This window comes from Nocardiopsis coralliicola (assembly GCF_054779695.1).
Genome location: NZ_BAAGXT010000001.1, coordinates 57672 through 173014, shown reverse-complemented (window position 1 = coordinate 173014; position 115343 = coordinate 57672). Strand labels below are relative to the sequence as shown.

85 protein-coding genes (1 of these 85 only partly in view) are annotated in these 115343 nt (G+C 75.0%); 37 read left to right on the top strand and 48 right to left on the bottom strand.

Annotated elements, in window-relative coordinates; all coding sequences use genetic code 11:
• The first annotated feature begins 351 nt into the window (after nt 1–351).
• Complete coding sequence (locus ACYVGT_RS00645; protein ID WP_460854338.1) at nt 352–846, top strand: hypothetical protein; 495 nt, start codon at nt 352–354, stop codon at nt 844–846.
• A 398-nt stretch (nt 847–1244) separates the two neighbouring features.
• Here ACYVGT_RS00645 and ACYVGT_RS00640 read toward each other — a convergent pair whose 3' ends face one another.
• The 10 genes from ACYVGT_RS00640 to ACYVGT_RS00595 form a co-directional block, all read right to left on the bottom strand.
• Entirely contained in the window at nt 1245–3176 is a 1932-nt protein-coding gene (locus tag ACYVGT_RS00640; protein WP_460854337.1) for a hypothetical protein, read from the bottom strand.
• Nucleotides 3177–3210: 34 nt separating this feature from the next.
• Nucleotides 3211–4410: a site-specific integrase gene (locus tag ACYVGT_RS00635; RefSeq protein WP_460854618.1), complete on the bottom strand. Its 1200-nt coding sequence runs from the start codon at nt 4408–4410 to the stop codon at nt 3211–3213.
• Between the two features lie 156 nt (nt 4411–4566).
• The gene (locus tag ACYVGT_RS00630) at nt 4567–5016 is read right to left on the bottom strand and encodes a hypothetical protein (RefSeq protein ID WP_460854336.1); all 450 of its coding nucleotides are present in this window, start codon (nt 5014–5016) and stop codon (nt 4567–4569) included.
• Nucleotides 5017–5061: 45 nt separating this feature from the next.
• Nucleotides 5062–5382: a hypothetical protein gene (locus ACYVGT_RS00625; RefSeq protein WP_460854335.1), complete on the bottom strand. Its 321-nt coding sequence runs from the start codon at nt 5380–5382 to the stop codon at nt 5062–5064.
• Between the two features lie 464 nt (nt 5383–5846).
• Complete coding sequence (locus ACYVGT_RS00620) at nt 5847–6347, bottom strand: cysteine hydrolase family protein (RefSeq protein ID WP_460854334.1); 501 nt, start codon at nt 6345–6347, stop codon at nt 5847–5849.
• Nucleotides 6348–6435: 88 nt separating this feature from the next.
• Nucleotides 6436–10029: a TM0106 family RecB-like putative nuclease gene (locus ACYVGT_RS00615; protein WP_460854333.1), complete on the bottom strand. Its 3594-nt coding sequence runs from the start codon at nt 10027–10029 to the stop codon at nt 6436–6438.
• A gap of 294 nt (nt 10030–10323) precedes the next feature.
• The gene (locus ACYVGT_RS00610) at nt 10324–11019 is read right to left on the bottom strand and encodes a septal ring lytic transglycosylase RlpA family protein (RefSeq protein WP_460854332.1); all 696 of its coding nucleotides are present in this window, start codon (nt 11017–11019) and stop codon (nt 10324–10326) included.
• Nucleotides 11020–11878: 859 nt separating this feature from the next.
• On the bottom strand, nt 11879–13084 hold the full coding sequence (locus ACYVGT_RS00605) for a hypothetical protein (RefSeq protein ID WP_460854331.1): 1206 nt from the start codon (nt 13082–13084) through the stop codon (nt 11879–11881).
• Between the two features lie 87 nt (nt 13085–13171).
• A complete protein-coding gene (locus ACYVGT_RS00600) occupies nt 13172–13696 on the bottom strand; it encodes a GNAT family N-acetyltransferase (protein ID WP_460854330.1) in 525 nt (174 codons plus the stop codon).
• 78 nt (nt 13697–13774) lie between these two features.
• Nucleotides 13775–14533, bottom strand: coding sequence for a hypothetical protein (locus ACYVGT_RS00595; RefSeq protein WP_460854329.1), 759 nt, complete (start codon nt 14531–14533; stop codon nt 13775–13777).
• Between the two features lie 178 nt (nt 14534–14711).
• On the opposite strand from ACYVGT_RS00595, the gene ACYVGT_RS00590 reads away from it, so the two are divergent.
• From ACYVGT_RS00590 to ACYVGT_RS00570, 5 genes are all read left to right on the top strand, one after another.
• The gene (locus ACYVGT_RS00590; protein ID WP_460854328.1) at nt 14712–15788 is read left to right on the top strand and encodes an AAA family ATPase; all 1077 of its coding nucleotides are present in this window, start codon (nt 14712–14714) and stop codon (nt 15786–15788) included.
• A gap of 3 nt (nt 15789–15791) precedes the next feature.
• Entirely contained in the window at nt 15792–16805 is a 1014-nt protein-coding gene (locus tag ACYVGT_RS00585; RefSeq protein ID WP_460854327.1) for a DUF58 domain-containing protein, read from the top strand.
• A 123-nt stretch (nt 16806–16928) separates the two neighbouring features.
• On the top strand, nt 16929–17879 hold the full coding sequence (locus ACYVGT_RS00580; RefSeq protein ID WP_460854326.1) for a VWA domain-containing protein: 951 nt from the start codon (nt 16929–16931) through the stop codon (nt 17877–17879).
• Between the two features lie 174 nt (nt 17880–18053).
• Entirely contained in the window at nt 18054–18842 is a 789-nt protein-coding gene (locus ACYVGT_RS00575) for an HAD family hydrolase (protein ID WP_460854325.1), read from the top strand.
• Complete coding sequence (locus ACYVGT_RS00570) at nt 18839–19654, top strand: NUDIX hydrolase (protein WP_460854324.1); 816 nt, start codon at nt 18839–18841, stop codon at nt 19652–19654. Before ACYVGT_RS00575 ends, ACYVGT_RS00570 begins: the two co-directional genes overlap by 4 nt.
• Nucleotides 19655–19926: 272 nt before the next feature.
• Here ACYVGT_RS00570 and ACYVGT_RS00565 read toward each other — a convergent pair whose 3' ends face one another.
• The 3 genes from ACYVGT_RS00565 to ACYVGT_RS00555 all read right to left on the bottom strand — a co-directional run bounded on the left by ACYVGT_RS00565 (nt 19927) and on the right by ACYVGT_RS00555 (nt 23156).
• Entirely contained in the window at nt 19927–21201 is a 1275-nt protein-coding gene (locus ACYVGT_RS00565; RefSeq protein WP_460854323.1) for an APC family permease, read from the bottom strand.
• A gap of 283 nt (nt 21202–21484) precedes the next feature.
• The gene (locus tag ACYVGT_RS00560; protein WP_460854322.1) at nt 21485–21757 is read right to left on the bottom strand and encodes a DUF1876 domain-containing protein; all 273 of its coding nucleotides are present in this window, start codon (nt 21755–21757) and stop codon (nt 21485–21487) included.
• Between the two features lie 643 nt (nt 21758–22400).
• Nucleotides 22401–23156, bottom strand: a complete 756-nt coding sequence (locus ACYVGT_RS00555) for an SDR family oxidoreductase (RefSeq protein WP_460854321.1) — start codon at nt 23154–23156, stop codon at nt 22401–22403.
• 292 nt (nt 23157–23448) lie between these two features.
• On the opposite strand from ACYVGT_RS00555, the gene ACYVGT_RS00550 reads away from it, so the two are divergent.
• The 5 genes from ACYVGT_RS00550 (at nt 23449) to ACYVGT_RS00530 (ending at nt 28689) form a co-directional block, all read left to right on the top strand.
• On the top strand, nt 23449–24075 hold the full coding sequence (locus ACYVGT_RS00550) for a class I SAM-dependent methyltransferase (protein WP_460854320.1): 627 nt from the start codon (nt 23449–23451) through the stop codon (nt 24073–24075).
• A 200-nt stretch (nt 24076–24275) separates the two neighbouring features.
• Nucleotides 24276–24845, top strand: a complete 570-nt coding sequence (locus ACYVGT_RS00545; RefSeq protein ID WP_460854319.1) for a TrmH family RNA methyltransferase — start codon at nt 24276–24278, stop codon at nt 24843–24845.
• A 352-nt stretch (nt 24846–25197) separates the two neighbouring features.
• Nucleotides 25198–26601, top strand: a complete 1404-nt coding sequence (locus ACYVGT_RS00540; protein WP_460854318.1) for a hemolysin family protein — start codon at nt 25198–25200, stop codon at nt 26599–26601.
• A complete protein-coding gene (locus ACYVGT_RS00535) occupies nt 26598–27626 on the top strand; it encodes a hemolysin family protein (RefSeq protein ID WP_460854317.1) in 1029 nt (342 codons plus the stop codon). Before ACYVGT_RS00540 ends, ACYVGT_RS00535 begins: the two co-directional genes overlap by 4 nt.
• Before the next feature lie 121 nt (nt 27627–27747).
• Entirely contained in the window at nt 27748–28689 is a 942-nt protein-coding gene (locus ACYVGT_RS00530) for a DMT family transporter (protein WP_460854316.1), read from the top strand.
• Between the two features lie 48 nt (nt 28690–28737).
• Here ACYVGT_RS00530 and ACYVGT_RS00525 read toward each other — a convergent pair whose 3' ends face one another.
• Complete coding sequence (locus ACYVGT_RS00525; RefSeq protein ID WP_460854315.1) at nt 28738–31125, bottom strand: lysylphosphatidylglycerol synthase domain-containing protein; 2388 nt, start codon at nt 31123–31125, stop codon at nt 28738–28740.
• A gap of 1046 nt (nt 31126–32171) precedes the next feature.
• On the opposite strand from ACYVGT_RS00525, the gene ACYVGT_RS00520 reads away from it, so the two are divergent.
• The 5 genes from ACYVGT_RS00520 (at nt 32172) to ACYVGT_RS00500 (ending at nt 36836) form a co-directional block, all read left to right on the top strand.
• The gene (locus ACYVGT_RS00520) at nt 32172–33215 is read left to right on the top strand and encodes an EAL domain-containing protein (protein ID WP_460854314.1); all 1044 of its coding nucleotides are present in this window, start codon (nt 32172–32174) and stop codon (nt 33213–33215) included.
• Nucleotides 33216–33352: 137 nt separating this feature from the next.
• Nucleotides 33353–33841: a glutathione peroxidase gene (locus ACYVGT_RS00515; RefSeq protein ID WP_460854313.1), complete on the top strand. Its 489-nt coding sequence runs from the start codon at nt 33353–33355 to the stop codon at nt 33839–33841.
• A 327-nt stretch (nt 33842–34168) separates the two neighbouring features.
• Complete coding sequence (locus ACYVGT_RS00510) at nt 34169–34744, top strand: GNAT family N-acetyltransferase (protein ID WP_460854312.1); 576 nt, start codon at nt 34169–34171, stop codon at nt 34742–34744.
• Between the two features lie 99 nt (nt 34745–34843).
• Nucleotides 34844–35860 carry a helix-turn-helix transcriptional regulator gene (locus tag ACYVGT_RS00505; protein ID WP_460854311.1) on the top strand — a complete coding sequence of 339 codons (1017 nt, stop codon included), beginning with the start codon at nt 34844–34846 and terminating at the stop codon, nt 35858–35860.
• Nucleotides 35861–35894: 34 nt separating this feature from the next.
• Nucleotides 35895–36836 (top strand): MerR family transcriptional regulator, encoded by a 942-nt coding sequence (locus ACYVGT_RS00500; protein WP_460854310.1) that lies wholly within the window; start codon nt 35895–35897, stop codon nt 36834–36836.
• Between the two features lie 23 nt (nt 36837–36859).
• Here ACYVGT_RS00500 and ACYVGT_RS00495 read toward each other — a convergent pair whose 3' ends face one another.
• The 5 genes from ACYVGT_RS00495 to ACYVGT_RS00475 all read right to left on the bottom strand — a co-directional run bounded on the left by ACYVGT_RS00495 (nt 36860) and on the right by ACYVGT_RS00475 (nt 44475).
• Entirely contained in the window at nt 36860–37642 is a 783-nt protein-coding gene (locus tag ACYVGT_RS00495) for a DUF2306 domain-containing protein (RefSeq protein ID WP_460854309.1), read from the bottom strand.
• Nucleotides 37643–37872: 230 nt separating this feature from the next.
• Nucleotides 37873–39570 carry a serine/threonine protein kinase gene (locus tag ACYVGT_RS00490; RefSeq protein WP_460854308.1) on the bottom strand — a complete coding sequence of 566 codons (1698 nt, stop codon included), beginning with the start codon at nt 39568–39570 and terminating at the stop codon, nt 37873–37875.
• Nucleotides 39571–40307: 737 nt separating this feature from the next.
• Nucleotides 40308–41048 carry a pentapeptide repeat-containing protein gene (locus ACYVGT_RS00485; protein WP_460854307.1) on the bottom strand — a complete coding sequence of 247 codons (741 nt, stop codon included), beginning with the start codon at nt 41046–41048 and terminating at the stop codon, nt 40308–40310.
• Nucleotides 41049–41318: 270 nt separating this feature from the next.
• Nucleotides 41319–42362, bottom strand: coding sequence for an iron-siderophore ABC transporter substrate-binding protein (locus ACYVGT_RS00480; protein ID WP_460854306.1), 1044 nt, complete (start codon nt 42360–42362; stop codon nt 41319–41321).
• A 559-nt stretch (nt 42363–42921) separates the two neighbouring features.
• On the bottom strand, nt 42922–44475 hold the full coding sequence (locus tag ACYVGT_RS00475) for a PucR family transcriptional regulator (RefSeq protein ID WP_460854305.1): 1554 nt from the start codon (nt 44473–44475) through the stop codon (nt 42922–42924).
• Nucleotides 44476–44797: 322 nt separating this feature from the next.
• On the opposite strand from ACYVGT_RS00475, the gene ACYVGT_RS00470 reads away from it, so the two are divergent.
• The 5 genes from ACYVGT_RS00470 to ACYVGT_RS00450 all read left to right on the top strand — a co-directional run bounded on the left by ACYVGT_RS00470 (nt 44798) and on the right by ACYVGT_RS00450 (nt 51767).
• Nucleotides 44798–45697, top strand: a complete 900-nt coding sequence (locus tag ACYVGT_RS00470; protein WP_460854304.1) for an FAD binding domain-containing protein — start codon at nt 44798–44800, stop codon at nt 45695–45697.
• A complete protein-coding gene (locus tag ACYVGT_RS00465; protein WP_460854303.1) occupies nt 45697–46218 on the top strand; it encodes a (2Fe-2S)-binding protein in 522 nt (173 codons plus the stop codon). The genes ACYVGT_RS00470 and ACYVGT_RS00465 overlap by 1 nt, the downstream gene beginning before the upstream one ends.
• Entirely contained in the window at nt 46215–47579 is a 1365-nt protein-coding gene (locus ACYVGT_RS00460) for an 8-oxoguanine deaminase (protein WP_460854302.1), read from the top strand. Before ACYVGT_RS00465 ends, ACYVGT_RS00460 begins: the two co-directional genes overlap by 4 nt.
• Nucleotides 47576–49972 (top strand): xanthine dehydrogenase subunit D, encoded by a 2397-nt coding sequence (gene pucD, locus ACYVGT_RS00455; RefSeq protein WP_460854301.1) that lies wholly within the window; start codon nt 47576–47578, stop codon nt 49970–49972. The genes ACYVGT_RS00460 and pucD overlap by 4 nt, the downstream gene beginning before the upstream one ends.
• A gap of 322 nt (nt 49973–50294) precedes the next feature.
• Entirely contained in the window at nt 50295–51767 is a 1473-nt protein-coding gene (locus tag ACYVGT_RS00450) for an NCS2 family permease (protein WP_460854300.1), read from the top strand.
• Between the two features lie 98 nt (nt 51768–51865).
• Here ACYVGT_RS00450 and ACYVGT_RS00445 read toward each other — a convergent pair whose 3' ends face one another.
• Both ACYVGT_RS00445 and ACYVGT_RS00440 read right to left on the bottom strand, forming a co-directional pair.
• Nucleotides 51866–52216, bottom strand: a complete 351-nt coding sequence (locus ACYVGT_RS00445) for a hypothetical protein (protein WP_460854299.1) — start codon at nt 52214–52216, stop codon at nt 51866–51868.
• Nucleotides 52217–52733: 517 nt separating this feature from the next.
• Nucleotides 52734–53309: a phosphohydrolase gene (locus ACYVGT_RS00440; protein ID WP_460854298.1), complete on the bottom strand. Its 576-nt coding sequence runs from the start codon at nt 53307–53309 to the stop codon at nt 52734–52736.
• Between the two features lie 622 nt (nt 53310–53931).
• Here ACYVGT_RS00440 and ACYVGT_RS00435 point away from each other — a divergent pair.
• The 4 genes from ACYVGT_RS00435 to ACYVGT_RS00420 all read left to right on the top strand — a co-directional run bounded on the left by ACYVGT_RS00435 (nt 53932) and on the right by ACYVGT_RS00420 (nt 61242).
• Nucleotides 53932–55161: a GAF domain-containing protein gene (locus ACYVGT_RS00435; RefSeq protein WP_460854297.1), complete on the top strand. Its 1230-nt coding sequence runs from the start codon at nt 53932–53934 to the stop codon at nt 55159–55161.
• Between the two features lie 521 nt (nt 55162–55682).
• Entirely contained in the window at nt 55683–57206 is a 1524-nt protein-coding gene (exaC, locus tag ACYVGT_RS00430) for an acetaldehyde dehydrogenase ExaC (protein ID WP_460854296.1), read from the top strand.
• On the top strand, nt 57206–57607 hold the full coding sequence (locus tag ACYVGT_RS00425; RefSeq protein WP_460854295.1) for a DUF779 domain-containing protein: 402 nt from the start codon (nt 57206–57208) through the stop codon (nt 57605–57607). Before exaC ends, ACYVGT_RS00425 begins: the two co-directional genes overlap by 1 nt.
• A 512-nt stretch (nt 57608–58119) precedes the next feature.
• Nucleotides 58120–61242, top strand: a complete 3123-nt coding sequence (locus ACYVGT_RS00420; RefSeq protein WP_460854294.1) for an AfsR/SARP family transcriptional regulator — start codon at nt 58120–58122, stop codon at nt 61240–61242.
• Between the two features lie 554 nt (nt 61243–61796).
• Here ACYVGT_RS00420 and ACYVGT_RS00415 read toward each other — a convergent pair.
• Nucleotides 61797–62522 (bottom strand): VOC family protein, encoded by a 726-nt coding sequence (locus ACYVGT_RS00415; protein WP_460854293.1) that lies wholly within the window; start codon nt 62520–62522, stop codon nt 61797–61799.
• A gap of 47 nt (nt 62523–62569) precedes the next feature.
• A complete protein-coding gene (locus tag ACYVGT_RS00410) occupies nt 62570–62869 on the bottom strand; it encodes a hypothetical protein (protein ID WP_460854292.1) in 300 nt (99 codons plus the stop codon).
• Nucleotides 62870–63041: 172 nt separating this feature from the next.
• On the opposite strand from ACYVGT_RS00410, the gene ACYVGT_RS00405 reads away from it, so the two are divergent.
• Nucleotides 63042–65246: a tetratricopeptide repeat protein gene (locus ACYVGT_RS00405; RefSeq protein ID WP_460854291.1), complete on the top strand. Its 2205-nt coding sequence runs from the start codon at nt 63042–63044 to the stop codon at nt 65244–65246.
• On the opposite strand, the gene ACYVGT_RS00400 is transcribed toward ACYVGT_RS00405, so the two are convergent.
• The 5 genes from ACYVGT_RS00400 to ACYVGT_RS00380 all read right to left on the bottom strand — a co-directional run bounded on the left by ACYVGT_RS00400 (nt 65155) and on the right by ACYVGT_RS00380 (nt 71144).
• On the bottom strand, nt 65155–66105 hold the full coding sequence (locus ACYVGT_RS00400) for a carbohydrate kinase family protein (protein ID WP_460854290.1): 951 nt from the start codon (nt 66103–66105) through the stop codon (nt 65155–65157). The two genes, ACYVGT_RS00405 and ACYVGT_RS00400, sit on opposite strands and share 92 nt — an antisense overlap.
• Nucleotides 66102–67328, bottom strand: a complete 1227-nt coding sequence (locus ACYVGT_RS00395) for a hypothetical protein (RefSeq protein ID WP_460854289.1) — start codon at nt 67326–67328, stop codon at nt 66102–66104. Before ACYVGT_RS00395 ends, ACYVGT_RS00400 begins: the two co-directional genes overlap by 4 nt.
• A gap of 348 nt (nt 67329–67676) precedes the next feature.
• The gene (locus ACYVGT_RS00390) at nt 67677–68828 is read right to left on the bottom strand and encodes an ADP-ribosylglycohydrolase family protein (RefSeq protein ID WP_460854288.1); all 1152 of its coding nucleotides are present in this window, start codon (nt 68826–68828) and stop codon (nt 67677–67679) included.
• Nucleotides 68829–69045: 217 nt separating this feature from the next.
• Nucleotides 69046–69789: an SDR family NAD(P)-dependent oxidoreductase gene (locus ACYVGT_RS00385; protein WP_460854287.1), complete on the bottom strand. Its 744-nt coding sequence runs from the start codon at nt 69787–69789 to the stop codon at nt 69046–69048.
• Nucleotides 69790–69941: 152 nt separating this feature from the next.
• Entirely contained in the window at nt 69942–71144 is a 1203-nt protein-coding gene (locus tag ACYVGT_RS00380) for a phosphotransferase family protein (protein WP_460854286.1), read from the bottom strand.
• Between the two features lie 158 nt (nt 71145–71302).
• Between ACYVGT_RS00380 and ACYVGT_RS00375 the strand changes: the two genes are divergently transcribed.
• Nucleotides 71303–72013: a dienelactone hydrolase family protein gene (locus ACYVGT_RS00375; RefSeq protein ID WP_460854285.1), complete on the top strand. Its 711-nt coding sequence runs from the start codon at nt 71303–71305 to the stop codon at nt 72011–72013.
• An 86-nt stretch (nt 72014–72099) separates the two neighbouring features.
• On the opposite strand, the gene ACYVGT_RS00370 is transcribed toward ACYVGT_RS00375, so the two are convergent.
• Both ACYVGT_RS00370 and aztA read right to left on the bottom strand, forming a co-directional pair.
• The gene (locus tag ACYVGT_RS00370; RefSeq protein ID WP_460854284.1) at nt 72100–73125 is read right to left on the bottom strand and encodes a hypothetical protein; all 1026 of its coding nucleotides are present in this window, start codon (nt 73123–73125) and stop codon (nt 72100–72102) included.
• 84 nt (nt 73126–73209) lie between these two features.
• Complete coding sequence (aztA, locus tag ACYVGT_RS00365) at nt 73210–73872, bottom strand: zinc ABC transporter ATP-binding protein AztA (RefSeq protein WP_460854283.1); 663 nt, start codon at nt 73870–73872, stop codon at nt 73210–73212.
• A 49-nt stretch (nt 73873–73921) separates the two neighbouring features.
• Here aztA and aztB point away from each other — a divergent pair, with 49 nt between their 5' ends.
• The 4 genes from aztB to aztD all read left to right on the top strand — a co-directional run bounded on the left by aztB (nt 73922) and on the right by aztD (nt 78347).
• A complete protein-coding gene (aztB, locus tag ACYVGT_RS00360; RefSeq protein WP_460854282.1) occupies nt 73922–74830 on the top strand; it encodes a zinc ABC transporter permease AztB in 909 nt (302 codons plus the stop codon).
• A complete protein-coding gene (locus tag ACYVGT_RS00355) occupies nt 74827–76068 on the top strand; it encodes a hypothetical protein (RefSeq protein ID WP_460854281.1) in 1242 nt (413 codons plus the stop codon). Before aztB ends, ACYVGT_RS00355 begins: the two co-directional genes overlap by 4 nt.
• Nucleotides 76062–77063, top strand: a complete 1002-nt coding sequence (gene aztC, locus ACYVGT_RS00350; protein ID WP_460854280.1) for a zinc ABC transporter substrate-binding protein AztC — start codon at nt 76062–76064, stop codon at nt 77061–77063. Before ACYVGT_RS00355 ends, aztC begins: the two co-directional genes overlap by 7 nt.
• A gap of 96 nt (nt 77064–77159) precedes the next feature.
• Nucleotides 77160–78347, top strand: coding sequence for a zinc metallochaperone AztD (gene aztD, locus ACYVGT_RS00345; RefSeq protein ID WP_460854279.1), 1188 nt, complete (start codon nt 77160–77162; stop codon nt 78345–78347).
• Between the two features lie 154 nt (nt 78348–78501).
• On the opposite strand, the gene ACYVGT_RS00340 is transcribed toward aztD, so the two are convergent.
• Nucleotides 78502–79140 carry a CatB-related O-acetyltransferase gene (locus ACYVGT_RS00340; RefSeq protein ID WP_460854278.1) on the bottom strand — a complete coding sequence of 213 codons (639 nt, stop codon included), beginning with the start codon at nt 79138–79140 and terminating at the stop codon, nt 78502–78504.
• A gap of 93 nt (nt 79141–79233) precedes the next feature.
• Nucleotides 79234–80028, bottom strand: coding sequence for a MerR family transcriptional regulator (locus ACYVGT_RS00335; protein WP_460854277.1), 795 nt, complete (start codon nt 80026–80028; stop codon nt 79234–79236).
• A 76-nt stretch (nt 80029–80104) separates the two neighbouring features.
• Here ACYVGT_RS00335 and ACYVGT_RS00330 point away from each other — a divergent pair, with 76 nt between their 5' ends.
• Nucleotides 80105–80572: a DUF6194 family protein gene (locus ACYVGT_RS00330; protein WP_460854276.1), complete on the top strand. Its 468-nt coding sequence runs from the start codon at nt 80105–80107 to the stop codon at nt 80570–80572.
• Between the two features lie 122 nt (nt 80573–80694).
• Here the strand turns inward: ACYVGT_RS00330 and ACYVGT_RS00325 are convergent, their stop codons facing one another.
• A complete protein-coding gene (locus ACYVGT_RS00325; RefSeq protein WP_460854275.1) occupies nt 80695–81156 on the bottom strand; it encodes a PPOX class F420-dependent oxidoreductase in 462 nt (153 codons plus the stop codon).
• Between the two features lie 366 nt (nt 81157–81522).
• On the opposite strand from ACYVGT_RS00325, the gene ACYVGT_RS00320 reads away from it, so the two are divergent.
• Nucleotides 81523–81651: a hypothetical protein gene (locus ACYVGT_RS00320; protein ID WP_460854274.1), complete on the top strand. Its 129-nt coding sequence runs from the start codon at nt 81523–81525 to the stop codon at nt 81649–81651.
• Nucleotides 81648–82850: a YeiH family protein gene (locus ACYVGT_RS00315; protein WP_460854273.1), complete on the top strand. Its 1203-nt coding sequence runs from the start codon at nt 81648–81650 to the stop codon at nt 82848–82850. Before ACYVGT_RS00320 ends, ACYVGT_RS00315 begins: the two co-directional genes overlap by 4 nt.
• 128 nt (nt 82851–82978) lie before the next feature.
• Here ACYVGT_RS00315 and ACYVGT_RS00310 read toward each other — a convergent pair whose 3' ends face one another.
• Nucleotides 82979–85504: an MMPL family transporter gene (locus ACYVGT_RS00310; RefSeq protein WP_460854272.1), complete on the bottom strand. Its 2526-nt coding sequence runs from the start codon at nt 85502–85504 to the stop codon at nt 82979–82981.
• Between the two features lie 47 nt (nt 85505–85551).
• A complete protein-coding gene (locus ACYVGT_RS00305; protein ID WP_460854271.1) occupies nt 85552–86223 on the bottom strand; it encodes a TetR/AcrR family transcriptional regulator in 672 nt (223 codons plus the stop codon).
• A 327-nt stretch (nt 86224–86550) separates the two neighbouring features.
• Here ACYVGT_RS00305 and ACYVGT_RS00300 point away from each other — a divergent pair, with 327 nt between their 5' ends.
• On the top strand, nt 86551–87453 hold the full coding sequence (locus tag ACYVGT_RS00300) for a LysR family transcriptional regulator (protein ID WP_460854270.1): 903 nt from the start codon (nt 86551–86553) through the stop codon (nt 87451–87453).
• A 366-nt stretch (nt 87454–87819) separates the two neighbouring features.
• Here the strand turns inward: ACYVGT_RS00300 and ACYVGT_RS00295 are convergent, their stop codons facing one another.
• The 6 genes from ACYVGT_RS00295 to ACYVGT_RS00270 form a co-directional block, all read right to left on the bottom strand.
• Nucleotides 87820–88911 carry a C45 family autoproteolytic acyltransferase/hydolase gene (locus ACYVGT_RS00295; RefSeq protein WP_460854269.1) on the bottom strand — a complete coding sequence of 364 codons (1092 nt, stop codon included), beginning with the start codon at nt 88909–88911 and terminating at the stop codon, nt 87820–87822.
• A 167-nt stretch (nt 88912–89078) separates the two neighbouring features.
• Nucleotides 89079–89975: an ABC transporter permease gene (locus tag ACYVGT_RS00290; RefSeq protein ID WP_460854268.1), complete on the bottom strand. Its 897-nt coding sequence runs from the start codon at nt 89973–89975 to the stop codon at nt 89079–89081.
• Nucleotides 89972–90967 carry an ATP-binding cassette domain-containing protein gene (locus tag ACYVGT_RS00285; RefSeq protein ID WP_460854267.1) on the bottom strand — a complete coding sequence of 332 codons (996 nt, stop codon included), beginning with the start codon at nt 90965–90967 and terminating at the stop codon, nt 89972–89974. Before ACYVGT_RS00285 ends, ACYVGT_RS00290 begins: the two co-directional genes overlap by 4 nt.
• A 46-nt stretch (nt 90968–91013) precedes the next feature.
• Nucleotides 91014–91223, bottom strand: coding sequence for an MbtH family protein (locus ACYVGT_RS00280; RefSeq protein WP_460854266.1), 210 nt, complete (start codon nt 91221–91223; stop codon nt 91014–91016).
• 49 nt (nt 91224–91272) lie between these two features.
• Nucleotides 91273–101697, bottom strand: a complete 10425-nt coding sequence (locus tag ACYVGT_RS00275; RefSeq protein ID WP_460854265.1) for an amino acid adenylation domain-containing protein — start codon at nt 101695–101697, stop codon at nt 91273–91275.
• Between the two features lie 195 nt (nt 101698–101892).
• Nucleotides 101893–102123 carry a hypothetical protein gene (locus tag ACYVGT_RS00270; RefSeq protein WP_460854264.1) on the bottom strand — a complete coding sequence of 77 codons (231 nt, stop codon included), beginning with the start codon at nt 102121–102123 and terminating at the stop codon, nt 101893–101895.
• Between the two features lie 444 nt (nt 102124–102567).
• Between ACYVGT_RS00270 and ACYVGT_RS00265 the strand changes: the two genes are divergently transcribed.
• The gene (locus ACYVGT_RS00265; protein WP_460854263.1) at nt 102568–103491 is read left to right on the top strand and encodes an alpha/beta hydrolase; all 924 of its coding nucleotides are present in this window, start codon (nt 102568–102570) and stop codon (nt 103489–103491) included.
• 119 nt (nt 103492–103610) lie between these two features.
• On the opposite strand, the gene ACYVGT_RS00260 is transcribed toward ACYVGT_RS00265, so the two are convergent.
• The gene (locus ACYVGT_RS00260; protein ID WP_460854262.1) at nt 103611–106001 is read right to left on the bottom strand and encodes an acetyl-CoA acetyltransferase; all 2391 of its coding nucleotides are present in this window, start codon (nt 105999–106001) and stop codon (nt 103611–103613) included.
• A 320-nt stretch (nt 106002–106321) separates the two neighbouring features.
• Nucleotides 106322–108523: an acyl-CoA dehydrogenase family protein gene (locus tag ACYVGT_RS00255; RefSeq protein ID WP_460854261.1), complete on the bottom strand. Its 2202-nt coding sequence runs from the start codon at nt 108521–108523 to the stop codon at nt 106322–106324.
• Nucleotides 108524–108745: 222 nt separating this feature from the next.
• Between ACYVGT_RS00255 and ACYVGT_RS00250 the strand changes: the two genes are divergently transcribed.
• The gene (locus tag ACYVGT_RS00250) at nt 108746–109351 is read left to right on the top strand and encodes a TetR/AcrR family transcriptional regulator (RefSeq protein WP_460854260.1); all 606 of its coding nucleotides are present in this window, start codon (nt 108746–108748) and stop codon (nt 109349–109351) included.
• 94 nt (nt 109352–109445) lie between these two features.
• Here the strand turns inward: ACYVGT_RS00250 and ACYVGT_RS00245 are convergent, their stop codons facing one another.
• The 5 genes from ACYVGT_RS00245 to ACYVGT_RS00225 all read right to left on the bottom strand — a co-directional run.
• A complete protein-coding gene (locus ACYVGT_RS00245) occupies nt 109446–110567 on the bottom strand; it encodes an NAD(P)H-dependent flavin oxidoreductase (RefSeq protein WP_460854259.1) in 1122 nt (373 codons plus the stop codon).
• Nucleotides 110568–110757: 190 nt separating this feature from the next.
• On the bottom strand, nt 110758–111651 hold the full coding sequence (locus tag ACYVGT_RS00240; protein ID WP_460854258.1) for an amidohydrolase family protein: 894 nt from the start codon (nt 111649–111651) through the stop codon (nt 110758–110760).
• 151 nt (nt 111652–111802) lie between these two features.
• Nucleotides 111803–112849: an ABC transporter permease gene (locus ACYVGT_RS00235; protein ID WP_460854257.1), complete on the bottom strand. Its 1047-nt coding sequence runs from the start codon at nt 112847–112849 to the stop codon at nt 111803–111805.
• A complete protein-coding gene (locus tag ACYVGT_RS00230) occupies nt 112846–114357 on the bottom strand; it encodes a sugar ABC transporter ATP-binding protein (RefSeq protein ID WP_460854256.1) in 1512 nt (503 codons plus the stop codon). Before ACYVGT_RS00230 ends, ACYVGT_RS00235 begins: the two co-directional genes overlap by 4 nt.
• Before the next feature lie 151 nt (nt 114358–114508).
• A protein-coding gene (locus tag ACYVGT_RS00225; RefSeq protein ID WP_460854255.1) for a sugar ABC transporter substrate-binding protein crosses the window boundary here: on the bottom strand, nt 114509–115343 show its 3' portion. 227 nt of this gene lie beyond the right edge of the window; the window shows 835 of its 1062 coding nt (coding positions 228–1062); its start codon lies off the right edge, out of view — the gene reads right to left on this strand; it ends in the stop codon at nt 114509–114511.

Sequence of the window (115343 nt, the reverse complement as noted above, 5' to 3'; positions counted from 1 at the left end):
CGCCCCAGTTCAGCGCCGCCGCGAGGGTTCGCGCGGGGGTGCAGCAGCAGCCCCGCATCCGCCGCCGGCCCGCCTCGGTGTGACGGTGATCTCGGCAGCCGGCGCCCTTCGCCCGGCCGGTACGGCCGCCGCACTCGGAAGAAGCGGCACGGAACCGGATTGCGGGCCGCCGCGCAGCGCACGGCCGCTGCGCGGCCGCACCCGCCCCCGCAGCGGCGAAGGCGGCGGCGAACCGCGGCAGCACCGCCGAACGGGGCCGGAACCGCCCGCAACCTCGACCGATGTGACCGAGATGCCCATAATCGCGCAAATGTCGCTATGGTGCACTCTCACGTTCGAGAGGAGAAACCCGTGCGACACTTCGTCGGTTTCATCGTCGGTCTCCTCCTCGCCCCGGTGATCCTGGTCGGACTCGGTTGGGCCCAGCCCCGCCTGGCCGGACTCGCGGAGGGCGGGGGGACGTTCACCGGCGCCGGCGGTCTCGTGACCGTTGCGGGCCTGTCGGCCATCGCACTGGTAGTGGCAGTCGCGGTGGCCGCGCCGCGCCTCACCCCGCTGCTGCCCGGCATCGCCGGACTCACCCTTTTCGCGGCCACCGCCGTCATGGTCCTGCGGCCGGGGGTGTTCGACCGGGTGCCCGCCGCGGTGCCCGGCATCGACGGCGCCGAGCTGCTGCTGCGGCTGGGCGCGGTACTTCCGGTGGCCCTGCTGCTGGCGGTCCCGCTGCTGATCCCGGGCCGCTGGGTGCCGGACGACCCGGGCGGCGTGAGCGAGGACGAGTATTTCGACGGCCTGTACGACGAGGACTACGAGGAGGACCGGAGCCCGCGCCGCCGCGTCGCCTGACCCGGCGCCGGCGGGGCCCGCACGTTCCCCGAGAACCCCGCCGCCTGCCGCGGCCGGCCCCGTGCAGCGGGGTCGGCCGCGGCGCAGGTGTCCCCGCAGTCCGGTCCCGGCGCCCATCGGAGGCCGGGACGTGTCCGGCAGCGCACCGGCGCTGCGGCGCGGACACTCCCGGCCGCTCAGCAAACGGTGGAAGGCACCGGCCCGGTCCGGGCGGTCGCGAACGGCCTGCCCGGAACCCGGCAGCGCTGCCGCAGCCGGCACCGGCGGCTCTCCCGCGCCCCGGTTCCGCATGCCCGGGCGCCGCACGCCGACCGGCCGCCCCCGCCGTGCACCCCGGCGCCGGCGCTCCGCCGGAGGCGGACTCCCGTCCCCGGTGGAGCGCCGGGCCGAAGGGTGCGCTAGCGCCAGCCCGGAGCCCAGGCGGAGCTGTCGGAGACTCCCGGCGGAAGCCGGGGGCGGTGCGGTCGGGTCTCGTTCTCGCGGTCGTAGGCGGCGAGCATCTCCGCCGTCAGGACGGGGATCTGCTCAGTGGCGGCCACATCCTGGGCGCCAGCGCCGTCCCCCTCTCCTCCGGTGCCGTCGCCGTCACCGGCCGGCTCGTCCTCCGCGGACGGCGATCCCGCAGCGCGGATCCCGCCGAAGGGGCGGGCGGGGTCGGAGCGGAGGCCGTCCTGGCCCGGGGAAGGGGCGCTGCCGGTGCCGCCGTCCGCATCGGCGGTGCCGTCCTCCTCCTCTCCGCCGCGCCCGTACTGCGCCGCACCGGGAGCCGCGGCGAACGGGTCGCCCGGCAGCTCCGGTCCGGACGCGGACGCGCCGGCGGGTGCCGCGAAGGGGTCCGGCGGCGCCTCGGACGGCGCGTCGCCGAACGGCACACCGCCGCCCGGGCGGGGAGGGGAGTCCGCACCATCGGAACCGGTTCCGCCGGTGCCGGACCGGCCGCTGGCGGCTCCGGCCTGGCCGGAGCCGCCAGAGCCGTCGTCCGGGGCGGTGCCGGCATCCGCGGAGACATAGGGCCGGGCGGCGGGGGCGGGGGCCGGGCTGGACTCAGTGCCGCCGGAGAGGGCCGAGGGCCACGGCGCCTCGGATTCTCCGTATGCGGAGAGCGCTCCGCCCAGGCCGAACGAGGGCTCGGCGTCGGCGCGCAGCGCGCCGAAGGCGTTGAAGGATCCGGTAGCCGACGCGGTGTCCGTGCTGTCGGACCGGGCCCCGCCGAACGCGTCGAAGGAGCCGGTGCCGGACTCGGCCGGCAGCTCCGGCAGCTCAGGGAACCCGGGCGCGTCGGGTTCGGGGGCCAGCGCCGCACGCCCCCACCACCGGTCGAGCTCCTCGCCGAAGAGCTCGCGGTCCACGTCGAGCCAGCCGCGCACGTGCGGGTGGCGGCGGCCGGCGTTCCACACCCGGGGGTAGGGCTGGCGGCCCAGCACCAGGACGTGCTCGCCCTCGTAGGTGGGGATGTCGCCGGGCACGCCCTCGTTCCACACCCACGAGCCGTCCAGCGCGAGGAGGTTCCACCAGCCGCGCACCGGGCCGGCCTCCGGGTCGGGGTCCGCAGAGGTGAAGGCCGCGGTCCACCGCGGGTCGGGCCGGGGACCGGACAGACCCTGGCCCTCCTCGCCGACCAGCGCGTCAGCGAGCAGCGTGTGCAGCTGGAAGTTGTCGCCGATGCCCTCGAAGAACACCTGGAAGCCGCGGCCGGATTCGGCGTCCAGCACCAGGGCGGCGGTGGCGCCGGTCATCCGCAGCAGCGCGCGCAGCTCCTCGAACTCCGGCAGGGCCGGAGAGAGCTGGTTGGCGACGGCGATGAGCTCTGCGCTCAGCGCGGCGTCGCCGCGCACCGCGGCGCGCACCCGGTGGTCGCCGAGCATGGTGGCGGCGGCCAGGGCGTGCCGGCGGATCGTCCACCAGCAGATCGTCGCGGTGCCGGCCGCGTCGCCGAGGCGGCCGGACACGCGCTGCTCAGCGTCCGCGGTGACCTCGTCGGGGTCGGGCGGCGGGTCGGCGCTGGCGCCGTACCAGGCGTGCAGGAACGCCGCGGCGCCCTGGCCCATGGTGCGCAGCAGCCGCACCACCGTGGTGCCGGCGTCGCCGGGCACGGTGCCGGCCTCCACCAGCGCACCGGCGACAACGCACAGGTCCGCGGTGATCCCCGGGCCGGTGTGGCCGCCGTCCAGCACGGTACCCAGCGCTTCCAGCGCCAGCTCACGCTCTTCAGTGGGGATCTGGTCGGCACCGTGGTAGACGCGGTGGACCGCGTCAGGGAAGCGGCGGGTATCCGAAGCGACCGAAGTGTCGATCAGCTCCTGGAACGCCGCGCGGAACTCGTCGATCACCTCTGCATCGTTCCATAGCGCAGACACGGGTTGGTCACAGGCCCAATCGGGTCACCGCGTTGTCCTCCAGCGGATTCGCGGTGCGCACGTAGGCGTGGACGGTGCGCGGATTCGACCAGCGGCCCTGGCGCATGATCTCGCGGTCCCCGGCCCCCGACAGCGCGGCCTGCGTGGCGAATCCCGCACGCAGCGAGTGTCCGCTGAACGCATCGGCGTCCATCCCCGCCCGGGCCGCATACCTCTTCACCAGTTCGGCGACGGCCCGCCCGGACACCGCGCGGGTGCCCAGCCGGCCGTGCCGGTCGACCGGGACGAAGAGCGGCTGCCCCGTCCCGTCGTCGAGCCCGTATCCGCCGAAGGTGTGGCAGCGGTGCGGTGCGCGCGGCCCCTCCGGCTGCTCCGCCAGTTCTTCCAGCGCGCGGCGCAGGCCGGCCGCGCCGCCGTCCCTGCGGGCGGCGCGCACCTGGGACCAGTCGGCGAAGGCGCACACCGCGCAGGTGGTCCGGCGGCTGCCGCGCGGCAGCGCCACCTGCTGGCCGGACCGGCCGTCGGGGTCGGTCTTGGTGGCACCGAGCCGGAGCACCAGCATGGGATCGCCGGTGCCGGGATCGGTGTGGATACCGGCGTCGTCGAAGGTCAGGGCGGCGGCCTCGCTGCGGCGCAGTGCGCCGGCGAACCCGCACAGCAGCAGCAGCGTGTCGCGGGCACGGGCGGCGCCGGCGGGGTGCCCGGCCGCGGGCCGCTGCTCCAGGAGCGCACCGAGCGTGTCGAGCAGAACCGGCCGCTTGCGGCGCGGCGTGCTGCCCCGCCGGCGCCGGATACCGCGCAGGGTCATCCGGACGACGTCGGAGCGGGTGGGCGACGGCAGCCCGTGGGCGGCGTGCACCGCCGCGACTGCAGCGGCCTTGCGCTCCAGCGTGGAGGGGGCGAGCGCCCAGCGGCGGTCGTCGTCGGTGTGCGGGGTGTCGGCGGCGGCCGCGAGGTAGACGGCAAGGTCGACGGGGTCGGCAGGCAGCGCGGTGCGCTCTTCGGCGGCGCACCAGGCCGAGAAGGCGATCCAGTCGGAGCGGTAGGCGCGCAGCGTGTTCGGCGACTGCGCGGAGGAGAGATAGCGGGCCAGTGCGCCGGCCTGGACGGCGTCGAAGCGCTCGCGGACCGACTCCAGCGCAGCGGAGTCGACCAGCACGCTGTGGGTGACGCCGGCCAGCCGCCGCTCGACGGCGGCCGGGACCATGGGGCCGCCCGGGCCGCCGTCCGCCGGCGTCCGCCCGGTACCGCCCTCCTGCGCCGGATCCACGGTGCCGCCCTTCCGCTCTGCATCGCCTATTGCGCCCACGGTGGTCCATGATGGCGCAGTCCGGCCGCGGCGGGGCTCAAGCGCGGGGGCGGGTCAGCCAAGGCCGCCGAAAAGGGCGCGCGCGTAGTCGGCCGGAGAGGCGACCGCGACGGCCACGCCGATCGAGGCGATGCAGGCCACCGTGAATCCGATGGCGGCGATGCGGCGGCGCAGCACCGCGGCGGTGATGGCGCCGCCCAGGGGCACGGCGATGCCGCAGAAGAGCAGCAGCGCCAGGTAGGCGCCCATGTTGCGGAGCGCCGCGGGGTCGGGCTCCTCGGACTGGAACAGGAAGAGCGCCTCGGCAAGGACCAAGGCGAGGAAGATCGCGGAGCCGCCCAGCCACACTGCGGTGAGCGAGCACCACAGCAGCACCGGCCAGCGCTTCCGGGGCGGGTCGAGGACGACGGGCGTGCGGCGCCGGGACGTCTCAGCCGGCGCCGGGACCTCCGCCTCCTCTGGCGGCGTGTCCCGCCGCCCGTTCCGTTTGCTCGTGCGCCCCATCCGGGCCGACCCCCCTCTGCGTCGTCGTGCACCGCACCCGGCCGGTCAGAGCACCAGGTGGATCCCTGCGATGTAGATCGGCGGCCATGCCAGCAGCGCGAGGCACCACAGCGCAGCGCGCCGGTCGCCGGCGACCGTGGTCACGGCCGCGGCCAGCAGCGGAAGCCCGATGGAGACGGCGAATCCGAGGGTGAGCCATTCGCCCGTGGTGGTGTCGGCGGCCGAGAGCGCCTGAAGGTAGCCGACGGGGCCGAGGACGAGGGCCGCGGCGCCCAGCACCCCGGCGACGACGCGGATTCCGGCGGGATGGCGCGTGTTGGGACCTCCGGCGCGGCGGCGGTGCTCGGCGGGGTCGTCCGGACGCACGCTGTCAGCCCTTTCCGACGGTGATGGCGGTGATGGCGGTGCCGACGGGACCGGCGCGGCGGGAGCGCCGCGCTGCCCCGCGGTCGGCGGTGCATGGCATGCTACCCCGCCGCGGATCAGCTCGGCGCTTCCGCCGCCCGCCGCCGGGTGTGGCACCCCGCACCGCCGGGGCGGGAACCGCCGCGGCAGCCGCTCCGGATCAGGCTGCACAGGGCCGTTCGCCGGTGCACCCCGCCGCAGGGCCGCCGCTGGCGCCGGGAGGCCCGCCGCACTGCCGCGCCCCGGCTGAGCTGGGCGGAGCGCCGCGGGTTCGGCCCCCATGCGCCAGGCGCACGCCGGAAGCGGCATCCCGAAGCGGGAGGCCGCCGCCGGCAGCCGGCGCAGGACGCGGCATTGGAGGCGGCCCCCGGCGACCGCACCCAGTGCGGCAGCGGACCGCTCCGCGGCCAGCGGGGCGCCGGCGGTCAGGCGAAGCGGACCTCGGCCGCGGGAACGACGCGGACCCCCTCGGCGGAGAGGACGCGCTCGGCTTCGGGGGCAGCGCCGGCGGAGAGGCCTGCGTGGGCGCCGGCGGCGAGGGTCACGCTGCGCCCGGTGCGCAGCGCGGCCCGCGCCGTGGCGGTGATGCAGAGATCGCTCGCCATCCCGGCGATGACGAGCGTGTCGGCCCCGGCCTCGGCGAGGAGCTTCTCCAGACCGGTGCCGGCGAAGGCGTCCGGCTGGTCTTTGGGCACCACCGGCTCGCCCTCGGCCGGCGAGTGGACCAGTTGCCAACCGGGGGTGTGCGGGCAGTCGGGGTCGCTCCCGGTGCCGTCGTTGCGCACATGCACCACTGCCGCGCCCGCGGCGCGGGCCCGTTCGAGCAGCTCCGCCAGGCACGCCCCCACATCGGGGGCTCCGGCCACGGCCCACTCCCCCGCCAGCTGGTTCTGCTGCACATCCACGAAAATCAGCGCTGTCGCCATCGGGCAATGGTGCCACCCCACCGCTCCCGCCGCACGAGGCCGGCGGGCGCCGGACGCGGCGGCGTCCCGAGCCTCCCGGGCGGCGCCGCTACGTCCAGGGGCGCGCACGGGAGCACAGGCCGGCGAAACCGGAGAGGGAGGCCAGCTCGCCGATCGAGCGCGGCGCGGCCTCCAGTAGACCGGGCGAGTAGACGAGGACCGCGGCCACCTGGGCGCGGGACAGGGCGACGTTGAGCCGGTTGCGGGAGAGCACGAACTCCAGGCCGCGCGGCAGGTCAGCGGCGGAGGAGGCGGTCATCGCGCAGATCACCGCGGGCGCCTCCTGCCCCTGGAAGCGGTCGACGGTGCCCACCCGCACCTCGCCGAGGCCGGCCTCGGACAGGCCGCGGCGGAGCGCCCGCACCTGGAGGTTGTAGGGCGCGACCACGACGACGTCGTCCGGCGCCAGCTCGCGCGGTACCGACGCGCCGGGCTCGGTCAGCTTGCGGCCGACCAGCGCGGCGGCCGCGGCCACGACGGCATCCACCTCTTCGGGGCTGTGCGTGGAGCGGCCGCTGTGCCGCACCCGGTAGCCGTACAGGCCCGGCTCCACTCCCTCCAGGACGCGCTCGGCGGTGGAGGCGTGCGCGCGCAGCCGCCCGCCGTAGGCCAGGTCGGACACTGGCGCGCACAGCTCGGGGTGCATCCGCCGGGTGACGTCGAGGAAGTAGCCGAGGCGGCCGTCGATGACGTCGGCCCCTCCGGCCAGGTGCTCCAGCGCCGAGGAGTCCGCCCCTTCCCCGTGGGTGCCCTGCACGACCTGCGGCAGCTGCTGCGGGTCGCCGAGCAGCACGAGGTTGCGGGCGGCACCGGACACCGCGAGGGTGTCGGCCAGCGCGAACTGGCCGGCCTCGTCGATAACGAGCACGTCGACCGGGTCGCCCGCCATCAGCGGGTTGGCGAACGTCCACGCGGTGCCGCCGACGAGGTGGCCGCCGGGGGTGCGGCTGCGCCAGGATGCCAGAGCACTGTTGGAGGCGGGCTGCTCCCACTCGGCGTCAGGGTCGCGGGCGCCGGCCGGGCGCTTGGCGCAGGGCACCTCGACGCCCTGCCGGCGCCCGGCGGACAGCGCCGCGCGGAGCACGTTCTCCACCGCCTTGTGGCTGGTGGAGCAGACGCCGACGGTGCGCCCCTGGCCGACCAGGCGCACGATGGTCTGCGCGGCCAGGTAGGTCTTGCCGGCGCCGGGCGGGCCCTGCACGGCAAGGTAGGAGTGGTCCAGGCGCTCGACTGCGGCGGCCGCCGCGGCGACGGTGTCGGGCCCGTCCGGGCCGGGGAAGCCGGCCGGGTCGGGCAGCGCCCCTCCGCCGGCTAGCCGCGGCGGCCGGCGGGCGAGCAGGTCGACGGCGGCGTCGGCGGGCAGTTCGGGCAGCGCTGCGGCGACCCGCTCCGCCAGGTTCCACAGCGCCTCGTCCTTGGGCGAGGAGCGCACCGGAGGGCCGGGCAGCACGGCCGCGGGGACCCGCGACCAGGTGTCCTGGGGATCCCCGGTCTCCACCAGGCGCAGGCCGCGCTGGTCGGCGTGGTCGACGGTGGCGTCGACCGCGTCGGAGGCGCCCCCGAAAGGCCCGCCGGGGTAGAGCAGCCGCACCCGGTCGCCGGTGGCGAAGGGGTGCGGGCGGCGCGGGTCGGCGATCGCTTCGAGGGTGCGGCGCGCCTTGCGGCGCCGCCCGGACGGCTCCTCCCACTCCTCGGCGCGGATGCGCACCGGGACCAGGCACTCGGAGTCGGCCTCGACCTCTTCCATCGGTGCCGACAGGCGGCGGAAGAAGTCCCACCAGGAGGGGTTCTCCTCGCGGCGGTAGTAGCCGGCCAGTGCCGCCAGCAGCGCCCGGGCGGCCTCGTCGGCGTCGCGCGCGGCGGGGTCGGCGCCGACGCCGTCCAGCAGCGGGCCGGTCATGGCGGCCAGCCGCTCCTCGATCTCGGCGCGGCGGGCGGCACGCTCGGCGGCGTCGGCGTCCTCCGCCTCGGCGGCGCCGGGCGGCGCGGGCCGGGCGCGCACCCCGTGCTCGGTGCGCAGCCCCTCCAGCCAGTCGCGCAGGCGCAGGGTCGACACGCAGTCGTCCCGGTTGTAGTCGGCGATCTCGTCGAGGACCTGCGCGGCTCGGGCGCGCTCGCCGCCGGCGGCGGCGCGCAGGTATCCGGCGTAGGCGTCGATGGAAGAGGCTGCGGTGGTCACCGCGCCGCCGCGGGCGTCGTCGAGGTAGAGCGGTTCGAGGTACTTGATGGAGTAGGAGCGCTGCGACACGCGCAGGCTCTTCTTCACCGCCGTGTACAGGTCGACGAGGCGCCCCTCGCGCAGCAGCCGCTCGACCTCTGCCTCGCGGGTGCCGAACTCGGCGGCAAGCAGCTTCAGCCGGTCGGCCTCGTAGGAGGCGTAGTGGTAGACGTGCGCCCCGGGATCGGCCGCGATACGGGCCACCGCGAAGTCGACGAACGCGGCGAAGGCGGCCTTCTCCCCGGCGCGGTCGTGCGCCCAGAAGGCGTGGAAGCGCTCGTCGCTGCTGTCGGCCCCGCGGCCGGCGGCGCCGCCGGCTTCGTCCAGGTCGGCCGCTACCGCGCCGAACAGGTATTCCAGGCCGCGGCCTCCGTGGAAGGGGTAGCCCTCCATGTCGAAGAAGACGTCGCCGGGGCTGGGTTCGGGCAGCAGGGCGAGGCCGTCGGGTGCGTAGACCTCGGCGAGCACGCGGCCGCGCGGGTCGGCGCCGGTGCGGGTGGCGTCCTGGCGGACCTGCAGGGCGGCCTGGGCGCGCAGCCGCTCGTAGGCGTGCCGCGGCAGCGATTCGGGCCGCTCGTCGGAGCCGGCGGCGGCGAGCGCGTCGATGGTGTCCAGCCCGGCGTCGGCGAGGCGGCGGACCTGGTCGCCGCGGATGCCGGCGACCAGGGTGAGGTGGCGGGCCGCTTCGCGGCCGCCGGCGCAGGCGGCTGCGAACCCGCAGCCGTCGCAGGCGGGCCGGGGCTCGCCCCACACCGGGTCGGGCAGCGCGGTGGCTCCGCGGTCGAGCCGGCCGGAGAGGCGGCCCTGCACCGCTTCCACCACGGCGGTGAACTCCTGCGGGCGGTGCAGGTGGCGGCTGCCGTCGCCGGAGAGCAGCTGCATCTCCGGCGGCTCGGGGCGGCCCGCGGCGGGCAGGGCGCGGGCGTAGGCGGCAAGCTGGAGGACCGCGGCCGGGCCGGGGCGCCGGGCGAGCTTGGTGTCGACGGGAACGTGCACATCGGCGGCCGCGTCCGGCCGGCGCTCGCCGGTGGCCGGGTCGACGGCGGCGCTGACCAGGAAGTCGGCGCGGCCGTGGAACCAGACCCGGTCGGTCAGCCGGTGGTAGAACACGCCCTGGTAGACGACGGGGGCACCGGCGGCGAGCGCGGCCGAGGTGGCTTCGGCCGCGGCGCGCAGGCCGGCGTCGCCGGGACCGGGGTCGCCGATTTCCACCACGCCGTCGCCGAACAGGGCGCGCAGCCGCTCCAGTTCGGCCCGCTCGTGGGCGAGGCCCTCCTGGGCGATGAGGGGATCGACGCGCTCCGGTTCGGGAGCACCCGGTTCGCCGGAGGCGAGGGCTGCGGCGAGCCGGCTGCGGTGGTCGCACTCCATGGCGTCGACCAGGTCCGTGGGCGAGACCACCCACCCCGCCTCGTTGCGGAACACCGGTCCCCCTCCCTCCCTGCGGCGTGCCTGCGGCTCTGCCGGAACGGAACCGCTCAGGTGAGGCATTGTGCCACCGGGGCCCGACGCGCGTCGCGCGCTTCGGCGCGCGGCGCCCCGGCCGGACGCGCCGCGCGCGGGTACCCGGGGCGCGGACGGACCCGGCGCACACGCCGCGGCCCCCGCCTCCGGTCGGGAGCGCGGGGGCCGCGGCGGCGCCGTACGCCAGGGGCTGGTTCGGGCCGGCGGCGCTGAGGGCGCGGTGCGCCCTGCTGCGCGCCGCCCGCCCGACACTCCTTAGGAGACGACCTGCCACTCGACGTCGACGACGCCCTGGCTGGAGGAGGCGATGGTCTCGAAGGAGGCGGTCGACAGGTCCAGGCAGCGGCCCTCGATGTAGGGGCCGCGGTCGTTGATCTCGACCGTGACGGACTTGCCGTTGGAGGGGTTGGTGACCTCCACCATGGTGCCGAACGGCAGTTCCTTGTGGGCCGCGGTCATCGCGGAGGGGTCGAAGGTGCCGCCGGAGGCGGTGGGCTGCGGGTCGGAGTAGAGCGACGCCTCGCACTGGCCGCCCTCGCCGGAGGGGGTCAGGCCCTCGCCGGAACCGGAACCGGAGTCGGAACCGCCCGAGTCGGCGGAGCCGCCGGAACCGCTGCTCGCGGGCTCGGCCTCCTCCTTCTCCGGCGCAGCGGTGTCGCTGGCGGCGCCCTGGCCCTGCTCGGCTGCTGCGGCGCGCTGCTCGGAGGCCTTGCCGCGGGCGTCCTCGACGTCGGAGGCGGAGCGCTGCTCCTGCGGTGCGGCCTCGGCGGTCTCCGCGGGCGGCGGCCCGGCGGCCGCGTTGCGCAGTCCGTCGGGCTGCCCGGCGCCGATCGCGGCCGCGCCGGCCGTGCCGCCGGCGATGAGCACCGCCCCGGACGCGGCGGCCACGATGAGGGCGCGCTTGGACTTGAGGCGCTGCATGAGGGGTGCAGAGGCGGTGTGGTTGCCCACGACGTGTCGTCCTTTGAACGGGAACACTGGCCGGCCGCGCTAGCGCGCACCGCTCCGGGGGTCGGATGCCCGGCGCTCAGTCACCGCGGCGCAGCGGGGGCCGCCCGGGACCGGGGGCGGCAAAGATCAGCACCAAGTGCGCATTTCGGGCGCACCGGTTGCGGCACCGACCATAAATCATCACGAGCGGGTAACGGTAACAGAAACCGCGGTTCTGTGCCGCAGATCACCCTCCGGTGCGCGGGTCGCCTGCGCAGCAGCGACTCTCCTGCCGCTATCCTCACCCCCTGCGCCGCAGCGCTTCCCGTTCCGCTCAACGGCGCTTCGGCGGCCGATCTGCCGTTGCCCATCGCGCGGTAAAAAACCTCCCCCGAAAACCGGCGCCGCAGCACCACGCGGGCCGCCCGCGGCGGCGCCCGCCGGCAGCCCTCAGCGGTCCCCGTCCCTGCTGCGCGTCCCGCGGGCCGCTGCGCACGGGCTGCCGCCTGCGGCGGCTCCGCCTCCCGGCGCGGAGGACGGCTCGGCCGGCGCAGGCACGGCAGCCGGCCCGACCGGTCGCCGCCGGCGCGGCCGGTACTCGGGCGGGTAGGCCCAGGGAGCCGCCGACCGCTCGCCGGAGGCCGACCGGAAGGCGGTGCCGGATGCGCGTTCGGCGCTGCGTAGCGCCGCCACCACCGAGCACAGCCCTGCAGCCGGTAGGGGCCAGGGCCGCCGCCGGGCCGGCGTCCGCACACGGCGCACGCGCATCGCAGCCGCCCGGAATGCTGGGTGGAGAGCGGCCGCGCGGCCCCCGTCAGCACCCCGGGGCGCCTTCGGTGGGTGGCGCCGCGCAGCAGGAGAGCCGCCCACCCGAGACGCGCTAGGCCGGCCAGTCGTCCCGGCGCAGCGGGGCGCCCGCGGGGAACAGCTCGGCAGCCGGATCGCGAAGGGTGAGGCCGTTGAGCGCGGCGGCGGCCCGGGCGAGCTCGGGGTTGTCGAGGTGGCCGCCGGTGGCGGTGATCGCAGCGCGCAGTGCCTCGGCGATCCCGGCGCCGCTGGAGCGCGCCGCGTAGTGGGCGGCGACGGCCGGCGTGCGGGACTGGCCGGCGGCGCAGTGCAGCAGCACCCGCTTGCCCTCGGCACGCAGCTCGGCGACCGCGCCGGCCGCCTGGTCCAGGACGAAGTGCAGGTTGGCGTTGGCCCCGCCGGTGTCCTCCAGCCACATCTCCGCGCGGTCGCGCACGGGCAGCCACACGGCCGCCTCGTCCGGGCCGAGCGGGTTGAGCGATACGACGGCGTCGACGTCGGGCCGGGTGCGCAGCAGCCCGAGGTTGCCGAGCAGCACGCCCGGGTCGTGCGGGTGGGCGGCCGCGAAGGGCTCCTCGATCACGCGCGGCACCGACGCGCGCTCGGTGGTGCTCGGCCACCGCCCGGAGGCAGCGGCGCCCTGGACCGCGACCACGCCGCGCACCGTCAGCGAGCGGGGGTCGACGACGCCGCCCATCCGCCGCAGGGCGGACCGCGGCAGTCCGGAGACGCCCCACCGCGCGCCGGCCAGCGCGCCGGCCGCGACCGCTGCATCATCGCCGCCGGCCGCATGCGCCCGCCACACGGCCTCCGGGTAGGCCGAGCAGGGGAAGACCCCGCGTTCGGGCTCCGCCTTCTGCGGCACGGCTTCGGCCACCGCACGCAGCCCCTCCGGCAGCGGGCCGCGGGCTGCCGGGCCGACGGGCTCGGGCGGTACTCCGCTGGCGACAGCCCGCCGCAGCGCCGCGGTGAAGCCGCCGACGCTGCCGGCGGGCGCGGAGCCGGCGGTGTCCGGCTCCGCGTCGGCGGGCTCAGCGCTGAAGCGCACCAGTGCGAGCGCGTCGGCCACCGCCCGCTCGGTGAGCGCGGCGCCCTGCGCGTCGAGGGGCGGCGTGTCGACGCCGGCCGCAGCCGCGACGGTCGCGGCGGGGGCGCCGACCATGCAGGCCGCGGCGGCGCCCCCGGTCCAAGCGCCAGCGGCGCGGTCGAGGAAGCTGCTCCCGCCGGCCCTGGCCGCCCGCCGGTCGAACGCGCCCATGTCGGGCCGCTGCACCGCCATCGTCCCGCTCCTCTCGTCGGCCCACCGGTTCTCCTGCCCCGGCCGCGGGAGGTTGAGCGGCCCGCTGCCGCATCCGGCCACAGGCGGTCACCGGCCGCCGATCGCACCCGCCCAGACGCGCTCGCCGCCTGACCACTCCTGGCTCGGAGCGAGGCCGCAGGCGCGGGCGACGCGCTCGGACGGCGTGTGCCCGGGCGCCACCATCGCGCGGGCCCGGGTGACGCCGGCGCCCGCGAGCCAGCCTGCCATGGCGCGCGCGGCCTCGGTGGCGTAGCCCCGGCGCTGCCAGGGCAGGCCGATGATCCACGCCAGGTCGGCCTCGGCCTCAGCGCTGTGTCCGGCCCCGCTGGGGGCGACGGTGGCCTGCACCGTGCCGACCAGGCCGGTGCCGTCGTCGAGCACCCAGTTGCACCAGGCGCCGTATCCGTCCGGCGGCCCGGCGGCCATCGCCGCATACCGCCGCCGCAGGTCGGCCGCTGACGGCGGCGCGCCGCCGATGACCGCGTACAGCGCCGGACCGGCCAGCACGCCGGCCATCTCGGCGGCGTGCCCGACCGCGAGCGGCACCGCACGCAGCCGCTCCGACACGAACCCCTCGGTCGTGATCTCCATGGCGGCAGGCTGTACCGCGCCGCCCCCGGCGGCAACAGCTTTTCCGCGGGCGCCGGGGCGGGACGGCGGGCACGCCCCCTAGGCGAGCGTGTCGGGATCCTGCGGGGCGCCGGTCATGTCTTCGTCGTCAAGGGGCGCCGAGGGGACCGAGGACGGTTCGCCGGACGGACCTGGCTCGGAGGGCTCTCCGCTCTGCGACGGCGACGGGGACGGCGAGTCCGACGGCGATCCGGACGGCGAGGGCGAGGGCTCCGATGCGGCGCCTCCCGCGCTCTGCGACAGCGCGGCGAGCCAGAAGTACAGCAGCACGACGAGCAGCGCCGCCAGCAGGAGCAGCAGGAGCATCCCCAGCACGACCGCCCGCTGGGGCGGGGCGTCGGCGACGCCCGCTCCGGCGCCCCGCGAGGCGGGCCAGAACCAGCGGACCGAGGACGGCGCGGCGCGCGCGGACCAGTGCGGCGCCAGCTGGGGGGCGCCCCGTCCGGCCGGGCCGGCACCGGAGTCGACCGGGCCGAGGTAGGCGGCCGCGCCGCCGCGGCCGGACTCGGTAGCCACCCAGGCCGCAGCGGTTCCGTCGGTGCCCGAGGCGAGAACGGCGGGCCCGCGGCGCACCCCGGTCCCGTCCTGCACCGCGGCGCTGAACAGCGCGCGGGCGTCGGCATCGGCGGCGGCTCCTTCGCTGAGCAGGGCGACTTCGGCCGCGCGGCCGCCGCCGTCCACCGCCGCGTACACCACCCCCGACGGCCCGGCCGACAGCCGCCGGCGCAGCCGGTAGGCCCCCAGCTGGCGCGGGTCGGCATCGCTCAGCGGCGCACCCGGCCCCCCGGTCTGGTCCATCCCGCCCCCCGTCGACACCTTGGGCGCCCTTCGGCGCGCGGCCGCCCCCGCGGCGGCCCTCGGCGGTAGCATCGCCGATGTGTGAGCATTCCCGACTCTCCGTACGCTATACCGGCGCCGCGGCGGCTGGGCGGACCGAGCCGCGTCAGCGCTCCGCGCCGAATGAAGGGCAGCACCGATGCACGACGCCGACGGCGCGCACGAGCGCCCCGCCGCGGGTGAGGGGGGCGCGGGCGACCCGACACGCCTGCTGCGCACCGCCCTGCAGGAGGTCTCCTCCGTCATCGTGGGCCAGGACGAGATGGTCGAGCGCACCATGGTCAGCCTGGTGGCGCGCGGCCACTGCCTGCTGGAGGGGGTGCCCGGCATCGCGAAGACGCTCGCGGTGTCGACGCTGGCCACGGTCGCCGGCGGGTCGTTCTCCCGGGTGCAGTTCACGCCGGACCTGGTGCCCTCCGACATCGTGGGCACCCGGATCTACTACCCCTCCACGGAGCGGTTCGACGTGGAGCTCGGCCCGGTGTTCGCCAACTTCGTGCTGGCCGACGAGATCAACCGGGCGCCGGCGAAGGTGCAGTCGTCGCTGCTGGAGGTGATGGCGGAGCGGCAGGTGTCGCTGGGCGGCGCCACCCACCCGGTACCGGACCCGTTCATCGTGGTCGCCACCCAGAACCCGGTCGAATCGGAGGGTGTGTACCCGCTGCCGGAGGCGCAGCGCGACCGCTTCCTGATGAAGATCAACGTGCCGCACCCGACGGCGGCCGAGGAGATGGAGATCCTGCGCCGGATGAGTACCGCGCCGCCGGAGGCGCGGCGCATCCTCGACCCGGTCACGCTGCGCGAACTGCAGACCGCCGCGGAGGGGGTGCACGTCCACCAGCTGGTCGCCGACTACGTGGTGCGGCTGGTGATGGCCACCCGCCAGCCGGAGCAGCACGGCCTCGCCGAGCTGTCCCGCGCCGTGGAGGTCGGCGCCAGCCCGCGGGCGACGCTGGGCCTGGTCGCCGCCGCCCGCGCGCTGGCGCTGGTGCGCGGCCGCGACTACGTGCTCCCCGACGACGTGCGGCTGCTGGCGCGCGACGTGATGGCGCACCGGCTGGTGCTGACCTTCGACGCGCTGGCCGACGGGGTCACCACCGAGCAGGTGATCGACCGGGTGCTGGCAGCGGTGCCGCCGCCCCGGGTCATCTGGGACGCCCCGTCCGACGGTGCCGCCGGCGCGCCCGGCGCCGCCGCGCCGGCTCCGGCGGGCTGAGCCGTGCCCGGCCCCGCGCGCAAGCGGAGCAGCCCGCCGCTGCCGCCGCGCACCCCGCTCGACCCCCGCGCGCACGAGGCGCTGCGCAAGCTGGACCTGCGCATCGTGCGCCGCCTGGACGGCCTGCTGCACGGCGAGCACCTGGGCCTGCGGCTGGGCCCGGGCAGCGAGCCGGCCGAGGCGCGCCGCTACCAGCCCGGCGAGGACGACGTGCGGCACATGGACTGGGCGGTCACCGCGCGCACCACGGTGCCGCACGTGCGCGACCTGGTCGCCGACCGCGAGCTGGAGAGCTGGACCCTGCTGGACCTGTCGCCGTCGATGGACTTCGGCACCGCTGCCGCGGAGAAGCGCGACGTGGCGATCGGGGCGCTGGCCGCGGTGAACGTGCTCACCCAGCGGGTGGGTGACCGGTTCGGCGCCTACTTCCTGCACGGCGGCCGGGTCCGGCGCTGGCCGGCGCGCTCCGGCAAGGCGGCGCTGACCACGATGCTGTCCACCGTTCGGGCCGCACCGCGCAGCGGCGCGCAGGCCGCCGGCGCGATGTCGTTCGCCGATGCGCTCACCGAGCTCGCCCGCAGCCAGACCCGCCGCGGCCTGCGGGTGGTCGTCTCCGACTTCCTGGACACCCCGCTGCCCGCCGCGCCGGGCGCCCCGCCGCCGGAGGCGGGCTGGGAGCGGCCGCTGCGCCGTCTTGCAGCGCGCCACCAGGTGCTGGCGATCGAGGTGGTCGACCCGCGCGAGCTGGAGCTGCCCGACCTGGGCTGGGTGGAGCTGGCCGATCCGGAGACGGGCCGGTCCCGGGAAGTGCGGCTGACCCGTGCGGTCGCCGCCCGGTACCGGCAGGCTGCGGCCGACCAGCGCGCCGCGATCGCCGCGGGCCTGCGCCGCTGCGGCGTGCCCCACCTGCGGCTGAGCACCGACCGCGATTGGATCCTCGACATGGCCCGCTTCGTCATCGAGCAGCGCCGCACCGCGCACCGGCTCGCCCGCCACTCCCCCGCCGCGCCGCACTAGCGCGCGGGCCGGCCGCCCACCGCGCCAGCCGCCCCCGCCATTCCAACCGCCCACCCACGACGACCTCGCCCCGGACCGCACCGGACACGCCGGACGGGGATCCGCAGAACGGGAGACGAACCGGTGAACTTCCTGGCCCCTTGGTGGATGGCCGGCGCCTTCGCCGCACTGGCGGTGCTCATCGCCTGGTACGTGTGGGCCCAGCTGCGGCGGCGCGAGCACGCCGCGCGGTTCACCAACCTGGCACTGCTCGACCGGGTTGCGCCGCAGCGCCCGGGCTGGCACCGCCACATCGGGGCCGGCCTGTTCTTCGCCATGCTGGGGGTGCTCGCCGTCGCACTGGGCCGCCCGGCGATGCCGGTGGAGGTGCCTCGGGAGCGGGCCACGATCATGGTGGCGATCGACGTGTCGCCGTCGATGGTGGCCAACGACGTCGACCCGGACCGGATCACCGCGGCCAAGGAGTCGGCGGTGGGGTTCGTGGAGTCGCTGCCGGAGCGGTTCAACGTCGGGCTGGTGAGCTTCTCGGCCTCGGCCGGCGTCGTCGCCTCGCCCACCCAGGACCACCAGGCGGTCGCCGACTCGGTGCAGGGACTGCAGATCTCGCCGGGCACCGCGATCGGCGAGGGCGTCTTCGCCTCGCTGCAGTCCATCGAGTCCTTCGACGAGGAGGCCGACGACAACCCGCCGCCGGCGGCGGTCGTGCTGCTCTCCGACGGCGAGAACACCAGCGGGCGGCCGATCACCGCGGCGATCCGCGAGGCCACCGAGGCCGAGGTGCCGGTCTCCACGATCGCGTTCGGCAGCGGCGCGGCGCTGGTGGAGATCAACGGCGAGCCGGTGGAGGCCGACATCGACAAGGAGGCGCTGGAGCGGCTCGCGGGCGACACCGGCGGCCACTTCTACGAGGCCGAGACCGAGGACGAACTCGGGGAGGTCTACGGCGACATCGGCTCCTCGCTGGGCAGTGAGATCGAATACAAGGAGAACGTCATCTGGTGGGTGCGGGCGGCCGCCTTGCTGGGCGCCGCGGCGGCTGCGGCGTCGCTGCTGTGGACCCGGCGCCTGCCCTGACCTCCGCCCCGGCCGGGAACCGCGGAGGCGGTGACCGGGTCCGGCCTTCCCGATTCATGGCGCATCGTCCCAGTTCGACCGGTACCGTAGCCCTGTTTGCCCCGAGGGCGCCGCGGGCGCCCCGCCCGTTCCAGGGGGAGCGGGACCGACGAGAGTCTGACGAGACAAGGAACGATGCCCCACACCAGCGCCGCACCTGCGGCGATCTTCTTCGACCTGGACGACACGCTGCTCGACGAGCGCACCGCGAGCTCGGCCGGGCTGCGCGCGCTCATGGCGCAGCTGGGCCACCCGGACTTCGACGCCGCGCGCTCGCTGTGGGACGTGCAGACCGAGATCTCCTTCGGCGCCTATGTCGACGGCCGCCTCACCCTCGCCGAGCAGCGCCGTGAGCGGGTGCGCGCCCTGGCGGTCCAGGCCGGGCACACCGCTGTTTCCGACGCCGACTGCGACGGGCTCTTCGACCGCTACCTGGCGGCGCACCGCTCGGCGTGGACGGCGTTCGCCGACGCGGTACCCGCGCTGGACGCGCTCGCCGGCGCCGGGGTCGCGCTCGGGGTCATCACCAACGGGGTGGCGGAGCTGCAGCACGACAAGCTGGACCGGCTCGGCCTGGCCGACCGCTTCCCGACCGTGGTCTGCGCGGACACGGCCGAGGCGGGCAAGCCCGACCGGCGGATCTTCGCCGCCGCCTGCGCTCGCGCCGGGGTGGCGCCGGAGAGCGCCTGGCACGTCGGCGACCACCTGGACGCCGACGCGCTCGGCGCGGCCTCCGCGGGCCTGCGCGCGATCCTGCTCGACCGCCGCGGCCTGCACGGGCAGCGCAGCGACCTGACCGTCATCGCCGGCCTGGACCGGCTTCCGGCGCTGCTGTCGGAGGCCCGCGGCGCCGCGGGCGGGCCGCCGGCCGACGGTGCGGCCGAGCCCGCCGGTGCCGGCGGTGCCACGCGGGCGGCGCGGTGACCGGCGCTCCGGTTCCCACCCGCAGGGTCACCGTGCACGTGGACGACGGCCCCGGCACCCGCCTGCTCTTCGGCGAGGACCCGGCGGCCGCAGCGCGCCGGTCGGCAGGCCTGCCGCCGGCGGCGGCCCTCACGCCGCGCGCGGTGCTGCTGGAGCGTGCGGTGGTCGACGGACCGAGCGGCCAGCTCGACCTGCACGTGGACCGGATCCTGTTCGACTCCGCCCCGTCCGCTCCGGCGCACTCCGCGCGCTCCGGAGCGGTTCCGGGGCCGCGGGCGGCCCGGGCCCACACGCCGGAGCTCGCCGAGCTGGCCGCGGACGAGGCTCCCCGGCCCGGCCCGTCGCTGCGCCGGTTCGCCGCCTACGGCCTGGTCACCGGAGCAGACGGGCGGCTGCTGCTCTCCCTGATCGCCCCGGGGTACCCGGGCGCCGGAACCTGGCACCTGCCGGGCGGCGGCGTCGACCACGGTGAGGACGCGGCGTCGGCCCTGCACCGCGAGGTGTTCGAGGAGTGCGGGCAGGACGCCGCGGTGGGCGCGCTGGCCTCGGTCCTGTTCCACCACCGCGCCGGCGTCCACGGCCGGATGCACGGCACGGAGGCCTCGGCGACCGAGGTGTATGCGGTCTGGGCGATCTACCGCGTGGCGGTGGCCCACCCGAGCCCGCCGGTGGTCACCGAGGTCGACGGTTCGACCGCCGACGCCGCGTGGTTCTCACCGGAGGAGCTCTCCGGCCTGCCCCTCTCCGCAACGGCCCGGGCGGTCTTGACCACCGTCCCGGAGATCGCCCCCGCCGGCTTCCGTACCACCTGACCCGCTGCCGCCTCCCGCGGAGCGGCCTGCGCCGCCGCTCCGCTGCTGCGTGCCCTACCGCAGCCGCGGACCGGTGGTCCCGGCGCCCTCCCCCTCCTCCGCCGCCCAGCGGCCGGGAATGCACGCGTCCGCAGTCGCTGCCGCGCGGCTGGCCGCGCCCCGCAGCCGGCCGCGCTGGGCGCCTCGGCTCCCCCCCCCCCGGTCCGCGCCCGGCCCTGCCGCACCCGCGGAAGCGGACGTCAGCGGCGGCCGAAGCGGTACGGGCCCTGCCGTCAGGCCGCCCGGTCGTCCGCGGGAGGCGGCGGAGCGGTGCCCGGGCGGTGGGTGACGGCGTAGGCGGCGCCGCCGAGGGCGATGACCACGACGCCGGCCGCGACGGCCGTCAGCGGCAGGCTCATCGCCAGGACGACGCAGCCGGTGAGGCCGCCCAGCGCCACGAAGAGCGGCGGGCGGTTCTCGTCCGGGCCCAGGCGCAGTGCCGAGGCGTTGGTGATGACGTAGTAGACGAGCACACCGAACGCCGAGAACGCCACCGCCGATCCCAGGTCGAATACGAGCACCAGCAGGATCACTGCGGCGCCCACGGCCGTGTCGGCCACCCACGGTGTGCCGCGCTGGGCGCTGCGCCGCGCGAGGACGCCGGGCAGGTGGCCGTCGTCGGCCATGGCCGCCGCCGTGCGCGCGACCGCCGGCAGCAGCGCGAGCAGCGCACCCAGGCCGGCCAGGGCCGCGCCGGCGGCGACGACCGGGACCAGCTCCGGGGCGCCTGCGGCCCGCATGGCGTCGGCCAGCGGGGCCTGCGAGGCGGCGAGGCGCTGCGGGCCGAGGACGGCGAGGACCGCCAGGGCCACGGCGAGGTAGGTGGCGAGGACCGCCCCGAGCGCGATCATCGTCGCCCGCGGCAGTGTTCGGGCGGGGTCGCGGACCTCGCCGGCCAGGGTGGCGATGCGGGCGTAGCCGGCGAACGCGAAGAACAGCATGCCGGCTGCGCCGAGCAGGCCGAACGAGCCCGGCCAGGCGCCGTCCAGGGCCAGGTTCGCAGAGTCGGCGCGGCCCGAGGAGGCTGCGGCGGCCACCGCGCCGGCCAGGACCAGGGCGACGGCGGCCAGCAGGATGCGCGCGGTGCGCGCCGTCGAGCGCAGGCCGAACAGGTTGAGCACGGTCAGCACGAGCACGGCGGCAGCGGCGGCGGGCCGCTCCCACCCCGGCAGCGCGTAGGAGGCGAAGGCGAGCGCCATGACCGCGCAGGACGCGGTCTTGCCGACGGTGAACGACCAGCCGGCCAGGTAGCCCCACAGGTCGCCGAGGCGTGCGCGGCCCCACACGTAGGCACCGCCGGAGCGCGGGTGGGCGACGGCGAGCCGCATCGCCGAGGTGGCGTTGCAGAACGCGACGATGCCGGCGAGCACCAGCGCCACCGGAAGCCACGCGCCGGCCTCGCCCGCGGCGGGGGCGAATACGGCGAACACCCCGGCGCCCACCATCGCCGCCGCCCCGAGGACGGCTGCGTCGGCCGTTCCCACGGTGCGCGGCGCGGCCCCGCTCACCGGCTCCCTCCGCCGCGGCGGAGCACCGGCCGGTCCGGTGCTGCGGCGCGCGGTGCGCAGGGGTCCGCAATGCGGGTCGCGGTAGGCACGGAAGGTACCGTCCCTTCGGTCGGCTGGTATGCGGGGCGGTCCCCGCCGGACGCAAAAAGCCCGCCCTCGGGGGCGGGGTCGGGCGCGCGAGCAGAGTCTGCCCCACCGCGGTCACGGGGCAGTGTAGGAATGTCCTGGTCTGCCCGTCCACATTCGGCCGTGCGGCGGAACTCCGGGCGCGCGCCCGGCCGGATCAGGGCCGCCAGGGCCGGCCGGTGTTGTCGGCGATGTCCTCGGCGGCGACCTGGCGGAGCTGCCGGGACAGGTCCGACAGCGCACGGGAGACGGCCAGCTCCTCGCCGATCTCCGGGCTGTCGGAGTCAGCGGGGTGCTTGCGCGCGCGGCCGCGGCCGTGCAGGTCGGAGCCTTCAGCGCGCAGTTCGGCGTCGGCCCAGGTGTCGGCGGCGTCGCCGGCGGCCTCCTCGGAGAGGACGACCTCGATGTTCCAGCGCTTCATGGTGTGCATGGTGCTCCCCCTCGTCTGCGGTGCGCGGCCGCCTGCTTCTGCGGCCGCGTGCGCGTGAGGGGACGGGCGCCTGGTGCCCGCGCCGCGCATCCGGCCCGTGGCCCCGCGGCACGCGGGGCCGATCGCGCCGGTGCCGACCGGGTGGAGCCCGGCCGCCCGCCCGCGACCTCCCTCCATGATCGTCTGCCTGCGCCGACGGCGCAACGCCGCACCCGCAACCCCCGCAACAGCGGTCATTCCCGCTCACTTACCGCCAACGGTCCGAGCGGCGCGCCCGGCTGCACGCCGCGCGGTGCTCCGCCCGGGGCTGCGCGCGGGCCGGCGGGGACCGGCCACCGCGGATCGTGCGGCGTGTCCGGCGCGGCGCTGGAAGGGGCGCGCGGCGGAACCCGCTGCGCGGGCCGGCTCCGCCGCTGCCCCACGCCAGCCGCCGGCCGCGCCGCTGCGGGCCGGTCCGGCGGACGCAGCCGCGCGTCCGGAGAGAGGCCCGTCGCCGAGCCCCCGGGCAAGAGCCGCCTCCTGCCCGGCGCGCCGTTCACGGGCGCGCCCCCGCGCCCACCCCCGAGGCCCCGGCAGGGCCCGCTCCCTCCGGCGGCACCGGGCGGGTTACGGACCCTGCGGAGGCGGTCCGGCGGAGCGGCCGCTACTCCACGCCGGCGCTGAGGGTGCGGCCGCCGTCGAGGGTGTGGATCTGACCGGTGACCCAGGAGGCGTCGTCGGAGGCGAGGAAGGCGATCGCCGCGGCGATGTCAGCGGGCTCGCCGAGCCGCTTGAGCGGGTAGCCGGAGGCCACACCCTCCTCGTCGTCGGCGTACAGCGCCTGGGCGAAGTCGGTCTTGACCACGGCCGGCGCGACGGCGTTCACCCGGATCGACGGCGCCAGCTCGTAGGCGAGCTGCTCGGTGAGGTTGATCAGCGCCGCCTTGCTGGCGCCGTAGATCGCGATGCCGGGCGAGGGGTGCTGGCCGGCCAGCGAGGCCACATTGACGACGGCGCCGCCGTGGTCCTTCATCCACGCGTAGTAGGCCGCCGACACCCAGGAGGCGGCGGCGATCACGTTGATCTCGAAGATCTTGGCCATGGCGGCCGGCTCGACGTTGACGATGGCGTCGAGCACCGGGTTGGTACCGGTGTTGTTCACCAGGATGTCGATGGAGCCGAAGGTGTCGAGGGTGCGGCGGATGACGTCGGCGCGGTGCTCGGCGTCGTGGGCCTTGCCGGCGATGCCGAGGGCGTGCTCGGGGCCGCCGAGTTCGGCAACGGCCTTCTCCAGCGGTTCGGGCTTGCGGGCCGTGATGACGACGCGCCCGCCCTCGGCGACGATGCGCTTGGCTGCAGCCAGGCCGATGCCTCGGCTGGCTCCGGTGATGATGGCGACTTTGCCGTCGAATCGCTGCACGGGCGGTTCCTCTCGGGGACGGGACCGCGGGCGCGGTCGGGTCGGGTGCGGCTGGCTACCCGGTACGGCTCCCGCACCGGCACGGCTGCCCGCGCCCTGGGGACGCAGCCAGGGGAGGACACGTCCGCCGCCGCACCCCAACGTTACATACCGAGCGGTTTGCGATCTGCGTCTCCCCCGCGCCGGCCGGGCGCCTCCGAACAGCCCCGGGCGGGCGCGGCGCTGCCCGCCGTCGGCGCGCTTCCCCGGCCGGCAGGACCGGCGGCCCGATCGCCGCTGGTAGCGTCTTCGCGTGGCTGAGCACTACTTCGACGCCGAGCCGGGCGCGGCCCGCCGGCCGGCGACGGTCGACCTCGTCCTGGCCGACCTCCACCTGCGACTGGGGACCGACCGCGGCGTCTTCTCACCCGACAGGGTGGACCTGGGCACGCGGGTCCTCCTCGACTCGGTACCGCCGCCGCCCCAGCACGGGCGGCTGGCCGACGTGGGCTGCGGCTACGGGCCGATCGCGCTCACCATGGCGGCCCGGGCCCCTGAGGCCGATGTGCTGGGCACCGACGTCAACACCCGCGCCCTGGAGCTGGCCCGCGCCAACGCCGCCGCCGCGCATGCGGAGCGGGCGCGCTTCGTACAGGTCACCGAAGAGGGCACCCCGGCAGACGGCACGCCGCTCCGGGCCGTCGAGGGCCCGTTCGACGCGCTGTGGTCCAACCCGCCGATCCGCATCGGCAAGCCCGCCCTGCACCGGCTGCTCACAGTGTGGCTCGGCCGGCTCGCCCCGGGCGGCAGTGCCTACCTGGTCGTCCAGCGCAACCTGGGCGGCGACTCGCTGCACCGCTGGCTGGAGCAGCAGGGCCATCCAGCATCGCGGCACGCATCGCGGGCCGGCTACCGCGTGCTCCGCGTCGACCGGCCCTAGGACCGGCGCGCCGCATCCGCCCGGTAATTCCCCAGAATTCCCAGGGAACGGCGCCCGTCCCGGGAACCACCCCCGCACCTCAGCCGTTCACCCCCGCAGAGCGACCTTGCTTCACCCGCAGGGCCTGCAGGTATGCTGGCCGACACGCGGCAGGCATCCGCTCGCCGTCCGCACCGCCGACCACGAGGAACCCGCACCAGGTGAGCACGCAGCTGCGCCCCACCGACGTCAAACGTCTCAACCGCCAGTGGCGCAGGCGCACCGAGGGCCGTATCGCCCTCATCATCGAGTCCGTCACCCAGCCGTTCAACCTGGGTTCCATCCTGCGGACCGCAGCAGTGTTCGGCGTGGAGACGGTGTGGCTGGCTGGCAACACCACCGACCCCGCCCACCCCAACGTCGGCAAGACCGCACTGGGGTCGGAGCAGAAGCTCCGCCTGGAGCGGGTCCGCACCGGGCCGGACGCCGCCGCTGCGGCCCGCGCCGACGGCTACTCCGTCGCCGCACTCGAACTGGCCCGCGACGCACTCCCGCTGCATGAGGCGGCCCTGGAGGGCGACGTGTGCATCGCCCTGGGCTCGGAGGACCACGGCGTCTCGCCGGCCCTCCTCTCCGCCGCCGACTCCGCCGCCTACATCCCGCAGGTCGGGCGGGTCGGCTCGCTCAACGTCGCGGTCGCCGCCTCCGTTGCGATCGCCGAAGCGCGCCGCCGCGAATGGAGCGCCGGCGCAGCACCCGTGCACGGTGGTGACGCCGCAGCGCACGTCTGACCGGCCCGCGCCGCCGCGGCGGCGCACCGCATCCGCGACAGGCAGTCCGCACCGATCCCCGCCGGGCCCCTCGGGCCGCGGCTCCCCGAACCCACCCTCTGAGCAGGGTTGGAACGCGCACTCCCGGGAATTTCCGAGAGTCCGCGACCGTATCTCCCAGTGACCGAGCAGAGAGAGGAACAGTGGATCCGTCCCGAAGTACCGGCAGCGCTCTGAAGCACGCAGAGCGCTGCATATCCGACCCCGACGACCCGCCTTCACCGGTGGGCGCGCGCGCAGGGAATGACTCCGAGGAGGCGCGCGGCGCCCTTGCGGGTCCGCTCCCGGCCGCCCGATTCGGGGGGCGCGACCGGTGAGCATCCTCATAGACATCCTCCTGGGCATCGCGGTGATCGTGCTGATCACCGCCGCGACGGGCTACTTCGTCGCCCAGGAGTTCGGCTACATGGCGGTGGACCGCTCCCGCCTGCAGGCCCGCGCCGCCCAGGGGGACGCCGGCGCGAAGCGGGCCCTGGGCATCACCAAGCAGACGTCGTTCATGCTCTCCGGCGCGCAGCTGGGGATCACCGTGACCGGCCTGCTGGTCGGCTCGCTCGCCGAGCCGCTGCTGGGCTCCGGTGTCGGGGCGTCCCTGGGCCTGGCCGGCGTTCCGGCCGGCGTCGGGCTGGCGATCGGCGCCGCGTTCGCGCTGATCTTCTCCACGATGGTCCAGATGGTCTTCGGCGAGCTCTTCCCCAAGAACCTCGCCATCGCCCGGCCCGAGCCGGTGGCGCGCCGGCTGGCCCTGTCGACCGGCATCTACCTGCGCCTGTTCGGGTGGATCATCAAGCTGTTCGACCAGGCGTCGATCCTCCTGCTCAAGGGGGTCGGCATCAAGCCGGTGGAGGACGTCCAGCACGCCGCGACAGCGGCCGACCTGGAGCGGATCGTGGAGGAGTCCCGCGACAGCGGCGACCTGCCCGCGGAGCTGTCCACGCTGCTCGACCGCACCCTGGACTTCCACGACCGCACTGCGGAGCACGCGATGATCCCGCGGCCCAACGTCGACACGGTGCAGGCCGACGACAAGGTGAGCCGGGTCGTCGAGCTGATGGCCGGCGGGCATTCCCGGTTCCCGGTGATGGGCGGCGACGTCGACGACATCGTCGGCGTGGTGTGCCTGCGGGATGTGCTCTCCCAGGGCGAGGCCGACCTGGACGCGGTCGCGGTGGCGGAGGTGGCGCGGCCGGCGGTGCTGGTGCCCGCCTCGCTGACGCTCCCCGGCGTCCTGGCGCGGCTGCGCGAGTCCGGTGAGGAGTTCGCCTGCGTGGTGGACGAGTACGGCGGCCTGGCCGGCGTGATCACCACCGAGGACCTCGCTGAGGAGCTGGTGGGCGAGATCGCCGACGAGCACGACCCGGCCGACGAGGGCGAGGCCCGCGTCACCGAGGACGGCGCCTGGGTGCTGCCCGGCGCGCTGCACGTCGACGAGGTGGAGCGGATGCTCGGCCACGACCTGCCCGAGGGCGAGTACGAGACGATCGGCGGGCTCGTCATCAACGAGCTGCGCCGGCTCCCCGAGGACGGGGACTGCGTCGACGTCGCGCTGCCGCGCCACGCAGGCGCGCCGGAGGACGAGCCGCACCGGAGCATCACCCTCACCGTCGAGGGGGTCGACCGGCACGTGCCGGAGACGGTCCGGCTGGAGCTGCACGAGCACGCCGGCGAACCGGCCGGCGAGGCCGGCGGCGCCGACGCGAAGGAGGTCAGCGCATGAGTGACATGAATCCGCTGCTGGCCCTGGTGCTGTCGGTGCTGATCATCGCCGCCAGCGCGTTCTTCGTCGCGATCGAGTTCGCCCTGATCGCCGCCCGCCGCTACCGGCTGGAGGAGGCCGCCGAGACGTCGGCCTCCGCGCGGGCGGCCCTGCGCAGCGCGCGGGACCTGTCGCTGCTGCTGGCCGGCTCCCAGCTCGGCATCACGCTGTGTGTGCTGGCGCTGGGCGCGATCACCAAGCCGGCCGTGAAGCACCTGATGGAGCCGTGGTTCGCCTGGCTCCCGGACGCGGCCGGGTACGCCGTGGCCTACGTGCTCTCACTGGTCGTCGTCACCTTCCTGCACCTGGTGGTGGGCGAGATGGCGCCGAAGTCGTGGGCGATCTCGCACCCGGAGAAGTCGGCGACCCTGCTGGCGATCCCGATGCGGGCCTTCATGTGGTTCACCCGGCCGATGCTGGTCGTGCTGAACGGGATGGCCAACTGGTGCCTGCACCGGGTGGGCGTGACGGCGGTCGACGAGGTGGCCTCGGGGCACAACCCCGACGACCTGAAGGTGCTCGTCGACCATTCGGCCAAGGCCGGCGCGCTCGACGAGGAGCGCCGCGTGCAGCTCGCCAGCGCGCTGGAGGTCAACTCCCGGCCGCTGCGCGACATCACCACCCCGCTGGCCGAGCTCGCCGCGGTCGAGCGGGACGCCCCGCTGGAGGAGGTCAAGCGGGTCTCCCGCGACTCGGGCCACCTGCGGCTGGTGGTGCTGGACGGCGACCGCCCGCTGGGCGTCGTGCACGTCCGCGACGCGCTGACCAGCGCGCCCGGTACCGGTGCGGCCGATCTGATGCGGCCGGTCCCCACGCTGAGCGCGGAGGCGCCGATCTATGCGGCGCTGAGCATCATGCGGGAGAGCCGGAGCCACCTCGCCCTGGTGGAGGGCGAGGCCCCCGCGGGCGGCCGCGCACCGCTGGTGGGGCTGGTCACCATGCAGGACATGATGGACCGCCTGCTGATGGTCGAACCGCAGGCCTGAGCCGCGCGCGGCGGCCCCCGCCCCCTCCGGGGTGCGGGGGCCGTCCCGTTTCCCGGGACGAAATGTCCCGCAATCACACGGCGTGCGATGATGCCCCGGGTGTTCGGGGAGCGGAGGCAGTGTGGCGGAGCGGGTGCGCGGAGACCGGATGTGGGCGGTGGCGGTCGCCGCCGGGATGTGGGGCACCTCGGCGCTGATGCGCGAGCCGCTGTCGGCGGTCATGCCGGCCCCCGCCATCGTCTTCTACGAGCACGCCGTGATCGCGCTGTGCCTGCTGCCGTGGATCGTTCCGGCCTTCCGCTCGCTGGCCGCGGCGGGCCCGCGGGCGATCGCCGCGATGGCGGTGGTGGGCGGTGGGTCGTCGGCGCTGGCCACCACCCTGTTCACGCTCGCGTTCACGGTGGGCGACCCGGTCACCCCCCAGGTCCTGCAGAAGCTGCAGCCGCTGTTCGCGATCCTGCTGGCGGTGCTGCTGCTCGGCGAGCGGCTGCGGCCGCGCTTCGCCCTGTACGCGCTGCCGGCGCTGGCCGGCACCTGGCTGCTGGCCTTCCCCGACCCGCTGTCGGTCTCGCTGGACAGCGCGGCCGGTGCGGGGCTGGCGATCGGCGCCGCGGCACTGTGGGCGGCAGGCACGGTGCTCGGCCGGTTCGCGGGCACGTCGATGTCGTTCCTGCACGTCACCGCGGTCCGGTTCACCTTCGGCCTGCCGATCGCGCTGCTGATCAGCCTGGCCACCGGATATTCGCTGGCCCTGCCACCGGCGCAGATCCCGACTCTGCTGCTGCTCGCACTGGTGCCGGGGCTGATCGCCCTGTCGCTGTACTACTGGGGCCTGTCGCGCACTCCGGCAAGCCGCGCCACCATCGCGGAGATCGCCTTCCCGCTGGTCGCCGCCTTCGTGGGCGTGGCGGTGCTGGGGGCGCAGCTGGCGTGGCATCAGTGGCTGGGCGCCGCGGTCATCCTGGTGGCGATCACCGCGATGGCGTCCTCGCGCGCGGCGGCGGAGCCGACCGGGGTGGCGGTTCCGGAGGGCGCCCAGCACCGGGCGCAGACGCGCGGCTGACCCGGGGCAGCCGGGCGGGCGGCGGAGCGGCTCCGCGGCCCGCGGTGCTCAGATGGCCTTCCAGCGCTGCAGCAGGTGGAAGGCGCCCCAGCCGGGCAGCACCGGGAACCAGAACGTCAGCACCCGGAACAGCAGGACCGCGGGCAGGCCCACCGCGACGGGGATCCCGGCCACCGTGGTCAGACCGGTGAGCAGCGCCGCTTCCACGGCCCCCAGCCCGCCGGGGGTGGGGGCCGCCGAGCCGAGCGCGTTGCCGGCCAGGAAGACCACGGCGATCGCCGCAAGGTCGGCGCTGCCGCCGAACGCGGCGACGGAGAAGTCGAGCGCCAGTACGAAGCAGAGGGTCTGCAGCAGAGTGCCGCCCAGCCCCATGGCGAGGCGTCCGGGCCTCTGCAGCATGTCGAGCAGCTGGGGCAGCACGCCGCGGAAGTAGGGGCGGACCCGGTCGGCGACCGCGCCGCGCAGCCGCGGCACCGCGAGCACGGCGGCGACCAGCACGGCGAGCGCGGTGACCACCGCGATGAGCGTGCCCGAGGGCGAGAAGTCGGTGAACCGGCCGGTTCCGGTGAGGTAGGCGCAGAACAGCAGGATCGGCACGTGGGTGATGAGCCCGGCCGCCTGGGAGAGCCCGACCGCGGAGATCGCCAGCCCGGTGGAGGCCCCCTGGCAGGTGACGTAGCGGGTGTTCAGCGCAATGGAGCCGACCCCCGCGGGAGTGGCGATCCGGATGAACGACGCCGCGTACTGCACGAGGACGGTGGTCCAGAGCGGCAGCCGGATGGGGACGAACCCCATCAGCGCCAGGGCTGCGGCGAGCATGCACCCGGTGGCGGCGGCGAACGCGGCCGCGGCCCAGTGCAGCTCGGCGCCGGTGATGGTGGAGAAGTCGACGCCGGCGAGCTGGTTGGCCAGCACCAGCGCGACGACGGTGACCGCGGCAACGCTGAGCACGGTCCGCGGGCGCATCCGCTCCAGCCGCGCGGGGCGGGCCGGCGCCTCGGGGGCCAGTCCGAGGATGCCGTTCCGGAGCTGGGCGAGGACGCCACTGCGGCCGCGCATCCGTCTTCGCAGCGCGAACGGCAGGCCGGCGGTCTGCAGCAGCGGAAGCAGCGCAGCGACGGCCGGCAGGCCGAGCACCCGCACCGCCGAGTCGATCGCCCGCTCGGGCCCCGTGCGCAGCGCGAGCGTGGTGAGCAGCGCCGCGGTGTCCAGCGAGGTCTTCAGCGGCGCCGCGGCGACACCGCCCGCCCACAGGCCGGTGAAGGCGGGCCGCCCGGACAGCCGCCAGCCGGCGACCGAGCCGTCGATGGCCCCGTGCGTGATGCGGTTGCGGTGCAGCAGCGCCAGCTCGCGCCAGAGCCCGTCGAGGGCGGCGTCGTCCAGTTCGGCGTCGGCGGTCTCGTCCAGGGGGCGCAGCCGCAGGTGCTCGGTGACCAGCACCGCGGTGCCGGCGCCGAGCTCGCCGATGGCGAGCAGCCGCGGCACCGAGGCGCCGGCGTTGCGGGCGGCGAACGCCAGCAGCGCTGCGTGCTCGAGGCGGCGGCTGAGCGAGAGGGTGAGCGGCGGCGCGACGGGGCCGCGGAGCAGCGCGGCGCCGGCCAGCCGCTGCAGCATGCGCAGCGGGGCGTCGGCGCGCATCAGGACGACGTCGAGGCGGCGCTGCGGCGTATCGGCGGTGAACAGCAGCGACCCGTCGCCGTCGGAGCCGGCCGGCTCCAGGCCGAGCGGGTCGAGGCCGAACCGGCGCAGCTCGCCGAGGAGCGGCTCGGCCACCGACGCGGGCCGGGAGGCGCCCACCGCGTAGCCGGCGAGCGCGGCGGCGGTCGCGCCGACCGCGGCGGTGGTCAGCAGCGCCGGAATGGTGGAGAAGCCGGACAGCAGCACCGCGAGGGCGGTGACGGCGATGCCGCTCCACAGCGCGGTGCGCAGCGGCCCGATGAACCGCGGCCCCAGCGCCGCGGCGAACGCCACGGCGGCGGCCAGGTAGGCGTGCACCGGCGAGGTGAAGGTGCTCCCGCCGGAGGCCGCGGCGAACAGCTCCGGTGGCCCGGCGGGTCCCGCGGCCGCAGCGATGCCGGCGTTGACCGCCCACGCGCCGCCGTAGCCGGTGAACGCCGCGGCCAGGCCGCGCAGCGCGTCGCGGCCGGAGCGGCGCACCAGGAGGTCGACGGCGACGGCGGCCGCCAGCACGAGGATGGCGGTGTTGGAGACCGCGGCGACCAGGGCGAGCAGCGAGGGCGGCAGCAAGGCGCGGAGCTCGTCGGGCGCCGGCCCTGAGGTCTGGTCCCCGCCGAGGGCGACCGCGAGCAGGACGGCCAGCAGCAGCAGCGTGCCGCACACGGCGAGCAGCAGGTCCAGCGGCCGCCGATTCCCCGGCCGCACCCCCGCCAGCGCAGCCCCTGCTCCGCCTCCGGACCGCCCGTTCTCGGTGCTCACGCCTCCACCCTGCCGCACCCGCCGCCTTCGGCGCACCAGCGCCCCGCCGTGCGCTCCGATCCCGGCACCGTGCTCCGCGCGCATGCAGCTGCACGATTCCCTTTCACCTGCAGCGGCAATTGCACCTGCACGCGCCCGGCGTTTCCGCTCCCCTTGAAATCGCAGTTCCGGAATTCAGAATGGCACGATGGCCGAGTTCGGACACACTCCAGGACTTCCCGGAAAACCCCCGCTGAGCACCCGAATCCCGGAACAGAATCCACCTTCCGCGAGTTTCGGCGCCGCCGGTCGCGATTTTCGGCGCAATGGCCGGGGCACAATTCACAGAAGACGACCGGGGGCGCGAGACACCCGGAGGAGTGTCGGTGCAACTGATCGTCTTGGGCCCAGTGGGAATTCTATCCAACAGTTCCCCCTCCCCTCTCGGACGCGGCCGCCAACTGCAGATCGCCGCGCAATCGGCGGTGGCCCGGCCGGTCCTCCAGCACCCCGGCGCAGTGGACTGGGCGCGCTTCTCGGGACTGCCCGCCCACGCGCGGCCGCAGAGGCACTGAACACCCCGGCCGACAGTGACGACCCACTCCATCACCGACATTCCAGACCCCTGCCGACACAGAAGGGCGAATCGCCGAAAACGGAAGGGATCGGCCGGATGCCCCGGGCTGCGCCATTCCCTCTGCACGCCGGCCCTCCCCCGCGCAGGAGTGGATGCGCGCCAGCCTCGCCGCCCCCGTTCCGGGCGAACGGCCCGGACGGCACAGCGAGGAGTCGCCATCCGGCGGATCCCGGAGAGCACGAGCGCGAGCGCCGGCCACTGGAGATGGCGCACATCACATGGCCGCGGACTCTGGCGCGCCGCACGGTCTGCGCCCGGGGGCGGCACCGGAAGGGGCCGGTGAACTCTCGGCTTGCACCGGCTGAACTCTGCTGGTCGCGGGGTGACGGGAGCCGTGGTCAGCGAGAGGATCGGGCCCGTGTCCGGTTCCTCCGCATCTGCACGCCCGCTTCCGGCTCCGCGCCGCCACCCAGCGCCGCGGACCTACCCCGTGGTCGACCTCAGTTCGGGATCCGTGCTCGCCGTGGGCACCGATCCCGAGTCCGGGCCGCCCGTCGCCGACCCCGCCGCCGCAGCCGAGAGGTTCGCGGCAGTAGGACGCGCCCTGGCGGCGGCAGAGCCCCTGCTTCCGCTGCTGCTGCCGCTGCCTGCGCCCGCTGCCGCCGACGATCCGCGCACCCCCGCGCTCTTGGAGACGGCGGTCCGGCGGGCAGGGCGGCGCCCCCGGGACATCACGGTGCGGCTGCACGGCACCGCTGACCTCCCCGCCGAGCGCCTCTTCCGCGCCGTGCGCCACGTGCGCGCAGCAGGCTTCCGGTGCGCCATAGCGGCCGACGTGCCGCCCCAGGCGATCCTCCGGGCGCGGCCGTTCCTCGTCTGCTTCGACCCGGCGACCGTCGCGGCAGTGCCGACCGAGCCGTCCGCTGCCGCCCTGGTCGAAGGGATCGGGCGGATCACCAAGGAGGCGGACGGTTTCCCGCTCGCCGACGGCGTCTCCACGCCGGAGGAGCTGACCGCGGTGCGCGCTGCGGGAGTCCGGCTCGCCACCGGCGCGCTCTTCGCCGACGAGGACTGGCAGCCCGGGGCTCCGGTCCGCCCGGTGCCCGAGCCCGCAGCGGAGCGGCCGCATCCCGAGGGCGGGGAGTCGATCACCGGTTACCTCCGCCCGCCGGCCGACCTTCCCGTCGATGCGACGGCATCGGAGGTCCTCGACGTCTTCACCAACGACCCGGCGCTGAACAGCGTGGTGCTCATCGACCACCGGGAGCGGCCCGCCGGCGTCTGCGACCGGGCGCGCTTCCTGCTCGCGGTGACGGGACCGTACGGCCATGCGCTGCATGCGTCGCGCCCGGCCGAGCGCCTGGCCGAACCGGCGCGCACAGTGCCCCGCGACGCACCGGTGTGGGCGGCGCTGCGGGTCGCGGGCGCCTCGGGCGACCGGGTCCACGACGACCTCGTGGCCGTCAACGCATTCGGCCAGGTGGCGGGAGTCGTCCGCGTGGGCGACCTGATCGCCGCCCTCGCCAACGGCTGAACAGGCCCAGCAGCGGGGCGCCCGGAGGGCTGTGGGGCGGGTGGGGGACCATGGGCGGGTGCGGCACCGAGGGGTCCCCTGCCGGGAGGCAGGTGTCCGCTGGGCCGCCATCCGCGATCCCACCGTCAGGAGTTGCCATGTCCGTTTTCGATGTCGAGATCGGGGCCCTGAACGGCGGTTCTGCCGAGCTGGGGCAGTACCGCGGTTCGGCCGTACTGGTTGTCAACGTCGCCTCGCGATGCGGTCTGACGCCGCAGTACAGCGAGCTGGAGGAGCTGCAGAAGCGCTACGCCGGCCAGGGGTTCACGGTGCTGGGCGTGCCGTGCAACCAGTTCATGGGCCAGGAGCCCGGCACGTCCGAGGAGATCGCCGAGTTCTGCTCGGCCACCTACGGCACCACGTTCCCGATGACGGAGAAGACCGAGGTGAACGGCGGCGGCCGGCACCCGCTCTACGCGGAGCTGGCCGGCGCGGCCGACGCCGAGGGCCACACCGGCGATGTGCGCTGGAATTTCGAGAAGTTCCTGGTTGCGCCGGACGGGTCGGTTGCCGCCCGGTTCGCCCCGGCGACCAGCCCCGGAGCCGCAGAGGTCACCGAGGCGATCGAAGCGGTCCTCCCCCGCTGACGCGCCGCCGCCGGGCCCCGCCAGCGGGGCCCGGATACGCCGCAGCCACGTCCCGGAGCCGTGCAGGACCGCCTCGGGGACGAGCGCCGGCAGAGCCTCCCGGACCACCCGGGGGTCGCCCCGGCGCCCCCTTCTGCACGGCTCTGCACGGGTTCAGACCATAATGTCCTCCCTTCTGCCGCATTGCAGCGCTCCATGCCCCCGGTCCGGATTGCGCCCGAGTGGGCTGGGCGCGGCGGGTTATCCGGGACCGGCCGGGTCTCGCCGGTACTCGGGGCGGGCGCGCGGGCCGGGCTACGGTGACCGCATCGTCAAGGGACGGAGGACATGGCGATGACGGTTTTCCTGGAGACCGAGCGCATGGCGCTGCGGCGCTTCACCGAGAACGACGAGGGGCTCCTGTTCGGCCTGGACGCCGACCCGGAGGTGATGCGCTACCTGAACGGGGGGCGCCCCACGCCGCGGGAGGACGTGCGGGAGCGCATCCTGCCCGCCGTGCTCGGCTGGTACGAGCGGGGGGAGGACCGCGGCTTCTGGGCCGCGCAGACGCACGACGGCGGCTTTCTCGGCTGGTTCCACCTGCGCCCGCCGCAGGGCGGCTCGGCCGACGAGCCCGAACTGGGCTACCGGCTGCGCCGGTCGGCGTGGGGACGCGGCTACGCGACGGAGGGCTCGCGCGCTCTGCTCGGCGTCGCGTTCGCCGACCCGGCGGTGCGGCGCGTGTTCGCCCAGACCATGGCGGTCAACACCGGGTCGCGCCGGGTGATGGAGAAGGCGGGCCTGCGCCTGGTCCGCACATTCACCGACGAGGGGCGGCCGATCCCGGGCTCTGAGCACGGCGACGTCGAGTACGCCATCACCCGCACCGAATGGGCCGAGCTCCGCGCGGGCGTGCCGGGCTGACCGCACGCGCCGGCGGCCGCCCCGCTCCCGCCGCGGGGCGGCCGCCGGGCCCGTGCGCCCCGCGCCGGCACGGCCGCCGGCGCCGCGCATACTGGAACCATGCGCGCCGACCGCCTGCTGTCATTCCTGCTGCTCCTGCAGAACCGGGGGCGGATGACCGCCGCTGAACTCGCCACCGCACTCGAATGCTCCGAGCGGACGGTCTACCGCGACGCCGAGGCGCTCGGCGCCGCCGGGGTGCCGCTCTACGCCGAACGCGGCACCGGCGGCGGCTACCGGCTGGTCGACGGCTACCGCACCCGGCTCACCGGGTTCACCGGCGCCGAGGCCGACTCGCTCTTCCTGAGCGGGCTGCCCGGCCCGGCCGGCGCGCTCGGGCTGGGCTCCGAGATGGCGCTGGCGCAGCTGAAACTGCTAGCCGCGCTGCCCGAGGAGATGGCCGAACGCGCCGACCGGGTCCGGTCCCGCTTCCACCTCGACGCGACCGCGTGGTGGCGCTCCCCGCGCGGCACCCCCCACCTCGCCGCGCTCGCCGACGCGGTGTGGCGCGAGCGCACGGTCGCCCTCGCCTACCGCCGGTTCGACGGCACCGAGGTGCAGCGCACCGCGGACCCGCTCGGCGTCGTCCTCAAGGGCGACTCCTGGTACCTGCTGGCGCGGCCGGCCGGCGCCGCCGACGACGACCTGGAGGCCGTGCGCACCTATCGGGTGGACCGGATCCGCGGCGCGGAGCCGACCGGGGCCTCCTTCATCCGACCCGCCAAGTTCGACCTGGCCGAGGCGTGGGACGCACGGTCCCGCGACTTCGAGGAGTCGCGGTACCGCCTGCGGGTCCGCGTGCTGCTCACCGACCGCGGCCGCGCCCTGCTGCCGGCGCTCTCCTCCGAACGCACCGCCACCGGAGCGGAGGAACTCGGCACCGCCCCCGACGGGCGCACCGAGGTGGCGCTGCTGATGGAGTCGGTGCCGGTCGCCGTGCACGAGCTGTCGTCCTACGGCGCCGACGCCGAAGTACTCGCCCCGGCCGAGCTGCGCACGGCACTCGCCGGCCACCTGCGCGCCGCAGCCGACCGCTACCCCGCAGACCTGCGCCCAGCGCCGCGGAACGGCGCTTGACCCTCCCGCGGCGGGAGACTCCACGATGGCGGACATGAACGAAGACGGGCAGGCGCCGCTGCAGGCCATCGGCGACGTGGCCGCACGGTGCGGCCTCTCCGTCAAGGCCGTCCGGTTCTACTCCGACGCGGGCCTGGTCCCTCCGGTGGCGCGGTCCGCCGCCGGATACCGGCTCTACGACGCGTCGTCCGTGGCGCGCCTCGACCTGGTGCGCACGCTGCGCGCGCTCGGCCTGGGGCTGCCGGCGATCCGGGACGTCCTCGACGGGCGGAGCGGCCTGGGCGGGGTCGCGGCGGCGCACGCCGACGCGCTCGACGCCCAGATCCGGCTGCTCCGCCTGCGCCGCGCGGTCCTGCGGACCGCGGCCCGCACCGAACCGACCTCAAGGGGAATCCAGCTCATGCACCGGCTCGCGACCCTGTCCGCCGAAGAGCGGCAGGAGATCCTGGACGAATTCCACGACCACGTCTTCGGCGGCCTCGACACCGCCGACACGCCGCGCGAGGCCATGCGCGCGGTCCGCGCCGATCTGCCCGCCGACCCCTCACCCGAGCAGGTGGAGGCGTGGGTGGAGCTGGCCGAGCTCGTGCGCGACCCCGGGTTCCGGGAGCGCGTGCGCGGCATGGCCGAAGCCGGCGCGCAGTCGAAGGCCGACGGCGCCGCCGCGGAGCCCGACGAGGCGAGCCAGCGCCTCGCCGCCCAGGCCGCCGATGCCGGCCGGGCGGCGCTCGCCGACGGCGTCGCCCCGGACTCCGCCGAGGGCCTGCGGCGCCTGGCGGAGGCGCTCGACCGCGCCGGAGCCGACCCGGCGCCCGCCGAGCGCGAGCGGGCCGCCGATGACTTCGCCGCGTTCACCGACGCGCGCGTCGAGCGCTACTACGCGCTCCTCGGCGTGATCAACGGGACACCGGCGTTCCCGCCGGCCGTGCCCGCCTTCGAATGGTTCATCGCCGCCCTGCGGGCGTCCGCCCGCTGAACCCCCCCGGTGCCGGCCGCGGCTCAGCCCGCGGCCGGCGCCGGCCTCCGCTCCGCGCCGGGCCGGCTCCGCGGCGGCCGGCGGTACTGGAGCCACCATTCGGCGATGAGCAGGTTGACGACCCAGCTGAACCAGGAGGCCGTGGCGGCCATGACCATGACCGCGCCGTCCTCGCCGAGCGAACCCGCCTGCTCCACGAGCGGGCCGACGGTCACCGCGTAGACCACGATCCAGACCCGGTCCGTCGCGATGGCGAAGATCAGCGCGAAGCTGCGCACCATCCATGCCCGGTGGGCGGCGAAGTCGCGGCGCCGGGCGGCGCGCCAGCCCAGCGCCGTGCAGGCGATCCAGAGCAGGGACCACAGGACGGTGCTCACCGCCGTCGCGGGGCCGGATGTGCTGAGCACCGCCAGCGGCACCGAGGGGATGCCGACCGCGGCGAGGCCGAGCCCGGCGTAGAGCCTCCCGCTCCACCGGTGCACCGCCGGGTGGTTGCGGCGCAGCCAGGGCCACACCTGCAGGCAGACGGCGAGCATGACGAGCGCTCCCGCGAAGATGTGCGTCACCAGCAGCGGGTAGTACCAGCCGAGGCTCCAGGCAGGCGCGTCGCCGTAGGCGGCCGCCTGCCGCGGGTCCAGGGACAGGTAGCGCGGCACTGAGAACGCCAGGAAGACGAGGGTGGCCAGTCCCAGTGGCGCGATCCACGGGCGCCGCCACCACCGGACGGCCCTGCGCTGCCGGGCGGCGGGCGCGGGCGGGGCAGGATGCGGCGGCGTGCCGTCGGAATCGGTGGCGGCGGTGGCCATGGGGCGGCTCCTCACAACTGGCGGGCATACACAGATTAACTGTGTATATAGCAATCAGTTTATGAGGTATCGCTGTTTTTTGCCCTCCGTGGCCGGAAGCGGCACCCGGCGGCCGCGGGCGCGCCCGCCGGAGCACTGAATAGGCACCGAAGCGGCCTCCGGCCCGGCACCGCGGGGGCGCCGGGCCGGAGGCCGGAAGGGGTGCGCGCTCGGCGCTCGGTCCTCCGCGCTCAGAAGGAGGAGAAGAACCCGTAGTAGGTGAGCGCCCCGTTGGTGGCGGCGAACGCCAGGCCGCCCAACAGGACGCCGACGATGTAGCCGGTGCGCAGCGAGCGGATGAGGTACTCGATGGAGAGGATGTTGTTGAGCAGGAAGTAGCCCAGCTGCATGGCGAGCACGAAGCCGGCGAAGTTGAATCCGGACATGAGGCTAGCGCCCCACATCCCCTCGTAGTACCAGGGCGCGCCGGACCACACGTCGCTGTTGGTGAACCACTGCCACGCTTGCGCGGCACCCCAGCCCAGCGGGATCTGCACGATGGGGATGATCAGCACCGGGATGAGCTTGATGAAGCTCCACAGGCCGGGCTGCCCGGCGCGGCGCGACTCCGCGCGCGCCCGGCGGGCCGCCTGCTCCTCCGCGCGGATGCGCTCCTTGTGGGCGCGCTCCTCTTCGCGGCGGCGCCGCTCCTGTTCGCGCTCCTGCGCCTGCCGGCGCCGCCCCTCCTCGGCCTGGCGGGGATCGGGGCGCTGCTGGCCGCCGGTGTCCCCGGAGCCGCGGTAGAGCCCGCCGTAGGCGTCGTCGCCGGCGAGCGCGCTGGTCGGCTGGTACTGCGCGGTGGGCGGCGTGCCCTGCCCGTGCCCGGTGTTCTGCGGGAAAGCGGCCGTCCGGCCGTCGGCGCCGGCGGCTGCGGTGTCGCCGGCAACCCGCGTCGACTGGTCGCCGAGGGCGTATCCCGCGGCCGCGCCCGCCGCCGCCCCCGCGGCTGCGGCGCCCGCGGCGCCCAGCACCGAGGTGCGGCCGTCAGCGCCGGGGCCCTCGGTGGCCGGGCCGGCCTCCAGCGCCTGGTCGGCCTTTGCGACCTGCTCGCGGATACCCTCCTGGAACACCGGCGGCAGCCAGGCGCGGCCGCCCTGCACGTCGCCGAGGTAGTCGAGGATCTGGCCGGGGGTGGGCCGGCGGCGGGCGTCCTTGTCCAGGCAGGCCGCCACCAGGCCGCGCAGCCCCTCGGGCACGGTGCGGATGTCGGGCTCGTTCTGCATCACGCGCATGACCATGGTGTGCATGGCGCCCTCACCGAACGGCCCGGTGCCGCCGGCCGCGTACACGAGCACGGCGCCGTAGGCGAACATGTCGCTGGCGGCGGTGAGGTGGTCGCCCTGGACCTGCTCGGGCGACATGAACCCCGGCGTGCCGATGATCGACTGGGTGGCGGCGGTGCCCTCGGAGGCGCGGGCGATACCGAAGTCGATGACGCGCGGCCCGTCCTCGGCGAGCAGCACGTTGCCGGGCTTCAGGTCGCGGTGGATCAGTCCGGCCCGGTGGATCTCGCTGAGCGCCTCGGCCAGCCCGGTGGCCAGCACCCGCAGCGAGTACTCGGGCAGCGGGCCGTGCGCGCGCACGCCGTCGTCCAGCGGCAGCGAGGGCACGTAGGAGGTGACCAGCCAGGGCACGTCGCTGTCGGGGTCGGCGTCGATGACCGGGGCGGTGAAGGCGCCGCTGACCTGGCGCGCGGCGGTGACCTCGCGGGCGAACCGCTCCCGGAAGGACGGGTCGGCGGCCATGTGCGGGTGGATGCGCTTGACGGCCACGGCGCGGCCGCCCGCCGATCTCCCGAAGTAGACCAGGCCCATGCCTCCCGCGCCCAGCCGCCCGATCAGGCGGTACCGCCCGATGCGCTCCGGGTCGCCGTGCTCCAGTGGGCCCACGTTGAAACCTCCGTTGATCGCCGCGTCAGGTGGCCGTCCTTCCCGCGATCGTAGCCGCCCGCACGGCGCGGTTCCGGCCCGCTCGCCGGGGGTGCTGCCGCAGCGGGGGCCGCAGGGAAGGACGCCCAGTCTAGGCGCTGGGGGTACACCGGACGCCCCGCGTTTACAATGTAGATTCGCAGGGGTTCCGAGGGCGGATCCCCTCAGCTGCAGGGCCTCGCGCTCTCCGCAGCGCCGCCGCAGCACCGTACCGGCTCCGCGGCCGCACCCCGCAACACCGCACCGCGGCGGCCCCGCCCTGCGGCCGTGCGGCAGCGCTGCGGCCATGTGGCACCACTCGTCCCCGCCGCGGGAGGGTTCGGGGCCCTGGCGACCGCCTGCATCGGCGCGTCCGCGTTGATCACCGGCCCCGATGGGCGCGTCCCGCTCGTCTGCCCCGACCGCCGCGGGCGATGGCAGCCGCCAGACCGCTGCCGGCGGCGCAGTGGACGGTGCCGCGTCGCGAGCGGCCGAAACCGTTCTGTTCCCGGCATTCGCCTGCGGAACGGTGCCGGCGGATACGGACTGACCGTGCAGGGCCCGGAGCCGGACAGCGCGGTGTTCGCGCACCCCGACTCCGCGGCGCGCGGATGCACACCGCGCTTGCGCCGCGCCTGGCGGCGGCGCTGGAGGCGCGCCGCACCGGCCGGACGGGCTGCGTTGCCGGCTGAGGTGCGCTCCACCGCGGCGCCGCCCGGTCAGCCCGGCGGCAGGTCGGGGCCGACCGCGAGCCCTAGGGCGGCCAGAAGGCCGGCGGCCTGGGCGGCCGACACGGTGGCGCCGCGCAGCGCGGCGATGTCGGCGGCGTCGCGCTCACCGAGATCGGCACCGCGCAGGTCGGCACCGCTGAGCTGCGCTCCGGTGAGGACTGCGCCGCGCAGCCGGCTCTGCGACCAGACCGTGTCGCGCAGGTCGGCGCCGGAGAGGTCGGCCTCGTCGAGGCGCACGCCGTTGAACTCGGTGCCGCGCAGGCCGACGCGGGCCAGACTCGCGAGCATCAGCGTGCTGCCGGGAAAAGTGCAGCCGATACCGCGGACGCCGTCGAAGCGGGCGCCGGTCAGCCGGCATCCGCGCAGCACCGCGTCGGTCACGACCGCTCCGGACCAGGTGGTCTGGGAGAGGTCGGCGCCGTCGAACACCGCGTCGGCGCACTCGGCGCTGGCAAACCGGGCGCCCGGCGCGCCGCCTCCCCGCCAGCTGGCGCCGTCGAGCGCCGCCCCGGCGAACCGCGCGCCGTCGGCCGCGCATCCCTCGAACACCGCGCCGACCAGGTGCGCGCCGGCCAGGTCGGCGCCGCGCAGGTCGCAGTCGCGGAAGACGCGCGGGCGTTCGGGCGCGCCGCCCAGCAGAGCGGTGAGGTCGCGCTCGGACAGGTCGGCGCCGCACACCTCGCCGCCGCGCAGGAGGAGGGTGTCGATCGATTCGGTGCTGTCAGCCATGCGGGCACTTTAGGCCCCCCTGCCGACAGCGATGGCGGCCCAGGAAGCCGGCGGCCTGCACCGTCGCGGTCCGCGGCGGCGCGCACGCCTCAGCGGCGCCGTCGGGGCGGGGCGGGGCGAAGATCCGCGCGGCACGGCCCGCGGACGGCACGGCGCCCGCCGCCCCGGGGGACGGGGCGGCGGGCGCGGCCGCAGCGGATGCCCTCCGCGCCGGCGGGCACCCCTGCCTGCTGCCGCGGCCGGTCCGGCGACGGCAGCCGGGTGCGCCGGCTACTCCGCCTCGGCCGGCTCGGTGTCCGGGTCGCCGTCGAGCATCTCCTCCAGCCGCGGCGGGAGCTCGTCGAGGGCGTAGTCGAGGCTGAGGACCGAGCCGAAGGAGAGGGCGCCGTTGAGGCGGCTCATCTCCGCCATCTCCATGTAGCGGCCCTCTTTGGCGGTGTCCAGCTCGGTGAAGACGTCGAGCCGGCTGAAGCTGTCCTCGGGCTCGCCGTAGACGCCGACCAGGACCGCATCGGCCTCGATGGCCTCCAGCTCCTCCAGGGCGACCGCCTGGGGCTCGCGGTTCTCGTCGGTGAACAGCGCCTCGGCGTCGGCGGGCATCTCCATGCCGAGCTGGGTGAGGAAGCCGGGCGCGGGGCCCTCCGCATAGGCCCACGCCTCGCCGGAGATGGAGGAGGTGAGCAGCGCGGTCGAATCCTCGAACTCGGGGTGCTCGGAGCGGACCTCCTCGAAGCGCTCCTCGATGCCGGCGACCAGTTCCTCGGCCTCGTCCTCCTTGTCGAGGGCGGTGCCGACGGTGGTGGTGATCTCCTGCCACGGCGCGCCGAAGTCGGCGTGGTCGGTGGGCTGGGCGACCGTGGGGGCGAGCTCGGAGAGCCGGTCGTACTCCTCCTCGGTGAGGCCGGAGTTGATGCCGAGGATCAGGTCCGGCTCGAGGGTGGCGATCTGCTCGATGTTGAGCTCGTCCACCGGGAGGACTTCGGGTATCTCGCCCTCGAGGCGCTCTTCGGCCCAGGGCCACAGCGCGCCGTCGTGGCCGCCGAACCACTCGCGCACGCCGACCGGGTCGGTGCCCAGCGCTAGGACATAGTCCTGTTCGGTGAGCCCGACGGTGACGACCCGCTCCGGGGTCCCGGAGATCTCGGTCGTGCCGTACCTGTGCTCGATGGAGCGGGTGGGGCCGCTGGCGTCGCCGGCGTCCTGGGCGCCGCCGCTGGTGCAGCCGGCGGCGAGCACGAGGGCGGTTGCGGCGCCGGCGGCCGCGCCGCGGCGGGCGGTGCGGGCGGCACGCCGCCCGGACGTCCTGATGTTCACTGTGCGTGGTCTCCTGACTGGCCTGCGCAGCGGATCCGGGGCACACCCGGTCCGCGGGGAACCGGCCCGCGAAGGCGTAGGCGGGACGCCTCGGCGAGCCGGGATTAGGTTAGCCTAAACTTCCTTCATTGCCCACCGGCGGGCGGGTCCTCCGGAATCGCCCTCCTCCACGGCAAATCCGCCGCTTCCCGCCGGGCGCGGCCGCAGTACTGCCGGCGCGGCACCTCCGCCGGACCGGCCGTCCGCCGTGCATTCGACCGGTGGCGCTCAACGCCTCCGCGGGCCGTCCCGCCTGCGGGCCGTCCCGCCTGCGGGGCGCAGCCGCCCATCAGCACCGCCGCAGGCACCGGCGCCTGCGCCCCTGCACGCGCACTGCGCCGGAGACCGCACGTCGGCGGCGCGGGGCTCCGCGTGCGCAGGCACCGGTAAAGCCGCAACGGGCATCGCCGGACCGCGGCACCCGCCGGCGCGCAGAACATCGGCCCGGCCGACGCCCTGCCGCAGAGTCGGCAGCAGCGATCCGGTGCGCCGCCGCGCCGCGCGCAGACACCCCTGCGGGTCAGTCGCGCAGGCGCAGGGCGAGGAACAGGTCGACGCGGTGGTCCAGGCGGGACAGGTCGCGGCCGGTGAGGTCCTCGACGCGGCCGATCCGGTAACGCAGGGTGTTGACGTGGACGTGCAGCGCGGTAGCGCACCGCTGCCAGGAACCGGAGTGGCGGAGGAACGCGTCCAGGGTGGCGGCGAGATCGGAGCGGTGCTCGCGGTCGTAGGCCTCCAGCGGGCCGAGCAAGCGGTCCCGGTAGGCGGTGCGCACCTCGTCGGGCACCGCGGCCAGCAGCAGCTCGTGCGTGCCGAGCTCCGCGCCGGAGGCCACCGCCGCCGCGCCGGAGCGGCCGGCCGCGAGCCGGCGCGCGTTTCCGGCCTCCTCCACCGCGGGGCGCAGGTCGTCGGTGCGGCGCGGCGCCGAGGCGACGCCCACCGCCAGCCGGTACCCCGCGAGCCCGCCTTCCAGGGCGCGCACCCCGGCGGCGAGGGCGGCGAGCAGCACGCCGGCCGCGACGGCGCCCTCCCCCGCCTCGGCGGCGACGACGGCGAGCGCGACGGCGCCGCCGGCCACCACGGCGCCGGCCCGGCCGGCGAGAAGCTCGCTCAGCACCCGCCGCGCCAGGTCCGGCGGCTCCGGCTGCGGCTCGATCGCCGCCCGCACCACCAGCGCATCCGCGCCGGCGCCGACTCCGCCGGCCCGCAGCAGCGCGGCGGCTTCCTCGGGGCGCTGCCCGGCCAGCAGCGCGGGCAGCGCTTCGGCGTGCCGGGCTTCACCGAGTGCGCGCTCCTCCTCCCGGCTGCGGGCGAGCACGGCGATGCCGGCGAGCTCGTCGGCGTCCTCGCGCTGCTCCTCGGTCCAGGCCCGGTGGTCCCCCTCCACGACCAGCAGCCACCGCGCGATCGGGTGGGAGGCGCGGGTGTCGACGGGCAGCACGGTGGCCGGCCCGGCGGCGTCCAGGCGCAGCACGGCCGGCAGCGGCTGGCCGCCGGCGGCCGCGGCCGCGAGCGCGGTGCGCGCCTGCTCCGGCAGCGGCGGTCCGGCATCGGCGATCGCGCGGCCGGTGCTGGAGAGCACCCAGGCGCGGACTCCGGCCAATTCGGCGGCCTCGCCGAAGACCGCGGCCAGGTCAGCGCCTGCCGCGACATCGGCGAGGATGCGGCGCTGCCGGTCGCGGCTGCGGGCCAGCGCCGATGTGCGGTAGCGCGGCAGATCGGCGAGGACGGCCTCGATAACGGTGCTGAAGGCCGTCTCGGCGGGCACCTCGATGAGCGGCAGGCCGTGCCGGTCGCAGGCGGCGACGAGGTCGGGCGGCACCGTGCCGAGCGCGGTGCCGGCACCCACGGCCACCGAGCCGGCGCGGGCGACCGAGGCGGCGAAGGTCTCCGAGTCCTCCGGCGCCGTGTGCCACATCATGCCGGTGAGGACGAGCTCACCGCCGGACAAGTAGCGCTCGGGGTCGAGCAGGTCGGTGGTGATGGCCCAGCGCAGCGCCGCGTCGGCCTGGGCCCGGCCGGCCAGGAAGCGCAGCTTCAGCCGGGGGGTGGCGACGAGGTCTCCGAGGCGCATGCGGGGCCTTTCCGTGCGGTGCGGACCCGCCGGGCGGCGTCCTGGTCGGGGTGCGGGCACTGCTCCGCCGCCGGCGGCGCCGCCGGCCGCGCAGGCCGCCGGCGGCGCAGGCCGGCACCGCCGGCCGCAGGCGGCGGCTGCGTCCGCTGCACGGTGTGGCCGCACGCTGCGTGGCGGCCACGTTAACCCACCATGTCCGGTTGGAGGAATCCACGAACGCCCGGCGCGCGCCGCCGCGGCCCTTCAGTGCTTCGCCTCCTGGAACCCGAACCGCCCGCAGTGGTCTACTTCACACCGAGTACGGCGAGCGACGAGGACGACTATGGATTTCCTGCGCCCATCAACGCTTGAGGAGGCGCTGGCCGCGAAGGCCGAGCGCCCGGACGCGGTGCCGATCATGGGCGGCACCGACGTCATGGTCGAGCTGAACTTCGCCAAACGGCGGCCGCCCGCACTGATCGATCTGACGCGGGTCGGCGAGCTCGCGGAGTGGGGGCACGAGTACGGCGCGGACGGCGCCGGCGGGGAACGCGTCCGGCTGGGTGCCGGCGTCCCCTACACCCGCATCATCGCCGAGCTGTCCCAGGCGGCGCCCGCGCTGGCGCAGGCGTCGCGATCGGTGGCCTCGCCGCAGATCCGCAACCGCGGCACCGTCGGCGGCAACCTGGGCGGGGCCTCCCCCGCCGGCGAGTGCCACGCGCCGCTGCTGGCCACCGGCGCCGAGGTTGAGCTGGCGTCGTTGCGCGGCGTGCGGCGGGTGCGCGCCCGCGACTTCTACCTGGGGCTGCGCCGGACCGCGCGGGCCGACGACGAGCTCATCACCGCGGTGCTGCTGCCGGCGCCGGCCGGACCGCAGCAGTTCTCCAAGATCGGCACGCGCAACGCGATGGTGATCGCGGTCGCCAACTTCAGCCTGGCGCTGGACGGGCAGAGCCGCACGGTCGGCACCGGGCTCGGCTCGGTGGCGCCCACCCCGGTGCGCGCGCCGGAGGCCGAGGAGTTCCTGGCGGCGGAGTTCGACTGGGCCGGCGGCGCGCCGCCGGCCGAGGCGGTGGTGCGCCGGTTCGGCGAGCTGGTCTCCGCCGTCGCCCGCCCGATCGACGACCAGCGCGGCTCGGCCGCCTACCGCACGCACACCGTCGGCGTGCTGGCGCGGCGCGCCCTGGCCTGGTCGGCCACCGAATACCGCGAGGGCCTGCGCGGCCGCGAAGGAGGACAGTGATGCGGGTGACGTTCACCGTGAACGGGCGCGCAACGACCGCCGAGGACGTGTGGGCCGGTGAGAGCCTGCTCTACGTGCTGCGCGAGCGGCTCGGCCTGCCCGGCAGCAAGAACGCTTGCGAGCAGGGCGAATGCGGCTCCTGCACGGTACTGCTGGACGGCGTCACGGCGTGCTCGTGCATGGTCGCGGCCGGCCAGGCCGAAGGGCGCGACGTGCGCACCGTGGAGGGGCTCGCGGACAGCAGCGGCTCCGAGCAGCTGAGCCCGGTGCAGGAGTGCTTCGTGGAGGCCGGCGCGGTGCAGTGCGGCTTCTGCACGCCCGGGCTGCTGGTGCAGACCGACGATCTGATCGAGCAGACGGTGCGGGCCGGGCGCGGTGTGCCCGGCGACGCCGAGATCCGCGAGGCGCTGGCCGGCAACCTGTGCCGGTGCACGGGCTACGAGAAGATCCTGGACGCGGTCCGCCTCGCAGCGGAGCGCGAAGAGCGCGCGGCCAGCGGCGCGCCGGGCGGCGGCCAGTGAGCGCCGCCGGCGCCCCGGTGGTCATCGAGGGCGCCCACATCGCGACCGTGTCCGGGCCCGACCACCCCGGGGGCCACCTGGTGCTCTCGGGCGGCCGCATCACCGCCGTCGGGCCGGGCCCGGCGCCGGCGGTGCCGGGCGCGCGCCGCATCGACGGCCGCGGCCTGCTGGCCACGCCGGGCCTGGTCAACACCCACCACCACCTGTACCAGTGGGCGACGCAGGGCCTGTTCACCGACGGAACCCTGTTCGACTGGCTGACCGGCTCCTACCGGATGTGGCACCGGCTCGACGCCGACACGGTGCACCAGACCTCCACGGCCGGCGCCGCCTACCTGGCCCTGTCCGGCTGCTCCACGCTCTCCGACCACCACTACATCTTCCCCTCCGGGCGCGGCGACATCGCGGCGGCCGAGGTGGCGGCGGTGCAGGAGGTCGGGGTCCGGCTCGATCTGGCGCGGGGCTCGATGGACCGCGGCGCGTCCGACGGCGGGCTGCCGCCGGACGCGGTCGTGGAGAGCTGCACCGGTGCCCTGGAGGGCACGGCGGCGGCGATCGCGGCCCACCACGACCCGGGCCCGGACTCGATGACGCGGGTGGCGGTGGCGCCCTGCTCGCCGTTCTCGGTCAGCGCCGAGCTGATGCGCGGCGCCGCCGAGCTGGCACGGTCCGAGGGCGTGCGGCTGCACACCCACCTCGCCGAGACCCTCGACGAAGAGGAGCAGTGCCTCGCCGAGTTCGGCTGCACGCCGGTGGAGTACGCCGAGAAGCTGGGCTGGCTCGGGCCGGACGTGTGGCTGGCGCACGCCGTGCACCTGTCCGATGCGGCGATCGCGCGGCTGGCCGCGACCGGCACCGGCGTCGCGCACTGCCCCAGCTCGAACGCGCGGCTGGGCGCCGGCATGTGCCGCACGCCCGAGCTGCGCGCGGCAGGGGTGGAGGCGGGGCTGGGTGTCGACGGGCCGGCCTCCAGCGAGCTCACCGGCCTGGCCGGCGAGGTCCGGCAGGCGCTGCTGATGGCGCGGGCCCGGCTGGGGCCGCAGGCGATGACGGCCCGCCAGGCGCTCCACCTGGCCACGCTCGGCGGCGCCCGCGTGCTCGGCCGCGGCGCGGAGCTGGGCTCGCTGGAGGTGGGCAAGGCCGCCGACGTCGCCCTGTGGCGCACCGACGGCTTCGGCGCCGACGTGATCGACGACCCCGTCGTCGCGTTCGCCTTCGGCCCCTCCCCCGAACTCGCCGAGCTGCTGGTGGCCGGGCGGACGGTGGTGCGCGAGGGCGCGCTGCAGACCGTCTCCGCCGGCGAGGCCGCCGCTGCGGGGCGGGCCGCACACCGCACACTGACCAAGGAGGTGGACCGGTGACCGCCGGACCCGCGACCCGGACCCCGGGCGAGCTGTCCAGTACGACGCGCGACGGCGTCGGCGCATCGCCGCGCCGGCCCGACGGCACCCTCAAGGTGACCGGCGATTTCGCCTACTCCTCCGACATGTGGATGGAGGACATGCTCTGGGGGATGACGCTGCGCAGCCCGCACCCGCACGCGCGCATCCGCGGCATCGACATCACCGGGGCGCTGCAGGTGCCGGGCGTGCACGCCGTCCTCACCCACGAGGACGTCCCGGGGGCGAAGCGGTACGGGCTGGAGGTGCAGGACCAGCCGGTCCTCGCCTTCGACAAGGTGCGCTACCGGGGCGAGGCGGTGGCGATCGTGGCCGCCGACCACCCGGAGACGGCGCGGCGCGCGCTGGAGCGCATCGAGGTCGACTACGAGGTGCTCGACCCGGTGCGCGACGCCCGCGCCGCGGCTCTGGACCCGGACTGCCCGCAGGTGCACGAGCCCGGCTCGATCACCGAGAACCCCGAGCACAACCAGCGCGGCAACGTGCTGCGCCACCAGCCGGTGCGCACCGGCGCCTTCGCCGGCGGGGACGCCCTGGAGGAGCTGCGCGCGCAGGCGGACGTGGTCATCGCCGACGACTACGAGGTCGGCATGCAGGACCAGGCGTTCCTCGGCCCGGAGTCGGGGATGGCGGTGCCGGCCGAGGACGGCGGCGTCGACCTGTACGTGGCCACCCAGTGGCTGCACGTCGACCAGCGCCAGATCGCGCCGGCCCTGGGGCTGCCCGAGGACAAGGTACGGCTCACCCTGGCCGGGGTGGGCGGCGCGTTCGGCGCGCGCGAGGACCTGTCGATGCAGATCCACGCCTGCCTGCTGGCGCTGCACACCCGCCGCCCGGTGAAGTTCGTCTACAACCGGGAGGAGTCCTTCTACGGCCACGTGCACCGGCACCCGGCGGTCATGCGCTACGAGCACGGTGCCGCGTCGGACGGGACGCTGCTCTACGCCACCCTGGAGATCATCGTGGACGGCGGCGCCTACGCGTCGGCGACTCCGGCGGTGGTCGGCGTGGCCTCGTCCCTGGGGATCGGCCCCTACGAGGTGCCGAACGTGAAGGTGGACGCCTACGGGGTCTACACCACCAACCCGCCGTGCGGGGCGATGCGCGGCTTCGGCGCGGTGCAGGCGTGCTTCGGCTACGAGTCGCAGATGGACCGGCTTGCCGAGGCGCTCGGGATGCACCCGGTCGAGGTGCGGCTGAAGAACGCCATGGGGCAGGGCTCGCAGATCATCACCGGGCAGCGGATCGACATGCCGCTGCCGATGGCCGACATGCTGGAGCGCGCCCGCGCGATGCCGATGCCGCCGGAGCGCGCGGCGCTTCCCGACCCGGCCGACCTGCGCACGCTGCCCGGCGGGACGGCGAACACGACGCACGGCGAGGGCGTGGTCCGCGGTGTGGGCTACGGTGTGGGCCTGAAGAACCTCTGCTTCTCGGAGGGCTTCGACGACTACTCCACCGCGCGGGTGCGGCTGGAGCTGATCGGCGGGGAGCCGGCGGCGCTGGTGCACACCGCGGCTGCCGAGGTCGGCCAGGGCCTGGTCACCGTCAAGGGCCAGATCGCCCGCACCGAACTGGGCGTCGAGCGGGTCACGGTGGCGCCGTCGGACACCCGGGTCGGCTCGGCGGGGTCGTCCTCGGCGTCGCGCCAGTCCTACATGACGGGCGGCGCCGTGAAGACGGCCTGCGAGGCGGTGCGCGAGCAGGTCGTGGCGCGGGCGCGCGAGCGCGGCCTGGTGCCGGACGGGCTGGCCGACTCGGCGCTGTGGCTGGCCGGCGGCAAGCTGGTGGCCGACGGCGGGCCGCTGGCGGTCCTCGCCGACCTGCTCGAGGACGGCCCGGTCGAGGAGGTGCGCGAGTACCACCACCGGCCCACGCACATGCTCGACCCGACCTACGGCCAAGGCGACTCGCACAACCAGTTCGGGATGTGCGTGCACCGGGCGGTGGTCGACGTCGACGTGGAGCTGGGCCTGGTCAAGGTGGTGGCGCTCGACGCGGTGCAGGACGTCGGCCGGATCCTGCACCCGCAGCAGCTCCAGGGCCAGATCCAGGGCGGTTCCACGCAGGGCCTGGGCCTGGCGCTGATGGAGGAGATCCAGGTGGCCGACGGGGTGATCCGCAACCCGTCGTTCACCGACTACCTGATCCCCACCATCCTGGACACGCCGCCGATGCGGCTGGACATCCTGGAGCACCCCGACCCGCACGCGCCCTACGGGCTGCGCGGCGCCGGGGAGCCGCCGACGCTCTCCTCGACGCCGGCGATCGTCGCAGCGGTCCGCGCCGCGACCGGCCGACCGCTGACGCACGCGCCGGTACGCCCGGAGGACATCGTCGGCATCGACCTGTAGCCGGTCCGGCCGCCCCGGCGGGCCCCGCCGGGGCAGCCGCCGGGGCGCGCCCCCACGCCCGGCGAGGCAGCCCGGGCGTAGGGGGGAAACCACCGAACCGGCATGGGACAATACGCGACATTGCCGGACTTTGTTCCCATACGAGCCATCCGGCCACCTTCTTCACTCGGGACGCACTCGGCGCTTCGAAGGACATCCGCCCCGAGCGGGCCCCTCACCCGGCGCCCCGGAGCGAACGGCCAGCCTCACGCATCGCAGACAATCCAACACTTATGGTGATCGGACCCGTGTCCGAAGCCGATTCTCCCCCCAGGAGGGGCGCATGACCTCGACCGGACCCGCCGGCTCCGGACCGCACGGCGGCGCAACCGCAACCGCAACCGCGGACGGCGGCGCCGGGCGCTCGGCGCTCGACCGCTTCTTCTTCGTCTCCGCGCGCGGCTCCAGCTACGGGCGCGAGCTGCGCGGCGGACTCACGACGTTCATGGCGATGGCCTACATCATCGTCTTGAACCCCATCGTGCTCAGCGGTGCGCAGGACATCAACGGCTACGCGCCCACCATCCCCCAGCTGACGACGATGACAGCGCTGTCGGCGGGCCTCGTCACCATTCTGATGGGCGTGGTGGGCCGCGCCCCGATCGCGCTGGCAGCGGCGCTCGGCGTGATGGCGGTGGTCGCCTACCAGGCGGTGCCGCTGATGACCTGGCCGCAGGCGATGGGCCTGGTGGTGTGGCAGGGCATCGCGATCATCCTGATGGTGGTCACCGGCATCCGGGCGGCGGTGATGAACGCGCTGCCCTATGACCTCAAGCTCGCCATCGGCACCGGCATCGGCCTGTTCGTCGCGCTGATCGGGCTGACCAACGCCGGGTTCGTCAGCGCCGGCGACGGAACGCTGCTGCAGCTCGGCCAGACCGGGCAGCTCGCCGGCTGGCCGGTGGCGGTGTTCGTGATCGGCCTGCTGGCCGCCGGCATCCTGCTGGCGCGCGGGGTACCCGGCGCGATCTTCTACGGGATCGTGCTCGCCACCGCCATCGCGGTCGCGGTCACCTACCTGTTCGACGTGCCCGACGCCTCCTGGGGCGACGCCGTGCCGCGGCTTCCGGACACCCTGGTCGCCGCCCCCGACTTCAGCCTGCTGTTCCAGGTGGATCTGTTCGGCGCCTGGCGCGAGGCGGGCGCGGCGAGTGCCGCGATCATCCTGTTCACGCTGATCCTGGCGGGCTTCTTCGACGCCCTGGGCACCGTTCTCGCCGTCGGCGAGAAGGCCGGTCTCACCGACGGCAAGGGCCGCATGCCGCGCACCGGGCAGATCCTCGCGGTGGACGGCGCCGGCGCGGTCTCCGGCGGGCTGACCAGCTCCTCGGCCACGCTGGTGTTCGTCGAGTCGACGGCCGGCGTCACCGAGGGCGCGCGCACGGGCCTGGCCAGCGTCGTCACCGGCGCCCTGTTCCTGCTGGCGGTCCTGTTCGCGCCGGTGTTCGGCATGGTGCCGGGGCAGGCGGCGTCGGTCGCACTGGTCCTGGTGGGCGCGATGATGATGGCCGGGGTGAAGCAGATCGACTGGGCCGACCCCGCGGTGGCGATCCCGGCGTTCCTCACCATCGCCCTGATGCCGTTCACCTACGACATCGCGACCGGCATCGGCGCGGGCATCGTCGCCTCCACCGTGCTCAAGACGGCGACCGGCCGGTTCCGCGAGGTGGGCTGGCTGATGTGGATCCTCAGCGCCGTCTTCGCTGCGGACTTCTGCCTGGCCGGCATCGAGAAGCTGCTCGGCGTCAGCCTCTGACGCGCGGCCGGCCCGGCGCGCTGCCCCGCAGGGCGGCCGCCGGGCCCCGCCGTGTACCGCGTCCGGCCCGGGGGCTGACCGGAGCCGCGCGGCTCCGGTCAGCGCCAGCCGGGGATCACGCGCTCGGAGCCGTCGTCGGACGGGCGCGGGTTGGTGCCGTGCAGGACGTCACCGGAGCAGAGCGCGTCACCGCCGACCCCGTCGAAGACGACGATGCCGGTCGCTCCGGCGCCCAGAGCGGCGACCGTGGTGCCGAAGACGTAGAGTTCGCCGACCTCCAGGTCGACCATCCAGCCGGCCCGCGGCGGGCGGCCGGGCCGGGCGGCGTTGGCCACCCGGGTGAAGCGGGCGCCCAGCCGCATCGGCGTGCCGCAGCGGACCGCGGCCTCATAGCTCTCCCGGCCGGTGCGCTCCACCCAGGCGACCTCGATCTCTGCGGGTGCGCCCATCAGGCCACCTGCCGGTTCGTCGTGGTCCCGGCCGGGTGCGCGGCTGTCGCGCGCGGACCAGCGGACGAGCGGGAACCGCGGGGCACGCGGCGGCCTCCGCCGCCCCATCGGGAGGGAATTCGGGGGTCGGGCGTCCTCACCGGGCCGGCTTCTCCTCTTCTATCGCGATATCAGGGGCGGTCAGGGGTCGAATCTACCCCGATAACTCCGTTCCGGACAGGGGTGCCCTTCCGATTCGGTCCCACTCCGGCACCGCTGCGGCGTGCACGGAGATGCGCACCGCACACGGCGGGGCGCTCTGCGTGCACACGCGGCGGCCGAATCCGCACCCGTCGCCAGGCCCGGCCGCGGGATCCTGTGCGTCCGCAGGCATACGCAGTCCGCCGGGCAGCACACCGGCGGGCGGGCCCGCTCCGGGCACGGTGGTGGGATCGCGAGGAGCCGGCCCGGGCGCAGACCGGCCGCAGGCAGCCGCACTCGCCGCACCGGCCGCTCGGGGCCCGGGCTGCCGCAGCGGTCAGGTGGCGGCCGGCGGCGCCTTCAGGGCTTCGGCGGCCAGTGCGGACTCGACGCGCTGGACAGCGGCCCGGAGCTCGGGCGCGGTGCGGCGCAGGGCGTAGTGGATGCGGTCGCCGCCGGCGAGGAGCTCGCCGATGCGCGTTTCGACCGCGACGACCGCGCCGTCGGCGCCGGTGGTCATGTCGGCGTAGGTGAGGACATCGAGCAGGCGGGCTTCGGGCGGCCCGAATTCGGCTTCGAGGGCCGCGAGGAGGCCCCGGGCGTCCGCCTCGGCGACGGCGCCCGAGTGGTAGGCCACCAGCGAGCAGACGGGGTCGGGGGCGGCGTGCGCGGCGCGCAGTCGGCGGGCTCCGTCCAGCGGGACGCAGCCGGTCCGGTCGGGGCCGGGGGCGAAGCCGACATCGCAGAGCCAGCCGGCCGACTCGAGGACGCCGGCATCGGCGGCGAGCCGCTCCGCGGCCCACCGCACGCGCTCAGCCCGCACCCTGCTGCGCTCCCAGGTCCGCGGCAGCGGCCCGGCGAGCACGTCGCGCGCCACCCGGCGCGCCCATCCCCCACGCTCTGCGATCTCCACAGCGGCCAGGCTAGCCCCCGCGCCCGCTCACCCTGCCACCACCGCGCGGCCCAGCCCGCCCGAATCGCCGAAGCGCTCCCGGCACCGGCCGGCGCCGCCCCCGCCGTGTTCCGCCGCACCGGCTGCGCCGCACGCGCGCGGACCGGACGCGGGAAGGCGCTTGTCCACAGATCTCCCGGGCAGCACGCCGCGGCCGGCCCGCGCACCGCGGGCGTGTGCCCTCGCTGCCGCGGCGCCGACGGAGGGGGCGGCCGCCCGGCAGCGCCGACGCTCCGCCTGCGGTGCCGTCCCGGGGCAGACGGGCGCGGACGGAGGGCGCCGGCCAGCACCGCTCCCCGGCGGTGATCCCTCCCGGATCTCCGCCGCCCACCCGCCGCGGACGGGACCGAGCGCTCCCGGTGCGGACCCGGTGGAGCCGTCGGGGACCGCGCCGGACGCGGGCGTCCGGCAGGCCCGGCGGCGACCGCGCATCGGGGCATTCGGGCGATCTTCGGCCGGTTGCCCGCAGATCGGGGCGGACCGGCTGGCGGATTGCGGTGACCTGGGTCACGATGGGGGCGGCGAGAGGCCGGGCGAACCGGTCCGCGCTCAAGGGGGAACCGTGGAAGGAGACCGGCAGCCGGTGCCCGCAGGGTCCGGCGCCCACCGCACCCGCCGTCCGCGCGATCGCGGAGCGCCGCCGGGCGGTCTGCGCCCGCTGGTGCGCGCGTCATGGCAGCGCTGCCTGGTCAGCGGGGTCGACCCGGACGACCCCGACCGCCGCGGCGGGCTGGACGGGGACGCCCTGCGCACCCTGCGGGACGCCCACCCGCTCACCGCGCTGATGCCGCTGCTGCGCCGGCTGCTCGTCGACAACGCGGCGGGCGGCGGCCACATCGCGGCGCTGGCTGACGCCCGCGGCCGGCTGCTGTGGGTGGACGGCGACCGCACCCTGCGCTCCCGCGCCGAGCGGATGCGCTTCACCGCCGGCGCTGACTGGGGCGAGCAGAGCGCCGGCACCAACGCTCCGGGCCTGGCGCTCGCCGTCGGCCACCCGGTGCAGGTGCGGACCGCCGAGCACTTCGGGGTCGACGTCCGGCCGTGGAGCTGCTCGGCCGCGCCTGTGCGCGACCCCGACACCGGCGCCGTCCTCGGTGTCCTCGACCTCACCGGGGACGACTCCGCTGCCTCGCCCCAGGCCATGGCGCTCGTCCAGGCGGCGGCCGCGGCAGCAGAGGGAGAACTGCGCCTGCGCCGGCTGCGGGGCGCGGAGCCGCGGGCCGGCGAAGACGGGTCCTCGGGCGCAGCGGCACGGCTGCGGGTCCTCGGCACGCGCCGCCCGGTGCTCACCGCCGGCGGCCGGCGGATCCCGCTCAGCCCGCGCCACGCCGAGATCCTCTTCCTGCTGTCGCGGCGGCCGGGCGGCCTCACCGGTGAAGGGATCGCCGCGCTGCTGGACGAGCGGGACGCCGCGCCCGTCACCATCCGCGCCGAGGTGGCCCGGCTGCGCCGGTCCGCGGGCGCGCACCTGGTGCAGTCGCGGCCCTATCGGCTTGCGGCCGCCTGCACCAGCGACGCCGACGACGTCCGCTCCCTGCTGCTGCGCGGCGATCCGGCGGGTGCCTTCGCCGCCTACCCGGGGCCGCTGCTGCCCGGGTCGGACGCCCCCGGCGTCGCCCAGGCCCGCGAGGAGCTGGCCGCGGAGCTGCGCGGCGCCCTGGAGCGGGCCGGCGCGGGCGAGCTCCTCGCCGCCTGGGCCGCCCGCGACGACGGGCGCGGCGATCCCCGGCTGCACGAGGCGGCGCTCCGCAGCCTTCCCGCAGACTCCCCCCGCCGCGCGGCCCTCACCGCGGCCCTCGACGAGTGGCGGTAACCCGCCCGCCGCAACCGCGCCCCGCCTCCTTCTCGGCGCCGCTTCCCGGAGCGGCCGGGCCCCCAAGGCGCCCAGCGCTGCCCTGCCGTTGCGGCAGCTCCGCTGTCTCCTCCTGCCGGGGAGCGGGACCGTGAGGCACCGCGGCTGAGCGCCGGGGCGATCCCCGCACCTGCCCCCGGGGGGCGACCGCGCGGCAGGCCAGTGGCACCTCTCCCGCGGAGGAGGGTGCGGTGCCCAGCGGGCGAGTGCCGCAGCGGAGGCACGGGCGCGCCCCGCCGCTTGGGAAACCGTCAGCGACGGGAGGCACGGCCGTGGCGAACGGAGTGGGAAGCCGCCGCTTCCCCGTTCCGCCCGGTGGCGCGACGCCCCGGGGCTTCCGGGCAGTGCTCGCCGCAGGCGCTGGGCGGCGGCTGCTCCGGTCCTCCGGTGCAACGTCGCTGCAACGGTGCGGCGCCTACCGTGCCGGGCACGGGGCCGCCGGTCTCCGGCTGCCCGCACCCCTGGACAGAGGAGGCAGTCGCATGGCCGTCTACGCACGCCCCGGCACCGCTGGATCCGTCGTCGACTTCGCCGGGCGGTACGGCAACTGGATCGGCGGCGAGTGGGCGGACCCGGTGAAGGGCCGGTACTTCGCCAACCCCACGCCGATCCTCGGCACCGACTACACGGAGGTGGCCCGCAGCGGCGCCGACGACGTCGAGCTCGCCCTCGACGCCGCGCACGCCGCGGCGCCCGCCTGGGGCCGGGCGCCCGCCGCGGAGCGCGCGCTGGTCCTCAACCGGATCGCCGACCGGATCGAGGAGAACATCGAGAAGCTGGCGATCGCCGAGAGCTGGGACAACGGCAAGCCGGTCCGCGAAGCGCTCGCCGCGGACCTGCCGCTGGCGGTCGACCACTTCCGCTACTTCGCCGGGGCGGTCCGCACCCAAGAGGGCACCATCTCCCAGCTGGACGAGGACACCACCGCCTACCACTTCCACGAGCCGCTGGGTGTCGTCGCGCAGATCATCCCGTGGAACTTCCCGCTGCTGATGGCCACCTGGAAGCTGGCGCCGGCGCTGGCCGCCGGCAACGCGGTGGTGCTCAAGCCGGCCGAGCAGACCCCGGTGTCGATCCTGCTGCTGATGGAGCTGCTGGCCGACATCCTGCCGCCCGGCGTGGTCAACGTCGTCAACGGCTTCGGCGCGGAGGCGGGCAAGCCGCTGGCCGCCAACCCGCGGGTGCGCAAGGTCGCCTTCACCGGCGAGACCACCACCGGCCGGCTCATCATGCAGTACGCGAGCGAGAACCTCGTGCCGGTGACGCTGGAGCTGGGCGGCAAGAGCCCGAACGTGTTCTTCAACGACGTCGCCGAGGCGCGCGACGACTTCTACGACAAGGCGCTCGAGGGCTTCGCGATGTTCGCGCTGAACCAGGGCGAGGTGTGCACCTGCCCGTCGCGGGCGCTGATCCAGAGCGGCATCTACTCCGACTTCCTCGCCGACGGCCTGGCGCGCACCGAGGCGGTCACCGCCGGCAACCCGCTGGACACCGCCACCATGATCGGCGCCCAGGCCAGCAACGACCAGCTGGAGAAGATCCTCTCCTACATCGACATCGGCAAGAAGGAGGGCGCGAAGGTCCTCACCGGCGGGGAGCGCGCCGACCTCGGCGGCGACCTGTCCGGCGGCTACTACGTGCAGCCCACCGTGTTCGAGGGCGCCAACTCCATGCGGGTCTTCCAGGAGGAGATCTTCGGCCCGGTCGTGGCCGTGGCGCGGTTCGACGACTACGACGACGCCATCAAGACCGCCAACGACACCCTCTACGGCCTGGGCGCCGGCGTGTGGTCGCGCAACGGCACGACCGCCTACCGCGCCGGCCGCGACATCCAGGCCGGCCGGGTCTGGGTGAACAACTACCACGCCTACCCGGCGCACGCCGCCTTCGGCGGGTACAAGCAGTCCGGCATCGGGCGGGAGAACCACCACATGATGCTCGACCACTACCAGCAGACCAAGAACCTGCTGGTCAGCTACTCCGCCAACGGACTGGGACTGTTCTGATGCCCGCAGACCCGCACGGCCCCGGCGGCGCTGCCGAGCCCGCGGCCGACGAGGACGGCGTGCCGCGCGTGGAGGTGACGGAGTCCGCGGCGGCGCTGCTGCGCGAACTGCGGGAGGAGCACGGGCCGCTGATGTTCCACCAGTCCGGCGGCTGCTGCGACGGCAGCTCCCCGATGTGCTATCCGGCCGGGGAGTTCCGCACCGGCGGCTCCGACATCCGCCTCGGCGACCTCGACGCCGGCACCCCGGAGCCGGTGCCCTTCTGGATGTCGCGCTCCCAGTTCGCCTACTGGAGCCACACCCGCCTCACCGTCGACGTCGTCCCCGGCCGCGGCAGCGGCTTCTCCCTGGAGGCCCCCACCGGCCACCGCTTCCTGATCCGCTCCGACCTGATGCCCTGACCCCGCCCCAACCCCGTCCCCGCGGGCCCTCCCCTGCCACGGAGGGCCCGCGGGGTCGTCATGCCGCGGTCCCCGCCCCCGGCGCGTGCTCTCCTAGCCGCCCGCCAGGGCTCGGCATGCTCCGTTCGGCGCGTGCTCCGCTGCCGCACCGGCAAGGCACGGCAGGGTGCGGTCCACACAGCTGCGGGCGCCTGCGCTGCAAGCACATCCCCGCCAGCACGGAAGACCCTTTCCGAATTCCGGTCACCACCGATCTCAGGTGCAACTCTCCTCACCTGGATTCCCGCGAATTCGAATTCACGTGCAGAATTATCGCCCGTTTTCCCGTGCAGGTGCACAGCATTTCTGATCTTGCCCCCGGACTCCACAACCAATCGAATCCGAATCCCCCCTGGCCAGAGGCCACACTGCCACGATGGCCGCGAACGGACTGCCGAATTTCGGCCACTCCGTTTACGCCTTCCAATGGGGCGGAATACCGATAACGGGGCCCATCGCGGCAAGGGAGGGCCGTGGAGTTCTCGGTTATCGGGGCCGCACGGATCCGCGCCGAACGGGATGCTTCTCCACGGCCGGGCGCCGAAACCGCGGTGTTCGCGCGGCTCGTCCTCGCCGCGCCGCATGCCGTCTCGGTCGACACACTGACCGAAGGGCTCTGGGGCGATGCGGCGCCGCGGCAGAGCCGGCAGAACCTGGCCGCCTATGTCACGCGCGTGCGCCGCGCGCTGGAGCGGGCCGGACTGGACCGGACACTGCTGGAATTCCGCGCGCAACACTATGCGCTCCGCATTCCGCCAGAAAAGGTGGATTGGAACCGGTTCCGCACGCTGCAGCGGACAGCTATCGCGCTGAGCACCCAGGGTGACCACGCGGGCGCCTACGGGGCGGCGACGGAGGCTCTGGACGCGTGGCAGGACGATCCCGTCCCCGACGGCTCCGGTCCCTGGGTGGAGGGTGTACGCGTAACCATGCGCAGCGCCCACCAGTCCACGCTCGCCCAATGGGCGCGCGCCGCCTTGGAATGCGGCTGGGAAGCCGACGCGCTCGACCGACTGTCCTCTGCCGTCACGCAGTATCCGTGCAACGAGGAACTGGTCGAGGCACTCATGCGCGCGCTCCTGGCCACTGGTCGCTCCGCCGACGCGCTCACCGCCTACGCGCAGCTCCGCCAGCGGCTCGCCGACGAGTTGGGCACCGATCCGCCAGCGACGCTGCGCGGGCTGCACCGGCGCATCCTGCGGGGTGAGGAGGGGCCAGCGCATCCTGTCGATTCTCCCCCAGGGCGCCGGCCGATTCGCGACAATCTGCCGCGCGACATCGGCGACTTCAGTGCGCGAAGAGAAGAGACTGCCAAAGTCGTGCGCGATGCCCGCAGCGAATCACGCCAGGACGCCACAGCGGTGCATGTCATCAGTGGGATTTCCGGTACAGGCAAGAGCACGCTGGCTGTGCACGCCGCGCACCAGTTGAAGGACGGCTACGGTTACCGGCTCTACCTTGATCTTTGTGGCGGCGACGCGCGCCTGCACCCGATCAGCGCCGAGGAAGCGCTAGCCGAACTGCTTGGCCTCCTCGGCGTAGATGTATCGCCCGAGCACACACCGCGCACAGTGGGACACTGGAGTGCACTCTGGCGCGACCTCACCCGCGAAGTGTCGCTGCTCGTCGTTCTCGACAACGCAGCAAGCGCCGAACAGATCCTTCCTCTCCTTCCAGCTGGTCCGGACTGCTTGGTAATCGTCACCTCCCAGCGCCGAATGAGCGACCTCGACGGGGCGACCCACACAGCGCTGGAAACGCTGCCACCGGAACGCGCAATGGAAATGCTCACAGCGGTCAGCGGCGGCCGCGATGATCCGGAGTTCCGGGACTGCGCGCCGGGGATCGTCGACATCTGCGACGGCCTGCCTCTGGCACTTCGGCTTGCGGGCGGACGACTGTCCGGTCCCACAGCGTGGGCTCCCCACGACTACCTCGACCACCTGCGCAGCCAGCCGGCCTACGAAGGGCTGCGGTTGGGGCGGCGCAGTGTTCGGGCAACGTTCGGCCTGACGCTCGAGGCGCTTCCCAGACGCGCCTCCAGGGCGCTCTTCCTCCTCGGGCTGTTTCCCGCGCCTACGATGGATCGGTGGGCGGCACACGCCTTAATCGGCACTGATGACCGGTTCTCCGATGAGGTCCTGCACGAGTTGACCGACAGCAGCCTGCTCACTGAGACCGCACCGGAGTCGTTCAGCCAGCACTCAATGGTCGGAAACTTCGTGCGGGGCCGGCTCGACGAGGAGCTGACGCCGCAGGTGCGCCAGACGGCGATCCGGCGGATGCTGGAGGCGGCACTGGACCGATGCTCCCGCGCAGTACGCCGACTGTCCCTGCACCCCGAGGACGATGCTGCGGCTGACCCGCTGCAGCACGGCGAACCGAAGGGCAAGTCGCTTGAGTGGCTGCGCAGGCAACCGCTGATCGGGCTCGTCGACTACGCCGCCCAGCACGGATTCGCCTACCACGCGGCGCGGCTCGCCCACCTCCTCGCTGACTATTTAGACCTTTACGGGCCCTGGGATCGGGCGGTTGAGCTCCATTGGACGGCGCTCCGGCTCGCCCGCGAGGGCGAGCTGCACGCGTACGGACTCAGCCACCTCTCCCGGGCCCTTCTGCGCACGGGCGCGCTGGAAAGGGCGCTGGGTACAGCTGAGGAGGCGCGGGCAGCGTGGGAGCGGCTCGGTGATCGGCGCCGGGCCGCACGCGCATTGGACCTGTCCGGGGTGGCAGCCGCCCACTCGGGCAACCTTCGTGATGCGGAGCAGCGGCACCGCGCGGCGGTTGACGGGTACCGCGCCGCAGGCGACCGACGCGGGGAAGCTGTCGCTCACCGCCATGTCGCCGATGCGCTTTACCAGCAAGGGAAGCTCAATGCGGCCGCGCAAGTCTATTCCGTAGCGCTAGCGACCGCCGAAGAAGTATTTCCTGAGGCAGCCGCCATCGTCCGGTCCAACTATGCCGGCGTGCTCCACGACATGGGCTACCACCGGGAAGCCCGTGCTGTGGTGGAAGAGGTACTCGCCTACCTGGTTCGGACCGGCGACCACCGCCGAGCGGGAGCGGTCTTGGGGAACTCCGGCCGCATCGCTGCGCGGCGCGGCGACCACAGTCGGGCCCTCATCGTGCTCACGGAGGCGCTGAGACTCCAGAAGGCTGCGAACGACCGCTGGGCGCAGAGCGGGACTTGGTGCACGATCGGCACGCAGCACCTCGCACTTGGCCGGGTCGAGGAAGCTCTGGCTGCCTTTGACGAATGCGACCGGATCGAAGCGTTCAGCACCTCCAGCACCCGGGTGAACGTGTTGATGGGGCGGGCCGAAGCAGCACTACACGCAGGGCGTCCTGCAGAGGCGAGCGGGCACCTCCTCCGCGCACGGGGCATCGCCAAGCAGGGCGGTCTAATCCGCGACCAGGCGGCGGCAGCGGCGCGGCTAGGAGTGGTGGAGTCCGAACGCAACCACGACCGCGCAGCCCGGTCCCGGCTCTCCGAGGCTCAGCGGCTCTACGCCGAGCTGAACGCCCCCGAGGAGTCAGCGGTCTCCGCGCTCCTCGAGGCGACGGATCTCTCGTCGCAAGAAGCCCCGGGGCAGTAGAAATCCGGCTTTCCTATGACACCTCCGGGTGAGGTTGGTACCGTTCCGCTGTGCACAACCCCCTGAGCCCCATAGGCAGGCGGGGGCCACATGCACACCAATGCCCCCTCTGGCGATCAACGCGCCCGCAGTCCTAGGAGAGTCGACAGTGCCCAATCTCGTGCTGATGGTGTCCGCTTTCGCTGATTGGCACATCATCTACGGGATCGCAGGCGCCCTATAAGCCCGCAGCCCTTTCGCCCCGAACGGGCCGAAGCGCCCGCTATGCCAGGTAGACCGAGCCGCTCCGCAAGGGGCGGCTTTTTCCTGCCCGGCCCCCACCGATACTGAATGCCCCAATCGCGCAGAAACCAACGAAAGATTCGCCCCCGTCCGACTGAGCCCTTCCTGGTGCCACCGTTCCAGAACCAATCCTGACCTGCACCGATGAGTACGGGACCCAGTAGCGATATTTGCACCGCCGTCCTGCCGATGCGGTCTGCCACGGTGGAGTTCCGCGCCGGTCTGGGGTGGCGCCTGTCCGTGCAGCGGACACTCGACTTCGGAATTCCCCTCTAGGGCGCGAGGCCGACGACAGCCGCGAGGTCTTCGAGACCGACCCGGTGCGCGGTGAGTTCGCTGCGTTCGGCTTCGGTGAGGGGGACGGTGCGGGCGCGGGTGAGGGCATCGACCGCGGCGGCGGTGTCGTCGGCGCGGATGGCGAGTTCTGCGCGGTAGGCCAACGCCTCGACCAGTTCGGCGGCCGGTGCGCCATCCTGCTCCCGGGCCAGCGTGGCGTCCAGGATCTTCGCCGCCTGCTGATTGTCGCCCTTGGAGTCGCCGAGCACGACGGCGTTCTCCAGCGCCTTGGCCAGTTTGCCGATTGCGGGCGCACCGGTGTCGCCGGTACCCACGAGCGGGAAGATCCGGATCCAGTTCCCACCGGGGTCGATGACCGTGAACCCGGAGCGGTTGTCGGCATTCTTGCGCTTCCGCGGGCGGGTCATCCGCGGAATCCCGGAAACCAGGAGCTTGCCGTGGACCGCGCGCATGCCCGCGGCGAACGCCTCGAAGAGCCCTTGGGTGTCGGGCACCGCGACCACGCAACTGCCGTAGGAGTCCTCCGGCCTGAAGTCCGGCAAGCCGAAGAACTGCAGCTGGAATTCTTCTCGCTGCAGACCAACGCACGGGTACGGGCGGGCCTGGTAGTAGGTCCGGGTGAAGCCGAGCATGGTGTAGAACTCGACGATCTCGTCGATGGATCGGCACGGAAGCAGCGGGACGGTGATCTCGTGGGCCATGGAATTGCTCCGTCTCGAAGGCAAGGATGCGCCGATGCGCGCGGCCGCTACTCGGCCGGCCGTGCGGGGCGGCGGGTGGGGGAACCGGGATCGCCGGCCATGCTGAATGCGACGTCTTCTAGTCGGTTGATCAGCCGATGGGTCAACTGGGCGCCGGTACCGGCGGTCGCCAGCCACAGCGAGATGACCTCGCCCACCGGACCCGAGTCGTCCAGTTCCGGGGCCGTGGGCAGGCGTGCGGCACCGCCGTGCTGCCGGTGCGGTCCGCCACGATCGAGTTCCTCGCCGGCCCTCAGCCCCGAGCGCGTCGGGTCGACCACTGCCGCCGCCCTGCTCCACACGAGCACGACCGCGCCACCTGACCCGACCAGACCGCTACCGAGAATGGATCACTGGCCGCATTCTCCTCGGACATCACCAAACCGCCCTGACCGAACATTAGCTCGAATTACCGTGCGGTACAGTCCGAAATACACTCTAGTATGAATTGTCTTCTCTATCGAGGAATAGGCGGTCACGGTGGGTCGTCGCGGGCACGGAGACGAGATCCCCGAGGCACAGTCGACAATCGGTGGCGATGTCAGCGGATTCGCGGTGCAGGCCGGGACGGTGCACGGCGGAGTGCACGTCCACGTGGCCCCCGACCGGGAACCACCGCGCCAGCTGCCGCTTCCCGTGCCCGCGTTCACCGGGCGCGCCAGCGAACTCGGCGACTTTGAACGTGCCGCGGCGCGCGGCTCCGAAATGGAGTCGGCGGACATCCGAATCGTCGTCCTCAGTGGCGCCGGCGGGGTCGGGAAGTCCGCACTCGCCACCCACGCAGCGCTTCGGCACGCACCCGCAGCAACGGACGGACAGCTCTACTGCGACCTCGGCGCCTACTCCGCGGGCGGCCCGGCCGACGTGGGCGACGTCCTCACCCACTTCCTGACCGCGCTGGGTGTCCCGCCGGAACGCGTTCCCGCCGACACAGCCACCCGGTCTGCCGTCTACCGCTCGGTCACCGCAGGCCGGCGGCACATCATCCTGCTTGACGACGCAGCGACCGCGGCCCAGGTCCGCGCACTCTTGCCGGGTCCCGGCCATCATCTGGTTCTGGCCACCAGCCGCCACCGGCTGGCAGGACTGCGCGTGGACGGCGCCCGCTTCCTGCAGATAGGACCGCTCTCCGACAGCGACTCAACCGCCCTGCTGCGTCGGCTCACCGATCCCCGCCCGGCCGACGCCGCACTCGTGGAGCGCGCCGCACACCTGTGCGGCGGGCTTCCGATCGCCGTCGTGGCCGCTGCCGTGGGGGTGCAGTTGGGCGGGAAGTGCGCACTGCGGTGGGTCACCGCGGACCTGGAGAAACGCAGCGCAAGACTCGCGGCGCTGAGCCCTGACGAGGAAGTCGAGTCCTCCGTGCGTGCCACGTTCGACGCCTCGTATGAGGCTCTTCCCGAACCAGCACAGCGCCTGTACCGCCGCCTCGGCTGGTTCCCGGGCAGCGAAGTAGACCGCTCTACTGCGGCAGTGCTGCTGGAGTGCTCCCCTCAGGAGGCCCGCGCTCCGCTGCGCACCTTGACCGCGTGCAGCCTGCTCCGCGAGCGGGCTCCGGGGCGCTACCGCATCCATGACCTGCTCCACCTGCACGCCCGCGAATGTGCCGACAGGGACGAGGAAGCACCGCGGGAGCGCATCGTCACCCTGCTGTGCGGCCACTACGCTGAGCGCGCGCGGGCCGCCGACCGGCTCCTACGCTCCTACACAACCCGCAACCGCGCGGCCGCCACCCAGCCCTCAATCTTCGCCGACCAGGGCGATGCCATGGACTGGCTCCTCAGTGAGCGCAGTGCCCTCATATCCCTAGCCAGGGAAGCGCAAGCGCTAGGAATGCACAACGCGGCGCTCGTTCTCGCGGACGGGCTCTGGCTGCTTTTTCTCCTGCGCCACGACACCGATGCATGGCGGAAGGGCCGCTCCGCAGCATTGGCCGCTGCACGAACCGCAAACGACCAGTGGCAGTATGCCCGACTACTCGGCCGAGACGGACTGGTGCACGGCGCCCTAGGTGAACTCCAGGAGGCACACGCAGCTCTCACTCAGGCCGAGGAAATTTGGCGGGAGTTGGGCGAGAAGGGCCGATTGGCGCAGACGCTGCAGCGCCGCGGAATCGTCTTCCTCGACGGAGGGGACCCCGCTGCGGCGCTCGATCCGCTCACTCGCGCACTGGATCTGGACTCTGTTCCCGGACGCACCAATAGCCGGGCCATCACCTTGACGAATCTCGGCCGCGTCTACCGAGCCCAAGACCGGTATACAGAGGCGGAATCAGCCCTGGAGCAAGCAATCGAGCTGTTCCGGGATCCGTTCAACGGACTCAGGACGGCCACTGCCTGTACAGAATTGGCCTCTCTCATCGCTGACCGCGATCCTGTGCGGGCACGAACGGCGCTTCAGCACGCCCGCTGGGCAGCTGAGGAGGCCGGCGCTACGCGCGAAGGCGGTATTGCCCTGCTCGCCCTCGGTGTCTTCGACCTCCGGTCAGGAGACAGTGCAAGCGCCCGCGATACCTTGGCGCGGGCGCTTTCACTGCTCTATGAGGCCGGGGACGCCCAGCGCACAGCCGAGGCTCAGGCGCTGCTGGACGGAATCACGGAATGCGGCCCTCCCGAAGGTCCCACCGGCCCAGCTCAACCTCCACCGGATGGGTCCGGGCCAGGGCCCGGAGCTGATCCGCCGTGAGAAGAGTGTCGCCAGTTCTGGTTGCGCCGATGCGCCACGCCGCGTGCAGGACGGCGTCGGACAGCGCCCGTACGGGCTGTCCCGTTGACAGCCAGGAGTGCAGGAAGGTCGCGAACAGGGTGTCTCCGGCGCCGATTACTGAGATCAGCGAGCGCGGCAGTTCGGTGCGGGCCCGGACAAGAGTGCCATCGCGCAGGCCCAGCACTGCCCCTTCCGCGCCACAGCCGACGCCGGCCACCGCGCAGCCGGGGTAGGCGGCGAAGACCGACGCGATCCACTCGCGGGGCGAAGCGGGCAGCCGCTCGTGGGAGCAGAACAGGATGTCCGCGGCGTGCAGCCAGGCCGACCGGTCCTCATCGGCGATATCGGAGATCTGATGCAGGTCGGTGGCGACCGGTACCCCGGCTCGCCGGGCCGCCGCAAGCAGCGGCCGAGACAGCCCCGCCGTGGTCAGCACCGCTGCGTCGGCACCCTCCACCAGCTCGGCGAAGAGTGCCTCCGGGTAGGTCTCGTCCTCGATCGGGCGGAGGAAGGAGTGGCCGGCGCGGCTGCCGTCCCCGCCGACGAGGTCGACGGCCACGGTGGAGCGCTCCGCCGTCACCACCCCGCGACCCAGCAGGCCGCGGGTCCGCAGGCAGGAACGGATCAGGTCCCCGGCGTGGTCGGCGCCCACGACGGTGCACAGCTCCACGCGTGAACCGAGCGCGGCGCAAGCGCCCGCGACGTTGGCTCCCACACCAGTGGCTTCGGTCCGGACCCACTGCGGGTGCCGAGTGGGCCCGGTCTGCACCGGGAAGGCGTCAACGGGGACCGTGACCCCCAGGTGAGCCGTCCCTACGACGACGATCTTCGGTTTCATCGTGCATCTCCCCCTTCCTGGTGTGCGAACGAGCCCGACTGCGGCAGTTCCGTTCCGGGTGGCACGGCACCGGGATCCGGCGGTTGGATGCCAAGCGTCCGGTAGAGCACCGGCAGGAGGCGCTCGAAGAACCGTCCGGGGTGGTCGGTGATACGAGCCGCGACGGTGTCGAGGCGGGGGTCGCGGCCGGAACGGACCGCCGCAGCGACGGCAGGGAAGGCGGGGCCGCGGTCCGGGACAGGCGGGGCGATGCGGAGCAGCTCCGCCATGGGCGAGGACGGGGCCACCCGGGCACCTGTGCCGTTCCAACGGAGGACCGGCGCGCGGGTCAGGGTGGCATAGAGGAGGACCGACCCGTGGTCGCCGACGACGGCATCGGCTGCGGCGAGTGCGGCGCACCAGTCGTCCTCGGGGGCTAGTACCTCTCCCCCGGCCTGGCGAAACGGCTTCAGCCAGCGCTGTACCTGCCAGCGGCCGTGCGCCGCCCACACGTTGGGGTGGCTGAGCAGGCAGACCTGCCACCCCGCAGCGGCGGCTTCCCGGGCAATACCCGGCAGCCGGTCGATGCGCGCGGCCATCAGCGACTGCGGGCCCCAGGTGCTCGACAGCACCAGCCGGGGCCGACGGGCACCGCGCCCCGGGCGGGCGGGCCGCGGCGGGCGGCGCCCTGCAAGCAGCGCGTCCGCGCAGGGGTCGCCGGCGACGACGGCGGCGGGGGCAGCGGCGGGGCAGGCCAGCGCCAGGCGGTCGCGTTCCTCTCCGTGGGCGAGGACGATGGCGGCGGGCACCACGCGGCCGTCCTCGACCAGCCACTGGCCGCCCAATCCGAAGGCGTCCGCGCCGGCCGGGGCGCCATTCCCGCGGTCGGGAACTTTGATGAAGCCGACACCGTGCGGGATCAGCACCACCGGCCCGTGCACCTGGGCGATGCCGGTAGAGCCGGAGGCCAGGACCAGGTCGACGGAGGTCCGCAGCACCTGGTCCCAGGGAAGCACCACGAACCCGGCCGTCTCCAGCCAGCCGTGCGCACCGCGGGAGAACCGCCCCGGCGGCACGGCGGCGACCAGTTGGACGCGCGGATCGCGCCCCAGTTCTTCGGCGACGGGCAGCAGCCGCTGCCCGCTGGTGAGCGTGTCGGCGAGCAGGAGGACCGTGGCGCATCCGGTCCTGGTCACCCACCGCTCGGCGTCGGCGGCGCCGATCGGGAGATCCGTCCACCCCATTCCAGGGCTCCTCTCCGCCGCCCGGCGTCTCCGGGCGTGCGGCTCCACCCTCCGGCCCCGACCGGATCCCCGAATGGGCCCACCCCGGATCCGCGATTGCCCCAGACCGGATCCCCCTACTGGCCCGGGATCCGGTCCGCCCGGATAGCGGACGTCTCCGCTGCTTAGGGAACCTGGATAGGGGACGCGGCCGCGTAGGTGCAGGGGCAGACTTTTTAGAACGGGTTCGGCGAGCACAAGGCGGGACCGCCCGGGGCCCGCGGGATTCCTCTTCGAAATGTGCCGAGCAGGGGATCGTTGGCCACACCTGAGCGCATGCGGGATCGGGCATTGGCGGCCGCTCGGCGGTCAGGCGTCGGGGTAGGCGGCGTGCCAGGACATGGGCGGGGCGCCCCAGGCGCCGGTGGGGGCGTCGGGGCCGAATTCGAGGGCAAGGTCGGCTGCGAGGAGCAGGATGGCGCGGCGGGCGGGCAGTTCCGACTGCAGCCGGCCGGGGAGGGCCGGGGTGCCGTAGCGGGCGCCGATCAGCTGGCCGCACAGCGCGCCGGTGGCGTCGCTGTCGCCGCGGTGGTCCACGGCCAGCTCCAGCGCCGTGCTAGCGACCGGGCTGTGCGAGTGCCGTCGGCGGTCCGGTGCGCGCTCCGCCGCCAGTGCCGCGTAGACGGCGATAGCCAGCGCTTCAGGGCCGGTCCGGCCGGGGCCGAACCGCTCGACCGCGCCGGCCGAGGGCGGGCCTTCGGCCGCTGCGCTGACCGCGGCGTCGAGCGCCGCCGCGGTCGGCTCGTGGCCCGGGTGGCGGAGGAGTTCCTCCCGGGCGCCCCGGAGGGCGCCGGGGAGGCTGCCGCCGCGGAGCAGGGTCCAGACTGCGGCGGCGAAGGCGCCCGCGGGGAGGCGGGCGTCGGGCGACCCATGGGTGAGGGCGGCGCACTCCACCGCGGCATCGAAAGCGGCTCCCCGCTTCCAGATCAGGCCGAACGGCGCGGAGCGGACCAGCGCTCCGTTGCCCGGAGAACCGTTGATGCGCTCCGCCAGTGTGCCCAGCGGCGCCCCCGGCCGCTTGCGCGCCGCGGCTTTGCGCAGCGCCGCCATGGTGGACTTGCCCGACGGCGTGCGCCGGGAGAGCGCGGCGTCCTGCAGCAGGCCGAGGCCGATGCGGATGTCGGGAGCCGGGCCGCCTTCCACGTGGTGGAGCCAGGTGAGGTAGGCGGCCTGGACGATACCGGTCAGGGCGCCGCCGATTCCCTTGGCGCGGGCGCGGACCGACGCCTGGAGAATGGCACGCGCTGTGAGCAGGCACAGTTGGGTCTCATCGCTGACGTCCAGGCGGCGGGCACCCATGTCCAGCGCCGTAGCGTCGGGCCACGCGCCGCCCATGTCGGCGATCCGGTCGCGGCTCAGCGCCTCCAGCGGTTCGCCCAGGGCGTCGCCGATGGCCCCGCCGAGCAGGCATCCGGTGATCAGGTCGGGCAGCGGGTCTTCCGACAGCTGTTCAACGTCCACTGCCTCGTCCTCGCCCTGCACTCCGCCTCCGTGCTGCCGTACTGCCCGAGAAGCCCCTCATCGTGCTCCACTGCGCCATCCCCGGCAACCGCGCGCTTCCCGCCGTTCCCGGGGACGGGACGCCTCCAGCCGCAGACACCGATCCGCGCCTCTGCCGCTGCGGCCGGATCCGCCGGCGGGCGCAGCGGAGGCAACCGGTTCGGGCAGCCGGGCAGGGTCAGACGGCTTCGGGGTCGGGGCCGAGGACTGAGCGGCCGCCGTCGAGGGGCAGGACTGCTCCGGTGAGGTATCCGGACCTGGCGGAGAGGAGGAACTCGACGGCGTCGGCGGCCTCGCCCGGTTCGCCGGCGCGTCCGAGGGGGTGGAGGACAGCCAGTTGCGCGTCCACGCCGGGGTGGGCGCGCCGGTACTCCTCGGAGCGGGCGGTGGCGATCGATCCCAGAGCGAGCGCGTTGCAGCGGATACCGTGCGGCCCGTGGTCCACCGCGACCGCGCGCGTCAGCCCTTCGACGGCGGCCTGCGCGGTCGCGTAGGGCAGGGCGCCGCGCACCGGCCGCTGCGCCTGGTGCGATGAGACGTTCACAATCGATCCGGTGCGACCGTGCTCCAGGAAGTGGTTGACCGCGGTGTGGCACCCCACGACGGCCAAATTGAGGTTCGCAGCGATCAGGTCCGCCACCTCACGCGCCGGGGCACCGGCCAGGCCGGCGTCGCGGAAGACGGCGGCGTTGTTCACCCAGCCGTCCAGGGGCGCGCGGGACTCGGCCTCGCGGGCCGCCCGCAGCGCGGAGTCGGGATCGTCCGCATCCCCCTGGACCGCGTGGATCCGGTCCCCATCCTGGGCCGGATCCGCGGCGGGATCGAGGACGACGACGTGCCCGCTCCGGGCCAGCCGCTCCGCGACCACCCGGCCGATACCGCCGGCGCCGCCGGTCACCACGAACGAGCGCTCACGCCCCATCCGGTCTCCTTCCGTGCCCGCCCTCCGGCGCTGCTGCGGTCCACTGCCCATCGTGCTCCAGCGGGCCGCGGGCCGCCCCTCTCCTGCGGAGAAGGGGCAGCGGTCAGCGGAACCCTGCTTCGCTTCCGGTTCACCGCCTGGGCCGCCGCGGATCAGGCAGACCGGTGCGAGGCCGGCACCGCCTGGGCGAGGAGGCCGGTGGGCGAGAACAGGCCGCTTAGGTGGTGCAGGGCGAAGGCGCGGTCCGCTGCGTCGGGGTCCAGGGCCGCGTCCGCGAGTTCGGCGGCGTCTTCGAGGGTGCGGAGGCAGCGGTAGTAGGTGAGCAGCCGCGGGTCGGGGCGGAGGGTGCCGTAGCCGCTGGCGAAGTGGTCCTGGTCGGCGGCAGACGCCGGCTGGCCGGCGAGGACACCGCCGCCGAGCACGAACATCAGGTCGCGCTCGGGCGGCGCGAGGACGGCGTCGTCGAAGTCGATCAGGACCGGGCCGTCCTGGCTGGCGAGCACGTTGCCCAGGTGCGGGTCGGCGTGGCAGGGCACGGAGGCGAACTCGGCGGCGCGGCCCTGCAGCTCCGCTGCTGCCGCGAGCGCGGTGCGGTGGGCGGTGTGCAGCGCGGCGCGGTGCTTCTCCCACAGTGCGGCGGCGTGTTCCGCGGTGGCGTCGGCCGGCGGGCGGTCAGCGGCCGCGTCGACGCGGAGGAACTCCGCTGCCCAGTAGCCGGCGTCGAACCGCTCACGCGGCAGCGCGGCGCGCAGCTCGTCGCCGGGATCAAGGGCGTGCAACGCGGCCAGCAGTGCGCCGAACGCGCGCCAGCCCCCAGCGTCCAGGCCGGTGTCCATGGCGGTCGGCCCCTCGATCCACGGTGCGACGGACAGGCGCAGCGGCGGACGGCCGACTGCCTGCGCACCGCCCGCGCGCGGCGCTCCGGACTGCGCCTCTTCCGTCCCTACTGGCCGCGCTCCGAAGGCGGGCTCCTCCGGGATGGCGGCACGCGAAGCTCCGCTGGCCGGCTCGGCCAGTCCGCGGTTGCCGCGCGCGGCGCCCGGCCCGACCTCCGGTTCGGTCGCCACGGTGTCCCCGGGGAGGTCGACGTAGAGCGCGCCGGCGCGGGTGCGCAGCGGCGCCGGCGTGCTGCCCGGCCGTGCGGTGTCGAGGGCGGCGGCGAGCAGCAGGCCGGACGCCGACCCGCCGCGGGTCGCTTTGACCGCGTAGCCGCGGCTGCCGGGGCCGGTGGCCCGCCACAGCTGTGCCGCGCGGTCGGCGCCCCCGTCCACCGGCTCCAGGCGGAGACCGGCCAGTCCGTAGTGCTCGGCCAGTGCGGCGGTGATCTCCCGGGGCAGGCCAAGGGCGGTGTCCATGCGGGCGGTGTCCTCCACTCGTCGGGTTCGCGCAGCTCCGCGGCGCAGCGCCTGGCGGAAAGCGGCGCCGACACTACCGCCTCCGGCGCACCCTGCCGAAGGGTTTTCTCGCGCCAGGGCCCATGGACGGTGCGGCGGGGCGTGATTAGGCTCCGCGCATGGAGACGGTGATCCCTGTTGCGGACGGCTCGATCGGCGGCGAGCTCGCCGTCCCCGGCGCGGCGGCCGGCGCCCCGCCGTGGCCCGGCGTCGTGATCGTGCACGACGTGTTCGGCATGGGCGACGACCAGCGCAGACACACCGCGCGGTTCGCCGAGGCCGGCTTCCTGGCGCTCAGCCCGGACCTGTATGCGCGCGGGGGCCGCGCACGCTGTGTGAAGCGGGTCTTCTCCGAGATGCTCGCCGCACGCGGATGCGCCTTCAACGACATCGATGCGGCGCGGCGGATGCTGGCCGGCCGCACGGACTGCACGGGCCGGATCGGCGTGGCCGGCTTCTGCATGGGCGGCGGCTTCGCCCTGGTGGCGGCACCGTCCTTCGACGCGTCTGCGCCCTACTACGGGCAGCTGCCCAAGGACCCCGCGGTTCTGGACGGCGCGTGTCCGGTGGTGGCGAGCTTCGGCCGGCGCGACCCCCTGCTCCGCGGCGCCGCCGCCAAGCTCACCGGCGCACTGGAGCGGCGCGGCATCGAGCACGACGTGAAGGAGTATCCCGACGCCGGGCACAGCTTCGCCAACCGGCTTCCGCTCGGCCCGCTGGCGCCGGTCGCCCGCGTCGCCGGCATCGGCTTCCACGCTCCGTCCGACGACGACGCCTGGCAGCGCGTCCAGCGCTTCTTCACCGCGCACCTGTCGCCCGACCCGGAGTGATTCCGCTCGGGTCTGCCCCGCGGGCCGCGCTCGGGGAAGAGCGGCCTGCCCGGCGCGGCCGCGCCGGGCAGGGCGGGTCGGCTGCGTCAGCGGTTCACGACCGGGCGGGGCGCCCAGGAGAAGTCGCGGTCGTAGAGGTAGCGCAGCTCGGTGTCGGGGGCGAGGACCAGGTCCTGCTCGCCACCGGACAGCCGGAGGCCGCCCTCGCCGTGCTCCTCCCAGGTGAGCTCCACGGTGTGCTCGACTTCGCGGACGAGCCCCCGGTCGCCCTCGAGCACCGGGTAGAAGTCCATCTCCACTGTCGGACCGTCAACACGGTAGACGCCCTCGTGCAGGTCACCGTCGGCAGTGCGCACGGTGAACAGCGACCCGTTGTTCGCCTGGTACTGCCCGAAGGCCGCCGCCTGCCAGCGGTCGTCGCCGGCGAGCTGCGCGGCGGGCTGCGCGCTGTCCTCGGCCACCCGGTAGATACCGGCCACCGGCGAATCCGCCTCGGTGGGGCCGACCGATGGGACAAGCGCGGCGGGGCCGATCACGATGGCCAGCCCCAGGCCGGCGATGGGCCAGCGGGTGATGCGGTGCACGCGCGGCCACGGGATGGGCCGCGGCACCGCGGGGGCTCCGGTCGCGCGGCCGGCGAGGAAGCGACCGAGGCGCGGCAGGTCCGGCAGCGCGAGCACGAGACAGGCGAGGGCGAGGCCGAGGGCGAGCCAGCCGACGGGGATGTCGTAGAGCAGGTTGAGCAGGAAGACCGCGCCCATCGACGCCATTCCGAGCAGCGCGCCGAGCCACACGGTGCGCCGCCAGATCAGCAGCAGCGCGGCCAGCACTTCGATCAGGCCGGCGAGGAACTGCAGCGCCGGCGAATAGGCGAAGAAGTTCCAGAAGAGGCCCATCGGGCTCTTCTCGCCGAACGCGTAGAGGGCGGCGCTGTAGTCCAACCGCCCCATCTGCATCAGCATGAGCTTGGGCCAGCCGTAGACCAGCAGGTAGCCGAAGACGCCGAAGCGCAGCAGCGCGTGGCCCATCCACAGGGCGGTCGCCACCGGCGATACGGGTGCTGGTGCCGGCAGCGGCGCAGCGTGTCCGGTCTCGGGTTCGGGGGATGCCATCGCGGGTCTCTCTTGTGGGGGATGTCCCCCGTTCTGATGCGCCGCCGCACGCTCCGGTTCCGCGCGGCGGTTCCGGGGCTCTGGTCAGCGGACGGCCGCGGGCCCAGCGGTGATGCGGCCGTCCTCCAAGTGGAGGGTCTGGTGGCAGCGGGCGGCGGCGGCCGGGTCGTGGGTGGCCTGCACGACGGTGACCCCCGTGCCCGCGATGGCGGCGAGGATGCCGGCGACGGCCTCCTGCGACTCCGCGTCGAGCCCGGCGGCCGGCTCGTCCAGTAGCAGGATGTCGGACTCCTGGGCGAGGCCCTGCGCGATGAGCGCACGCTGGCGCTGCCCGCCGGAGAGCGATCCGAGCTGGCGGCCGGCCAGGCCGGCGATGCCGAGCAGGTCGAGGCATTCGGCGACGACCGCGCGGTCGCGGGCGCGGAGCCGGCGCCACGGGCCCAGCCGCGCCCAGCGGCCCATCGCCACGGTGGACCGGACGGTGAGGGGCAGTGCGTCCGGCACGGCGCTGCGCTGCACGACGAACGCCGGCGGCCGCTCATGGCTGCGTACGACCTCACCGCCCGAGGGCGCGTGCAGCCCGGCCAGCACCCCCAGCAGCGTCGATTTCCCCGACCCGTTGGCCCCCGTCAGCGCGGTGCTCTGCCCGGCCGGGATGACCCCGCTGACCTGGTCGAGGACCGGCCGGCCGGGGTAGCCGGCGGAGACCGAGCGCAGGGTGAGCGCCGGGAGAGTGGCGGGGGTCATCGAACCTCCAAGTGGTTTTGATAATCATTTTCATTGTACAGTCTGCCCCATGGAATGGCTCTTCGCCCCGTTCGCGGTGTCCTTCGTCAGCCGGGCACTGCTCGCGGGACTGCTGGTGGCGTGCATCTGCGCCCTCGCCGGGACCTGGGTGGTACTGCGCGGCATGGCGTTCTTCGGCGATGCGCTGTCGCACGGGATGCTGCCGGGGGTCGCGGTCGCGTCGCTGCTCGGCGGCAACCTGCTGGTCGGCGCGGCAGCGAGCGCGGCAGCGATGGCGCTCGGCGTCACTGCGCTGGAGCGGTCGCGGCGCCTGTCCCAGGACACCGCGATCGGCCTGCTGTTCGTGGGCATGCTGTCGCTCGGCGTCGTCCTCGTCTCGCACCAGCGCTCGTTCGCGGTGGACCTCACCGGGTTCCTCTTCGGCGACGTCCTCGCGGTCCGCCCGGCCGACCTCGCGGTCCTCGCCGCGGCGCTGGCAGCGGCGGCCGTGCTGGCCGCGGCCGGGCACCGGGCCTTCACCGCACTCGCCTTCGACCGCCGCATCGCCGCCTCGCTCGGACTGCGCCCGCGGCTGGCCCACGCGGCGCTGCTCGCGCTGGTGACGCTGGCAATCGTCGCGTCGTTCCAGGTGGTGGGCACACTGCTGGTGTTCGGCCTGCTCATCGCCCCGCCGGCTGCGATGGCGCTGTGGGCGCGCAGCATCCCCGCGATCATGGCCGGCGCCGCGGCGCTGGGCGGCGCGGCGACCGCCGCCGGCCTGCTCGTCTCCTGGCACTGGGGGACCGCGGCCGGCGCCACCATCGCCGGACTCGCCGTCGCCTTCTTCTTCCTCTCCGCGGCCGCCGCCGCGCTGCGCGGCCGGAGCAGCCGCACCCCGGCGCCCTCCGGCCCTCCCGAGCCCTCCGCGCCCCCCGCGTCCGCACCGCTCTCCCCGTCCGAAAGCGAGCCCGCACGATGACCGAACCGACGTCCCCCGTCCCCCGCCCCCGCCTCCCCCTGCGGCGCACAGCGCCGCCGGTGCTGCTCGCGGTGCTCCTGGCGGCCGCATCCTGCGGCGCCCCGCGGGGCTCGGACCAGGAGGGGGCCGAGGCCACTCCGCACGGCTACGTCGAGGGGGCCGAGGAGACCGCCGAGGCCCAGTGGACGCTGGTGCTTGCCGACGCCGGCACCGGCGCCGTGCACCTCTTCGACCCGGCCACCGAGGAGTCCGAAGAGGTCGGTACGGCCGACGGGGTGCAGAGCGCCGCCAGCGACGGGCGCTTCGCCTACCTCGCCGGCGCCGACGGCACCACGGTGGTGGACACCGGAACGTGGACCGTCGACCACGGCGACCACGTGCACTACTACCGCGCACCTGCGGCGCTGGTCGGCACCGCGGAGGGCGGCGGGCCGGTCCGCGCAACCGGCGACACAGCAGCCACGGCGCTGGCCGGCGGCGACGGCAGCCGGGTTCTCGACCGCTCCGCGCTGGAGGAGGGCGAGGTCACCGAGACCGGCGCGAGCGGCGCCGGCCTGCGGGTGCCCTTCTCCGGCGGAACCGTCGCCGCCGGCGGGGACGGCGGGGACGGCGTGCTGCGCTTCCTCACCCGCGCGGGAGAGCCGGCGGCTGAGCTGGACGCGCCGTGCACCGAGCCGTCAGCGGCCGCGGTCACCCGCCGCGGAGCCGTGCTGGCCTGCGAAGAGGGCGCGGTCGTCCTCGACGAGGCGGAGAAGTCCGGCGAGGCGCCGTCCGTGGTCTCCGAGACCGGCTACCCCGACGGGTTCGGGCCGCCCGAGTCGCTGGAACACCGCCCGGGCGCCCCGGTCCTCGCTGCCGTGGACGGCGACGGGGCGGTCGGGGTGTTCGACGTGGCCGAGTCCTCCTGGGAGGTGCTGGACACCGGCCAGGCAGCCGCTGCGAGCGCGGCAGGCGAGGATCTTCCGGTGCTGGTCCTGGGCAGCGACGGCACGCTGCGCGCGTTCGACCCCGCCTCGGGCGAGGAGACCGCCTCCACCGAGCTGCCGGAACCGCCGGCGGAGGACTCCCCCGGTGTGCCGTCCATCCAGATCGACACCGCCCGCGCCTACGTCAACGCCCCCGCCGGCGACGCGGACGGCGGATCGGTCACCGAGATCGACTACCAGGACGACCTGCGCACCGCGCGCACTTTCGACCTGCCCTTCAGCCCCGACCACCTCGTGGAGACCGGATGGTGACCGCCCCCTCGCCCGCAGCCCGCGCCGCCGGCGCGCCCGGCCCCGCCCGCGCGGCGGCACCGCGCGCCCGCCTCCCGCTCCTGCTGCGGACTGCCTCCGCCGGGTTCGCCGCCCTCGCCCTGGCGGCCGGCGCCGGATGCGCGGCGATCGGCGGCGACCGCAGCGGCATCGTCGTCACCACCGACATCCTCGGCGACGTGGTCCGCTCCGTCGTCGGCGACGAGGCCGAGGTGACGGTCCTGATGAAACCCGGCTCCAACCCGCACTCCTTCGGCGTCGCCGCCCAGCAGGCCGCGGCACTGGAGCAGGCCGAGCTCGTCGTCTACAACGGCCTGGGCCTGGAGGAGGGGGTGCTGCGCCACGTCGAGGCGGCGGGCGAGTCCGGCACCCCGCTGCTGGAGGTCGCCGCCGAGGTCGATCCGCTGCCCTACACCGGCGGCGAGGACGAAGGCGCGCCCGACCCGCACTTCTGGACCGACCCGGTGCGCGTGCAGAGCGCGGCGGAGGTGGTCGCCGGTGCCGTCGCCGAGCAGGTCGGCGGGGTCGATGCCGACAGCGTCGCTGCGGCCGCTGAGGACTACTCGGCACAGGTCGCCGAGGTGCACGGGGAGGCCGAAGAGCAGTTCGCGGCGCTGCCGGAGGAGCGCCGCAAGCTCGTCACCGACCACCACGTGTTCGGCTACTTCGCCCAGCGCTACGGCTTCGAGGTGCTTGGCGCCGTCATCCCGGGCGGCACGACGCTGGCCTCGCCCAGCGGTGCCGACCTGGAGTCGCTGTCCTCGGCGGTCCGCGAAGCCGGCGTGCCCGCTGTGTTCGCGGACTCGGCGCGCCCCGACCGCCTGTCGCAGGTGATGGCCGAGGAGGCCGGCGTCGAGGTCGAGGTCGTCCCGCTGTTCACCGAGTCGCTGTCCGGACCCGGCGGCGAGGCGGCCACCTATCCCGAGATGTTCCGCTCCAACGCTGAGGCGATCGCCGGCGCGCTGGCCGCGGAGTAGCCCCCCGGGCGCGGTCCCCCGCACCGCGCTCCCCCGCTGAGCAGTACCCGCGGAGCGGGAATCCCCCCGCCCCGCCCTCCCAGAGAGAGAAGAACGATGCACGACCCCACCCCGTCCCCCGCGCTCCGCGCCGCCCGCCGCGGCGGGCCCGCCGCGGCGCTGCTCGCCCTCGGCGTCCTGGCCACCGCCTGCGGAGGCGGCGGCGCCCCGGCCTCGGACGGAGCCGCCACCGAGGTCGAGGCGCCGCTGGTGGCGACCTACGACGGCGGTCTGCTGGTGCTCGACGCCGACACCCTCGACGTGGTCGAGGACATCCCGCTGGAGGGCTTCCTGCGCGTCAACCCGGCCGGCGACGGCCGGCACGTGCTGGTCTCCACCGACAGCGGCTTCCGCGTACTCGACGCGCAGGGCGCCGCGCTCACCGACACGGCGTTCGAGGCGCCCGAGCCGGGGCACGCCGTCCACCACGCCGACCGCACCGCGCTGTTCTCCGACGGCACCGGCGAGGTCACCTTCCTCAACCCCGAGGACCTGGGCGGCGGGGAGCCGGAGACCGAGACGCACACCACCGAGAACCCCCACCACGGCGTTGCCGTGCCGCTGGCGGACGGCGGCATGCTCATCACGCTCGGCGACGAGGAGGAGCGGCCCGGCGTGCAGGTCCTCGATGCAGCCGGCGAGGAGGTCGTGCGCAGCGAGGAGTGCCCGGAGGTGCACGGCGAGGCGACCGCCGCGGACGGCGCGGTCGTCGTGGGCTGCGAGGACGGCCTGCTCGTCTACACCGAGGGCGGCGACGGGATCCGCAAGGTCGACAGCCCGGACGACTACGGCCGGATCGGCAACCAGGCCGGCCACCCGGACTCGCCCTACGTGCTCGGCGACTACAAGACCGACCCGGACGCCGAGCTGGAGCGGCCGGAAAACGTCTCGGTGACCGACACTGCAGCGGGCGAGCTGGAACTGGTCGACCTCGGCACCAGCTACAGCTTCCGCTCGCTGGGCCGCGGGCCGCACGGCGAAGGGCTCGTCCTGGGCACCGACGGCGCCCTGCACGTGATCGACCCGGAGAAGGGCGAGGTCACCGACTCCCACCCGGTCGTCGACGAGTGGGAGGAGCCGCTGGAGTGGCAGGAGGCGCGCCCGACGCTGCACGTGCGCGACCACACCGCCTACGTCACCGACCCCGGCGCACAGAAGATCTACGCCGTGGACATCGAGAGCGGCGAGATCACCGACGAGGCGGAGCTTCCGGCCGCTCCGGACGAGGTCACCACCGCCGGCTGAACTCTCAGTCCCTCCCGGAAGGGGCGCCCCGCCCGACTCTCCCTCCGGGCGGGGCGCCCCCGCGCGCAGCCGCGGCCGACCACTCTCCCGGCCGCGGCTGCGCCGTTGCGGCGGGACGCGCCGCTCGGGGCCGCGGACGCCGTCCCGGCCCGCCCTACTCCTTCGGCGCTGCCGCCTCCAGCTCGTCGATGCTGCCCGCCATGATGGCGCGCACGTGCGCGGCGACGTGCGCGGCGGGCCAGTCCCACCAGGCCGCCGCGAGCAGCCGGTCGACGGTCGCGGCGTCGAAGCGGGTGCGGATGAGGCGCGCCGGGTTGCCGCCGGCGATGCCGTAGTCGGGCACGTCGCTGGTGACGACCGCGCCGGCGGCGATGATCGCGCCGTTGCCGATCCGCACGCCCGGCATGACCAGCGCACCGTAGCCGAACCAGACGTCGTGCCCCACGACGGTGTCGCCGCGGCTGGGCAGGTCGGTGAGCAGGTCGAAGTGCTCCGAACCGGCCAGGCCCACGGTGGGGAACGGGAACGTGGACGGCCCGTCCATCCGGTGGTTCGCGCCGTTCATGATGAACGTGGTGCCGGTGCCCAGGGCGCAGTACCGGCCGATCACCAGCTTGTCCGGCCCGTAGTGGTAGAGGACGTTGCGGGTCTCGAAGGCGGTCGCGTCGCCGGGGTCGTCGTAGTAGCTGTACTCCCCCACCTCGATCAGCGGCGAGGTGACGAGCGGCTTGAGGAGCACGACCCGCTTCTGCCCGTCGAGGGGGTGGAGGGTGGAATGGGGGTCGACGGGCACGCGGGCTCCTCGGGGTTCCGGCAAGCGCACTTCAGCGGGTGCGCCGCGGCGGCGCAGCGGACCGCGCCATCATGGCGCCCGGCTCCCGACCGGTCAATCCGGTTTCGGCGGACTCGCCGGCTGCGGCGCAGCTGCGGGGTTCCGCGGCTCGGCGCGCCGCCCGCTGTGCGCCCCGTCGACGACGGCGGCCAGGTCGGCTCCGGCGCGGAGCAGGGCGACCGATGCGGCGGCGATCCGGTCGAGCCGGTGCGCGAGGACCTGCTCCACCGTCCCGCCCGCCGCTTCGGCACCGGAGCTCGGCCCGGCGGCGCCGTCCAGTGTGCCGAGCACCGCGCGGATGGCGGGCAGCCCGTACCCGCCCCCGCGCAGGGCGGCGACGATGCGGGCGCGGGCGGCGTCGGCGGGCCGGTAGCGGCGCGCCCGCGACGAGGTCACCCGGGCCGGCGCCAGCAGCCCTTCCGCCTCCCAGAACCGGAGGGCGGAGGGGCGGACGCCGAGCGCTTCGGCGAGCTCGGCCACCGTCATCGCGTCGGACTCCCTCCCCGCGCCCCCCGCTGAGCCCGGCTCGCCGCGGATCGACCGCAGGGCCTCCTGGGCTCCGAGCACCTCGCGCCGATCGCGGTCGAGGCGGGCGTGCAGGGCGGTGGCCTCAGCGGCGGCGGCCTCCACCGGGAGCGCGTGCACGGCGGTCAGGACGCGGCGGGCCTCGACCGGGCCGACCGCGGCGGCCAGGCCCCGGTAGGCGCGCAGCGCGTGCACGTGGACGGGGCCGAACCGGCGGTAGCCGTTGGCGGCGCGCTCCGCCGGCGGGATGGCGCCGAGGCGCTCCAGGTCGCGGACGCGCTGCACCGAGTAGCCGGTAGCGCTGGAGACTTCTGCGGTGCGCACGGCACCATCATCCCTGACAGTCGCAGTGCGCAGGTATACCAACCCGACTCAAGCACGTGAAGGCGATGCTTGAAGCATGAAGATGAACGACTTCCTCGACACGGTCCGCGGGTTCGACGGCGCGCTGGTGGTGGTCCCCGGGCCCGGAGGGACCTTGCCCGAGATCGCCTGGGGCGACGCCTTCTGCTTCTACGCGCCCGACGGGCAGATGCCGCAGACCGTCCAGCCCTATGCCACCGCCGTCACCAAGGACTATCCGGGCGACACCGCCTCGCGGCTGGGCGGCGGACGGTGGCGGCTCAACATCAACCCGGGCCGCGCGGCGTTCACCGAGCTGACCGGGGAGCAGCCGCGATCGATCGCCGCCTCCTGGGACTACGCGGTCGACGACACGGTGCTCCCCCATCCGGTCTACGGGGAGCTCGGCTGGATCTGCATCGTCGAGCCCGGCCCGCGCACCCGCGACACGGCGCTCCAGCTGCTGCGCGATGCCCACGCCGCGGCCCGCGCCCGCTACGAGCGCCGCAGCGGCACGGGAGGCTGACACGCGGCCCTCACCGCGCAGCAGTCCTATCGCCGGCCCGGGGACTGATTGCCGGCCCGGGGACTGATTGCCGGCCCGGGGACTGATCGCCGGCCCGGGGACTGCCCGGACCCGGGATGCGGTCAGTCTCCGGGGTGGCGGAACGGGATCTCCTGGACCCGGACGCGCTCCGGTCGGATGAGCGAGACGATGGCGGTCTCGGCCGGGAAGTCGTGGCCCACGTAGTGCTGGCTCATGCGGTGCATGACGGCGACCGCCTCCGGCCCTTCGAGCTCGCGAACCACCCGGCCGCGCACGAGCACCGACCGGTAGGGGTTGCGCGCGTCGCAGACCGAGACCGCAACGCGCGGGTCGCGGCGCAGGTTGCGCACCTTCAGGTTCTCCTGTGCCGAGAAGATCGCCAGGTCACCGCCTTCGATGCTGATCCAGACCGGTGAGGTGTGCGGCGCGCCGTCGGCCATGAGCGTGCTGACGTGCGCCATGTTCCTGCCGGCCAGGAGTTCGCGGGCGGCGCCGTCGAGCGGCGCCGATGCCACGCGCTCTTCGGTTCCGGCGGTTTCAGCGGATTTATCGGTGCCAGCCATAGGGATGCCCTTCGCGGAGGTGCTGCGGAAGCCGTGCACGGCGGCAGCGCGGCCGTGCCGCGCGGAGCCGCTGCGAGGCGGCTGGTGCACGGGCGCTGCGCCGCGATCGTAAGCGGGCGTTCCTGCTCCCGGTGCGAATGCGTCCGCTTGCGGCCACGGCGGGCGCCGAAGGGGAAACGGCCTTTTGCGGCTCGGGCGGGCAGGGCTGCCGGGTGCTGCAGGCGCCTGCCCTCGGGCGGACCTGCAGCGGGCCGGCAGTCTCGGCGGTTCCGCCGGTTCCCCTCCCATTAAACCCACCAAACCGATAGGATTAAAAGACTACTGGGATCCGTCCGGCGGATCCCCCGTTTCGTCCGGGAGAGGACCATGAACGACACGTCCCCCACACCGCGGCGGCGCCCGCGGCTCACCGAGGACTGGGCCGCTACGCTGACCGGCCTCGCTCTGCTCGGCCTGTCCCTGGTCGGCATCATCCCCGCCGGGCTGATCCCGTGACCGGCGCGTCCGGGCCTCCCTCCTCGCCCGGCTCGCCGGAGGGCGCCCCGTCCTCCGCCGGAGTGTCCCCCGGCGGGCACGCACCGGCCGGACCGCCGTCCGCCCCCGACACGGTGGGGCCGGGTCGGTGGGCCTGGGCCGCCGCGGGGGCCGCCGTGGTCGTCCTCCTCGCCGCCGCGACCCGGTTCCTGGAAGCACAGGTGCCCGCCGCCGCTGCGGGCACCGCGTTCGCCGGCTTCGCCGAAGCCGTCGAGTACCCCGTCTACGCGATCCTGCTCGGCCTGCTCGGCAACCTGCTGCTGAGCGCATCCGGGCTGCGTGAGCGCCTGGCGCCCGCGTTCCGCACCGAGTTCCTGATCAAGACCGGCCTGGTACTGCTCGGCTCCACCGTCCTGTTCGACGTGGTCGTGCAGGCCGCGGGCCCCGCGGTCCTGCAGGCGCTGGCGCTGGTCACGGCGGTCTTCCTGTTCACCTGGTGGCTCGGCGGGCGCCTCGGCCTGGACAGCAGGCTGCGCGCCCTGCTGGCCTCCTCGGTGTCGATCTGCGGCGTCAGCGCGGCGATCGCGGCCGCCGGCGCGGTCCAGGCCCGCAAAGAGCAGCTGGCCTACGTCGCGGGGCTGGTGATCCTGTTCGCGGTGCCCTCCATCTTCCTGCTGCCGTGGCTGGTGGAACTCCTGGGCCTGGAGGCGGCCCAGGCCGGCGCCTGGATCGGCGGCAACATCGACACCACGGCCGCCGTGGCCGCCTCCGGAGCCATCGTCGGCGAGGAGGCGCTGCAGATCGCCTCCATCGTCAAGACCACGCAGAACGTACTGATGGGCATCGTCGCCGTGGCGCTGACCGCCTACTTCGCGTTCCGCGTCGCTCCCGCGGCCGGCGTCGAGGCGCAGCAGCCCGGCCCGGGGCTGCTGTGGGAGCGGTTCCCGAAGTTCGTCCTCGGGTTCCTGCTCGCCTCGGTGATCGCCACGCTGTGGGCCTCAGCCGGCCCGGCGGACGCGCAGTCCGGCCTGGACACCGCGAAGGCGCTGCGCGACTGGTTCCTGATCGCGGCGTTCACCAGCATCGGGCTGGAGTTCACGCCCGGGTCGCTCCGCGAGGCGGGCTGGCGGCCGATCGCCGTCTTCGGGCTCGCGACGGTGTTCAACCTGGTCGTGGGCCTCGGCCTGGCGGTGGTGCTGTTCAGCGGCTTCACCTTCTGAGGCGCGCGTTCCGGGGCCGCGTTCCGGGGCCCGCGCCGGGCACAGCGAGGGGCCGGACCCGTGCGGGTCCGGCCCCTCCGGCTCGGGCGGGCGCAGCTATCCGGCTCGGACGGCCGCGCACCCGGGTGTCAGCGGCCCTGCTGGGATACCGGCTCTTCGGCCGGGTCCGCGGCCGGCTCCGGCGCATCGCCGCCGCCCCCGGGCCCGTGCGCACCGCCGCCGTGCCGCTGCTCCAGCGAGGCGCCCTCGACATCGACGTCGGGCAGGATGCGGTCGAGCCAGCGCGGCAGCCACCAGGCGGCGTCGCCGGCCAGCCGCATGACCGCCGGGATCAGCAGCATGCGCACGATGAACGCGTCGAGCAGCACGCCGATCGCGAGCGCGAAGCCCATCGAGCTGATCATCATCGACTCGGCGAAGACGAACCCGCCGAACACCGAGATCATGATGATGGCGGCCGCCGTCACCACCGAGCGGCCGGCGCGGAAGCCCTGGGCGACGGCCAGCCGGGCCGGTGCGCCGTGCACGTAGGCCTCGCGCATCCCGGTGCCGATGAACAGCATGTAGTCCATCGCCAGTCCGAAGAGGATGCCGGCGAGCAGGGTGGGCAGGAAGTTGAGCACCGGCAGACCCGCCGTGTCCGGGCCGATGACCGGCGCCAGCCAGCCCCACTGGTAGACGGCGACCACCGCGCCCAGCGCGGCGAAGTAGGACAGCACGAACCCGGCCGTCGCCACCACCGGCACGAACAGCGAGCGGAACACCAGCAGCAGGATCACCAGCGACAGGCCGACCACGACGGTCAGGTAGACCGGCAGTGCGTCGCTCAGGGTCTCCGAGATGTCGATGTTGCCGCTGGCCATGCCGGCGACGCCCAGCGTGCCGGTGCCGTGCACCGGCTCCAGGTCGCGCAGCGTGTGCACGAGGTCGGTGGTGACCTCGCTGGAGGGGCCCTCCTCCGGCAGAACCTGGAAGATCGCCATGGTGCCGTCGTCGTTGACGCCGATCGGGGCCACCGCGGCGACGCCGTCGCGGCTGTAGATCTGCTCGGCGATGTCGTACTGGTGGTCCGCTGCGGTGTCCTCGGCGAGTTCGTCGGTGGGACCGCCCGGCAGCTGGGCCGCCACCAGCAGCGGGCCGTTGGCGCCCTCGCCGAACTGGTCGGAGAGGGTCTCATAGGCCCGGTGCTGGGTGGACTCCGCGGGCTCGGCGAGGCCGTCCGGCATGCCGAGCTGGAGGTTCAGGGCGGGCAGCGCCACGGCCCCCAGGGCCAGCACCGCCACAGCGGTGCGCAGCACCGCTGAGCCGGCCGGCATCGGCTTCACCTCGGCGGCGTGCGCCCCGCCCCCGCCGGCAGCGCCGGCGCCGATTCCGGCGGCCGCGGCGCGCTCCTTGCGGGAGAGGATCCGCGGGCCGGCCAGCGAGAGCAGGGCCGGCACCAGGGTGACCGCGATGAGCACGGCGACGGCGATGGCCAGCGCGCCGATGGAGCCCATCAGGCCGAGAAAGCCGATCCCGGTCAGGTTCAGCGCCAGCAGCGCCACCAGCACCGTCGTTCCGGCGAACACCACGGCGTTGCCGGCGGTGCCGTTGGCCAGCCCGATGGACTCGCCGAGAGCGGTCCCGCGCTTGAGCTGGATGCGGTGCCGGTTGACGATGAACAGCGCGTAGTCGATGCCGACGGCGAGGCCGAGCATCAGCCCGAGGATCGGGGTGACCGAGGCCATCTCCAGCACATCGGACAGCGACATCGCGGTGGCGACCGCAATCCCCACGCCGATCATCGCGGTGAGGATGGGCAGCCCGGCGCCGATCAGGGTGCCGAGCATGACCACCAGGACGACGCCGGCCACGATGAGGCCGATGATCTCCGCAGGCCCGGCGATGTCGGGGATGGCCATGGCGATGTCGTTGGCGAACTCGACCTCGGTGCCCTCCACCGGCTGGTCGGCGAAGACCGCCATGACCTCTTCCTTCAGCTCGCCAGGCGTCTCCTCCTGGCTCTGGGTGAAGGAGATGTTGACCAGCGCGGTGGAGCCGTCGTCGGAGACGGTGCCGATCCCGTCGGCCATCTCCATCAGCTCGGCGCCCTGGTCGAGTTCGCGCTGGCCGTCGTCGAGCTCCTCGCGGCCCTGGTCGATCTCCTCCTGCTGGGCGTCGAGGCCCTCTTCGAGCTCGGGGAGCATGCCCGCGGCCTCGGCCTGGTCGCGGCCGGCGTCGAGCTGCTCCTGGCCCGCTTCCAGCTCGTCCCGGCCGTCCTCGAGTTCGGCGCGGCCCTCTTCGAGCTCGTCGGCCTGCTCGGCGCGGTCCTCCTCGGTGGCGAAGGGGTCGATGGCGTCCTCAACGCCGCCGATGCCGGCGGCCTCATCGGCGCGCTCGGCGATCGCCTCCTGCTGCTCGCTGGTGAACGGCTCGCCGTCCTGGGTGGAGTAGACGACGGTGCCGGCGCCGCCGCCCATCCCGTCGAACTCCTTCTTGAGGGTCTGGTTCACCTCGTCGGTGGGGGTCCCCGGGATGGAGAAGCTGTCTTTGAGCTCCCCGGAGAAGAGGAGGAACGCGGTGCCTGCCGCGACGAGGAGCGCCAGCCAGAGTGCGATGACGCTCTTGGCCCGGCGCGCGCTGGCGCGCCCGAGCCGATAGAGAAGTTCAGCCATGTCCGCCTGCAAACGATGGTGGTGACGGTGGTCGGTGCTGCGTGCGCTCAGGCGCTGCCGGGCCCGGGCGCGGTGGCGCCGTAGCCGGTACGCGCCGCGGCGATCATGCGGTCGAGGAGGCCGTCCCAGACGCGGCGGGACTCCGGGGTGTCGGCCCCTCCCGTCGCGTCCTCCCAGTAGCCGACGGTGATGACTCCGCCGCTGACGACGGCCCCGCACATCAGGTCGACGAGAAAGGGGTCGGTGTCGGGATGGAGGCGGCGGAGCGTGGCCGCCAGCTGCGCGCGCAGCTCAGTGAAGGCCCGCTCGAACATCTGGGCGTGGCCGTGCGACACGCCCCCGCCGTCCGGGCCGAGGATGCGCTTGAGACGGCAGATGGGAGTGACCAGGTCGGCGGCCCGCACTGCGGCCGCGAGCTGGTCGAACATTCCGTCGGCGTCGCCCGGGTCGGCCGCCCGCGCGGAGAGCTCGTCCTCGATGCCCGCCACGATGCTCGCGAGCATGCCCCCGAGGGCCTCGAGGACGATCTCCTCCACGGAGCCGAAGTGGTTGAACACGGTGCGCCGCGCGACGTCGGCCCGCTCCGCCAGCTCGTCGGCGGTGAAGCCGGTCCCGTCCCGCTCGGCGATGAGGGCCGCCGCCGCTTCGACGATCCGCCGCCGGTGCCGGGCCTTCGTGCGCTCGCGCCGCCCCAGCGGGCACCCCGTGTCCTCCCCCATGCGACCAGAGTACGCATTGCGTGCACTCCGTGCAAAGTCGCACGAAGTGCATTGCTTCACGGAATGCATCGATTCACTCCGTGCACGGCTGCACCGCGTGCACGGATTCCTCCGCCCGCTGGGCCGGAAACCGGGCGACCGGAACGCCCGGGACAAGCCGGCCGCACCGCCTCCACCTGCGGTTGTGCACCGCGCAATCCGAACCGTGTTCGCTTCCGCCGAGGGGGGTAGGAAATCGCCGTCTCTTTTGCCGCAAAATGACCCTCTGTTCCCGACCGGACTCCTAGAGTGCCCACCACTGAGCCGCTCCGGCCGGGAAGGGACGCCATGACGACGCTGCTGGACCCGCAGACACTGCGGGTCATCATCGAGGTCGACCGCGAGCGGCACATGGGACGTGCCGCGGAGAGGTTGTACATGTCGCCCACCGCAGTAAGCCGCCACCTGGGTTCCGCCGAACAGCGCCTGCAGACCCGGCTCTTCGCCCGGGGCGGGCGCGGACCCGTCCAGCCGACCGCGGCCGGGGCGCGCGCCGTCGCCGACGCGCGGCGCATCCTCGCCGCCCTGGAGGAGCTGCCCGACTCCGTGCGCGGCGGCGAGGAGCCGGGGACCCGCCGCATCCGGATCGGGGTCCTCGGCAGCGGCCTGGGCAAGGACACCGCGCCCATCATGGCCGCCTGGCGCGAGCTCTTCCCCGACGTGTCGGTGGAGTTCCTCGCACTCTCCGGCGACGACCACGACATCGCCCTGCAGTCCGGCCGCGTGGACCTGGCCGTCATCTGCCTGACCGGCGAGGAGGAGGGGCTGGACACCCACGTCGCCTACAGCACGCGCCGCGCCGTGGTCGCGCCGCTGTGGAGCGAGTTCGCCGACGCCGAGGAACTGAGGCCGGACGACGTGGCCGACGCGCCGTGGCTGTTCTCCCGCATCCCGCGCGACCTGGAGCCGCTCTGGTCCGACCTGCCGGTCCTCGACGCGCCGCGCACCACGGTGCTCAGCGATCCCGCGCACGTCGCGCCGGCGGTCGCCGCCACCGGGCGGCTGGCCAACCACAGCATGGCGGCGGAGCCGCTGGGGGTGCCGGGCATGGTGCGCTTCGTTCCGCTGACCGGCCCCAGCGTCGACATCGGTGCGGCGGTGCGCCAGGGGGAGCAGCGCCCGGCAGTGCGCACCCTGCTGGACATCGTGCAGGTCTACCACACTGAGGAACCATCCAGTAACGGTTCGTAATCCAGGTGTCAATGGCTTTTCCCTGCGAATTTCGCAGATGTAATCCGGCCTCCGAGATGGTCTCCTAGGAAGTGGCCGCTCGGCGCTGCTCCCCCTCCGGAGCGCCCGAGCGGCCACTTGCCGCCGTCCACGCCGAAGGGATGCAGCCGTGACGCTGACACAGCCGGTCTGCGCACGAACCACCAGCGGCACCGCCCGGACCGCCGGCAGACCGCAGCGGAGCCCGGCTGCGGCCCGCGCCCACGTGGTGTGGGTCAGAACGGACCGCCCGGTCCGCGCAGCCGGGGGCGTGCGCCGCACCCGCTCGGCCGCTCCGCACGGCTGACCCCCGCCGCTCTGCCCCGGGCGGTCCGCTCCCGACCGGATTCAGGCCGCGGAGACCGGTGCCGCGGAGTCTGCCCAGGGCGCGTCGGCAGCGCTGCAGGGGCGGCCGGGGTGGACCAGGAGGCGTCCCGCCGCGACGTCGAGGGTGATCGTGGCCAGAGTGTCCCACCGCTCGTGCATCGGGTCGGCAGGGTCGCTGTGCATGCACGTGTCACCGGAACCGGTGTGCTCGGCGAGCTGTGCCGCACGCTCGACCGGTCCGGCGGCCGGGTCGCGGACCGCCGCGCGGATCCGCGCGAGCCGGCCGGTGGTGGTCGACTCGGCGAGGTCGGCGCGCTCGCCGGGCGCCAGCCGCGGGTCGAGGAAGTGGTTGGTGTGGGTGAGCCGGCCGCTGCTGGGTGCGACCTCGCCGACGCCGTCCGGGGACAGCTCCAGGCACCGGGCGTCGCCGCGGCTGCCGTCGTAGGTGACGACGGTGAGCACCGAGGAGGCTGAGTACCGGGCCGAGCGGGCGATCTGGGCGGCCTGCTCCACGGTGGCCGCCTCATCGAGGATGCGGCGGGCGGCGATGTGCACGGGCACACCGATCTCGGGCCCGTCGCCGAGATGCCGCAGCACGTTGAGGTGCAGGCCCAGTCCGGCGCTGTTCACCCCGATCTTGCCCGCGATGCCGGCCTCGGTGAAGGTGTCGACCCGGTGGCCGGGCCGCGGCTCCAGGGTCCACAGCAGCCGGCCGCCGGCGAGGGCGGGGTGCCAGTCCCATGTCTGCACCGTGCGCGGCGGTGCGCCGCGGGGCAGCAGCACCGCGGTCGAGCACTCCCCCTCGCCGGCGGTGGCCAGGGCCCCGAGGATCTCGGTGCGGGCGTTGAGCGCCCCCAGCTGCCAGGGCTCCAGCCCCGCCCCTGCGGCGATGCCGGCGATCTCCGCGGCGAGTCCGGGAGCCCAGTCGGCGACCGCTTCCAGTGCCTGCCCGCCCCAGTCGCGCACCTGCTCGGGCCGGGCGCCGTGCGCGGCGAACAGCGCACCATAGCCGGCGGCGCTGCCCCGGACGGCGCCGGACAGCGCGGCCCCGAGCTCCCGGCCGCGCTCAGCGGCCCCGGTGGCGGTGGACGTATGGCGCAGCAGCCCGGACATCGAACCCCTCCCGCAGCGGCAAGGCCCCCAGCATCCCCCGGCCCTGCCCCGGAAGGGAAGGGCCGCCCGAGGGTGCGCAGCCTCCGGCGCGCTCCGGAACCGCGGCAGAGGGCGCGGCGGTCCCGGCCGGCCCAGCTGGCCCGGCCTCCGCGGTTCCGGCAGTGGCTTCAGCCCCGGCTGATCCGGCGGAACCGGGCCAGGGCGAGGGGCGCGAAGACGGCGACCAGCGCGGCCGACGACAGCACGGCGTAGAGCAGCGGCTGCTGCCCCGGCCACGCCGCGGAGGCGCCGAAGCCGGGCGGCGGCGCGTTCCCGAAGAGCTCGCGCGCCGCCGCTGCGACCGCAGTGACCGGATTCCACTCCGCGACGATCCGCAGCGGCGCCGGCAGGGAGTCCAGGGAGACGAAGGCTCCGGAGAGGAACGTCACCGGGAACAGCCAGATCAGCCCCATGCTCTGGGCGACCTCCGCGCTGCGGGCGAACAGCCCGATCACCGCCCCGATCCAGGCCACCGCGAAGGCGAACAGCACCAGGACGGCGAACCCGGCCGCGGCGGCCAGGACCCCTTCGCCGGCGCGCCATCCGATCGCCAGGCCGAAGACCGCGACGACGGCCACCGACGCCGCGCTGACGCACAGGTCGGAGAGCGTGCGGCCGAGGATCACCCCCCAGCGCGACATGGGCAGGGTGCGGAACCGGTCCACCACCCCCTGCTGCAGGTCGGCCGCCAGGCCGATCGCCGTGAAGGACGCGCCGAAGGTGATCGTCTGCACGAACACCCCGGCGATGAGGAACTCCCGGTAGGCGTCGCCGCCGAGGCTGCCGCCGAAGACGAAGGCGAGCAGGAACACGAAGATGAGCGGCTGGATCAGCCCGGTCACCCACTTGCCCGGTGTGCGGCGCATGTTCACCAGGTTGCGCCCGGCGACGATCGCGCCGTCCCGCAGGGCTCCGCGGAGGGCGCCGGCCGGTCCCGGCGGCGCGGGCAGCGGCTCGCGGGCCGCCGGCCCGCGGCGGACGGGCTCCGCCGCCGTAGCCGCGGGCTGTGCCGGTGCGGTCGTCATCGGCGGGCCTCCTCTGATTCGGCGGTGTCCGGAACCGGCGGCTCCGCACGGTGCGCGGTGAGCGACAGGAAGACCTCGTCGAGTGTGGGGCGCCGCAGCGCCGCCTCCACCACTCCGATCCCCCGGTCCTCCAGCTCCGTCAGCGCCCGTGCCAGGGTGCGCTGCCCCTCGGGCGCGGCCGCTGTCAGGCGTCCGGCGCTGTCGGCCCGCGGCCCGCGGCCGCCCGCAGCGGCCATCGCCTCGGCCGCAGCTGCGGACGGCCCCGGGCCGGCGAGGAGGACGTCGATCCGCTCCCCGCCGGTGCGGGCCTTGAGGGCGTCGGCGCTGCCCCGCGCGATGACGCGGCCGTGGTCGACGACCACGATGTCGTCGGCGAGCCGGTCCGCCTCCTCCAGGTACTGGGTGGTGAGGAGGACGCTGGTGCCGTCGGCGACCAGGTCCTCGACCGAGCGCCATACGTCCTGGCGCCCGCGCGGGTCCAGCCCGGTGGTGGGTTCGTCGAGGACCACCACCTCCGGCCGCGCGACCAGCGCCCCGGCAAGATCGAGCCGCCGGCGCATCCCTCCGGAGTAGTGCTCGGCGCGGCGGCCGGGCAGGTCCGCGAGGCCGAAGCGCTCCAGCAGCTCGTCTGCGCGGCGGCGGGCCTCCCGCCGGCGCAGGCCGTAGAGGCGGCCCACCAGGACGAGGTTCTCGTGCCCGGTGAGCTTGCCGTCGACAGCCGCGTACTGGCCGGAGGCGCCGATGCGGCGGCGCACCCCGGCGGCGTCGTGCACCACGTCGCACCCCGCAACGCGGGCGCTGCCGCCGTCCGGTCGGAGCAGCGTGGTCAGGATGCGCACCGTGGTGGTCTTCCCGGCCCCGTTGGGGCCGAGCAGCCCGAGGACGCATCCCCGGGGCAGCGCCAGGTCGACACCGCTGAGAGCGCGGTGGGTCCCGAAGGACTTGGTCAGCCCGGCCGCCTCCAGGGCGTGCTCGGGGGCGGGCAGCGTCATCGCCGTCCCCTCCGTTCGGTGCCCGGACGTGCCCGGGCGTCGGGACTCACAGCGCGTCGAGTTCGCGGACGCTCCGCGGCCGCATGTCGGTCCAGTTGGCCTCGATGTGGTCCAGGCACTCCTGGCGCCCGCCGGGGCCGTGCACGACCACCCAGCCGCCCGGGACCTCGGCGAACGCGGGCCACAGGGAGTGCTGCTCCTCGTCGTTGACGAGGACGAGGAAGCGGCCGTCGGCATCGTCGAAGGGGTTGTTCATGATGGTCCTCCATCGCATCGTGGTGGCGTGCGGCTGCCCGTGCCCGGCTTCAGGGGCAGGGCGACCTCTCCTGTTCGGCGAGTACCGCGGCGACGCGCTCCAGCGCCGCGGACGCGGTCATCCCGGCGTGGGTGGCGTCGACCGCATGGACGCGGACCGCGCTCGTGGTGAGCGGCTCCCACGCGGCGCCCTGGCCGGTGCGGCCGTCGCGCGCGGCGGTGAACAGCAGCGTCTCGGCGGCGGTCACCCCCGGCGGCTCCGCGGCGAGGACACCGGACTGCGCGGCGAAGGACCCGGCCATCCGGTCGGCGGTGGCAGCGCCGACCGTGGCGAGCGGGCCCGACGCGCGGCCGAACAGGTCGACCAGGCCGGGACCGTCGAGGCCGCGCAGCTCCTCCGGCGCGCCGGCGTGGCCCAGGGCGATCGCCAGAGCGGCGTGCGCGCCGCTGGCGGCGGCGCCGGCCGCGGCCCGGGGCGCACCCGGGGCGGAGTCGAGCAGTGCGAGCAGGTCGACCGTCTCCCCGAGGGCGCTCAGCCGCGCGGCGATCACGTGGGCGAGATTGCCCCCGAAGGACCAGCCGAGGAGGCGGTAGGGCCCCTCCGGCCGCACCGCGCGCATCCAGGCGATGTAGTCGTCGGCGAGCGCGGTGAGCGAGTCCGGTGTCCGCGGTTCCGCTGCACCGGGGTCCATCCCCGGCGCCTGGAGGCCGTAGACCGGCTGGTCGGCGTGGAGGTGGGGCAGCAGCCCCGCGTAGGCCCAGGCGAGTCCGCCAGCGGGATGGACGCAGAACAGCGGCGGGCGCGTCCCCGTCGGGCGCAGCGGCAGCACGCGCCCGAACGCGGACTCGGCATCCCCGCCTCCGGCGTCGGCCCTGGCCACCAGCCGGGCCGGTGTGGACGCCCGGAAGAGGTCGGGGACGGCCACCTCCGCGCCGAGCACGGTGCGCACCCGGGAGATCAGTCCGACCGCGAGCAGGGAGTGCCCCCCCAGTTCAAAGAAGTCGTCGTGGACACCCACCCGGTCGACCCCCAGTGCCTCGGCGAACAGCTCGCACACCGCCGCCTCGCGCGGTCCGCGCGGCGGATCGCCCGTCCCGGCCGCGGCGAAGTCGGGCGCAGGCAGGGCCGCCCGGTCGAGTTTGCCGTTCGGGGTGAACGGCAGGGCGCCGACCTCGGTGAAGGCGGCGGGCACCATGTACTCCGGCAGCCGCTCGGCGAGGTAGTCGCGGAGCTCGTGCACCGCCGCGGGCGCCTCCCCCGACGGTGCGACGTGGGCGACCAGGCGGTACCCCGCCGCCGGGTCGTGGTGCGCGGTGACGGCGCACTCGGCCACCCCGGGGTGGGTCGCGAGGACGGCGCCGGTCTCGTCCGGTTCCACGCGGTAGCCGCGGATTTTCACCTGGTCATCGCCGCGGCCGACGAACTCCAGGGCTCCGGTGCGGTCCCAGCGCACCAGGTCGCCGGTCCGGTACATGCGCCCGCCGCCCGGGGTGAACGGGTCGGCGACGAACCGGCCGCCGGTGAGCGCCGGACGCTCCCGGTAGCCGCGGGCGACCCCCGCGCCGGCCAGGTAGAGCTCGCCCACCGCCCTGGGCGGTACCGGGCGCAGGCCGGGATCGAGGACGTAGGCCCGCGTGTTGGCGACCGGGCGCCCGATCACGGGGTCCTGCGCCGCGTCGAGCGGAGCGGTGACGCTGTCCACCGTGCACTCGGTGGGGCCGTAGAAGTTGTAGGACCGCACTCCGCGCAGGCGGCGCAGCCGCTCCCACAGCGCGGAGTCGACCGGCTCTCCGCCGAGGGCGACGGTCGTGGGGCCGCCGTCGCCGTCGAACAGTCCGGCGTCCATCAGCCGGCGGGCGTGCGACGGTGTCAGCTCCACCGAGTCGATCCCGGCTGCGCGCAGGTGGTCAGCAGTCGCTTCGGGGTCTGCGCGCAGCGCGTCGCCGATGATGTGCAGCTCGTGGCCGTCCACCAGCCACAGCACCGGGTCCCACGCGGCGTCGAAGGCCGCCCCGGCCAAGTGGGCCACCCGTAGCGGGCCTCCGCGCCGCTCGCGTGCCGGGGCGAACAGGTCCCGGCGGTGGGACGCGTAGAGGTTGGCCAGCGAGCGGTGCTCCACCTCCACGCCCTTGGGCCGCCCGGTCGACCCGGAGGTGTAGATGACGTAGGCGGTGTCCGCCGGGTCCACGCGGCGGTGCGCGCGGGGCGGCGCTGCGGAGGGCGAGCGCCCCGGCAGCAGGGGGGTGGCCGGGGGCGGACCGTCCAGGCGCAGCACCGGGACTGCCGGGCTGAGCCGCTCATGCTGCCCCTCGGCCGTCAGGACCAGTGTCGGGGCGGCGTCGGCGAGCAGCCCGGTGAGCCGCGCGTCGGGGTGGGAGGGGTCGAGCGGGAGGTAGGCGGCCCCGCTCTTCAGCACCCCCAGCAGGGTGCTCACGGTGCGGGTGGAGCGGGGCACCAGGACGGCGACGGTGTCGCCCGGTCCCACCCCCTGCCCGCGGAGGGCGAGTGCCACCAGGTCGGCCGACTCGCGCAGCGCGCGGAAGGTGACCCGTTCCGCGCCGTGCACCAGCGCGGCGGCGTCGGGTACGGCATCGGCCCGGCGGTCGAAGAGCTCCACCAGGGTCAGCTCGGGGGCGGGGAGAGCGGGGCCGGTCCCCTGGTCCAGCAGCGCCGCCCGCTCCGGCCCGTCGAGCACGTCGAGCGCACTGAGCCGACCGCCCGGGTCGGCGGCGGCGCCGCGCAGCACAGTGGTCAGCCGCGCGGCGAGCGCCTCCGCGGTCTCGGGGTCGAACATCGCGGCGTTGTACTCCAGCGTCGCCGAGATCCCCCCGGAGCCGCCCAGGTCGTCCGCACGTTCGGAGAAGGTGAACAGCAGGTCGAACTTTGCCTGCCCGGTCGCCGCGCCGGGTTCGGTCCGCGCGCGCAGCCCGGGCAGCTCCACCGTGGCCTCCTCGGTGTTCTGCAGCGCGAGCATCGTCTGGAACAGCGGGTGGCGTCCCAGGCGCCGGTCCGGGGCGACCTGCTCCACCACCTGTTCGAAGGGCACGTCCTGGTGCTGGTAGGCCGCCAGCACCTCCTCGCGCACCCGGGCCAGCAGGCCGTGGAAGGTCGGGTTGCCCGCGGTGTCGGTGCGCACGGCCAGGGTGTTGACGAAGAATCCGACCAAATCGTCGAGGGCGTCGTCGGTACGTCCGGCGACGGGGCTGCCGACGACGATGTCCTCGCCCGCGCCGAGGCGCGCGTAGAGCGCGGCGAGCGCCGCGTGCAGCACCATGAAAAGGCTGGCCGTGTGCTCCCTGGCCAGTCCGAGGAGCGCGCGGTGCAGATCGGGGCCGAGCTCGAACTCCACCGTTCCGGCGGGCTGGCGCGTCGCCTCCGGACGCGGGCGGTCGGCGGGAAGCTCCAGCTCGTGCGGCGCGCCGGCCAGGCGGTTCCGCCAGTGCGCGAGCTGGCGCCCGGCGACGCTCTCCGGATCGGCGGCGTCGCCGAGCACCGAGCGCTGCCAGAGGGTGTAGTCGGCGTACTGGACCGGCAGGGGGCTCCACTGCGGGGCCGCTCCCCCGCTCCGGGCGGTGTAGGCCACGGTCAGGTCCCGCGCCAGCGGTGCGGTGGACCAGCCGTCGCCGGCGATGTGGTGCAGCACCAGCAGCAGGACGTGCTCGTCGGCGCCCGCCCGCAGCAGATGGGCGCGCAGCGGCGCCTCGCGGGCCAGGTCGAAGCCCGTGCGCAGCAGCGCCGACATCCGTCCGGCGCACCCGTCCTGGGAGACCTCCTCGACCGCCAGCTCAGGGCGGGCCCGCTCCGGGGGGAGAACGTCCTGGTAAGGGCGGTCGTCGTGGGCATCCACGGGGAAGACGGTGCGCAGGCTCTCGTGCCGGTCGGTCACATCGCCCAGCGCCGCGGTCAGCGCCGCGGTGTCGAGCGCTCCGGTCAGGCGCAGCGCCAGGCCGATCCCGTACTCGGCGGCCTCCGGGTCCATCCGGTTGAGGAACCACAGCCGCTGCTGCGCGGGCGACAGCGGGATCCTGGCGGGCCGGCGCACCGGGCGCAGCGGCGCCTGGGCCCGCGTTCCCCGGTCGAGCCGGGCCGCGAGGAGAGCGGGCGTCGGCGCCTCGAAGAGGGTGCGGATCTCCAGTTCGGCCCCGAGCACCGAGCGGACGCGGGCGGTGAGCCGCGCCGCAAGCAGGGAGTGGCCGCCGCGGGCGAAGAAGTCGTCGTCGGCCGTCACTTCGGGCACGTCGAGTGTCTCGGCGAACAGCGCGCAGAGCGCGGCCTCGTCGCCCGTGCGCGGTCCGCGCCCCTGATCGGCGGCAGAGGGCTCCTCTGCGGGCAGGCCCCGCCGGTCCACCTTCCCGTTGGCGGTCAGCGGCAGCGTGTCGAGGACCGTCACGGTGGTCGGCACCAGATGGTCCGGGAGGCGCGCGGCCAGCTGTCCGCGCAGCTGCCGCCCGCTGATCCGGGCCCCCGGGCGCGGGGTGGCGTACCCGGCCAACCGCGCCCGTTCGGTCCCGGCCTCCACGGCGATCACCGCGGCCTGCGCGACGCCCTCCGCCGCGGCGAGGGCCGCCTCCGCCTCGCCCGGCTCGACCCGGTGGCCGCGGATCTTCACCTGGCCGTCGGCGCGCCCGTACACCCGCAGCGCGCCGTCGGGCCTGCGGGCCGCGCGGTCGCCGGTGCGGTACATCCGCGCACCGCCGCCGGTGAAGGGGTCGGCGACAAAGCGCTCCGCGGTGGCGGCGGGCCGCCCGAGGTACCCGATCGCGACGCCGTCGCCCTGCAGGTAGAGCTCGCCGACGACCCCGCTGGGCACCGGCCGCAGCCGCTCGTCGAGCACCAGCGCGCCGACGCCGGGCAGCGGATGCCCCACCACGGGGTCCGCTGCGGCCGCCGAGTCGGCGAAGGTGGCGTCGACGGTGCACTCCGTGGGGCCGTAGAGGTTCACCGCCAGGGCGCCGGCGGCGCGCACCTCCTCCCACAGCGCACTGTCCACGGCCTCGCCGCCCAGCGCGACGACCGCGGGGCCGCCCGCCTCCAGCAGGCCGAGTGCGACGAGCTGGCGGGCGTGGCCGGGGGCCACCTCCACGACGTCGGCGCGGCGCGCACGCAGCTCGGCGACGAGGCGCTCGCCGTCGCGGCGCGCGTCGGCGCCGACCACGTGCAGCTCGTGGCCGCCGACCAGCCACAGAACCGGGTCCCAGGCGGCGTCGAAGGCGAGGCCTGCGGTGTGCGCCGCCCGCAGCCGGAGCCGTCCGGTGTGCCGGGCGGCCGCGGCGAAGAAGCCGCGCCGGTGGCCGCCGAGCAGGTTCGCCAGCGACCGGTGCGACACGGCGACCCCCTTGGGGCGTCCGGTCGAGCCGGAGGTGTGCAGCACGTAAGCCGGGTCGGAGAGCCGGGGCGCCGCGGCGGCGGATCCGCCCGCGTGCGCGGCAGCGGCGTCGGCGATCTCTACCCGCGCCAGGTGGTCCGGCAGCGGCGCGGCGCCGTCGCGGGTGAGCACGCACGCGGGTGCCGCATCAGCGACGACAGCGGCCAGCCGCTCGGCCGGATGGTCGACGTCGAGCGGCAGGTAGGCGGCGCCGGCGGCGAGGACTCCGAGCTGGGCGACGACGGCCTCGGCCGATCGGGGCAGCGCCACCGCGACCGTCGCGCCGCGGCCCGCACCGCGCGCCGCCAGCAGCGCGGCCACGCCCTCGATCCGCTCACCCAGCTCGGCGAAGGTGAGGGCGGTGTCGGCGTCGGTGACCGCCGTGGCACCGGGTGTGCGGCGGACCTGCTCGCGGAGCGCGTCGACCACGGTGCCCTCCGGCACGGCGTCGAGCCCGCTGCCGTGCGCCGCCAGGGGCTGCGCACGTTCTTCGCCGGTGCGCAGGTCGGGGGCGCTGATGGGGGCCGCCGGGTCGTCCAGCAGGCCCGCCAGGAGCAGCTCCAGGCGCTGAGCGATCAGGCCGGCCCCGCGCGCGTCGAACTGCCCGGTGTCGTAGTCCAGTGTGCCGCGGATGCCCTGGGGCAGGCCTCCGGCTCCGGTCTCCTCGGCCAGGCTGAAGGAGAGCGCGAACTTCGCGCCGCCGGGGGCGGCGCCCGGCTCGTGCTCCACCGTGCAGCCGTCGAGCCGGGGTGCCGCCGCGGGGGTGTTCTGCAGGGTCAGCATGGTCTGGAACAGCGGGTGGCGACCGGGGGCGCGGGGCGGGTCGAGCTCCTCGACCACCCGTTCGAAGGGCACGTCGTGCTCGGCCAGGGCGTCCAGGTCGGCGCCGCGCACCCGGTCGACGAGCTCTCCCAGGGTGGGGTCGCCGGAGGTGTCGGCCCGCAGGGTGGCGGTGGAGACGAAGAAGCCGACGAGGCCGTCGAGCGCGGGCTCGCCGCGCCCGGCCGCCGCAGTCCCGATCGGCACGTCCTCGCCGGCTCCGAGCCGGGTGAGCAGCGCGGAGACGGCGGCGTGCAGCACAGTGAACAGGCTGGTGCCGTGGCGGCGCGCCAGCTCCACTGCTGCGGTGTGGGCCGCGGCACCGATCTCGACCGCCGTCTGCGCGGAGGCGGCGGGCGCGCTTGCGCGCGGGCGGTCGGTGGGAAGGGGGGTCTCCTCCGGGAGGTCCGCCAGCGCGGCGCGCCAGTGCGCGAGGCGGCGCGACCAGACCGAGTCCGGGTCGTCGGGGTCGCCGAGGACCTCCCACTGCCACAGCGCGTAGTCGACGTAGTCCACCGGCAGTGGTGCGAACTCGGGGGCGCGGCCCTCGCGGCGTGCCGCGTAGGCGTCGGCGAGGTCGGCGGACAGGGGCGCAAGCGACCAGCCGTCGCCGACGATGTGGTGCAGGGCGAGCAGCAGCACGTGCTGCTTTTCGGCCCGCGGACCGCCGTCCACCTCGAACAGCCGCACCCGCAGCGGTGGTTCGGCGGCGAGATTGAAGCGGCGCCCGGCCTCGTTGCGCAGCAGCGCCGGGAGCTCGGCCTCGGTGGTGCGCACGGTGGCGGCGTCGAGGGGGAGCTCGCCCGGGGCGCGGACCTCCTGGAAGGGGGTTCCGTCGGCGTCCGCGGGGAAGACGGTGCGCAGCGGAGCGTGCCGGTCGACGACGTCGCCGACCGCCCTGAGCAGGGCCTCGGTGTCGAGCTTTCCGGAGATCCGCAGTGCAGCCGGAATGGTGTAGGCGCCCGATCCCGGCGCGGCGCGCTCGACGAACCACAGCCGGCGCTGCGCGGGCGCCAGCGGCGGTCGGGCGGGGCGCGGCCGCGGCTTCAGTACGGGGCGCCCTTCGCTCCGGGGCGGAAGATGCGGGGCCAGCCCCGCGGGCGTCGGGTTCTCGAACAGGGTCCGGAGCGAGGGCGCGGCGCCCCGGACGTCGCGGATGCGCGCGGTCAGGCGGGTCGCCAGCAGCGAGTGGCCGCCCAGATCGAAGAAGTCGTCGTCGGGCCCGACCTCCGCGGTGTCCGCTCCGGCGCCGGGCGCGGCACCGGGCACCTCGGCGCCGAGCACCTCGCCGAAGAGGCGGCACAGCAGGCGCTCGTCCTCGCTCCGCGGGGCACGCGCCGATGCGCGGCGGAGCGGCGCCGCCTCCGGTGCGGGCAGCGCCGCGCTGTCGAGCTTGCCGTTCACGGTCAGCGGGACGCGCGGGATCGCGACGACGGAGTGCGGCACCTGCGCTGCGGGAAGCCGTGCCGCGACGTAGCTGCGCAGCTCAGCGGGGTCGGCGGTGCCGGCGGGCTCCGCCGTGTGCGGGGCGGCCACCACATAGGCGGTGAGCCGTCCGCCGGGAAGGCCGGGGCGGTCGGCTTCGGCACGCACCACGGCCTCGGCGACGCCGGGATGCGCGCGCAGTACGGCCTCGATCTCGCCGGGCTCGACCCGGTGGCCGCGGATCTTGACCTGGTCGTCGGCGCGCCCGGCGAAGTCGAGAGTGCCGTCGGCGCTTCTGCGGACCAGATCGCCGGTGCGGTACATCCTCGACCCGTCGGCGGCGAAGGGGTCGGCGGTGAAGCGCTCCGCGGTGGCCGCCGACCGGCCGAGGTAGCCGCGGGCGAGCCCGCCGCCGGCGAGGTAGAGCTCGCCGAGCGTCCCGTCCGCCGCGGGCTGCAGTGCGGTGTCGAGCACATAGTGGCGGGTCCCCGGCACCGGCGCGCCCAGGTGCGGCCGCTCCTCGGTACCGCTGCCGCCGGGGCCGCCGATCCGCGCGGTCAGCGCGTCCACGGTGGACTCCGTTGGGCCGTACAGGTTGACGCCGGTCAGGCCGGAGCGCGCGACTGCGGACCAGAGTCCGGCGTCGACGGCCTCGCCGCCCAGGGCGAGCAGGCGCAGCGGTCCGGGCTCCTGCCCGGAGCCGGGGGCCTCGTCCAGCAGTCCGGCGGTGACCAGGGCAGCGGCGAAGGAGGGGGTGGTCTCCAGGGCGTCGATGCCCGCGGCACGCACGTGGGCGAGGAGCGCCTCGGGATCGCGGCGCACAGGGTCGGCGATCAGGTGCAGCTCGTGCCCGGCGACCATCCACAGGAAGGGGTCCCATGCGGCGTCGAAGGCTGCGCCGGCGGTGTGCGCGGCGCGGACCGGGCGGTTCCCGCCGATCGCGCGGCGGCCGGTGGCGAACAGGCCCGCGCGGTGGGCGTCCAGGAGCCGGGCGAGCGCGGCGTGGCCGACCGCCACGCCCTTGGGCCGCCCGGTGGAGCCGGAGGTGAAGACCGTGTAGGCCAGGTCGCCCGGCCGCGGCGGCCGGCACTGGGAGGCTGCGGAAGGGGCGTCTGCGCCGTAGACCGCGGTGCGCACGGCGCCGTCGCCGATGTCGAGGACGGTGCCGCGGTCGGGGTCGGACGGGGTGGTCGAGGCGTGGGCCACGGTCACGGCCGGCGCAGCGTCGCGGAGCATCTGCGCGGTGCGCGCAGCGGGGTTGCCGGGGTCGAGGGGGAGGTAGGCGGCGCCGGACTTCAGGACGGCGAGCTGCGCGACGATGAGATCGGCGGTGCGCGGCAGGCACACCGCGGCGACGGCGCCGGACCCGGCGCCCGCCTCGGCGAGCAGGGACGCCAGCCGGTCGGAGGCGGCGTCGAGTTCGGCGAAGGTCAACCGGGTGCCGGCGGCGACCAGGGCGGTCGACCCCGGAGTCTGCGCGGCCTGGGACCGGAAGGCGTCGACCACGGTCGTGGTCTCGGGGCCGGCTCCGGGGGCCGCAGCGGCACGCGCGCGCTCCCGCGCCCCCGGGCCGGCGAGGTCCACCGAGGCGACGGTGGCGCCGGGATCGGCGCCGAGTGCCCGCACCGCCGCGAGGAAGCGCTCCTGGTGGCCGGAGAGATCGTCGCGGGTGTAGAGATCGGCGCTGCCGTCGAAGTCGACCACGGCTCGGGCACCGCCGGTGTGCACGATCACCGAGAGGTCCTCGACCGGGCCGACCGAAAGGTTGTGGGCGGTGCCGGTGAGCCCGCCGAAGGCGAGTTCCCGGCTCACCGGCAGGATGTTCACGGTCGGCCCCACCAGGCGCCGCCCCTGGGACATCCGGGCGAGCTCCTCCTGGCGGAAGCGCTGGTGGGCCAGTGCCGAGCGGGTCGCGGCCGCGGTGGTCCGCACCAGTTCGCCCAGGGGTGTCTCCGGCCGCACCGGGATGCGCAGCGGGACGATGTTGGAGACCATCGCGGGCACGGAGCGGGCGAGGCGGCTCCGGCGCGCGCTCACCGGCAGGCCCAGCACGATCTCGCGCTCTCCGGTGATGCGGTGCAGGTAGGCGGCCACCGCTGCGAGGAAGGCCGCCGGCGGTCCGGTGCCCGCCGCGCGCGCCGCCGCGGCGACCGCACCGGTCTCCTCCTCGCTGAGCGCGGCCGTGACGCGGTGCAGCTCGCGGGCCGCCCCGGAAGGCGCTTCCGCGGTGAGGGCGGTGCCGGCGGGGCTGTCCGCGAGCTGCCCGGCCCAGAACTCCCGGTCGCGGCCGTAGGCCGCGGACTCGGGGTAGGCGGCGTCCTCGGCGACCAGGTCCGGGTACCCGCCGAACGGGCTCTGGCCCGGATCGGTCCCGGCGGTGAGGGCGTCGTAGTGCTGGGCGACCCGGGCCAGCACCAGCATGGCGCCGTAGCCGTCCAGCAGCAGGTGGTGCACGCGCTGGTAGCAGAACCAGCGGCGCTCGCCCACGCGGATCAGGAGTTCGGTGAACAGCGCGGTACCGGTGAGTTCGCGCGGGGTCCGCAGGTCCGCGCGCATGATCCGGTGTGCGGCCTGCTCCGGCTCGGGCTCGCCGCGCAGGTCCAGGGTCTCCAGCTGCCAGTCGTCGGGGACCGCGACGCGCTGCCAGGGACCGTCCGCATCCTCACCGAACACCGTGTGCAGCGCCTCAGCCTCCAGGACCGCCGCGCGCATCGCCGCGCGGAACAGGCCGACATCCAGGTGGCCGTCCACTTCGAGGTACTCGCCGATCATCGCGGCGGTGCTGCCGGGCTGCCGCTGCTGGGCGAACCAGAGGGACCGCTGCGCGGCGGTCAGCGGAAGGCGGTCGGAACTGCTCGGTCGCATGGTGGCCTCTCGGTCGGCGCGGCGGAGTGCGGACATCGGCCGCGGCGTGGCTGGCTGCGCGGGAGGCGGCGGTCCGCGAGTGGACGGCCGGGGATGCTCAGGCGAGCCCGGTGGCCCCCTCGCGCGCCTGATGCTGCCGGGTGGCGTGGCCCGACGTGGAGCGCAGACGCGGAGGGGGCGGGCTCGGTACCGGTGTCAGTGCCGTTCCTGGTAGTTGCCGATGAAGATGGAGATGAGCCCCTGGTCACCGATGACCTGGCCGAGAAGGCTCGGCTGGCCGGACTCGGCGGCAGGGCGCTCCGCACCGGCGGGCGCAGTCGCGGCCGCGGCCGGAGCGGACATCCCGGCGGCCAGCGCCGCGGCGGCTGCAACTGAAGCGGCGGTGGCGGCAGTGGTGCGGACGGCAGGGCGGTTCGCTGAGAACACAGGTCACTTCCTCACGTGGAGAGCACTGCCGTCTCGGGCACGACGGGAGGCTCAGTGCAGAACGGGTCTCACAGGTGATTCGCCGCCTTTCCGGCTGCGGATTGGTGCCCATTCGGTCGGGATTTCTCCCGTGCGTCCCCCGCACCGCAGTGCGGGGGCGCCGGGGACGGGCGGGCACAGCACGGAAGGGGGCCAATCCGGGGCAAGCCGTCCGCGCACGCACCGGCGCCGGTGGCCGGCCGGTGTCCACCGCTCCCCTCCCCCGAAGGGAACCGGCTGGCCGGCGCACCCGGCCCGCTCTGCGGCGGCGGGCGCCGCCGGGGCCGATGACGCCGGGGGCGGTCCGGTGCATCCTGGTTGCCAGCCGCCGACTGCCCAGGGCGCGCCGCCCTGGCTCGCCCCCCTCCAGGAACCCCCGCACTCCGCACCACGGATGGGACCCCCATGGCACTGGACCAGGCGACACAGGACCTGCTGGCAGAGTTCGCGGCGGCGGGAGCGCCGCCGCTGCACACGTTGACGCCCGACGAAGCGCGCAAGCGCATCCGGGAGGCCAACGCCGCAGAAACCGAGGTGCCCGAGATGCACCGCACCGAAGAGCAGCGGATCGGCGCCGGCTTCCGCGTCCGCGCCCTGGTCCCGGTGCCCGAGCCGGACGGCCTCGTCGTCTACTACCACGGCGGAGGCTGGGTCACCGGCGACATCGACATCTTCGACGCGGTGGGCCGGCGCCTGGCAGCAGAGTCGGGCTGCACCGTTGCACTCGCCGACTACCGCAAGGCGCCCGAACACCCCTATCCGGCGGCGGTCGAGGACGCGTGGGAGGCGCTGGTGTGGGCGGACGCCGCCCGCGAGCGGCTCTCCGGGCGCGGCGCGCCGCTCGCCGTGGCCGGCGACAGCGCGGGCGGCAACCTCGCGGCGGTCATGGCGCAGCGGGCCGGCGCCCGGCCGGGCCCGGAGATCGCCCTGCAAGTGCTCGTCTATCCGGTGACCAGCGCCGACCAGACCACCCCGTCCTACCGCGATCCCGCCAACCAGCTCATGCTCACCACCGAGGCCATGGCGTGGTTCTGGGACCACTACTGCCCTCCGGCCCAGCGCGGCGAGACCGAGGCGAGCCCGCTGGGCGCCGGCGACCTGTCCGGACTACCGCCGGCCGCGGTGCTGCTCGCTGAGCACGACGTGCTGCGCAGCGAGGGCGAGGCGTACGCGCGGCGGCTGCGCGAGGCGGGCGTGGCGGTGCACGAGCGCCTGTTCGAAGGCCAGATGCACGGCTTCTTCACCATGCTGGGGCTGCTGCCCGCCAGCGGCGCCGCCGTCGCGCACGCGGCCCAGCGGATCGCCGCCCGAGTGGCGGCGCTCGCCTGAGGCCGCAGGACCGGCCCGCGCCGGGCGCATGCCGATCCTGAACGCCCGGCACGGCGCGCCCTGCCCTCCAACTGCGCAGAGCAGTGCTCAAGCGGAGCGGCTCCGCCGGGCGCTGCCCGTCAGCGGTTCTTCCACTGCGGCGGGCGCTTGGCGGCGAACGCGGTGACGCCCTCGGCCATGTCCTCGCTGACCATCAGCGCGTCCAGCGCGGGTGAGGGGTGGCCGACCGCCGCGAGTGTGTCGGCGATGCCCTCGGTCTCCGCCATGATCTGCAGGGAGGCGCGCACCGATGTGGGCGAGGCGGCAATGATCTCGGCGGCCACTTCGCGGGCCTCTTCCAGCGCCTTGCCCGCGGGGGCGACGCGGTTGGCCAGGCCGAGCCGGTGCGCCTCCTCGGCGGAGATCCTCCGCCCGGTCAGGATCATCTCGGTCGCGATCGCCCGCGGGATCGCGCGGGGCAGCCGCACCAGTCCGCCCGCGCCGGCGACGAGGCCGACCTTCACCTCGCTGAGCGCGAAGGAGGCCGTCGTGTCGGCGACCACCAGGTGGCAGGCGAGCGCGATCTCGCACCCACCGCCCATCGCGAAGCCGTTGACGGCCGCGATGACCGGCTTGTGCATGCCGCGCCGAGACGTGAGGCCGGCGAAGCCGTTCTTGGGGACCCACACCGGCTTGCCGGACGCCGAGTACGTGAGGTCGTTGCCGGCGCAGAACGCGGCGCCGCCGGTGCCGGTGAGGATCGCGGCCCATAGGCCCGGGTCGGCGAAGTAGGCGTCGAACACCTCGTCCAGCTCGGCGTTGGCCTCCGGGGTGAGGCTGTTGCGCGCCTCCGGGCGGTCGATGGCGACCTCGAGGAGGCGGCCGTCCCGGCGCACCCGCAGAAACTCGTAGCCGCCGGCGGAGTCACCGCGCAGTTCCGGAACGCGCACCGGGTACAGCTCCGCCATCCGCTCGTCGCTGCCGGCGACCCGGTTGCCGAAGCCGAACGAGCGCGCGAACACGCGGGCGCCGGCGGGTTCGCCGGAGGAGAGCAGGTCGAGCAGCGCGCTGTCGCCTTCGGCCGCCTGGGCGAGGAAGCGGCGGCCGTCCTCCAGGCGGCCGACGACGATGCCGGTGCGTGCGCCGTCGCGGGCATAGCTGACCGTCCAGGTCTCCACGGTGGCCCACCCGTCGGCGTAGCGCGCCCTCTCCGGAGCGGGGGCGGCGTCGAGCGCGGCCTGGATCGCGGCGCTGCGGCCGGCGCGCCATGGCGCGGGCGCCGTGGAGTAGATGCCGACCGAGTACTTGCTCAGGAATCCTCCGTTCGCTCCCACCAGGCCGAACACTCCGGGCTGCGCCCGCATCCGGTGGACGGTCTCGGCGATCGCGTGCATCGAGTAGTTGTTGCCGGCCCCGCCGAAGAAGGGCAGGCCACCGGTGAGGGTCAGCCCGCGCGGGTCGTCGGCGCTCAGGCCCAGCGCGTCGCAGATGGTGAAGACGGGCGCGGGGAAGCAGCTGTACAGGTCGAGCACCGCGAGGTCGCCGGCCTCCACCCCGGCCAGCTCCAGCGCGTGCCGCACCGCCGCGGCCGCCGCCGGGCTGGCGCCGAGGTCGGCCCGCTCCATCAGGTCGCGCTCCCGCAGGTCAGCGTGGCCGTGCAGGTAGACCCACCGGTCCTCGGGCACGCCGAGGCGGCGGGCCGCCGCCACCGACGCGAGCAGTACGGCCGCCCCCTGGTTGACCTGGTCGCGCGCCACGATGTACCGGGTGTAGGGGTCGGCGATGCGCCGGTTCTTCTCGGTGGGGGCGACCAGCTCCGCTGCGCTGCGGGCGGTGGGCGCAGCAGCGTGCGGGTTGGCGGCGGCGACCTCGGTGAACGGCGCGAACAGCGCACCCATCCGGGCGGCGTAGCTGTCCCGGTCCAGCTGCAGCCGGGTGCGCCGCGCGTTCTCGAGCAGGGCGTACTGGGCCGGTGCGCCGGTGAGGCCGTGCAGGGTCTGCTCGCGGGTGACGAGTCCTTCGAGGCCGTAGCCGCGGTCCTCCAGCTGCCCGCCGGCGGTTTCGGAGAAGTCGGGTTTGGCGTCGCTGCGGGCGAAGTGGCGGGCGGTGGAGATGGCCTCGGAGCCGAAGGCGAGGGCGACCTCTTCGCGGCCCGCAGCGATCTCGGCGGCGAGTTCGGTGACCAGGTGCTGGGGCCCCTGGCCGCCGGTGACCTCCAGGATCGCGCGGTGCGGTTCGGCACCGATGCGCCGGGTGACGGAGCGCGGGTAGTTGTCACTCCTCCCCAGCGGCGCGCGGGCGCCCGGGGTGGAGATCTCGAACTGGCGGATGCCGGCGGCGGTGCCGATGGCCGCGGCTGCGGCCGCGGGGTCAGCGCCGGTGTCGGCGAGCGCCTCGCGGGCGGCGGCAGCGGCCAGCTCTACGGCCGACAGGCCCTGGTAGCCGTCGCCGCCGATGCGCTCGGACGCCTGCCCGACGCCGATGAGGACGGGGGTGGCGGGGTCGATCCGGTCGGATGCCGGAGCGTTCATCGCGGATGCTCCTGTGCTGGACGGTGGCCGGGGGCGGCCACGGTGCGGTCAGTGTGCTCGGCCGGTCAGGACCTGCGCCAGGCGACCAGGGCGTCGAGCGCCGCAGCGGTGGCGCGGAGCAGCGAGCGGAGGCGGTCGGCGGTGAGGGCTGTGGGCATCGCGGTCTCCTCGTGGGGGTGCAGGGGCTGCGGAGATGGCTGCGGAGATGGCTGCGGCGGGCGGCCGGCCGGACCATGCGGGCGCAGTGCGATGAGCGGGACGTGCGGGGATTGGTGTTCGCGAAGACGGGGGCGCTCTGCCGGGCAGCCCTCGTCCGGGCCTCACTTCCGGGGCAGCCCGAGGCCGCGGGCGATCATGGCGCGCTGGATGTCGTTGGTGCCGCCGCCGACGACGTACATGATCGACATGCGCAGCCCGTATTCGAACGTCCCGCCGCCGGGCACCCCGGGCACGCCGGCGGACAGCGCTGCCGACGGGCCGAGGATGTCGAGGACGGCCTCGCCGAACCGCTCGGCGAGTTCGCCGCCGTAGACGCCCGCCATCGGCGCCTCCAGGCGGGCGCCCCGCCCAGCGGCGGTCGCCCGGATCGCCTCGGCCACCAGTGCGCGGGCGCCGTGGATCCCGACCGCGAGCTCCCCGATCAGGGCGCGCTTGGCCGAGCCGCGCGGGCCGACCGCCTGCGCGCGGCCGCCAGCGCGCACCGCAGCGAGGAGGTCGTCGAGCTGGCGGTGGAGGGAGGCGGCGATGTTGCCCATGGTGATCCGCTCGCCGGCCAGCGCGTCGGTGATCACCTTCCAGCCGCCGTTCACCTCGCCGATACGGCGGCTGTCGGGGACGCGCACGCCGTCGTAGAAGACGGAACAGGAGATCTCGCCGGACAGTGCCCGGTGCTGCTGGACGGTGATACCGGGGGTGTCCATCGGCACGAGGAAGACGGTGATGCCCGCGTGCCGCGGAGTCGCATCGGGGCCGGTGCGCACGGCGAGCCACACCCAGTCGGCCTCGTGCCCGCCGGTGGTCCACAGCTTCTGGCCGTTGACCACCCAGTCGCCGCCGTCGCGGACGGCGCTGGTGCGCAGCGATGCCAGGTCGGAGCCTGCTTCCGGTTCGCTGTAGCCGAGGCAGTAGCCGAGTTTGCCTTCCCGGATGAGCGGCAGGAAGGTGTCCTTCTGCTCCTGTGTGCCGTGCTTGAGGATGGAGTTGCCGAGCAGCATGACGGCGCTCAGCGGCTTGGTGACGGCGGCCCGGTGGTAGGCGCACTCCTCGTTGAGCACGACCTGTTCGGGCAGGGTGGCCCCGCGGCCGCCGTCCTCCTGCGGCCACGCCATGCCGAACCAGCCGCGCTCGGCCATTGCGGCGGTCAGCCCGGTGTCGGCGGCCATCAGGGAGGTGCGGGTCGCAGCGTGCTCGGCGAGGACGGTGCGCACCTCGGCGCGGAAGGCTTCGCCGGCCTCTCCCAGGTCGGTGGCGGGCAGCGAGCCGCCGCCCTCGACGAGGACGTCGGCGACCTCGCCGGCGGCACGCGGCAGCGCCTGCAGGCGGGTGGTGTCGCCGTGGACCCGGCGGAACAGCCAGGGGGCGCCGTGCTCCTCGAAGTAGCCGACGGCGGCGAGGGTGTGGTGGGCGCCGAGCTGCACGCGCGGCGCTGCGGCGCGGGCGTGCTCGACGGCGATCTCGGCGGCGGTGAGCCGGTCGGCGCCAGCGGCTTCGAACGCGCGCACGGCGTCGGCGATCAGGAGGTTTCCGGCGCTGACGTCGATCTGGCAGGCAGCGGTGCGCTGCTGCACCGCACCGAACGCGCCGATGGCGGTGCCGAACTGCTTCCGCTGGCAGGCGTGCTCGACGGCCATCTCGTGCGCGCGCTCTGCGGCGGCGAGGGCGCGCACCGCGAGCTGCAGGCGCAGTAGCGAAACGGCTTCGTCGGCGGCCTGCGCGGCCAGCTCCGTGCTCGCTTCGGCGGGACCGGTTCGGGCGGTCTGCCAGTCGGGCGCTGCCAGGCCGGGCAGCGGGTCGGTGCCGATCACCGGGCGCAGCTCGGCGGTTCCGGCCCCGAGGGGGAGGACGAGGACGTGGGTGGCGCCGGGCGCGTCGAGCAGCGGGGCGCCGCCGGCCGCAGCCTCGCCGAAGTCTGCACCGCCGTCCACTGCGGCGGCGACCCGTACCGCGCCCGCGGCGATGCGCTTCACCAGGCCGGTCTCTGCGGCGAAGACGCGGGAGGCGACATAAGCGTCGAGGACGGGCAGCGGGCAGGCGAGCCGGCCGAGTTCGCGGGCCAGCGCGGTGGCGGCAGCGAGCGCGCCGGCACCGGCGAGCTCCAGCCAGCCCTGCCGGGCGGCGGCGGTCCAGAGCGTGTCCAGGCCGCCGCCGCTGAGCGCGGTGGGCGCGGGCCACAGCGCGGCGGCCTGGTCGCGGGCTGCTGCGGCGAACGCGGCGACGTCCTCGGCGGGCATGGGCTCCGCCGCGGCGATGTCCTCCGGGGAGCCGCCGTTCCGGGTGCTTGCGTCCGGGGCGCTGTGCGGCATGGCTTCCTTCTTTCCGTGGTCGGAGCGCGGCGCTGAGGGTAGGGGGATGGAGTCCGGGTGCGGCCGCGGCGGTGCGGTGCACGGAAAGGCCGCAGGCAGGGGCCGTCCGGTCTCGGGCGGGACGCCCCGCATTCCTGTACGGTCTCCGTCCATTTTAGATAAACTGAACGCTAACCGTTCCGCAATTAGGGTGCAATCCCCCGGCTGTAAGAACATGGTGAGATGGCAACACGAACCGCAGGACGCCCCCGCGACCCGCACGTCGACGCGCGCCTCGCCGAGGCTGCCGTCGCCGTCTTCGGCGAGGAGGGGTGGGCGTCGTTCAGCATCGAGTCGGTCGCGCGCCGCGCCGGGGTCGGCAAGGCATCGGTCTACCTGCGCTGGAGCAGCAAGGAGGACCTCCTCGTCGACGCCCTCAACCGCAGCCTCGGCAACGTCGAGGACGTCGACACCGGAACCGTCCGCGGCGACCTGGTGCAGCTGGTCGAGCAGTTGCTCCGGCTCTACACCGACGAGCACGGCGGCGCCGCGCTGCGCCTGTCGCTGGAGGCGCGGCGCACACCGGGGCTGGCGGAGCGCTACGAGCGCATGGCCGAGCAGCAGATCCTCGCGGCGCGGGCGATCGTGCGCCGCGGCATCGCCCGCGGCGAGCTGCCGGAGGACACGTCGGTGACGCTGCTGCTGGACGCCCTGTGCGGCGGGGCGATGAACCACGCGCTGACGACACCGCCGCACCTGCGCGCGGGCCTGCCCGCGAAGGCCGGCGCCTACGCCGAGGAGTTCGTCGGCTTCGTCCTGGCCTCGGTGCTCACGCCAGCACCCGGATAGAGCGGCGGCCGGACCGCACCGCCGGCTGCCCGTCCGGCCCGCGCCGGGAGCGCGGACAGGACACCGGCGGAAGAAGCAGCCCGCGCGCCGGCGGTCACTCCAGCAGCGCGGCGACCCGCTCGATCTCGCGGCGGCACTCGGCGGCCATGGCGCGGGTGATCTCGGCGGCCGGGCGCAGCGCGCGGAATCCGCCGACCACCTGGCCGACGAAGAACGACTCCAGCTCCAGGGCGCCGGGGTGGCCTTCCTGGGCGGCTTTGTCGATGCGGATCCAGGCGTCGGTGGCGAGCATCGGCTGCAGCGGCATCGGCAGCGGCTCCGGGCTCTCCGGCTTCGCCCACTCGTCGTGCCAGGCGCTGCGCAACTGCCGGGCGGGCTTGCCGGTGCGGGTGGACGAGCGCAGGGTGTCGGAGCTGGCCGCAGCGAGGAACTTCTGCTTGATCGCCTCGATCGCGACGTCCTCGTGCGCCGACAGCCACACCGAGCCGCACCACACGCCGGCCGCTCCGAGCGCGAGCGCGGCAGCCATCTGGCGGCCGCCCGCGATCCCGCCGGCGGCGAGCACCGGAGTGCCGCCCGCGAGATCGACGATCTCGGGGGTGAGCACGGTGGTGGCGATGGTGCCGGTGTGTCCGCCCGCCTCGGTGCCCTGGGCGACGAGCACGTCGACCCCGGCGGCGAGCTGACGCTCGGCGTGCTTCCCCTGGCCGACCAGCGACGCGACGACCACGCCGCTCCTCTTCGCCCGGCCCACGAGTTCGGGCGGCGGCGTGCCGAGCGCGTTGGCGATCAGCGCGATGCGGTGCGCGAAGGCGACGTCGAGCAGTGCGGGCACGCCGCTGGGGTCGAAATTGGCGGCGACCCCGTCGAAGGCGCCGGGCGGCCGGTCCCCGGCCGGGATGCCGTACTTCTCCATCAGGCCGTCGACGAAGTCGATGTGCCCCTGAGGGATCTGCTTGCGCAGGCTGGCGACGAGGCCGGCGGGGTCGCCGCCGGCGGTCTTCCCGGGGACGAGGAGGTCGACGCCGTAGGGGCGACCGCCGACCTGCCCCTCGATCCAGGTCAGCTGGGCGTCCAGCTCCTCGGGGGTGTAGGCGGTGGCGGCCAGGACCCCGAATCCGCCGGCCCTGGTCACTTCGGCGACCACGGCGGGCGAGCGGTTGAAGCCCACGATCGGGTGCTCGACACCCAGGAGTTCGGTGAGCGCAGTGCGCATTGCAGCCCCAATCTCTGTGCTGGTTCCGGCGCCCGGTACCGGCAGCGGCGGAGGCCCGCCCATTCGTGAACGAATCCCGTCCGCAATGGGGTGCAGGCTAGTGCGGGCCTGCCGCGTCGGGCAAGGGGGCGGCGGCGTTCCGCTCAGCTGACCGTCCCGCCGGCGCACTATCCGGCGCTGCCGGCGCTGGTCACACGGCCAGGCGGTAGACCCGGGCTGCGGTGCCGCCGAAGACGGCGGCCTGTTCGGAGGCAGACAGGCCCGAGGTGGCCGCTTCGGCGAGGGCGACCACGCGGCCGTGGCCGGCGGCGAGCGTGCACACCGGCCAGTCGGTGCCGAACATCAGCCGCTCCGGGCCGAACAGCTCGAGCGCGCGGTCGGTGAAGGGGAGGACGTCGCCGGGCACCCAGCACGCCCAATCGGCTTCGGTGACCAGGCCGGACAGCTTGGCGGCGGTGTTCGGCTCGGCAGCCAGGGCGGCGAACCCGTCGGCCCACGGCCCAGCTACGGGCCCCTCCCCCGCGGCGATCGGCGGCTTGCCGAGGTGGTCGAGTACGAAGCGCACCTCGGGCAGCGCCCGCACCGCGCGAACGGCCGCACCGATCTGGGCGGGGGTGACGAGCAGGTCGACGGCGAGGCCGCGGCGCCCGGCCTCGGCCATCCCGCGGCGCACCGCCGGCCGGCCGAGCCAGTCCGGGTCAGGCTCGGCCTCGGCGGGATGGCGCAGCGCGACCAGCCGCCCGGGGCGGTCGGCGAGCGCGTCGAGCTCCGCGCCGATGCCGGGCGACTCCAGGTCGGCCCAGCCCACCACGCCGGCCACCGGACCCGGGCCCGCCGCGGCGTCCAGCAGGGCCCGGGTCTCCTCAGCGGAGTTGGCCGCCTCGACGGCGATGGTGGCGCCGATGCCCGCGGCGCCGGCGAGGGGCGCGAGGTCGGCGATGGCGAACCGGCCCTGGAGCGGCCCGGTGCCCGGACCGGACAGCCGGGGGTAGGCGCGCTCGGCCGTGTCCCAGAGGTGGTGGTGGGCGTCGATGCGGAGCCCGTCCGCACTGCCGCCCGCGGAGTCCGCCTGCTGCTCGCCCACTTCGCCTCCCGCGTCTTCGGCGTGTTCCTCGTGGTGTGCCGGGCGCTGCCGGCCGGCCTGCGGGTTCAGGGCGGGTCCGCCTGCACCGCGCCCCGGCGGCGCCGCATCCCGCTGCGCGGCCCCGCGTGCGCCCGCGCAGGGCCCGCGCCGGTCATGTCTGCGCCTTGCCGGTGGTGACCCGGGCGACGATCAGCGCGAGCAGGATGATGGCCCCCTGCACGGCCTGGATCCAGAAGGTGGACACCTGGGCGATGGTGAGCAGGTTGGTGACCGTGCCCAGCAGCAGCACGCCGGTGAGTGCGCCGAACATGGTGCCGCGCCCGCCGTCCAGGCTGATGCCGCCGATCACGGCCGCAGCGAAGACCGTGAAGATCATGTCGGCGCCCTGGTCGGCGCTGATCGCGCCGACGTAGCCGGTGAGCATCAGGCCGCCGAGCGAGGCGAGCACGCCGCCGATCGTGTAGACCGCGATGACGGTGCTGTCGACCTTGATTCCCGCGGCGTGCGCGGCGCGGGCGTTGCCGCCGATGGCGTACAGCGACCGGCCGAGCCGGTGGTAGCGCAGCGCGAACCCGGCGATGGCGAAGGCGCTCAGGGCCACCCACACCGAGGCGGGGACGCCGAGGAAGGTGGCCGTCGCGATCGCGAAGAACGCGTCGGGCATGTCGAACAGCGTCTGGCCCTCGGTGATGCCGACGTGCAAGCCGCGCAGCACGATGAGCATCGCCAGCGTCACGATGAACGCGTTGAGCTGCAGCTTGACGACGAGTACGCCGTTGAAGAGTCCGACGGCGGCGCCCATGGCGACGGTCGCGATGATGCCGACGGCGACCGGCAGCTCGGTGCCGAATCCGGCCGAGGCGGCGGGCAGCACCAGCAGCGCGCCGAAGGCCGGTGCCAGGCCCACGGTCGACTCGATGGACAGGTCGAATTTGCCGCTGATCAGGATGAGGGCCTCGGCGAGCACCATCATCGCCAGCGCCGCGGAGGCGCCGAGGATGCTGACGAGGTTGGCTTCGCTGAGGAAGTTGGGGCTGATGAAGCCGCCGATGACCAGCAGCAGCGCGATCGCCGGCACCAGTGCCAGTTCGCGGAGCCGCTCCCAGAGCAGGCGGCGCACCGCAGAGCTGCGGTCGGCTCCCGCGGGTGCGCTGGCGGCCGTGGCGGGGCTGCCGGCCGGGGTTCCTTGGAGCGTCACGCGCTGATCCCTTCGATCGATCCGACCAGGTCGGCCTCGCGCCAGCCGGCCGGGTACTCGGAGACGGCGGCGCCGTGCCGCAGCACCACGACGCGGTCGCAGCGGCGCAGGTCGTCGATTTCGTCGGAGACGACGAGCACCGCGGTGCCGCGGGCCCGGACGTCGTCGACGACGCCGAGCAGCGACTCCTTGGATTTCACGTCCACTCCGGCGGTGGGGTTGATGAGCACCAGCACCGCGGGGTCGGTGGCCAGGGCGCGCGCCATGACCACCTTCTGCTGGTTGCCGCCGGAGAGGTCGGCGACCGGCTGTCCGGGGCCGTCGGTGCGGACGTCGAGGCGGCCGATGAACTCCTCGGCGGCGGCGCGCAGCCGCCGCGGCAGCACGGCGCCGGCCGGGCCGAGGCGGCCGGCGCGCGTCATGGTGCCGTTGTCGGCGACGGAGAGGGGGGTGACCAGGCCCTGCTGGTGCCGGTCGCGCGGCACGCAGCCGACGCCGGCGGCCAGTGCGGCGGCGACGTTGCCGGGCGGGACGGCCTTGCCGGCCACCTCCACGGTGCCGGCCGCGGGCCGGCGCAGCCCGGCAGCGCACTCGGCGACCTCGGCCTTGCCGCTGGCGCTGCTTCCGGCCAGGCCGACCACCTCGCCGGGGCGGACCTCCAGGCCGATGCCGGTGAAGCCGTCGCCGGCGAGGCCGCGCACGGCGAGGGCCGGGGTGCCGCCGACCGGTTCGCGCGGCGCCGCCACACCGGCGGTGAGCGCCTCAGCCGCGCCGGTCATCGCCTCGACCAGTTCGGTGCGGTCCAGCTGCTCCACCGGCGCGGTGACGACCTTGCGGGCGTCGCGCAACACGGTGACGTCCTGGCAGACCTCGTACACCTCGTGCAGGTGGTGGGAGATGTAGAGGAAGGTGACGCCGGCTTCCTGCAGGGACCGCATGCGTGCGAACAGCCGCTCGATCTCGTTCTTGTCGAGCTGGGCGGTGGGCTCGTCGAGCACGATGAAGCGTGCCCCGCGGGACAGCGCCCGGGCGATCTCGACGAGCTGGCGGTCCTCCACGCCGAGGTCGCTGATCTGGCGGCGCACGTCGACCCGGACATCCCACTGCTCCAGCAGCTCGCCGGCCTCCCGCTCCAGGCGGCGCCAGTCGATCATGCCGAACCGGCGGACCGGCTGGCGGTGCACGAAGAGGTTCTCGGCGACGGTGAGGTGCTCGATGGCGGTGGAGCGCTGGTAGACGCAGGCCACCCGGGTGCGCCAGCCCTCCCGGTCGGAGAGTGCGGGCGCCGGCGCGCCGGCGAAGGAGATGCGGCCGGTGTCGGGCGCGGCGATCCCGGTCAGCAGGGACACCAGGGTGGACTTGCCGGCGCCGTTGCGGCCGACCAGCGCGTGCGAGCGGCCGCGGTGCACGGCGAGGTCCACGCCGGACAGCGCGACCGTCGAGCCGAAACGGCGCCCCACGCCCGCCGCCTCGGCGATCGGCGGCTCCGGGCTCGGGTCTGGACTCATGCTGCAGCTCCTTCGCGGAGGCGGAGTGGGGGCGGGGCAGGTCGGACGCGGCCGACGGGCCGGTGGAGCGGCCCGCGGCCGCATCCGCACGGGGCACCGGGCCCATCCGGATGCGGCCGCGGGACCACAGGCACCGCCGGGGGCGCGGCGGTCAGCCGTCGCTGCCGTCGTCCTCGGCGGGCGAGGGCTCTTCGAGGGTGTTGCCCCACAGCGACGGGTCGTCGACGTTCTCCTCGGTGACCAGCGGCGTCGGCAGCTGGTCCTCGAGCATGCCGTTCTCCAGCTCGACGATCTCGCTGCCGTGGTCGGTGGGGCCCGGCTCGAAGGTCCGGCCGGTCATCGCGGCCTCGATGTAGTAGAGGCCGTAGCCGGCGTAGTCGTCGGCGGGCTGGGAGAGCGTCGCGTCGATGTCGCCGCGGCGGATGGCGTCCAGCTCCTGCGGGATGCCGTCGTTGGAGACGATCGTGATGTGGCCCTCTTCGCCGCGCTTGTGCAGCATGTCCTTGCTCTTCAGGGTCTGCAGGGTGGGCGCGAGGTAGACGCCGCCGGCCTGCATGTAGATCGCGTCGACGTCGGGGTGGTCGTTGAGCAGCCCGTCGAGCTTGGCGGCCGCCTGCTCGCCGTCCCACTCGGCGGCGACGTTGAGCACCTCGAGGTCGGGGTAGTCCTCGTCGGCGCAGTCCTGGAACGCCTCGGACCGGTCGCGGCCGTTGATCGAGGCGAGGTCGCCCTGGATCTGGATGACCTTGCCCTCGGTGACCTCCTCGCCGATGTACTTGCACGCCTCTTCGCCGTAGCCGCGGTTGTCGGCGCGCACGACCATGAACACCTCGCCCTCGTCGGGAGCGACGTCGACCGCGACCACGGGCACGTCGCGCTCCTCGGCGCGGTTGAGGCCGGTGGCGATGGCGGCACTGTCGATGGGCGCCACGACCAGGCCGGACACCCCCTGGTTGAGCAGGTTGTTGATGTCGGTGGTCTGCTGC

Bases quoted from the DNA above. Each gene is read 5' to 3' on its own strand.
- ACYVGT_RS00450 (WP_460854300.1), top strand. From the start codon at position 50,295: ATGACCTCGACCGGACCCGCCGGCTCCGGACCGCACGGCGGCGCAACC.
- ACYVGT_RS00245 (WP_460854259.1), bottom strand. From the start codon at position 110,567: ATGCGCACTGCGCTCACCGAACTCCTGGGTGTCGAGCACCCGATCGTG.
- ACYVGT_RS00255 (WP_460854261.1), bottom strand. From the start codon at position 108,523: ATGCCGCACAGCGCCCCGGACGCAAGCACCCGGAACGGCGGCTCCCCG.
- ACYVGT_RS00470 (WP_460854304.1), top strand. From the start codon at position 44,798: ATGGATTTCCTGCGCCCATCAACGCTTGAGGAGGCGCTGGCCGCGAAG.
- ACYVGT_RS00375 (WP_460854285.1), top strand. From the start codon at position 71,303: ATGGAGACGGTGATCCCTGTTGCGGACGGCTCGATCGGCGGCGAGCTC.
- ACYVGT_RS00560 (WP_460854322.1), bottom strand. From the start codon at position 21,757: ATGCACACCATGAAGCGCTGGAACATCGAGGTCGTCCTCTCCGAGGAG.
- ACYVGT_RS00400 (WP_460854290.1), bottom strand. From the start codon at position 66,105: ATGAAACCGAAGATCGTCGTCGTAGGGACGGCTCACCTGGGGGTCACG.
- ACYVGT_RS00620 (WP_460854334.1), bottom strand. From the start codon at position 6,347: ATGGCGACAGCGCTGATTTTCGTGGATGTGCAGCAGAACCAGCTGGCG.
- ACYVGT_RS00465 (WP_460854303.1), top strand. From the start codon at position 45,697: ATGCGGGTGACGTTCACCGTGAACGGGCGCGCAACGACCGCCGAGGAC.
- ACYVGT_RS00380 (WP_460854286.1), bottom strand. From the start codon at position 71,144: ATGGACACCGCCCTTGGCCTGCCCCGGGAGATCACCGCCGCACTGGCC.
- ACYVGT_RS00595 (WP_460854329.1), bottom strand. From the start codon at position 14,533: ATGGACCAGACCGGGGGGCCGGGTGCGCCGCTGAGCGATGCCGACCCG.
- ACYVGT_RS00320 (WP_460854274.1), top strand. From the start codon at position 81,523: ATGAACGACACGTCCCCCACACCGCGGCGGCGCCCGCGGCTCACCGAG.
- ACYVGT_RS00395 (WP_460854289.1), bottom strand. From the start codon at position 67,328: ATGGGGTGGACGGATCTCCCGATCGGCGCCGCCGACGCCGAGCGGTGG.
- ACYVGT_RS00250 (WP_460854260.1), top strand. From the start codon at position 108,746: ATGGCAACACGAACCGCAGGACGCCCCCGCGACCCGCACGTCGACGCG.
- ACYVGT_RS00290 (WP_460854268.1), bottom strand. From the start codon at position 89,975: ATGACGACCGCACCGGCACAGCCCGCGGCTACGGCGGCGGAGCCCGTC.
- ACYVGT_RS00370 (WP_460854284.1), bottom strand. From the start codon at position 73,125: ATGGCATCCCCCGAACCCGAGACCGGACACGCTGCGCCGCTGCCGGCA.
- ACYVGT_RS00635 (WP_460854618.1), bottom strand. From the start codon at position 4,410: ATGGTCCCGGCCGCCGTCGAGCGGCGGCTGGCCGGCGTCACCCACAGC.
- ACYVGT_RS00305 (WP_460854271.1), bottom strand. From the start codon at position 86,223: ATGGGGGAGGACACGGGGTGCCCGCTGGGGCGGCGCGAGCGCACGAAG.
- aztA (WP_460854283.1), bottom strand. From the start codon at position 73,872: ATGACCCCCGCCACTCTCCCGGCGCTCACCCTGCGCTCGGTCTCCGCC.
- ACYVGT_RS00590 (WP_460854328.1), top strand. From the start codon at position 14,712: ATGCACGACGCCGACGGCGCGCACGAGCGCCCCGCCGCGGGTGAGGGG.
- ACYVGT_RS00485 (WP_460854307.1), bottom strand. From the start codon at position 41,048: ATGGCTGACAGCACCGAATCGATCGACACCCTCCTCCTGCGCGGCGGC.
- ACYVGT_RS00275 (WP_460854265.1), bottom strand. From the start codon at position 101,697: ATGCGACCGAGCAGTTCCGACCGCCTTCCGCTGACCGCCGCGCAGCGG.
- ACYVGT_RS00385 (WP_460854287.1), bottom strand. From the start codon at position 69,789: ATGGGGCGTGAGCGCTCGTTCGTGGTGACCGGCGGCGCCGGCGGTATC.
- ACYVGT_RS00630 (WP_460854336.1), bottom strand. From the start codon at position 5,016: ATGGGGCGCACGAGCAAACGGAACGGGCGGCGGGACACGCCGCCAGAG.
- aztB (WP_460854282.1), top strand. From the start codon at position 73,922: ATGGAATGGCTCTTCGCCCCGTTCGCGGTGTCCTTCGTCAGCCGGGCA.
- ACYVGT_RS00575 (WP_460854325.1), top strand. From the start codon at position 18,054: ATGCCCCACACCAGCGCCGCACCTGCGGCGATCTTCTTCGACCTGGAC.
- aztC (WP_460854280.1), top strand. From the start codon at position 76,062: ATGGTGACCGCCCCCTCGCCCGCAGCCCGCGCCGCCGGCGCGCCCGGC.
- ACYVGT_RS00505 (WP_460854311.1), top strand. From the start codon at position 34,844: ATGCGCGCCGACCGCCTGCTGTCATTCCTGCTGCTCCTGCAGAACCGG.
- ACYVGT_RS00330 (WP_460854276.1), top strand. From the start codon at position 80,105: ATGAAGATGAACGACTTCCTCGACACGGTCCGCGGGTTCGACGGCGCG.
- ACYVGT_RS00605 (WP_460854331.1), bottom strand. From the start codon at position 13,084: ATGGCGGTGCAGCGGCCCGACATGGGCGCGTTCGACCGGCGGGCGGCC.
- ACYVGT_RS00495 (WP_460854309.1), bottom strand. From the start codon at position 37,642: ATGGCCACCGCCGCCACCGATTCCGACGGCACGCCGCCGCATCCTGCC.
- ACYVGT_RS00265 (WP_460854263.1), top strand. From the start codon at position 102,568: ATGGCACTGGACCAGGCGACACAGGACCTGCTGGCAGAGTTCGCGGCG.
- ACYVGT_RS00325 (WP_460854275.1), bottom strand. From the start codon at position 81,156: ATGGCTGGCACCGATAAATCCGCTGAAACCGCCGGAACCGAAGAGCGC.
- ACYVGT_RS00280 (WP_460854266.1), bottom strand. From the start codon at position 91,223: ATGAACAACCCCTTCGACGATGCCGACGGCCGCTTCCTCGTCCTCGTC.
- ACYVGT_RS00260 (WP_460854262.1), bottom strand. From the start codon at position 106,001: ATGAACGCTCCGGCATCCGACCGGATCGACCCCGCCACCCCCGTCCTC.
- ACYVGT_RS00415 (WP_460854293.1), bottom strand. From the start codon at position 62,522: ATGGCCCACGAGATCACCGTCCCGCTGCTTCCGTGCCGATCCATCGAC.
- ACYVGT_RS00285 (WP_460854267.1), bottom strand. From the start codon at position 90,967: ATGACGCTGCCCGCCCCCGAGCACGCCCTGGAGGCGGCCGGGCTGACC.
- exaC (WP_460854296.1), top strand. From the start codon at position 55,683: ATGGCCGTCTACGCACGCCCCGGCACCGCTGGATCCGTCGTCGACTTC.
- ACYVGT_RS00230 (WP_460854256.1), bottom strand. From the start codon at position 114,357: ATGAGTCCAGACCCGAGCCCGGAGCCGCCGATCGCCGAGGCGGCGGGC.
- ACYVGT_RS00310 (WP_460854272.1), bottom strand. From the start codon at position 85,504: ATGGCTGAACTTCTCTATCGGCTCGGGCGCGCCAGCGCGCGCCGGGCC.
- ACYVGT_RS00600 (WP_460854330.1), bottom strand. From the start codon at position 13,696: ATGGAGATCACGACCGAGGGGTTCGTGTCGGAGCGGCTGCGTGCGGTG.
- ACYVGT_RS00445 (WP_460854299.1), bottom strand. From the start codon at position 52,216: ATGGGCGCACCCGCAGAGATCGAGGTCGCCTGGGTGGAGCGCACCGGC.
- ACYVGT_RS00535 (WP_460854317.1), top strand. From the start codon at position 26,598: ATGAGTGACATGAATCCGCTGCTGGCCCTGGTGCTGTCGGTGCTGATC.
- ACYVGT_RS00475 (WP_460854305.1), bottom strand. From the start codon at position 44,475: ATGCGCCTCGGAGACCTCGTCGCCACCCCCCGGCTGAAGCTGCGCTTC.
- ACYVGT_RS00510 (WP_460854312.1), top strand. From the start codon at position 34,169: ATGGCGATGACGGTTTTCCTGGAGACCGAGCGCATGGCGCTGCGGCGC.
- ACYVGT_RS00515 (WP_460854313.1), top strand. From the start codon at position 33,353: ATGTCCGTTTTCGATGTCGAGATCGGGGCCCTGAACGGCGGTTCTGCC.
- ACYVGT_RS00500 (WP_460854310.1), top strand. From the start codon at position 35,895: ATGAACGAAGACGGGCAGGCGCCGCTGCAGGCCATCGGCGACGTGGCC.
- ACYVGT_RS00295 (WP_460854269.1), bottom strand. From the start codon at position 88,911: ATGTCCGGGCTGCTGCGCCATACGTCCACCGCCACCGGGGCCGCTGAG.
- ACYVGT_RS00300 (WP_460854270.1), top strand. From the start codon at position 86,551: ATGACGACGCTGCTGGACCCGCAGACACTGCGGGTCATCATCGAGGTC.
- ACYVGT_RS00355 (WP_460854281.1), top strand. From the start codon at position 74,827: ATGACCGAACCGACGTCCCCCGTCCCCCGCCCCCGCCTCCCCCTGCGG.
- aztD (WP_460854279.1), top strand. From the start codon at position 77,160: ATGCACGACCCCACCCCGTCCCCCGCGCTCCGCGCCGCCCGCCGCGGC.
- ACYVGT_RS00425 (WP_460854295.1), top strand. From the start codon at position 57,206: ATGCCCGCAGACCCGCACGGCCCCGGCGGCGCTGCCGAGCCCGCGGCC.